At 47.2% G+C, this 115,343-nt stretch carries 90 protein-coding genes and 6 tRNA genes (2 of these 96 cut by a window edge); 74 read left to right on the top strand and 22 right to left on the bottom strand.

Annotated features, from left to right (window positions below; translation table 11 throughout):
* The 15 genes from WMO65_RS06170 to WMO65_RS06100 form a co-directional block, all read left to right on the top strand.
* Positions 1-483, top strand: the 3' portion of a protein-coding gene (locus tag WMO65_RS06170) for an Ntn hydrolase family protein (protein ID WP_033142988.1). 213 nt of this gene lie to the left of the window's left edge; the window shows 483 of its 696 coding nt (coding positions 214-696); its start codon lies beyond the left edge, outside the window; the stop codon is at positions 481-483.
* 114 nt (positions 484-597) lie between these two features.
* On the top strand, positions 598-1,320 hold the full coding sequence (locus tag WMO65_RS06165) for a hypothetical protein (protein WP_033142989.1): 723 nt from the start codon (positions 598-600) through the stop codon (positions 1,318-1,320).
* 113 nt (positions 1,321-1,433) lie between these two features.
* Positions 1,434-1,507 (top strand) — tRNA-Val (locus tag WMO65_RS06160).
* A 10-nt stretch (positions 1,508-1,517) separates the two neighbouring features.
* Positions 1,518-1,590: transfer RNA gene (locus WMO65_RS06155), tRNA-Ala, on the top strand.
* A 165-nt stretch (positions 1,591-1,755) separates the two neighbouring features.
* A complete protein-coding gene (locus tag WMO65_RS06150) occupies positions 1,756-1,971 on the top strand; it encodes a hypothetical protein (RefSeq protein ID WP_033142990.1) in 216 nt (71 codons plus the stop codon).
* A 252-nt stretch (positions 1,972-2,223) separates the two neighbouring features.
* Positions 2,224-2,442: a DUF3791 domain-containing protein gene (locus WMO65_RS06145; protein WP_033143007.1), complete on the top strand. Its 219-nt coding sequence runs from the start codon at positions 2,224-2,226 to the stop codon at positions 2,440-2,442.
* Positions 2,439-2,915 (top strand): DUF3990 domain-containing protein, encoded by a 477-nt coding sequence (locus tag WMO65_RS06140; RefSeq protein WP_033142991.1) that lies wholly within the window; start codon positions 2,439-2,441, stop codon positions 2,913-2,915. The genes WMO65_RS06145 and WMO65_RS06140 overlap by 4 nt, the downstream gene beginning before the upstream one ends.
* Entirely contained in the window at positions 2,915-3,124 is a 210-nt protein-coding gene (locus WMO65_RS06135) for a DUF3791 domain-containing protein (protein ID WP_033142992.1), read from the top strand. The genes WMO65_RS06140 and WMO65_RS06135 overlap by 1 nt, the downstream gene beginning before the upstream one ends.
* Before the next feature lie 119 nt (positions 3,125-3,243).
* Entirely contained in the window at positions 3,244-3,915 is a 672-nt protein-coding gene (locus WMO65_RS06130) for a response regulator transcription factor (RefSeq protein ID WP_148392235.1), read from the top strand.
* Positions 3,903-5,099: a HAMP domain-containing sensor histidine kinase gene (locus tag WMO65_RS06125; RefSeq protein WP_148392237.1), complete on the top strand. Its 1,197-nt coding sequence runs from the start codon at positions 3,903-3,905 to the stop codon at positions 5,097-5,099. The genes WMO65_RS06130 and WMO65_RS06125 overlap by 13 nt, the downstream gene beginning before the upstream one ends.
* 133 nt (positions 5,100-5,232) lie before the next feature.
* Positions 5,233-6,366: an aldo/keto reductase gene (locus WMO65_RS06120; protein WP_349063850.1), complete on the top strand. Its 1,134-nt coding sequence runs from the start codon at positions 5,233-5,235 to the stop codon at positions 6,364-6,366.
* A gap of 18 nt (positions 6,367-6,384) precedes the next feature.
* A complete protein-coding gene (locus tag WMO65_RS06115; protein ID WP_148392241.1) occupies positions 6,385-7,539 on the top strand; it encodes a metallophosphoesterase in 1,155 nt (384 codons plus the stop codon).
* An 89-nt stretch (positions 7,540-7,628) separates the two neighbouring features.
* Entirely contained in the window at positions 7,629-8,705 is a 1,077-nt protein-coding gene (locus WMO65_RS06110; RefSeq protein ID WP_148392242.1) for an ABC transporter permease, read from the top strand.
* The gene (locus tag WMO65_RS06105; protein WP_148392244.1) at positions 8,702-9,370 is read left to right on the top strand and encodes a hypothetical protein; all 669 of its coding nucleotides are present in this window, start codon (positions 8,702-8,704) and stop codon (positions 9,368-9,370) included. The genes WMO65_RS06110 and WMO65_RS06105 overlap by 4 nt, the downstream gene beginning before the upstream one ends.
* Positions 9,371-9,374: 4 nt before the next feature.
* Positions 9,375-10,247, top strand: coding sequence for an ABC transporter ATP-binding protein (locus tag WMO65_RS06100; protein WP_148392246.1), 873 nt, complete (start codon positions 9,375-9,377; stop codon positions 10,245-10,247).
* A 75-nt stretch (positions 10,248-10,322) separates the two neighbouring features.
* Here the strand turns inward: WMO65_RS06100 and WMO65_RS06095 are convergent, their stop codons facing one another.
* Complete coding sequence (locus WMO65_RS06095) at positions 10,323-11,750, bottom strand: S1C family serine protease (RefSeq protein WP_148392248.1); 1,428 nt, start codon at positions 11,748-11,750, stop codon at positions 10,323-10,325.
* Between the two features lie 274 nt (positions 11,751-12,024).
* On the opposite strand from WMO65_RS06095, the gene WMO65_RS06090 reads away from it, so the two are divergent.
* Entirely contained in the window at positions 12,025-12,678 is a 654-nt protein-coding gene (locus WMO65_RS06090) for an HDIG domain-containing metalloprotein (protein WP_033143000.1), read from the top strand.
* A 33-nt stretch (positions 12,679-12,711) separates the two neighbouring features.
* Here the strand turns inward: WMO65_RS06090 and WMO65_RS26525 are convergent, their stop codons facing one another.
* Both WMO65_RS26525 and WMO65_RS06085 read right to left on the bottom strand, forming a co-directional pair.
* Positions 12,712-12,867 carry a DUF6019 family protein gene (locus WMO65_RS26525; RefSeq protein ID WP_243128800.1) on the bottom strand — a complete coding sequence of 52 codons (156 nt, stop codon included), beginning with the start codon at positions 12,865-12,867 and terminating at the stop codon, positions 12,712-12,714.
* Positions 12,868-13,141: 274 nt separating this feature from the next.
* Positions 13,142-13,615 carry a GNAT family N-acetyltransferase gene (locus tag WMO65_RS06085; RefSeq protein ID WP_148392250.1) on the bottom strand — a complete coding sequence of 158 codons (474 nt, stop codon included), beginning with the start codon at positions 13,613-13,615 and terminating at the stop codon, positions 13,142-13,144.
* 393 nt (positions 13,616-14,008) lie between these two features.
* On the opposite strand from WMO65_RS06085, the gene WMO65_RS06080 reads away from it, so the two are divergent.
* Entirely contained in the window at positions 14,009-14,599 is a 591-nt protein-coding gene (locus WMO65_RS06080) for a GNAT family N-acetyltransferase (protein ID WP_148392252.1), read from the top strand.
* A 2-nt stretch (positions 14,600-14,601) separates the two neighbouring features.
* Here the strand turns inward: WMO65_RS06080 and WMO65_RS06075 are convergent, their stop codons facing one another.
* Complete coding sequence (locus WMO65_RS06075; protein WP_033143003.1) at positions 14,602-15,042, bottom strand: GNAT family N-acetyltransferase; 441 nt, start codon at positions 15,040-15,042, stop codon at positions 14,602-14,604.
* 123 nt (positions 15,043-15,165) lie between these two features.
* On the bottom strand, positions 15,166-15,321 hold the full coding sequence (locus WMO65_RS06070; RefSeq protein ID WP_156120888.1) for a hypothetical protein: 156 nt from the start codon (positions 15,319-15,321) through the stop codon (positions 15,166-15,168).
* Between the two features lie 278 nt (positions 15,322-15,599).
* Between WMO65_RS06070 and WMO65_RS06065 the strand changes: the two genes are divergently transcribed.
* Together WMO65_RS06065 and WMO65_RS06060 are read left to right on the top strand one after the other, a co-directional pair.
* A complete protein-coding gene (locus tag WMO65_RS06065) occupies positions 15,600-16,649 on the top strand; it encodes a sigma-70 family RNA polymerase sigma factor (protein WP_148392254.1) in 1,050 nt (349 codons plus the stop codon).
* Positions 16,650-17,074: 425 nt separating this feature from the next.
* On the top strand, positions 17,075-18,049 hold the full coding sequence (locus tag WMO65_RS06060) for a hypothetical protein (RefSeq protein WP_148392256.1): 975 nt from the start codon (positions 17,075-17,077) through the stop codon (positions 18,047-18,049).
* A gap of 107 nt (positions 18,050-18,156) precedes the next feature.
* Here the strand turns inward: WMO65_RS06060 and WMO65_RS06055 are convergent, their stop codons facing one another.
* The gene (locus WMO65_RS06055; RefSeq protein ID WP_033141886.1) at positions 18,157-18,795 is read right to left on the bottom strand and encodes a type 1 glutamine amidotransferase family protein; all 639 of its coding nucleotides are present in this window, start codon (positions 18,793-18,795) and stop codon (positions 18,157-18,159) included.
* A 223-nt stretch (positions 18,796-19,018) separates the two neighbouring features.
* Between WMO65_RS06055 and WMO65_RS06050 the strand changes: the two genes are divergently transcribed.
* From WMO65_RS06050 to WMO65_RS05875, 36 genes are all read left to right on the top strand, one after another.
* Positions 19,019-19,951: a helix-turn-helix transcriptional regulator gene (locus WMO65_RS06050; RefSeq protein WP_054352724.1), complete on the top strand. Its 933-nt coding sequence runs from the start codon at positions 19,019-19,021 to the stop codon at positions 19,949-19,951.
* Between the two features lie 268 nt (positions 19,952-20,219).
* Entirely contained in the window at positions 20,220-21,509 is a 1,290-nt protein-coding gene (locus tag WMO65_RS06045; protein WP_148392257.1) for a response regulator transcription factor, read from the top strand.
* On the top strand, positions 21,496-23,280 hold the full coding sequence (locus WMO65_RS06040) for a sensor histidine kinase (RefSeq protein ID WP_148392259.1): 1,785 nt from the start codon (positions 21,496-21,498) through the stop codon (positions 23,278-23,280). Before WMO65_RS06045 ends, WMO65_RS06040 begins: the two co-directional genes overlap by 14 nt.
* 229 nt (positions 23,281-23,509) lie before the next feature.
* Entirely contained in the window at positions 23,510-24,886 is a 1,377-nt protein-coding gene (locus WMO65_RS06035) for an ABC transporter substrate-binding protein (protein WP_148392261.1), read from the top strand.
* A gap of 16 nt (positions 24,887-24,902) precedes the next feature.
* Positions 24,903-25,772 carry a carbohydrate ABC transporter permease gene (locus WMO65_RS06030; protein WP_054352730.1) on the top strand — a complete coding sequence of 290 codons (870 nt, stop codon included), beginning with the start codon at positions 24,903-24,905 and terminating at the stop codon, positions 25,770-25,772.
* Positions 25,773-25,785: 13 nt separating this feature from the next.
* A complete protein-coding gene (locus WMO65_RS06025; protein ID WP_148392263.1) occupies positions 25,786-26,619 on the top strand; it encodes a carbohydrate ABC transporter permease in 834 nt (277 codons plus the stop codon).
* Between the two features lie 71 nt (positions 26,620-26,690).
* Complete coding sequence (locus WMO65_RS06020; protein ID WP_148392265.1) at positions 26,691-28,466, top strand: alpha-amylase family glycosyl hydrolase; 1,776 nt, start codon at positions 26,691-26,693, stop codon at positions 28,464-28,466.
* A gap of 5 nt (positions 28,467-28,471) precedes the next feature.
* Positions 28,472-29,506, top strand: a complete 1,035-nt coding sequence (locus WMO65_RS06015; protein WP_148392267.1) for a uroporphyrinogen decarboxylase family protein — start codon at positions 28,472-28,474, stop codon at positions 29,504-29,506.
* Positions 29,507-29,797: 291 nt separating this feature from the next.
* The gene (locus WMO65_RS06010) at positions 29,798-29,998 is read left to right on the top strand and encodes a helix-turn-helix transcriptional regulator (protein WP_033141895.1); all 201 of its coding nucleotides are present in this window, start codon (positions 29,798-29,800) and stop codon (positions 29,996-29,998) included.
* Between the two features lie 4 nt (positions 29,999-30,002).
* The gene (locus WMO65_RS06005) at positions 30,003-30,326 is read left to right on the top strand and encodes a hypothetical protein (protein WP_148392269.1); all 324 of its coding nucleotides are present in this window, start codon (positions 30,003-30,005) and stop codon (positions 30,324-30,326) included.
* A 747-nt stretch (positions 30,327-31,073) separates the two neighbouring features.
* Positions 31,074-32,285, top strand: a complete 1,212-nt coding sequence (locus WMO65_RS06000) for an aspartate kinase (RefSeq protein WP_033141897.1) — start codon at positions 31,074-31,076, stop codon at positions 32,283-32,285.
* A 522-nt stretch (positions 32,286-32,807) separates the two neighbouring features.
* Positions 32,808-37,448, top strand: coding sequence for a hybrid sensor histidine kinase/response regulator (locus WMO65_RS05995; protein WP_148392271.1), 4,641 nt, complete (start codon positions 32,808-32,810; stop codon positions 37,446-37,448).
* Between the two features lie 192 nt (positions 37,449-37,640).
* The gene (ade, locus tag WMO65_RS05990; protein WP_148392273.1) at positions 37,641-39,335 is read left to right on the top strand and encodes an adenine deaminase; all 1,695 of its coding nucleotides are present in this window, start codon (positions 37,641-37,643) and stop codon (positions 39,333-39,335) included.
* A 160-nt stretch (positions 39,336-39,495) separates the two neighbouring features.
* The gene (locus tag WMO65_RS05985; RefSeq protein WP_148392275.1) at positions 39,496-41,019 is read left to right on the top strand and encodes a CoA-acylating methylmalonate-semialdehyde dehydrogenase; all 1,524 of its coding nucleotides are present in this window, start codon (positions 39,496-39,498) and stop codon (positions 41,017-41,019) included.
* Between the two features lie 96 nt (positions 41,020-41,115).
* Positions 41,116-42,054, top strand: coding sequence for an AraC family transcriptional regulator (locus WMO65_RS05980; RefSeq protein WP_148392277.1), 939 nt, complete (start codon positions 41,116-41,118; stop codon positions 42,052-42,054).
* 216 nt (positions 42,055-42,270) lie between these two features.
* Positions 42,271-43,137 (top strand): EamA family transporter, encoded by an 867-nt coding sequence (locus tag WMO65_RS05975; protein ID WP_148392279.1) that lies wholly within the window; start codon positions 42,271-42,273, stop codon positions 43,135-43,137.
* A gap of 169 nt (positions 43,138-43,306) precedes the next feature.
* The gene (locus WMO65_RS05970; protein ID WP_148392281.1) at positions 43,307-44,698 is read left to right on the top strand and encodes a GntR family transcriptional regulator; all 1,392 of its coding nucleotides are present in this window, start codon (positions 43,307-43,309) and stop codon (positions 44,696-44,698) included.
* A gap of 87 nt (positions 44,699-44,785) precedes the next feature.
* A complete protein-coding gene (locus WMO65_RS05965; RefSeq protein WP_148392283.1) occupies positions 44,786-47,503 on the top strand; it encodes an EAL domain-containing protein in 2,718 nt (905 codons plus the stop codon).
* 176 nt (positions 47,504-47,679) lie between these two features.
* Positions 47,680-49,503 (top strand): sensor histidine kinase, encoded by a 1,824-nt coding sequence (locus tag WMO65_RS05960; protein WP_148392285.1) that lies wholly within the window; start codon positions 47,680-47,682, stop codon positions 49,501-49,503.
* Positions 49,500-51,023: a response regulator transcription factor gene (locus tag WMO65_RS05955; RefSeq protein WP_349063840.1), complete on the top strand. Its 1,524-nt coding sequence runs from the start codon at positions 49,500-49,502 to the stop codon at positions 51,021-51,023. Before WMO65_RS05960 ends, WMO65_RS05955 begins: the two co-directional genes overlap by 4 nt.
* 12 nt (positions 51,024-51,035) lie before the next feature.
* Complete coding sequence (locus WMO65_RS05950) at positions 51,036-52,250, top strand: ABC transporter substrate-binding protein (RefSeq protein WP_033141907.1); 1,215 nt, start codon at positions 51,036-51,038, stop codon at positions 52,248-52,250.
* Positions 52,251-52,435: 185 nt separating this feature from the next.
* Entirely contained in the window at positions 52,436-52,663 is a 228-nt protein-coding gene (locus WMO65_RS05945) for an HPr family phosphocarrier protein (RefSeq protein ID WP_052099526.1), read from the top strand.
* A 156-nt stretch (positions 52,664-52,819) separates the two neighbouring features.
* Positions 52,820-55,189: a hypothetical protein gene (locus tag WMO65_RS05940; RefSeq protein WP_148392288.1), complete on the top strand. Its 2,370-nt coding sequence runs from the start codon at positions 52,820-52,822 to the stop codon at positions 55,187-55,189.
* A 4-nt stretch (positions 55,190-55,193) separates the two neighbouring features.
* The gene (locus tag WMO65_RS05935) at positions 55,194-56,060 is read left to right on the top strand and encodes a helix-turn-helix transcriptional regulator (RefSeq protein ID WP_033141908.1); all 867 of its coding nucleotides are present in this window, start codon (positions 55,194-55,196) and stop codon (positions 56,058-56,060) included.
* Between the two features lies 1 nt (position 56,061).
* Positions 56,062-57,477, top strand: a complete 1,416-nt coding sequence (locus WMO65_RS05930) for an MFS transporter (protein WP_148392290.1) — start codon at positions 56,062-56,064, stop codon at positions 57,475-57,477.
* A 176-nt stretch (positions 57,478-57,653) separates the two neighbouring features.
* Positions 57,654-58,925, top strand: coding sequence for a sugar ABC transporter substrate-binding protein (locus WMO65_RS05925; protein ID WP_103732569.1), 1,272 nt, complete (start codon positions 57,654-57,656; stop codon positions 58,923-58,925).
* A 73-nt stretch (positions 58,926-58,998) separates the two neighbouring features.
* Positions 58,999-59,904, top strand: a complete 906-nt coding sequence (locus tag WMO65_RS05920) for a carbohydrate ABC transporter permease (RefSeq protein ID WP_033141910.1) — start codon at positions 58,999-59,001, stop codon at positions 59,902-59,904.
* Between the two features lies 1 nt (position 59,905).
* The gene (locus tag WMO65_RS05915) at positions 59,906-60,736 is read left to right on the top strand and encodes a carbohydrate ABC transporter permease (RefSeq protein WP_033141911.1); all 831 of its coding nucleotides are present in this window, start codon (positions 59,906-59,908) and stop codon (positions 60,734-60,736) included.
* A 31-nt stretch (positions 60,737-60,767) separates the two neighbouring features.
* Entirely contained in the window at positions 60,768-62,705 is a 1,938-nt protein-coding gene (locus WMO65_RS05910; protein ID WP_349063836.1) for a glycoside hydrolase family 127 protein, read from the top strand.
* A gap of 35 nt (positions 62,706-62,740) precedes the next feature.
* Positions 62,741-67,888 carry a DUF5695 domain-containing protein gene (locus tag WMO65_RS05905; protein ID WP_148392292.1) on the top strand — a complete coding sequence of 1,716 codons (5,148 nt, stop codon included), beginning with the start codon at positions 62,741-62,743 and terminating at the stop codon, positions 67,886-67,888.
* A gap of 52 nt (positions 67,889-67,940) precedes the next feature.
* A complete protein-coding gene (locus tag WMO65_RS05900; protein ID WP_148392293.1) occupies positions 67,941-68,639 on the top strand; it encodes a hypothetical protein in 699 nt (232 codons plus the stop codon).
* Positions 68,640-68,645: 6 nt separating this feature from the next.
* On the top strand, positions 68,646-69,692 hold the full coding sequence (locus WMO65_RS05895) for a LacI family DNA-binding transcriptional regulator (RefSeq protein WP_148392295.1): 1,047 nt from the start codon (positions 68,646-68,648) through the stop codon (positions 69,690-69,692).
* A gap of 59 nt (positions 69,693-69,751) precedes the next feature.
* Complete coding sequence (locus WMO65_RS05890; protein ID WP_187370570.1) at positions 69,752-71,170, top strand: Na+/H+ antiporter NhaC family protein; 1,419 nt, start codon at positions 69,752-69,754, stop codon at positions 71,168-71,170.
* Positions 71,171-71,269: 99 nt separating this feature from the next.
* The gene (locus WMO65_RS05885) at positions 71,270-72,103 is read left to right on the top strand and encodes a helix-turn-helix transcriptional regulator (protein ID WP_148392298.1); all 834 of its coding nucleotides are present in this window, start codon (positions 71,270-71,272) and stop codon (positions 72,101-72,103) included.
* 41 nt (positions 72,104-72,144) lie between these two features.
* A complete protein-coding gene (locus WMO65_RS05880; RefSeq protein WP_148392299.1) occupies positions 72,145-72,597 on the top strand; it encodes a VOC family protein in 453 nt (150 codons plus the stop codon).
* Positions 72,598-72,828: 231 nt separating this feature from the next.
* Positions 72,829-74,532, top strand: a complete 1,704-nt coding sequence (locus WMO65_RS05875; protein WP_148392300.1) for a methyl-accepting chemotaxis protein — start codon at positions 72,829-72,831, stop codon at positions 74,530-74,532.
* A gap of 364 nt (positions 74,533-74,896) precedes the next feature.
* Here WMO65_RS05875 and WMO65_RS05870 read toward each other — a convergent pair whose 3' ends face one another.
* From WMO65_RS05870 to WMO65_RS05860, 3 genes are all read right to left on the bottom strand, one after another.
* A complete protein-coding gene (locus WMO65_RS05870; protein ID WP_349063835.1) occupies positions 74,897-75,316 on the bottom strand; it encodes a GNAT family N-acetyltransferase in 420 nt (139 codons plus the stop codon).
* A gap of 197 nt (positions 75,317-75,513) precedes the next feature.
* On the bottom strand, positions 75,514-75,852 hold the full coding sequence (locus tag WMO65_RS05865; protein ID WP_033141921.1) for a hypothetical protein: 339 nt from the start codon (positions 75,850-75,852) through the stop codon (positions 75,514-75,516).
* Positions 75,849-76,046, bottom strand: a complete 198-nt coding sequence (locus WMO65_RS05860; protein WP_033141922.1) for a DUF4177 domain-containing protein — start codon at positions 76,044-76,046, stop codon at positions 75,849-75,851. The genes WMO65_RS05865 and WMO65_RS05860 overlap by 4 nt, the downstream gene beginning before the upstream one ends.
* Positions 76,047-76,213: 167 nt before the next feature.
* On the opposite strand from WMO65_RS05860, the gene WMO65_RS05855 reads away from it, so the two are divergent.
* Together WMO65_RS05855 and WMO65_RS05850 are read left to right on the top strand one after the other, a co-directional pair.
* Positions 76,214-77,188: an ABC transporter ATP-binding protein gene (locus tag WMO65_RS05855; RefSeq protein WP_330641506.1), complete on the top strand. Its 975-nt coding sequence runs from the start codon at positions 76,214-76,216 to the stop codon at positions 77,186-77,188.
* Positions 77,185-77,832, top strand: coding sequence for an ABC-2 transporter permease (locus WMO65_RS05850; protein WP_033141923.1), 648 nt, complete (start codon positions 77,185-77,187; stop codon positions 77,830-77,832). Before WMO65_RS05855 ends, WMO65_RS05850 begins: the two co-directional genes overlap by 4 nt.
* Positions 77,833-78,052: 220 nt before the next feature.
* Here WMO65_RS05850 and WMO65_RS05845 read toward each other — a convergent pair whose 3' ends face one another.
* The 3 genes from WMO65_RS05845 to WMO65_RS05835 all read right to left on the bottom strand — a co-directional run bounded on the left by WMO65_RS05845 (position 78,053) and on the right by WMO65_RS05835 (position 82,969).
* The gene (locus WMO65_RS05845) at positions 78,053-78,187 is read right to left on the bottom strand and encodes a hypothetical protein (protein WP_255611272.1); all 135 of its coding nucleotides are present in this window, start codon (positions 78,185-78,187) and stop codon (positions 78,053-78,055) included.
* Positions 78,188-80,948: 2,761 nt separating this feature from the next.
* On the bottom strand, positions 80,949-82,253 hold the full coding sequence (locus WMO65_RS05840) for an ATP-binding protein (RefSeq protein ID WP_148392302.1): 1,305 nt from the start codon (positions 82,251-82,253) through the stop codon (positions 80,949-80,951).
* Positions 82,250-82,969 (bottom strand): LytR/AlgR family response regulator transcription factor, encoded by a 720-nt coding sequence (locus WMO65_RS05835; protein WP_148392303.1) that lies wholly within the window; start codon positions 82,967-82,969, stop codon positions 82,250-82,252. The genes WMO65_RS05840 and WMO65_RS05835 overlap by 4 nt, the downstream gene beginning before the upstream one ends.
* 300 nt (positions 82,970-83,269) lie before the next feature.
* Here WMO65_RS05835 and WMO65_RS05830 point away from each other — a divergent pair.
* Positions 83,270-83,351 (top strand) — tRNA-Leu (locus WMO65_RS05830).
* Positions 83,352-83,446: 95 nt separating this feature from the next.
* Here the strand turns inward: WMO65_RS05830 and WMO65_RS05825 are convergent.
* Both WMO65_RS05825 and WMO65_RS05820 read right to left on the bottom strand, forming a co-directional pair.
* Positions 83,447-84,442, bottom strand: coding sequence for a uroporphyrinogen decarboxylase family protein (locus WMO65_RS05825; protein ID WP_148392304.1), 996 nt, complete (start codon positions 84,440-84,442; stop codon positions 83,447-83,449).
* Positions 84,443-84,479: 37 nt separating this feature from the next.
* The gene (locus WMO65_RS05820; RefSeq protein ID WP_148392305.1) at positions 84,480-85,706 is read right to left on the bottom strand and encodes an MFS transporter; all 1,227 of its coding nucleotides are present in this window, start codon (positions 85,704-85,706) and stop codon (positions 84,480-84,482) included.
* 281 nt (positions 85,707-85,987) lie between these two features.
* On the opposite strand from WMO65_RS05820, the gene WMO65_RS05815 reads away from it, so the two are divergent.
* From WMO65_RS05815 to WMO65_RS05755, 13 genes are all read left to right on the top strand, one after another.
* Entirely contained in the window at positions 85,988-87,556 is a 1,569-nt protein-coding gene (locus WMO65_RS05815; protein WP_148392306.1) for a helix-turn-helix domain-containing protein, read from the top strand.
* Positions 87,553-89,139: a PucR family transcriptional regulator gene (locus WMO65_RS05810; RefSeq protein WP_148392307.1), complete on the top strand. Its 1,587-nt coding sequence runs from the start codon at positions 87,553-87,555 to the stop codon at positions 89,137-89,139. The genes WMO65_RS05815 and WMO65_RS05810 overlap by 4 nt, the downstream gene beginning before the upstream one ends.
* A gap of 26 nt (positions 89,140-89,165) precedes the next feature.
* Positions 89,166-90,440 carry a ferritin family protein gene (locus WMO65_RS05805; protein ID WP_148392308.1) on the top strand — a complete coding sequence of 425 codons (1,275 nt, stop codon included), beginning with the start codon at positions 89,166-89,168 and terminating at the stop codon, positions 90,438-90,440.
* Positions 90,409-91,311 (top strand): patatin-like phospholipase family protein, encoded by a 903-nt coding sequence (locus WMO65_RS05800; RefSeq protein WP_256157738.1) that lies wholly within the window; start codon positions 90,409-90,411, stop codon positions 91,309-91,311. Before WMO65_RS05805 ends, WMO65_RS05800 begins: the two co-directional genes overlap by 32 nt.
* 230 nt (positions 91,312-91,541) lie before the next feature.
* On the top strand, positions 91,542-93,932 hold the full coding sequence (locus WMO65_RS05795) for a glycoside hydrolase family 94 protein (RefSeq protein ID WP_148392309.1): 2,391 nt from the start codon (positions 91,542-91,544) through the stop codon (positions 93,930-93,932).
* 33 nt (positions 93,933-93,965) lie between these two features.
* Positions 93,966-95,399 (top strand): phosphoglucomutase/phosphomannomutase family protein, encoded by a 1,434-nt coding sequence (locus WMO65_RS05790; RefSeq protein WP_103731299.1) that lies wholly within the window; start codon positions 93,966-93,968, stop codon positions 95,397-95,399.
* A gap of 88 nt (positions 95,400-95,487) precedes the next feature.
* Complete coding sequence (locus WMO65_RS05785) at positions 95,488-97,296, top strand: sensor histidine kinase (RefSeq protein WP_225305353.1); 1,809 nt, start codon at positions 95,488-95,490, stop codon at positions 97,294-97,296.
* A 109-nt stretch (positions 97,297-97,405) separates the two neighbouring features.
* Positions 97,406-98,761 (top strand): ABC transporter substrate-binding protein, encoded by a 1,356-nt coding sequence (locus WMO65_RS05780; protein ID WP_033141940.1) that lies wholly within the window; start codon positions 97,406-97,408, stop codon positions 98,759-98,761.
* Positions 98,762-98,920: 159 nt separating this feature from the next.
* Positions 98,921-99,814, top strand: a complete 894-nt coding sequence (locus WMO65_RS05775) for a carbohydrate ABC transporter permease (protein WP_033141941.1) — start codon at positions 98,921-98,923, stop codon at positions 99,812-99,814.
* A gap of 16 nt (positions 99,815-99,830) precedes the next feature.
* The gene (locus WMO65_RS05770) at positions 99,831-100,688 is read left to right on the top strand and encodes a carbohydrate ABC transporter permease (RefSeq protein ID WP_033141942.1); all 858 of its coding nucleotides are present in this window, start codon (positions 99,831-99,833) and stop codon (positions 100,686-100,688) included.
* Between the two features lie 178 nt (positions 100,689-100,866).
* Complete coding sequence (locus WMO65_RS05765) at positions 100,867-101,601, top strand: response regulator transcription factor (protein ID WP_033141943.1); 735 nt, start codon at positions 100,867-100,869, stop codon at positions 101,599-101,601.
* A gap of 24 nt (positions 101,602-101,625) precedes the next feature.
* The gene (locus tag WMO65_RS05760; RefSeq protein WP_033141944.1) at positions 101,626-103,170 is read left to right on the top strand and encodes a Ppx/GppA phosphatase family protein; all 1,545 of its coding nucleotides are present in this window, start codon (positions 101,626-101,628) and stop codon (positions 103,168-103,170) included.
* A gap of 11 nt (positions 103,171-103,181) precedes the next feature.
* Positions 103,182-105,317 (top strand): RNA degradosome polyphosphate kinase, encoded by a 2,136-nt coding sequence (locus WMO65_RS05755; protein WP_148392310.1) that lies wholly within the window; start codon positions 103,182-103,184, stop codon positions 105,315-105,317.
* A gap of 169 nt (positions 105,318-105,486) precedes the next feature.
* Here WMO65_RS05755 and WMO65_RS05750 read toward each other — a convergent pair.
* From WMO65_RS05750 to WMO65_RS05735, 4 genes are all read right to left on the bottom strand, one after another.
* Positions 105,487-105,558 (bottom strand) — tRNA-Glu (locus WMO65_RS05750).
* Between the two features lie 35 nt (positions 105,559-105,593).
* Positions 105,594-105,665 (bottom strand) — tRNA-Glu (locus WMO65_RS05745).
* Positions 105,666-105,700: 35 nt separating this feature from the next.
* A tRNA-Glu gene (locus tag WMO65_RS05740) sits at positions 105,701-105,772 on the bottom strand.
* A gap of 239 nt (positions 105,773-106,011) precedes the next feature.
* Positions 106,012-106,896, bottom strand: a complete 885-nt coding sequence (locus tag WMO65_RS05735) for a hypothetical protein (RefSeq protein WP_033141946.1) — start codon at positions 106,894-106,896, stop codon at positions 106,012-106,014.
* Between the two features lie 355 nt (positions 106,897-107,251).
* Between WMO65_RS05735 and WMO65_RS05730 the strand changes: the two genes are divergently transcribed.
* Both WMO65_RS05730 and WMO65_RS05725 read left to right on the top strand, forming a co-directional pair.
* Positions 107,252-108,091, top strand: coding sequence for a PHP domain-containing protein (locus WMO65_RS05730; protein WP_033141947.1), 840 nt, complete (start codon positions 107,252-107,254; stop codon positions 108,089-108,091).
* A 359-nt stretch (positions 108,092-108,450) separates the two neighbouring features.
* Complete coding sequence (locus tag WMO65_RS05725) at positions 108,451-109,818, top strand: MATE family efflux transporter (protein WP_033143308.1); 1,368 nt, start codon at positions 108,451-108,453, stop codon at positions 109,816-109,818.
* Between the two features lie 68 nt (positions 109,819-109,886).
* Here WMO65_RS05725 and WMO65_RS05720 read toward each other — a convergent pair whose 3' ends face one another.
* From WMO65_RS05720 to WMO65_RS05705, 4 genes are all read right to left on the bottom strand, one after another.
* Positions 109,887-111,464 (bottom strand): PucR family transcriptional regulator, encoded by a 1,578-nt coding sequence (locus tag WMO65_RS05720; RefSeq protein WP_033143307.1) that lies wholly within the window; start codon positions 111,462-111,464, stop codon positions 109,887-109,889.
* Between the two features lie 140 nt (positions 111,465-111,604).
* Positions 111,605-112,603: a uroporphyrinogen decarboxylase family protein gene (locus tag WMO65_RS05715; RefSeq protein WP_148392311.1), complete on the bottom strand. Its 999-nt coding sequence runs from the start codon at positions 112,601-112,603 to the stop codon at positions 111,605-111,607.
* Complete coding sequence (locus WMO65_RS05710) at positions 112,597-113,658, bottom strand: uroporphyrinogen decarboxylase family protein (protein ID WP_148392312.1); 1,062 nt, start codon at positions 113,656-113,658, stop codon at positions 112,597-112,599. Before WMO65_RS05710 ends, WMO65_RS05715 begins: the two co-directional genes overlap by 7 nt.
* 16 nt (positions 113,659-113,674) lie before the next feature.
* The gene (locus WMO65_RS05705; protein ID WP_033143304.1) at positions 113,675-115,066 is read right to left on the bottom strand and encodes an MFS transporter; all 1,392 of its coding nucleotides are present in this window, start codon (positions 115,064-115,066) and stop codon (positions 113,675-113,677) included.
* Between the two features lie 276 nt (positions 115,067-115,342).
* Here WMO65_RS05705 and WMO65_RS05700 point away from each other — a divergent pair, with 276 nt between their 5' ends.
* A protein-coding gene (locus WMO65_RS05700) for an arylamine N-acetyltransferase family protein (RefSeq protein ID WP_187370571.1) crosses the window boundary here: on the top strand, position 115,343 shows a 1-nt sliver of it. Its footprint extends 785 nt past the window's final position; only 1 of the gene's 786 nt is visible here; the start codon is cut by the window's right edge — 1 of its three bases falls inside, at position 115,343; its stop codon lies off the right edge, out of view.

Below are 115,343 nucleotides of genomic sequence, written 5' to 3'. Positions count from 1 at the left end.
GCATACAGAAAGGATGAAAACTGCTATACAATATCTGCGTTGACAGAAAATTTCATCAAAGGAGAGGTTTCTTTTGAGGAAGCCCTGAACATAGTACAAGAGCGGGAAATTATTTATGCTCCGGATGCTTCTATGCAGGCTATGCTCTCCGATAAAAACGGACGTGTACTGATCATTGAACCAGGTATCGGTTATAAATACGAACAGAAGGAATTTTCGCTGATTACAAATTATTCCGTACTGAGTCCGGAAACTACAAAGCCATATATTGTTTCGGGCGATACAAGATATGAAGCTGCTAAAGAATTACTGGAAGCATATGATAAAAAATTTTCGGTTTCTGACGCATGCAAAGTATTAAAATCGGTATGTCAAAAGGGGCTTTGGGCAACAAGGGTTTCATTTGTATATTCTGCGTTTCAAAATAAAGTTTATTATGTATTGAATAATGATTTTGATAACATATCGGAGTTTCAATTGTAGTACAGATTTTGCCGTTTACATACAGAGCCATGTATTCCTTGTTTATCATCAGGCTGTGTGATATGATTATATTTGTTACAGCTATCTGAATATATGAAATATAAGGTAATTATAATGAAAAAACGAACAATAAAAAAAATCTATTTACTCTGTTTATGCATTTTTTGTGTGACTGCATTTTCTGCTTGTGCAGGAGAAAAGGATGCATTAATATCTGCGGGCGGGGAAGGCCAGAAAAAGATATATGATGATATTGCAGTCGGAAACATTCGCTGTGTTAATATAAGCGGCAATGCCAGATCCATTGTTATAAAACAGAGTGACAGTAACCGCTTTGAATTTATTAACGCGGATTTAGATACCGATAATAAGTATGAAATCAGTTGTGAAGAAAAGGATAACAGCCTTAATGTTTGTGTGATGATGGATAACGCGGATTCGAGTAACAACATCCTGGGTTCTATTGTTATTTGTATACCCTCAAAAGAATTAGAAAAAATTGAAACTACCGGTGAATTTAATCAGATTCATCTCAATACCTTGAATTCAGACGTATGGATTCAGGCAAACAGGGATTCCGCAGTAGTGCTTGATTTAATGGCTGATCAACTGGATCACAATATTATGCTGGATGGTTTGGAGTCAAATACATTTCGGAATGTTTCTGTTTATTTCGACAAATTACCTGATAATATCAAGATGGAGTTTAACACGATTCCAAACAGCGCGGTTAATGTTCCGGAGGATCTGTTCAAAGAGAAGGAACTGGAACGCGGTTCGGGAGAACCTATGATAAGTATTAATAACGCAGATGCAATAGATTTTTATATCGAGTAAAGTCATATTTATCTCGGCTGTCTCACTGCTGTCATTTATATACAACCAATTTACAACCAATCTTCCGGAAATTCTCTTGCATTTCCCGGATAAAGTGCTATAATATTCCATATGGAAGCATAGCTCAGCTGGGATGAGCGTTCGCCTCACACGCGAAAGGTCAGGAGTTCGAGCCTCCTTGCTTCCATTCTTTTTTTGGGGATATAGCTCAGCTGGGAGAGCGATACGTTCGCAACGTATAGGTCACGGGTTCGAATCCCGCTATCTCCATGTATTTCATTTATCACATCCCATAAAAGAGCAGGAAACGGCTGCTTTTCATAAAAACTTTAGTATTTTCATACAAATATCACCAACCCTTAACATTTTTTCCAAATAATGGTCATAATTACCATGTATACTCTTATTATAAAAAGAGTAAAGGAGGCTTCATACATGATAGGAACTTTAATGAATCATGGCTGCACCTGTGTTCTCAAAGAGAAAGGCGGCAGCAAAAAGATACCCGTTCATCCGGAACAATATGTGTATGTGCAGGTCTCCAATGCGTGGATACCTGCCATACTGAAATATTCCGGTGAACGGCAGAACTGGTATTTTGAATACCTGCCCAAGCTGCCGGTAAACGGCTGCAGGGTTATGACAAAATAAAACAAAATACATGAGGATAACCGGGAGGCTGACAAGGCGTCCCTCAATAAAGAAGTATTGTTCCGGCAGGCGGCATAGTCGATTTCGGCTATGCCGTTTTGCCGTTTGTTTTGCTGACAGCTTGACTTTGTACGGTAAATGCAGGAGGATTTCCGGAGGATTGATTTGTATGTTGCAGTTTTTTATAGTATAATTTTAGTTATAGAACTGAACAGCAGCATATTTGTAAAATCGGAAGCGGGGTTATTGGCAATGAATGATAAGGAATTGGAATTTTCTGTATTCTGCATCGAGAGTGTAGCTGAAAGGCTTGGATGCAAAGGAGAAAGAGTATATGAGCTTCTGACAGAAAAAAGCAGTATTTTAAAAGAATATATTATTCCTAATTATGAAGTTCTGCATACGCTGGGTAAAGAATATATAGTGGATGATATTATCGCTTATATGCAGCAGGAAGGGGTGGTGGGATGATTTTATATCATGGTTCTTTTACAGAGGTGAGAAAACCGGATATCTCCTATTCAAGAGACACACTTGATTTCGGAAAAGGATTTTATGTTACACCCATATATGAACAGGCGAAAAAATGGTCTCTGCGTTTTAAACGGAAAAAAGGGAAAAGTGTGATCTCTTGGTATGAATTGGATGAAAAGAAACTGCGTCATGAGGCCAGGATAAAAGAATTTTCCAGCTATTCAGAGGAATGGCTGGATTATATTATTACTTGCAGAGGAGGCATGAACACAGGGCAGTATGATATTATTATCGGAGGAGTTGCAAATGATAAGGTATTTGATACAATTGAGCTGTTTTTTGACGGGTTAATAGATAAAAATATGGCAATCCAGCGGTTAAAGTATGAGAAACCTAATTTGCAATATTGCATCTGTTCACAGGAAATATTGGATAAATACTTGATTTATCAGAAAAGTGAGGTGTTATGATGCAGGCAAACCGTATATTACTCCAGCGTAAATATTCCAGAATCATTGAAATGTTTGCCCGGTCTGCCAACATCCCATTGGAACAGGCACTGGATTTTTTTTATCATTCGGAATTGTATCAGGAGATGAGTGAAGGGATATCTGATATGCACTGCCGCAGTGATCATTATCTTGTGGAAGAGATGGAAACTGAATGGAAGGAACAATAAGCAGATACAAAAAAGCTGGTGACACCTTGAAAAAGTGCGCCGTTTTTTTCGTTCTGTTTTAAAATAAAAGAGGCCCTGTCTTAAAAACAGGTGCCCATAGAGCCTGAAAGGAAAGATATATGTATAAACTGTTGTTTGTGGATGATGATAAAGCTCTCCTGAAAATGCTGGAGAATTATTTCCGCCTAAGGGGATACCGTATTTTGCTGGCAGAGGACGGTCTGGAGGCATTGAAGAGGATTGAAGATACCCCGGACCTGATTTTGCTGGACATCAATATGCCCCGCATGGATGGAATGGAGCTGTGTGTGAAAATAAGGGAATTTGTCTCATGTCCCATTCTGTTTCTGACAGCCAGAGTGGAGGAGCAGGACCGGGTGAACGGCCTGCTTTCGGGGGGTGATGATTATATTGTCAAGCCATTCAGCCTGAAAGAGCTGGAAGCCAGGATCGCGGCGCATATAAAGAGAGAAGAGAGAAACAGGAAAAGGCCGCAGCTTCGATACCGGGAGGGCCTGCTTTTAGACTACAGCGCCAGAAAAGTCCTCTATGATGACCATGAGCTGGAGTTTACAAAGCTGGAGTACGACATTGTGGAATTCCTTTCCAAGAATCCGGGCCAGGTGTTTGACAAGGAGAGAATTTACGAAAAAGTCTGCGGCTATGATGCAGAGGGAGACAGCAGGGTGATCACAGAGCTGATCCGGAGAATACGCAGAAAAATAGGAGAGTACACCGGCACAGAATATATTGAGACCGTGTGGGGAAGTGGATACCGATGGAAAAAATAAGAAATCTTTCGCTCAGAAAAACTATCGTGCTCTATATGTCTTTTGCAATTGTCATCTCCTTTTTCCTGTCTGCGGGAATCGTCAGGATGGCGGAACAGACGCAGAAGCAGATTTGGGCCGGCTATATGGACGGGGACAAAGTATCGGATTATGAGGAGAAGACAGGATACATCGCTGAGATCACAAGGCCTGCGCAGAATGATATGCTGCACAGGGACCATGTCATAACGGAAATCTGCGATGCCGTGGAGACCTGGACCATGCTTGTCATTCCCATGATCGGCAGTGTGATCGCGGTATTCTGCTTCTATCGTGACAAGATAAAAGAACCGCTTCAGATACTGACAGAAGGCTCCAGGAAAATACAGGAGAATAATCTGGATTTTCCTGTGGATTACAGGAAGAAGGATGAGATGGGCAGCCTGTGCCGGGAATTTGACCGTATGCGCGCCCAGCTTAGGGAAAACAACCAAAAACTCTGGTCCGCAGTGGAACAGGAGCGGACGCTGAAGGCAGTCATTGCCCATGATATCCGTTCCCCTCTTGCGGTGCTGCGGGGATATCAGGAAACACTTATAGAGTTTCTGCCTACAGAGCAGTTAAGTCGGCAGGATATGGAGGAAATGCTGACGGAAGGAATGCAGCAGATCGACAGAATGAATGCCTTTGTGGAACAGATGAGACAGCTCTCCGGTATTGAGGAGAGGGAGATGCATGCAGAGAAAATAGAGACTGCTGTTCTGCTTCGGTATATGGAACAGGCAGCAAAGGCCCTGGCAGACCGGGAACCGTGCCATACGGTCATAAAAGCGGAGGGGATGCCGGACCACTTTTGGGGGGATTCTTCTATCATCTGCGAGGTGTTCGACAATCTGCTGGGGAATGCCGTGCGGTATGCCCGCCATATAGTTGTGATCACCATGGAAGTGAAGGACAATATGCTGTTTATCTCCATGGGGGATGACGGGGAAGGGTTCCACGCCGAGGCGGAAGCAATCACGAAACCCTTCTATCACGATAATCTGGCAGATGACCTGAAACACTTTGGCCTTGGCATGTATCTGAGCAAATTATACTGCGAGAAGCATGGAGGAAAACTGCTTCTGGGCAGCGCCGATCTGGGCGGGGCCTATGTAAAAGCAGGATTTTGCATAGAAGAATCCCGGACGGATACAGCCCTATAACTGCAGCCGTTCAGTCAGGCTGAGTGCTTATTCATAACCGGCAGCTATGGAAAAACATACGTTATAAGTATTTGCGTCATGTGCAGCAATGATATAAAATAGATACAATAAGCAGAAGAAGGGAGCGTACAAAATGATTTATAAAAATTTTCAGGATATGGGATTATCTGCGCTTGGAATGGGAGCCATGCGTCTTCCGGTCATTGACGGAGAGGATTCCAGGATTGATGAACCGGCAGCCGCTGAGATGGTGGCATACGCCATGGAACACGGCATCAATTATTATGACACCGCCTGGGGGTATCATGAGGGAAATTCAGAAACCGTTATGGGCAGGATTTTAAATCAATACCCACGCAGTACCTATTATCTGGCTACAAAATTCCCGGGGTATGACCTTTCCAATATGGATAAAGCGGAAGAGATATTTGAAAAGCAGTTGGAAAAATGCCGGGTGGACTATTTTGATTTTTACCTGTTCCACAATGTGTGCGAGATGAACATTGACGCGTATCTGGATGAGAAATACGGTATTTTCGACTATCTGATGAAGCAGAAGGAAAAGGGAAGAATCCGTCACCTGGGATTTTCCGCTCATGGAAGCTATGACGTCATGAAGCGTTTTTTAGATGCGTACGGAGAGCATATGGAGTTCTGCCAGATTCAGTTAAATTATCTTGACTGGTCTTTCCAGAATGCAAAAGAAAAAGTGGAGCTGTTAAATGCCCATCATATTCCGGTATGGGTAATGGAGCCTCTGCGCGGAGGACGCCTTGCCTCCCTGTCCGCCGAAGACAGTGACAGGTTAAAGGCGCTGCGCCCGGATGAGGATGTTCCGGCATGGGCTTTCCGGTTCCTGCAGGGAATCCCGGAAGTGAAGATGATCCTGTCCGGCATGTCTGATTTTGCGCAGATGCAGGATAATATACATACCTTTGAGACGGATAAGCCTCTGGATGAACAGGAGAAAAAAGTTCTGTTTGAGATCGCTGACAGCATGGTAAAGCACATTGCCCTGCCCTGTACGGCATGCCGTTACTGCACCAGCCATTGTCCTCAGGAGCTGGACATTCCCATGCTTCTGGAGCTGTATAATGAGCACTGCTTTACAGGCGGCGGCTTTCTGGCGCCTATGGCTCTGCAGGCGGTACCAAAAGAGAAGCAGCCCGGTGCGTGTATCGGATGTAAAAGCTGTGAGGCAGTCTGTCCGCAGCAGATCAAGATTTCAGAGGCCATGGCTGATTTTGCAGAGAAGCTGAACGGCTGATCATCGGAGGCTGAATCCATGAGTTATCTGCTGTTTCCTCTGGTGGTTTATATCCCCGTGGGGACATATCTCTATTTCTTTTTCAGGCGTTTCCTTGGGCTTTTTGGACTGGGAAAGCAGAAAAAGGCGGTGCGAATTTTGTCTCTGCTCATAACACTTGCCTGTGTGGCCCAGGGGTGGATGCTGTATGGGCTGGGAGCTGTGATCATCCTACATTTTTTTGTGCTCAGTATTTTGATGGATGGCATTTACTTTATCTGCAGAGGAAAGTTCCGAAAGGAAAAAGCCCGTAAGATATGGGGGTTCCTCCACGCAAGCGGTGCGATTCCTCTTTTGGTGATCTGTTTGATCGCAGGATACGGTTATTTTAATATAAATGATATCAGAAGGACCGAATACCGGATTGAGACAGAAAAACAACTGAGCCGGGATTTGAAAATTCTCCAGATTTCTGATCTTCACATGGGTACCACCATGGATATAGGAAAATTAAAAGACTGCTGCGATAAGATGCAGAGGGAAAAGCCGGATCTGATCGCCCTGACCGGGGATATATTTGATGAAAATACATCCAGGCAGGAGATGGAAGCCGCGGCAAAAGTCCTGGGTGCTGTAAAAGCTGAATATGGCACGTATTATGTGTTCGGAAACCATGACTATAATGCGTATACCGGCACCCCGGCCTATTCACCGGAGGAGCTTTGCAGTACACTGGAAAGCAGCGGCATCGTTGTACTAAAGGACCGGGTTTATAACGTAAACGATGAGCTGACTGTCATCGGAAGAACAGACGCCTCTGTCGGGAGCATGGTCTCTCCAAAGGGAAGAACCGGGATAGAGGAGCTGTGCAGGGAGGCAGACGGCAATACTTTTGTACTTCTTCTGGACCATCAGCCCACAGAACTTCCGGAAAATGCAGAGGCGGGTGTGGACCTTCAGCTTTCCGGTCATACCCACGCGGGGCAGATCTGGCCTACCGGGCAGGTGGGAGAGCTGACCGGGTTTACAGAGCTGAATTATGGATGGAAAGAGATCGGCGGACTTCAGGTGATCGTGAGTTCCGGTATAGGCGGCTGGGGATATCCCATACGCACAGGAGGACATTCAGAATATGTGGTGGTGACCGTGTCAGCAGAAAAAAATGCTCACACGGCCCGTGTGTTTGCTCCGTAAAAGAGCTGTCATGTTTGGCAGTTCTTTTTTTGTTGTCTTTTTGTTGTGATTTCTGTTTTACAATAAGATCAAGACAGGAGGAAAACAATATGAAGGTAATAATTAAAAGAGAGCTTAAAAATTATTTCAAAAATCCCATCTATTATGTGGGTATTCTGCTGATATTCTTTGAGGTTTTTCAGATCATGCAGCCTTATCTGAAGCTGCATTACTGGGAAAGTGATGCACAGGTGGAGGCGGCAAAATTAGAGCATATCCATGACGCGGATGTGATGGATGGATATTTTCCTTCCACAGAAAAAGAACAGATTGAGATCGCCATGCCGGATATCTGCAGAGATCTCAATGAGGATTCGGGAATCAGCAAAGAGGAAACGGATCAGATGACAAAAATGTTTCTGGAAGAGGGGTACAGCCAGGACGAAATCCTGAATTACCTGATTGAACATTATGATTATCCCAATGCCAATTATTATTTCCAGGAGGCAGAGCTCAGACAGGGGACTGCAGAGGAAGTCAACGCGTATATGGATGAAAAATTCAGCCAGATGCGGTATTCAGAATATTTTGCCAGGAAATACACTGATTTTGCGGGGCTTTTCTTCGTGTTTTTTTCATCCATACTGATGGCATTTTTATTCCTTCAGGATACCAGGAAGAATACTTATGAATTGCTTCACACAAAGCCTGTTTCCGCATGGCAGTATGTGACCGGGAAAATAGCGGGCGGTTTTACAGCACTTTTGCTGCCGCTTGCGGTTATGACCGCGGTATTTACTTTTCTGTGTATGCACAGAGGAAGGGAACAGGGGTTTCCCGTGGCTGTATGGGATGTATTCGCGGCGGCTGCGGTGTATGTCCTGCCAAATCTTCTTATGGTTATCTGTGTGTATGCTCTGACAGCCTTCCTTTTTAAGAATCCGCTGCCGGCAACACCGCTTCTGATCCTGTATATGGTTTATTCCAATATGGGAAGTATCGGGCCGGATGGAAATTACGGCTATTACGGAAGGCCTCTGGCTATTATAGTCCGCTTTCCGGGACTGTTTTTGGATACCACGCCGCCTCCACTGGCTCTAATGAATCAGACTGCGCTTCTCATTGCAGCAGCGGTGATCATATGGGTCTGCGTGAGAATATGGAAGAAGAGGAGGGTATTTGGATGAAGGAAATAAAAATAAGCCTGCCGCCGTATAAAATGATCTGTGCCCTGTTTTTTATCCTCATTTTGGCGATTGTGAGGGGGATTTCAAGTGTAAAAGAAATCGGGCCGACCATTGATTCTTATATTACACTGCTGACGCTTGTCCTGTGTGCGGATACCTGCTATCAGGAGATTCCGGGAGGCGGATGGGAAATACTTGCCATAAAGCCGGGAAAACAGCAGAGGCTGACCATTCTCAAACGCTTTGCTGTTCAGTATGTTTTTTTGATCTGTACGGCAGCAGCAGGATACGGATTATTTTATCTTATACAGCAGCCATATATGCGGGAGAATGAACTTTATCATTTTGCAACAGCAATGGCGGCAACAGCGGCGAGTATCGTCTTGTTCGGAGCACTTCCGGTGCTTATTTCCAAAATAACCGGGAGCCTTTGGGGGGGTATTGGCGCAGCAGCAGCACTCTGGTTTTTTCTTATATCGAGCGGAGCTTTAAAACTGCCCCTTTTTCTTCAGATCTTTGCATTTGGAGGGATGGAAATGGGGGATGGGGACTTACGGTGGATTTACGGGAAGGTTACCGCACTGGTCCTGGGAGCTGTCTGCATTGGAGCAGTCGGAAATTTCGGCAGACATTTGGGTAAGAAGAGAATGAAAGGAAAAAGGTGAAGATATGTCAGTTAGATTAGAAAATGTAACCGTTGCGTTTCAAAAGAATGTGAAGGCACTGGATGATGTTTCGTTTACAATTCCCTCCGGCGTATACGGGCTTCTGGGTGAAAACGGAGCGGGAAAAACAACACTCATGCGGGTGCTGGCAACGCTGTTAAAACCCTCATCCGGGGATGTATTAATGAATCATTTGGTGTATCGGGAGAACAATTATCCTTCCATACAGAAGAAAATCGGGTATCTGCCCCAGGAGCTTTCCCTGTATCCGAATCTGACGGTACGGGAATGCCTGGAATATCTGGGAGGACTGTCCGGTATACCAAAAGATGAGTGTAAAAAAAGGCTTGATTATTATCTGGAAAAGACAAGTCTGGAGGAGCACCAGAAGAAGAAAATGAAACAGTTGTCCGGCGGAATGAAGCGGAGAGTCGGCCTGATCCAGGCGCTTTTAAATGAACCGGAGTTTCTCATTGTGGATGAGCCTACGACCGGTCTTGACCCGGAGGAGAGAATCCGTATCAGAAATCTTCTGGTGGAGTTTGCCGTGGGGAGAACCGTCTTGTTTTCCACTCATGTGGTGGAGGATCTGGCGGCCACCTGCAGCCAGCTGACTGTGCTCAAAAAAGGAAAAATGCTTTACAGCGGTTCCGTGAAAGAGCTGTTAAAAAGGGCAGAGGGACATACCTGGATCTGCAGAATGGAGGAGGAGGCGCAGGTGCGCTCTCTGGAACAGAAATACCGTGTTTCATCCAAACAGATTCAGGAGGACGGGATGACGGTCCGGGTGATCAGTTCGGAAAAGCCGGATGTTCCCTGCAGCCCGGCAAAGGTGACGCTGGAGGATGCGTATATCTATGTGTCAAATTTTCAGTAACTGATAAAAGAGGCTCCGGCCGCGGTTCTGTAAATACCGCGGCCGGAGCATTTTGTATGATATGAGACATTTGTATCAGCGGAAGTTATTCCCTGCAGGAGAGGGAGCATTGCTTTCCTGGCTGTTCTGTGTATCTGTGCTGCTTCCGAGTGTGATGGAGACCGTCTTTTCTTCATAGCTGTTGTTCTGGCCGGGAACCTGCAGAGTTACCTCCACGGTCTCGCCTGCCTTATAATACTGGAGCAGATTCTGAAGCTGGCTGATCGCAGTGACGGATTCGCCGTCAAATTTAGTCAGGACGCTGCCCGGGGTGATGCCTGCTTTCTCTGCTGCGCTGCCTTGGGTGACGTCTGAGATATATACGCCTTTGGGAAGGCCGTAGATTTCTTCTGCCTCACTTGTGACATCGGCACCTTTGATTCCGAGACTGCCCTGTTCGCCTTCCGCAACTTTTTCGCGTGTTGTTTTGTTCATAAGGTTTTCAATGATATCTGATGCCCTTGACATTGGAATGGCATATCCCATGCCTTCCACCTCTGTGGAAGCCAGTTTGGCGGAGTTGATGCCAATGACCTCGCCGTTCATATTGAGAAGCGCGCCGCCGCTGTTTCCCGGGTTGATGGCAGCGTCTGTCTGGATGTAAGTGGCAGCGTTAGAATCATCGGTACCTGCTTCTGAGGAAGAGCCGGAGAGTGCACGGTTCACAGCGCTTGCAATGCCTGTTGTGACGGACTGTCCGTAGCCAAGGGCATTGCCGATGGCTACAACCTGCTCGCCCACCTTCAGGGAGTCGGAATCGCCGATATTGGCAACCGCGATGGCGGACATGGTTTCGTCGGAAATGCTGTCCAGCGGAACGGCAATAACGGCCAGATCGTTGTCCGCATCAGTGCCTTTCACTTTTGCTTCCAGTACATTGTTGTCAATAAAACATGCGGAGAGGGTGTCTGCATTTTCCACAACGTGATTGTTGGTTACAATCAGAAGTTCCGTGTCATTTTTCCCAATGATGATACCGGAACCCTGGCTTTCCGTCTCCTGTGTCTGGGGATAACCGCCGTATCCGAACTGGCTGAAATAATTCTGCACCTCCTGTACGGATTTATTGGTTATAGATACAATGGAGGGCATGGCTGCCGCTGCAATATCGGAAACATCCAGGCTTCCCGTATTGCTGCCGGAACTGCCGGAAACTGCTGTGGTCTTCAGAAGACCGGCCTTTGTATCACTTGTGCTGCCAGCAGATGTATTTGCGGCTGCGGCAGGTGAATTGGCAGCGTAAATATGATTGACTGCCTGGAAAGAACCGGCTGCCACAGAACCGAACAGAACAGCACTCAGAGTCAGGGAGCCAATGCGTTTTGCCAGAGTTTTCTTTTTGTTCCGGTTTCGTTTGGAAGGCTTTTTATCCGGATTCGGAGAAGATGCCGGGCCTTCGGAAAAGATTGGGTAATGGGACAGTTCGCTGTTGTTATCTGAATTAAAATCGTAGTAGTTTGACATAAGAATTCCTCCTCAACTTTTTATTTATTTTTTATTTTTTGTGTTTGTTATTGTATTTGGTATCTCTTTGTTTATGTCTATAGCATATCGGATAATTGTGGCGAAATTGTCGTGATTCTGTGATAAAATTGAGGAGGAAGTGTGTAAATTTGGTGAACTGTTCTTTGGGGATGGAAGTTCGAGGGATTTACGGAAGGTTTGATATAACCGTATTCTTCGGATAATAGAATAAAGATTTATTACAGTGGAATACTGACTGAGAGGTGGAAAATACATGAGTGATATAACAAAAAGTATGCAGAATCTCTATGCTGATATAGAAAGCCATTTGATGAGTGATAGACAGCCATCGTATTATTTGAATGAAATCTACGAGAATCCGGATTTTCAGCAGTATCCGTTTGATATGCTGCATAAGCTGAAAGAGACTGTCCAGTCTCCCATACACCATCCCGAAGGAAATGTATGGAATCATACCCTGCTCGTTGTAGATGAAGCGGCAAAAGTAAAAAACAGGAGCAAAAATCCGCTGGTCTTCATGTGGGCAGCCATTCTTCATGACATAGGAAAAGCGGTAACGACCAGACGAAGAAAAGGGAAAATCACAGCATATGACCATGATAAAGCCGGCGCGGTTATGGCACGTAAGTTTCTGTCACAGTTTGTGCAGGATCAGGAGTTTGTGGAGGAAGTTTCACAACTGATCCGGTATCATATGCAGATTCTGTATGTTGTGAAAGGTCTTCGCTTTGCAGATATTGAGGGAATGAAGTATCATACCGATGCAGATGAGATTGCGCTTCTGGGGCTGTGCGACAGACTGGGAAGAACAGGCAGTAAAAGAAAAGAGGAAGAAGAGAATATCAGGCTGTTTTTACAGGCCTGCGATATTTATCCAGTCTCCCAAAAACCGCACCGGAAGGATTAATGTTCTGGTGCGGTTTTTTGTATACCATAAGTCTTATTCTGTTTTTCCATTCTTTTTTGGGATTTCATCATGTGCTTCAAGAATACCATTTTTAACAGCTCGTTTTATCACAAGATATAAGACAAAACAAAATATAAGAATCAAACTAAGGCTAAATAGTGAGTTAAACAATGAAGAAGTTACTTCCATTTGGCGTTATCTCCTTTCCGAGTTTTAAGGGTGATAGAATGGTCATTCTGTGTATGGGCTAAAACAGTTAATGTGGTCTATATTATATCATCCGCTGTTCCGGTAAACGCTGTTCATGCACTAACGTTTATTATATTTACATGAACGTTGCGTGAAAGATGGATGAGTTCCGGGATGACAGAGAGTCTAAGTGCACTGGCATGTGCGCTGCCTAAAGCAGAAAAAAGGGCTGCACACCGGCAATCATATGCAGTCCTTTTTATAATGCGGTATCTCAGAAGCGGTATTCCATTATGAATTCTTCTTCTTTGTCAATGACGGGTTTAAAGCCGCATTTTTGATACATACGCAGCGCGTAATTTTCTTTTTGCACGGACAGGGAAGCTCTTTTATACCCCTTTTTTCTTAATAACTCCAGCATCTGTCTCATAAGTTCTGTCCCGATGCCGTATCCACGGTATTCTTTATAGAGAGAAATCGCAAATTCAGGTGTCTCATCATCAAGGTCCCCATATCCGTGAATATTTCTGACCCAGACTGCGCCAACCACCTTATTGTCAACCACTGCGCACAGGCAGGCATCATCTTTCCCGGTCCCGAAATCTTTGATGTAGACTTGCAGTTCAGGCTGATGGATGATTGTTTTCGGAAACGGATTGTCCCCTTCCCGCTGGAAAATAGATTCATACAAAAAATCTGCCAGAAGCGGATACTCCTGCGGATACATTTCCCTAATTGTATATTTCATAATTACCTCCGATTTTTATAAGTTAACTTAGAAACCGGTCTTCTTTCCACACATACGGATCCCTCCTTCTCATATATTCCCATTGTATCAGGCTGCTCTGTCCTTGTCCAGAAGCAGATGATGAAAGGAGGGATGTCGGTAACCGTTCAGCCTTCCACTGTACAAAAGGAATACCATACTGTATATCCCTGTTGTTTTGTGTTAAGATATAGGTAAATATTAGTCTGGTGAATGGAAAATGGGGAAAAATGAAGCGACGCTGTTATCATGAATGATCTGGATATTCCCATGATAAAGGGGGAGAGCTGGATTGTTTCCTTGACCTGGAAGAAGATGCAGGCTTATGGGTTTGGGGTAAGATATGCTGCAGGATAAAGAGTGAGGGGGAAAATTATGGAACGAGATCATGAAATTCGTTACGCAGAAATAGAGAAAACAGATGCTTACATCTATGATAAAGTTGAAATGAAGGTAAGGGTTGAAGAAATCTATGAGGTGGTAATAAAAGATCTGGACGGTATCAGTTTTATAAAAAGAGCCGTAGCCCCATATATAAAAGATTTTTCCGGCCATGCGAATTATAAAAGGTGGAATCAGCAGTTTGATCTGTCAAACTGGCATTTTTTCATGGCTTTTGACGGAGAAAAGCCGGTGGGCGGAGCTGTTCTGTGCTGCAACAGCGCGGAGCTTCATATGCTGGAGGGCAGAGAGGATTTGGGGATTCTCTGGGATATCCGTGTGGATTCCGCATATAAACGCAGAGGTGTCGGAGGAAAACTGTTTGATATGGTAATGACAAAAGCAAAGGGGATGGGGCTCTGCCAGCTTAAAATCGAATGCCAGAATAATAATGTCCCGGCAGCTGCGTTTTATTTTAAACAGGGGGCCCATTTGGGCGCTGTCAACCGGTATGCGTATTATGGAGATGCGGATGAGGAGGTACAGTTTCTGTTGTATTTGGATATAGAGGCCGCAGGGGTGTGATATCAGGTATCAATCCGGGTCATTTCTATCAGTGTTTTGTTCCGGTATAATAAGTCATCTCTCACAGTGAATCCTTGTTTTTCCCAGAAATGGTTTCCCTCTTCATTCCTGGAAAAAGTGACAAGTGCCGCTTTGATAATACCAAGGTTTTTTAGTGCGTCAAGCGCCGCACGGACCAGCTGGCTTCCGATTCCCTTCCGGCGTGCCGATGGGCTGACTGCTGTGTGATAGATATATCCCCTTCTTCCGTCATTTCCCGCCAAGATGATACCTGCAATCCGGCCGTTTTCTTCTGCCACAAAGCAGGTGTCTGGATTTCTTTTCAAAAACCTTTCAATGCCTTCTTCTGCATCATCAATATTGTTTAAACCCATGCCTTGACAGGACATCCAGAGGGAGTAAACAGAGTCATAATCGCTGATTTCCATTTTTCTGATTTTCATAAATACCTCCATAGAATAAAATATTTGTTCCTTTTGAAAAGGCAGCTCCTGGTAAATGATATACTACTATTCATATTTTTCTAAATGAAATGTTCTTAATTTATCGCTCATCTGGAACCTCTTTTATAATCTGCCTTTTATAAATCCCACTGCAAAGACAATGAGGGCCAGTATGATCCAAACTGCTGCTATAGTGGAGTTCACATGTATAAATTTATTAGCAACGATTAAAAGCAGCAGCATTACTATAGAAATAGCATGTAATGTACTTCGTTTCATAATAACATACTCCTTTCCTATATGTCCTGACAACCGGTATATGCTTATTTTACCACGTTGGGATTAAGTCCGTCAATTTTATAAAAAGGCAGGAAATACTAATAATATCAGACCGTCGAAGGGGTACAAAAATTATACTTCTGTAACGGAAGATATTTTTCTGCTATAATGCCTTTGCGGTGAATTATTTCAGTTATGAAATATAAAAGAAATCGAAAATAAAAAATGTAACGTTTCTGCGGTACGGAAGTTAATAGAATAGGAGGGGGGTGAAAGATATGGACTTTGAGCAGATATATAAATCCTATTTCAAAGATGTTTTTTTATATTTACGCAGTTTATCCGCCAGTGAGGATATGGCAGAAGAAATCACACAGGAGACATTTGTCAAAGCCCTGAAAGCAATAGATACCTTTGATGGCTCTAAGAATATACGGGCATGGCTTTTTACCATTGCGAAGAATACATATTACACATATTGCAAACGCAAAAAAATGTATGCATATGAGGAACTGCCTGATAATGCAGGAAATCCGGGGGCATCCTTTGAAGAAAATTTTGTGGATGAAGAAAGGGCTTTTCTGATTCATCGGTTTCTTCACAATATGAAAGAGCCTTATAAGGAAGTATTTAACCTTAGGGTTTTTGGGGAACTGCCGTTTGAGAAAATAGGGTTACTTTTCGGGAAAAGTCCTGGCTGGGCCCGGGTCACAGATGTGCTTCCTCTGTATCTGGATGATGTAGTGAGTGAGGATACAAAGAATATGGTAGAGGAGCATTTAAAATCCTGTGAATCCTGCAGAAGAGAGGCTGTACTCCTTAATGAAGATATGATCCTGCCGTTAGGGTCCGGGGCACAGGATGCAGAAATAAAGACATTAAAATATTTAAAGAAACAGTTTCGGAATAAAAAAGCAGTGGTTTCTGCGGTATCTGTTTTTCTTGCATTTATCATAATGCTGGGCACATATGCTTTACTGGTAACGCCAAAACTCTTCATTCCTTATGACAGTACATGTATAAAAGTCGAAAAAATTGATGAAAAACTTTATGCACGATATATCGGCAGTAATTTAGATGGAAGTGTTGCCAGAAACTCTTTTCCATTAGAAAAGGACGGAGAGAAAAAAGATGTGACATTTTTTTATATCTATAAATCACCCTGGTCTGAATTAAGAGCTTTGTTACAGAAGGATACAGAGGATCATTTGATTTTTCTTGGGAATGTAGATGAGATAGATGAGGTGTATTACGGTAAGTTTAGGATTGAACGTCCTGAAGAACTTTCGGCAGACTTAGAAGAATCAGAACTAATCTGGAAAAAATAACGGGAAAAGGTATCTGTTTTATATTTACGGGCGGTTTTATCGGGCTTACATTCCTGTTATGTGTATGTGGGCATCGCACGGATGGTGCTGCGGGAAATGCGGCAGAAGGATGGGATTCAAGAAAGTATTTGCGAATCAGTGTCCTTATTGCCGCAGTTCCGGGGCGGATGGATTTAACAATCTGTTTTGTTGAGCTGGGGGATATTTCGATTGCAACAGAGCGTTATTTCTGTTATACTCAATTAAAAGATATTCTGAAAATTTATTTTCTATATTAATCCAATCGGTAATCTCTGCCGGAATTCACTATGTAAAAGTAACTGAATAAAAAACAGAGGAAGCGGCAAGTTGTGGAGCAGGTATAATTCTGTTATAATGTTTACAGGTTCCTGAGGCTTATGGCTGCTTCGGAAAGACGAGGAAATATGAACAGAAACAGAAGGAGAAAGATAAGCAGAGCCATCAGAAGGAAACAAGTAAACAGAAATTACAAGGATAGCCTGTTCCGCATGATCTTCGGGAACAGAAAGGCTGCACTGAAGCTTTATAATGCCATCAATCATTCCAATTATCAAAATCCGGAGGATTTGGAGATCACTACGATCGAAGGAGCCATTTATATGGGTGTAAAGAATGACCTGTCCTTTTTGATCGACAGTGTGATGAATCTGTATGAAGCCCAATCCACCAGAAATCCCAATATGCCTCTGCGGGGATTGATCTATTTTGCAAGAGTGTATCAGGGATATGTGGAAAAGAGAGAGCTTGATCTGTATTCCGGCAGCCGTATCAAAATCCCGCTTCCGCGGTATATTGTATTTTATAACGGATCGGAGGAAGAACCGGACCGCCGGGAGTACCGTCTGAGTGACGCATTTGAAAAGAAACAGGACAGTTATTGCCTGGAATGTGTGGCCACGGTTCTGAATATCAATGCAGGACATAACAGACAGTTGATGGAAGACTGCAGCTTGTTGTGGCAGTATGCTTCTTTTGTATCAAAGGTGCGGCGGTATCTGGAAATGTACCCCGAAGATTTAGAGGGTGCAGTGGACAGAGCGGTGGAGGAATGTATTGCGGAAGGTATTCTTGCAGATTTCCTGAAGAAAGAGCGAGGAGAGGTGAAAGACGTGATACTGACAGAGTATAATGCGGAACGCCATATTAAAAATGAGAAAAAGCGCAGTTATGAAGAAGGGGTAGAAAAAGGAATAAAAGAAGGAATCGAGAAGGGGATAGAAAAAGGCTTGGAACAGGGGATAAGGGCGTTTATAGCTGAAAAAGAGGAGGAGCGGACAGAGAGAACAATTATAATAGAAAAATTACAAAGACACTTTATGCTGGATAGAGAAAAGGCAGAGTATTATTATAAGCAATTCTCAAAAGAACAGAAAAAGTAAGTCTTTAAAAAAGAGATATGACAATTTATGCCATGTCTCTTTTCGTATATGTCTGTTTTGCCTGGCATATGTAATCCTGCCGTAATCTGTCTATGACAAAATATATATCAGCTCTCAGTGCCTGACGGCAAAGTCTGCATAAGAGCAAAAAAATATTCAGGCTTACCGGTATTAAAATATTCATACCAGGCTTCCAGTGTGTCTGCTTGAAAAACACCTAAATACGCAATGATTTGTCTGGCCCACAATAAAGCTCCGGTGGAACTTGCGGTAATGAGGTTGTTATCCCATACGGAGGGCTTGTCGATATAAAAACTTTGCCCATTATAACCGGGAGAGATCATTTCAAGAAATCCCGGTCCATTGCTGGTATGCGGGCGCTGATTCAATACCCCAATGCCGGCAAGTGCAGCGGTAGCCCCACAGATTGCACATACCGCAGCGCCAAAAGATAGAAATTCGCTTGCTTTTTTCATGATAGCGCCGCGGCTGGGGGCGTTCCATGTATTTGCACCGGGTAACAGCAGTACGCTTGTCTTGCTCACCACAATATCCTCGACCAGGCAGTCCGGTACAATTGTCAGGCCGCCCATTGTGTGGACAGGCTCTTTTGAATCACTGACCGTCTTGAGCGATACAGACGGTGCATCCTCTTTGAAAAATCGGCCGGATTTCAGCTCCGCGGTGACATACCCAATCTCCCAGTCGGCTAAGGTATCAAGAACATAAACATAGATTGTAAACATAAATTTCCTCCGTTTTCATTTTAGTATTGATGTTACTGTTCAGTCAGGTCTGCGCATTGACTGTGCTGACATTTGCCCCATCGCAAAGCGATTTTTAATGAGCGTATACACGTAACAATTCAACTGGATGAATCATTACTTATTGATTTGTTTTCAGGCTTATTGTACCATGTGATTGTTGACAACAATATGGCAGCAATCCAAATCGAAAGGCGGCTATCAGATGAAAGTAGACAGACTGGTCAGCATTATTATGATACTCCTTGATAAAAAACGTATCGGTGCACAGGAGCTGGCAGATATGTTTGAAGTCTCACTCCGCACAATCTACCGCGATATAGATGCAATCAACATGGCGGGGATTCCTGTTCGCGGGGCACCGGGAGTGGGCGGTGGTTTTGAAATCATGGAGGGATACAAGATCGATAAAAAAGTTTTTTCTGCTGCGGACCTTTCCGCTCTCCTGATGGGGCTTGCAAGCCTTTCAAACATGGTACGGGGAGATGAGCTGGTACACGCACTTGCGAAAGTCAAGAGCTTTATACCCGCTGACAGAGCAAAAGAAATTGAATTGAAAGTAAATCAAATATGTATAGATTTAAGTCCCTGGATGGGAAAAAGCGACATACAGCCATATTTAGAAATGATCAAAGCAGCAATGCAGGAGAGTAAACTGCTTTCATTTGAATATATAGCCCACCACGGGAATAAAACCATACGGAGCGTTGAGCCTTATCAGCTTGTACTGAAAAGCAGTCATTGGTATTTACAGGGGTATTGCCATGCAAGAAATGATTTTCGCTTATTCAGATTATCCCGTATGTCGAACCTGCAGATGCAGGAGGAAATTTTCACACCACGGGATTATGAAAAACCCTTTATAGGCTTTGCGGAAATCCTGGAAACCATGCAGACAGAAATTAAGATCCGCATCCACAAATCTGTCATGGACAGGGTACTTGATTTTTGCACGTATGAACATTTTTCGCCGGACGGTGATGCGTATTACATTGTCAGCTTTCCTTTCATAGAGAATGAGTATTATTATAATATTCTCATGAGTTTCGGAGATAAATGCGAGTGTTTAGAGCCGTTACATATCCGTGAGGAGATGAAACGCAGAGTGCATGATATAGCAGCCCTATACGAAAACTAAAGTGTGGTATAGGTCCGGGCAAACATTGCTGTACCAATTCCGGTGCAACAGCAATTCCGACACAGCGCCAATTCCGGCGTAGCAGTTACTTCTGTCTCTGCCAAAACCGCACCTGCCGAACAATTCTTATATCAAAGCCACAGCACAACTCTGTCATAAATTCTAAAAATTCCCAACAGCGATTAAAGACTACCAAAACCCCATTTTCCGCGGTATAATAAATTCATTATACAATGCACATTCCTCTTAGCAGGAAGAAAAACTTACCATGAAATACGAAAAGATGCGGGGCGGAAAAATGGAGAAGATCAAGATTTTTTTGGTGGATGATGAGGCAATCATTTTAAAAGGGCTGGAGACTACCTATTTCTGGGATAAAATGGGGGCAGTGGTGGCAGGCACATCACGAAATCCCAGGAAGGCCGTGGATGAAATTTTGGAAAAACGGCCGGACATTGTCATAACAGACATCCGTATGAAACAGATGTCAGGCCTGGACCTGATCCAGGAGGTGGACAGGCGGGCGGAGAAGAAATGTTTATGGATCGTCATCAGCGCATACCGGGATTTTGAATATGCGCAGAGGGCATGTGAACTGGGGGCGTTTACATATCTTCTGAAACCCATTGAGGACAGTAAACTGGAGGAAGCTGTTTTGAGTGCTGCGAACGCCATACGGCAGAGAAGAAAGAGCAGGAAGATCCTACAGGACTATGAACATTTCATAGAGAATAACAGAAAAGTCTTTGAAAATTATATGGTGGGAAAGTTCAGCGGGGATCAGATAGATGAGGAGGAACTGCAGGAGGCATTGGCGCGTTTTGGGGGAAAGGATTGGGATGCCCTATTTTATCGGGCTGTCTGTATTGATTTTGTCAGAACACAGGACGGGAAATATATGCAGGCGGCAACACAGGAGGAGATTGCCGGTTTTTTGGAAAGTGACCTGGGGGATGCCTATCAGTATTTTTATTTTCAGAATGAAAGCGGGTACAGGATCATCATATTTGCAGCTTCCGGGGAAGAATACCTGGTACTTCCAGTCCTGGAGAGAGAACTGGAGATGCTGAGACAAAAATTCTCGGTGGATTTTCGGTATGGCATATCCGGACTGAGCAGAGCTATAAAAGGATTAAAAGAAGTATATGTACAGGCAGTTGAAAACCTGGAGCAGACGAATGAGAAGAAGAGGAATCTAAGAGAACTGGATCAGATTCGCAGCCATGCCAGGACTTATATCAGCCAGGCCGTCTGCTACGTGCAGGAACATCTGAATGATGAGTTTTTGAGTGTAGGCATGGCGGCAAGGGAGGTGCATCTAAATCCCGTATATTTCGGCCGGCTTTTCGGGCAGGGAATGCAGAGGTCTTTTAAACAGTATCTGCTGGAAGAGAGGATGAAGCTGGCGAAAAGTCTGTTAAAAACTACAGACGATACAATAACGGAAATTTGTGAGAAGGTGGGGATACCCAACCCATCATATTTTACACAGCAGTTCAAGAAGCATGTAGGGTGTCTGCCGACAGAGTACAGGAAAGAAAAGTATGAAGAACAGTAAACAATTTTACGGTATACGCAAAAAGCTGGTGGTCTTTACCATTCTGGCTGCAATCCTTCCCCTGGGTATTATGGGGGGTGTCCTGGCAGGCTCCATAAACAGAAACGTGACAGAATTGAATCTGGAGAACTATTCCCACAGCAACAGCAAGATGATTGGCAATTACCAGATGATGGAGCAGGGATTTGATGAGCTGACCAGAAGCTATATTACAAATTCCTATATCCAGAAATCCCTGGAGAGGAAAGAACTGCTGCCCCAGGATAAGGCATACGTCAACAGAAGCCTCTGGTATCCCAATAATCAGTATACGGAATATGGGATATTTATTGACAATAAAGGGAATGAATACTTCTCCAATAAAGTGATAGAAAATGTAAATCCGGAGGATATCCTGTCAGAGGAATTAAGTGAAGCGCTTAAGGATAACTATTCCCTGACAAAGATAATGTACAGTACGATTAACCGGAACGGACAGGAAGATTCAGGCATTTTTCTGGTCCGGAATATACGGCACATGGAGCAGAATGTAAGCCCCGGAGTTCTGATCGTCAAGCTGAACCAGGATTTTTACGACAATATTTTCTTTGATGTGAATCAGCATACACCTGCAGTCTATGCCATGGTCACCATGGACGGTGAGATTTGCTGCCGGACGGGAGGGGAAGGGCAGGAAGAAGAGATCAGCCGGGAAATTTTGAGGAAAGCCGGGGAAGAACTGCCGGATGAAGCCGGTGAGGTGGTTCATTTTGCGGCAGACAGCAGGATTTGTTTTGCCAATACAGATAAGGATGGAGAATTTATCTTTCTTTCCGTTGTACCGGAATCTGTGGTGCAGGCTCCGGCGAGAAATTTTTTGAAAAGTCTTGGCCTGACCATGCTGATTTCTGTTATTGTCTGTGTCATTATGTCTGCCTTTGTATCACATCCCTTCCGAAAAGCGATTTCGGGCATCAGCCGGATCATGAGCCATTTTGACGGGGAGAGCCTGAATCAGGAAATACAGATCAGCACCAATACAGAGCTGGACCATGTGGCGGTTTCCTATAACAAAATGCTCAAGCACATAGGCAGTTTGATGGAAGAAGTGAAAAAGGAACAGGAGGAAATCCGCATCAACGAATATAATTCACTGGTCTATCAGATCAATCCTCATTTTCTGTATAACACACTGGATAATGTACATATGCTTGCCAGGATGGATGGCGACGAGACGATGGTGAAACTGATCCAGTCGCTGTCCCGGATGCTGAGGATCAGTATCAGCAAGGGTGAAAATGATGTTTCCCTTAAAGATGAGCTGGAGCATGTGAAATGTTATCTGAATATAGAACAGATAAGAAATGAGAATCTGTTTCAGTATGAGATAGAAGTGGAGGAGTCCATTCTGCAGGTGAAGATTCCCAAGATCATCCTGCAGCCGGTGGTAGAAAACTGTATCAAATACGGATTCGCTGACATGGACAAAGGCGGAAGAATCAAAGTGGATGTAAAGGCCGCGGATGGTTTTATGGTTCTGCAGGTCAGCAACAACGGCAGCGTCATGGAGCCGGATATCCTGGAGAAGCTTAACCATATGCAGTACCAGGGCATGGAGGATATAAAACAGGCATTTCCTCAGAAGAAAGGGGGATACGGCATATCCAATGTGGTGTGCAGGCTTTGTCTGCGGTATGGAAGTTGTTTTCAGATCCATTATGAAAGTTTTGAAGAGACAGGGACAGTCTGTACCATCAGGATTCCTATGGCAGCAGATGCCGATGCGGGATAATATGCGGGGTACCGCAGATAAATCAGGTAAAAAAGGCGTAGGACAAAATGCCGATTGTCCCGCGCCTTTTTTGGTATAAACGGACGAACTGTCGGAGGGGGTTGCTGTAGATGTCCGCTGCTGTCTTTCATATGTATAAAAAACAACAATACAGCTATAATTTTTTGTATATGTTGAAACACAGAGCCTGTTATAATACAGTCATCAAAAGAAAAGGGGGTTCCTGTTAATGAAAAGGAAAAATATTATGAGGATTTTAAGTCTGGCAACTGCATTTATGCTGGCCGGATGCGGAGGAGGAAACGGGAAAGACACTGCCGAAAAGACCGGGGATAGTAAAGGGGCAGCCTCTGAAAGCCAGGCAGCAGGCGAGAGTGAAGGGGAGGTGAAAATCCCCATAATTATCACAACGGGTGCAAATGACGCCATGGATATTCAGATGAAAGAGGTGGTAGAAGATTTTAACCGGGAATACAAAGGAAAATATCAGATGGAGGTGGAATATTTGGCTGGTGCTTCAGATGATTACCGCTCAAAACTGAAAATGCTGAATGCCTCGAACTCACTTCCGGCGCTGATTCAGGTCGGTCCGGAACCTGCGTTTTATGATTTGCTTGTGGAAAATGACAGGCTGGTGGATGTGGCACCTTATCTGGAAGCAGACCCGGAATGGAAGGGCCAGCTGATGCCTCAGGGGATTGAAGCGTTTACCAGAGAAGACGGTAAAATGTATCTGATTCCCAGTGCCGGCCTTCAGCTTTCAGGATTTTACTATAATAAGGAGTTATTTGAGCAGGCGGGTATTGAGACATTCCCTGAGACCTGGGATGATTTCTGGAAGGCATGCGATAAGTTAAAAGAGGCGGGCATACCGGCACTGTCCCTCCACACAACGGAGACAGCCTGGTGTCCGATGCTTCTTGCCACTGCTTATCTGGGAGGAACAGAGGAAGGACAGAAGTTTATGGCACAGCAGTTCCCGGATAATTTTGATACCCCGGAATTTAAAGAGGCAGTGGAAGTTCTGAAAAAGCAGTTTGATTACACCACATCCGACGCAGTAGGCGGAACCTATGCCCTGGCTGCCAATAATTTCTTCAGCGGTAATACAGCTATGATAGCCAATGGTCCCTGGATGATGTCAAGCCTTACGGACCCGGATTATGCCTCCGAGGGATTCGCAGATAAAGTAGGCTATGCAAAGTACCCCGGGGATGTGATGATCGGTTCTATGGAGCAGTCAAGCTGGTGTATTACCACAGATCACGGACAGGATGTCATTGACGGTGCTGTTGAATTTATGAAATTTTATACAAAACCTGTATACAGTACCAAGAGAGCGGTTGAGGCAGGGGAACTGTCTTCTGTAGTGGATTTCCCACAGGACGAATATGACAAGATGATTCCCCCTATGAAAAATTGTGTGGATGCCTCCTCAGATGTGAGTATTGTGCTGCCGAGTTACCAGACAAAGTGGGATCCTGTTTCTCAGAACGATGTATTCGGAAGGGAAATTCCCAATCTGGTGTCAGGAAGTATCACGGTGGATGAGTTTATCCAGATGATGAATGAAGGAGCCGCACAGTATAAACAAGATATAGAATAGGCAGAGGGTGATTGGGATGAAACAGAAAAACAAAGTCTGGATTGTTATTTTTTTGGCTCCTACACTGGTGATGTTTGCTTTGGTTTATCTTGGGCCAATGGTTCTGGCTCTGGTGTCCAGCTTTACCAAATGGGACGGGATGCAGAGTATGCGTTTCATCGGTCTGGAGAACTATATCAAGATTTTCAGGGATTCTGTATTTCATGCGGCCCTTTGGCATACCCTGTTCTGGGCATTGCTGGCTGTGGCGGTGCATGTTCCTTTCGGTGTGTTAGTGGCGCTGGTGCTGAAGAGAAAGAGGAGAGGCTGGAGATTTACCAGATCCGTATTCATGCTTCCCAACATAATCTCCAGGTCCGCACTGGCGCTGATGTTTGTATTTATCTATAAGCCGGATATGGGAATCCTGAATATGCTGTTAAAAAGTGTAGGACTGGAACATCTGACCAGAAACTGGCTGGTGGATTCCCAAACAGCATTTTTAAGTGTTACCAATATCTGGCTCTGGTATGCGGCAGTTATCACCCTGATCGTCCTGGCGGAACTCAGCTCTATTTCTTCGGAAATAGAGGACGCCGCCAGGATTGACGGGGCAACGGCAAGGCAGGTAGACTGTTTTATATACCTACCGCTGCTCAGAAGAGCAATCGGAACAGGAGCTATTGTGGCGGTCACATCGGTGTTCAAGGAATTTGAGTCCATCTATATGACTACAAACGGAGGTCCCGGAGATTCCAGTATGACCATATCTGTCATGATGGTGAACAAGATTATTCAGAGTAATCAGTACGGCTATGCCAATACACTTGGAATACTCCTTCTGGTCCTGGGTATCCTTGTTATGTTGTTCTGCAACAAACTGTTTCGTATGGACAGTGTAGATTGAGAGGTGGAGAGGTATGAAAGTAAAAAAACAGACAGGACAGCGGGTATTTGATTACTTTATTATGGGAATCGTAATCACCATTTCCCTGTTTCCTTTTTTATGGGTGCTGCTGTCTTCCTTTAAGACAAACAGTCAGATCCTTTCCTCCAGCTTTTCTCTGCCGACTTCATTTTATACAGACGGATACAGGATCGCATTGGAGAAGGTGGACATTATCTCACGGTTTTTCACCTCCCTGTTTGTGGCCGGGATCAGTACGGTGCTGGCAGTGGTGCTTTACTCCATGGCAGGATATGTGCTGGCGAGAACCGATTTTAAAGGGAAGAAGATAATCTTTATGCTGCTGATCTCTTCCATGCTGATTCCCTCCAATGCCATGGTGCAGCCGGTTTATTTTGTTATCAATAAGCTTGGGCTGTACGATACGAAGGCAGGACTTATCCTTATTTATACCGGATTCGGCATGGCGCTCAGCCTGTTCCTGATGAAGAACTTTTTCATGTCAGTTCCCAAGGAACTGGAGGAGGCGGCTTATATGGATGGGGCGGGATTCTTAAAAACATTTACCAAGATTATGCTGCCCCTTAGTAAATCTGCCATGGCAAGCTCCGCGATCCTTACCTTTATTTTTTCATGGAATGAATTTATGTATGCCATGCTGCTTACTTCCAGTGAAAAGAACAGGACACTTCCGCTGACGATCAAGTATTTTACATCTACGTTCAGCTTCAATTATTCCTCAATGTTTGCGGCGCTCGTGATGTGTATCCTGCCCACAGTGATTGTCTATGTGATTCTGCAGGAGCAGATTGCAGAGAGTATGGTGGCAGGTTCCGTCAAGGGATGAGAGCATGTCGAAGCGTACAGCCGGGGACGGAGTGAACGGTAACTGTTATTGTGAAAGAGAGGGAAATTCTTATGGATTATGAGATCATAGACGCGCCGGAGTATCTGGAACGGCTTATTATCTATGAAATTGCAACAAAAAGCTTTACTTCACCGAATGGTCCGGAGTCGGGCACCTTTGCTTCCATGGAAGAGAAGCTGCCGTATCTGGAGGAGCTGGGGATTAATGCTGTCTGGCTTACCGGCCATCAGCTCTGCGACAAAAGTCATTTTTATAATATCTGGACAGAATATGCGTGTATCCGTCCGGACTGCATCGACCCGAGTCTGGGGACAGAGGCGGAGTTCAGGCATTTCGTAGAGAGTGCCCATAGCCGCGGAATCAAAATTTTTCTGGATGTAATAACCCATGGCGTCATGGAGGACAGCCCGCTTGTAAAAGAACACCCTGACTGGTTTCTGGGAGGTTCCTGGGGGATGCGTGATTTTGACTGGTACGGCGGACACGCAGATTTGGATGCATGGTGGGTGGATACATGGCTGTGGTACATAAAGGAATTCGGGATTGACGGATACCGGCTGGATGTTGCCCATTATCGGAATGATCTCTGGGCTTTGATCCGCAGAAAAGCGGCTGATATGGGAAAGAAAATAGTGATCATTGCAGAGACAGGGCCTGCGATTCCCGGTGTGACAGACATCCTGCAACACGGGGAAGCCGTAAGCCACAATCATGGCCTGAACCATTCTTTCAGAATGCTGCACGACGCAGCAGGCTACTGCAGGGACAGGCAGATAAGGGCCAATGAGCGTTGGGAAGTGAAGATTTTTTATGAAGACGGAACCATACAGGACAGCAGGGACAGCTCCTGGTTCGGAAAGAGCAAAGTGCCGGAAGTGATCTTTGAGGGGGATGTCACAGAGAAAATTGTGTGCGCAGACGGCTGTGCATCCTATCGTATCCAGAAGGGCAGGCTGCGTGTGGAGAACATCCACGATGAAAAGCGTATTCAAAACATTCAGGTGATAAATAAGGCCGGTCAGGTCTGGAACAGCAGTCGGGAAGGTGTTCTGGAAGTGGACTACACAGTGGAGTATACAAAAGCCAAAAATAAACTGACGGTATATTTTCCATACAGGATTCAGGACGGACAATTTTTATCTGTTCAGCTTAGCTGTCACGATGACGGATGGGTCGGTTTTCCGGAGGAGGAGAGCCCGTATGCGGCAAAGGGAAGCCGCTATCTGGCCGGATACACAACACTTCTGGCCCCGGCGATTCCGGTGTTCATGTCCGGGGAGGAGTTTAATGCAGACTACCGTCCCCTGCCGCAGCTCGCTCCCGGCTTATATGGTGAGGGAGAACCGGGAAAAGGCCGCTGGCTGTACGGAAGCTGGATAGACTGGGAACAGTTGAAGAATCCGGAAAAAGCAGCAATGCTGGAAGACATGAAGCGTATCATACAGATCCGCAGAGCACATCCCCATCTCATACGGCCCGGGAAAATGGGGGAGAAAACAGACCGTTTCTGCCCTGTGGATTACGACGCGGAGGAGATACTGCCCATTCCTTATTGTTACAGGGAGGAAAATGAAGTGCTTTTGATCGCCGCCAACCCTGACCAGGAGAATGATGTATGGGTCAAGCTGGATCTGTCACAGATACTGCAGCCGGAAAGCCGCTGCCGGGTATCGATTCTGTTCGGAGAAGCGCAGGGGGATGAGGCAGAATTTGTGGAAAACGGGATAAATCTGTCTGAACATAAATGGCTCATCAGGAGAGACAAAACCAGTAGGGGCGGACTTCTGGTGCTGAAAATAGAAGAGATACGGAAAGGACAGGAATAATCCATATGAAAGAATATATGAATTCATATGAAAGGTGTCTGGCTGCCATTCAGTTTCAGGACGTGGACAGAATGCCCACAGACCTGCATAATTTTCTGATGTGCGCAGAAGAGTCAGACATGGATTTTGGAGAGTTTGTGCTGGATGACAGTATAATGGCCCGAATGCAGATAAGTATGTGGGAAGAGTTCGGACACGATATGCTTCTGGTTGAAAATGGGACAGCAGCGCTTGCGCAGGCCCTTGGCTGCGGCGTGATTTACAGGAAAAAAGGGGCACCGGTGGCGCATACCACAGCAATAAAGCGTTTGGAAGATGTGAGGAATCTTGAGATGCCGGATAATTTCTGGGAAAGTCCGCTTCTGAAAGCTCAGCTTCTGACTGTGGAGCGGATGGTGCAGCATTTCGGCAGGGAGGTGTTTCTGATCGGGCGCGGGGACCAGGGCCCCTTCAGCCTGGCTTCCCAGCTCTACGGCATGGACCGGCTGCTGGAGGATCTGATGGATGAGGACGCGGAGGAGGACATCCGCAGACTGCTGAATTTTTGTACCCGGGCGTGTATTGCCTACCATGAGAGACTGCTCCTGCTGGGGGTTCCCATGACTTCCATGGGTGACAGCACCGCAGGGCCGGATGTGATCTCACCCGCCATGTATGAAACTTTTGCCATGCCTTATGAAAAACAGGTGATAGAAGCGGTCCACAGAAAAGGCGGCCTGATTTCCCTTCACATCTGCGGCAACGCCACAAAGATCATAGATAAGATGTGCAGTCTGGGGGCGGATGTGCTGGAGATAGACCAGAAAACAGACCTGGAGGCAGCAGTCAGAGCGGCAGAAGGAAAGTGTGCACTGCTTGGTCAGATAAATCCCGTACTGCTTTCAGGCGGTACGCAGCAGGAAGTGAAAGCAGCGGCGGAGCGGATTCTTGGAATCACCGGAGGAAAGAACGCCACCGGGTTTATACTGGGGCCGGGATGCGCGCTGGGAGGGGATACGCCGAAAGAGAATATACATGCAATGCTCAACAGTGTAAAATAAAGACAGTTTTTTACGGACATCTGACAAAAGAAAAAGCAGGTTTCCGGCATCCGGACTTCTAAATGTGCCGGGGATGAAGTGGGTGTATATATGTGCAGAATCTGCGGATAGAGGCATAGTCCTGACGGATAACGACGATTGGGAGAACCGAATACGGATGAGAAAGTTTATGGAGCCGGGCGGCTATATCGCCCGGCTCCCTATTTTCGTATTTAGTTCTTGACAAAATGTAATGAATACGTTACATTATAAATGTAATCAACAGGTTACATTTTGTAAGGAGGTAATACCTTGATAAAGAATCGGATCAAGGTTTTGAGAGCAGAGCGCGACTGGACCCAGGCTGATTTGGCTGACAGAGTGGGAATCTCGCGGCAGGCGGTCATATCCATAGAGAAGTATAAATATACGCCGTCCCTGGAACTGGCTTTCAAAATCGCAGAGGTTTTTCAGGTTTCCATCAATGAAGTTTTTGAGTATAAGGGGGAGTGATACAATGAATGACCAGATAATTATCCTGCTTTTTCTTTTGATCGGCACAGCGGCGACACTGTTTCTCTATATCTGGAAGGCGAAGAAACATATGGAGTACAGAGGCGATGAGCGCTGGGAGGCAGTACAGAACAAAGCGAACCGCACTGCCAATTGTTCCCACTATATTCTGCTCTTATTATTGGCGGTCGTGGATATGGTGACGCTCCATTCCCATGTGCAGATGACCTTTACGCTGAACCGGGTCATGACTATCGCTGTACTGTATGTGGCTTTCCGTAATATTCTGGAATTGTCTGCACTTTTATATTATGACAGGCGGCTTTGATGATAAGGACAGAAGCAGGACCAATGGTGCCAGGCAATTTTGCTGTTCAATATTTCAGTTTGATGGACGACAAGACAGACGCATATGACCACTGTGGATTTCCTTTGTTTTTCAGATAGTTACAAAGGGCCCTCGTCGATTTTTACTGTTTTACAGATTAGTTTGAGGAGAACCTTGGCATTCGTAGGTAATCCGGAAGATTCGGGCCAAGATTTTTGCTTGATTTACAGATGATTAGAGGGAGTTTACTGGATTTTGTGGGTAAATCAGCAGAATCAGGCCAAGATTTTTGCATGATTTACAGACAATAAGAGAGGGCTGACTGGATTTTGTAGGTAAATCAGCAGAATCAGGCCAAGGTTTTTGAATGATTTACAGACAAGTAAAGAGGGCTGACTGGATTTTGTAGGTAAATCAGCAGAATCAGGCCAAGATTTCTGCTTGATTTACAGATAATTAGAAAGAGTTCTTTCGGTTTTGCAGGTAAACAAGAAGAGACAGCTCATATTTTCTGCTCATTTTACGGATGAGCAGAAAGTGAACCCTTGCTTTACGGCGTATCTGAGACTTCGGAGCTTTCCGAATCATGAATGAACCGTATTGTGCTGCACCAATTTTGGGGATATTTACATATATATTGTCGCAAATACGCATGTTTAGTGATATAATAATATATGGTTTTCGTCCGGCGGATGGGGAAGTGTCCGTCCGGCGTTATTTAAAGTACGGAAGGAATAGGAGAACAGCATGCTTGTAGTAATGAAATTCGGCGGCAGCTCAGTGGCGGATCTGGATAAGATCAGAAATGTGGCAGAGCGCTGTATAAAGAAATGGAAAGAGGGAAACCAGGTGGTAGTGGTCCTCTCTGCAATGGGAAAGACCACGGACCGCCTGCTTGCCCAGGCAGGAGAGATCAGCAGTATGCCCTCCAGACGGGAGATGGATATGCTTCTTGCCACAGGGGAGCAGGTGTCTGTATCTCTCATGGCTATGACAATGATTCAGATGGGAGTGACAGCCATTTCCCTGAACGCGTGGCAGGTACCCATGCATACCACCTCTGCGTATCAGAACGCGAAGCTGAAAAGAATCGACTCCGAGAGGATCACAAAAGAGCTGGATTCCAACAAGATCGTTGTGGTGACCGGGTTCCAGGGCATCAACAAATACGATGATGTGACCACCCTGGGAAGAGGCGGATCGGATACCACAGCCGTAGCTCTGGCGGCAGCTCTGAACGCGGATCTGTGTGAGATCTATACAGACGTGGACGGCGTATATACGGCTGACCCGCGCATTGTGCCAAAGGCCAGAAAGATGCCGGAGGTGACGTATGAGGAAATGCTGGAATTTGCGTCCCTGGGAGCCAAAGTGCTGCACAGCCGCTGTGTGGAGATGGCAAGGCGGTACGATGTAAACCTGGTGGTGAGATCCAGTATGAGCGAAGAGGAAGGAACAGTTGTAAAGGAGACCACAAAGATGGAGAAAATGCTGATAAGCGGCGTAGCCGTGGACAAAAATATAGCGAAGATCGCAGTTTCGGGTATGAAGGATAATCCGGAGAGTACATTTAAGCTTCTGAACCTGATGGCAAAAAACGGGGTGAACATTGATGTCATGATCCAGTCCCTGGAAAAGGACGGCACCAAGACTCTGACCTTTACCGTGGCAAGGCCGGATATGATGATGACTCTGGACCTTCTTAAGAAATACAGCGACGTGATCGGAAATGCCAATGTGAGCTGTGAGGAGGATGTGGCAAAGGTCTCCGTGGTAGGCGCAGGCGTCAGTTCCAACCCCGGGGTGGCCGCAAAAATGTTCGAGGCACTTTCAAACGCGGGGATCAATACAGATATGGTGACCACCTCTGAGATCCGTATAACAGCGGTGATAAAGGAATCCGAGGCGGAGACGGCAATGAGAGCCGTGCATGACAGGTTCGCATCAGAGTGGGATTGATTTTTAAAGGCCGGCCGGGCGGAATTTTTTTCTGCTCGGTCGTTTTTTCTTTTACCGGGTATTCTGCAGGAATGGGAGGGAACTTTCTCAAAACGATTGCACATTTATACTCCCTGTGTTAAAATTAAAAGAAATAAGTTGAAAAAAATATAATATTCTGACCAATTCAAAAATATTGTTAAAAAGTAAGAAGTTTGAACATCAAAGGATCAAACCATTTCTGTAAAGCAGTGCGGCTGTTACGGGGCGCACAACGCGTGAACAACAGGTGTGGAAAATAGCTGCTGTTAATCCGAAAGGCTGTACAGCGGGCTGCTCTCGGGGCAGTACATTATGAAGCGCAGGGTCGGCCCTGGCAGAGGATCAGTCAAAAAACACCCGATGTTTTTTGCTGGTCCGCATTTATTTTCCTGCTTTTGTCGACATATCTTGTTTTAAATCTCTAATGTTGTTTTTCCCTTACACCTTAATCAAAATTACGGAAAGTGTTTCTATGGAGAATTGTGTAAGGGAGGGTAAGTCATGATACGGGAAGTTTCTCTTTTGGCGGATCAGGTGAAAGCACTGATGGACAATGCACCGATAGCGGTCTGTGTCAGTTCAGCGGATACATACGAGATACTGTACGCCAACCGGCTGGCATGGGAGACGTTTATGCCGGGTGCGGATCCGGAGGAAAAGTATTGTTATCAGGTGGCCGGTTTTGACAGGCCGTGCGCGTTTTGCCGCAGGGAGGAGATCAGCGGACCTGAACTGCTGTTCCGCGAATACCGCCATCCTGCCAATGGCAGAATCTATCAGCTCAGCGGCAAGATCATAGACTGGAACGGGAATGCCGCGCATATTGAATATATACAGGACATCACGGACAGAAAACGGGAAGAAGAGCAGTCAGCTATCCTGAAAAAAGAGCTTCAGGACACATTCAGCAGTATCCCCTGCGGGCTTTGTGTATACCGCTATGACGGAACCGGGATTCGGCCTGTCTTCCACAACCCTGCTTTCTATGAGATCATGGGGTATTCGGAAGAACACATCAGAAATGTGGAGGAAAAGACGGAATACATGGGAGTGCACCCCGACGACTGCAGTGCCCTCCGGGAAAAGATCCAGAAAACGATCAAGGACAGCGGTACCATGGAGCACACTTACCGGGTCTGGAACGACAGGAAGGCGGAATACGGCTGGATCCATCTGCAGGCATCTGTAAAATCCCAGAGGGACAGGACAAAGCTGCTCTATGCAGTCTACAGGGATGTGAGCGGACAGGTGCAGATGGAAAAGGAGCTGATAGCGGAAAAGGATAAGGTACAGGATATTGTCAATGCCATTTCCGGCGGCGTAGCCATTTACAGAATATCTGATATCTTCGAGACAATCTATTTTTCAGACGGTGTTCCGGAGCTTTCCGGGTATACAGTAGAGGAATACCGCGAGCTTGTTAAGCGGGACGCTGTGGAGATGACATACTGGGAAGATACAGAGATGGTCATCGAGAAGGTACAGGAGGTCATTCGCACCCATAAAGTGCTGGTATTTGAGTTCCGCAAGCAGCACAGAGACGGACATATTGTCTGGGTGCGTGCTCATGTAAAATGGATCGGGGAAGATAAGGGCTGTCCGCTCCTCCACTGTGTGTTCCACAACATATCTGATCTGAAGGAGACACAGCTTGAGATGGACCATCTGGTGAACTCCATTCCGGGAGGAATCGCCAGCTATCGTATCGAGGGGGAACGTATCACTCCGATTTTTATATCAGACGGTGTTATGACACTCTCAGGTCATACCAGAGGGGAGCTGGAACAGTATGACGCGTTCCGGCTGATCCATGAGCCGGACAGGGATCGTGTGCTGTCAGCCATGCGGGTTTCCCTGGAAACCGGCAAGGTGCTGGATGTGTCTTACCGGATCAGGCACAGAGACGGGGGACTTGTCTGGGTCCATTTAAGAGGCAGGAGAATGGACGCCTGCTCAGAATCTATGCGGTTCTACGCCGTGTTCACCGGCATGTCTGCGGAGGCGAGACTGTTCCAGAGCATTGCCAATGATACGGCAGACGGAATCTATGTGATTGGAAAGGACAATTATGACTTGCTCTATGCCAATGAGTCCAAGCTTCTGTTTCAGAAAGGAAAAAAATGTCTGGGACAGAAATGCTACAAAGCCATGTACGGAAAAGACAGGCCCTGTGAGTTCTGTACCCAGAAAGAGCATCGGCCGGACGGGGAAGAACACCGCATGATGGACCCGGAGAATGACCGCTGTTACAGTATCCGTTTCCGGGAGACAGACTGGAACGGCATCCCGGCGTATATCAAGTACGTGAGAGATGTCACAGAGGAAATGAGGACCCAGAGTGAGAAAGAGAGGCTGGAGCAGTATTTCCAGAATGTGCTGAAATACCTGCCCGGAGGCGTAGCAGTGGTAAGGTATGAGCCGGACGGCAGAATGATACCGGAATTTCTGTCGGAAGGCTTTGCTGAGATGACAAAGATGACCAAGGAGGAGGCCTGGGCGATCTACAAAAAGGATGCCATGGCCGGTGTGCACCCTGATGACAGGGCATTTGTGAATCGGCGGATGGAGGAGTATATGGCTGCAGGGGATGGTCCCTGTGAGATCGTGTACCGTTTAAAAACAGGCGGCGGGAATTATGTATGGGTGAAGAATACCCTGTCCCTGGTCAAGAGCGCCAACGGAGAAAAACGCATCTATGCCGGATTTCATGATATGACAAAAGAGCGGGAGGAGAAGGCACAGATACGGAAGCAGTATAATGACCTGATCCTGCAGCATTACCGTACACCGGGGCCAAACGCTCTGATCGTGGGACACTGCAATATAACACAGAACAGGATATTGGAGATTCTCGATTATACGGATTCAGACCTTTTAAAAACATTTGGAAGTGTGCGGGAGGAGTTCTTTGCCGGAATTGCGGAACTGGTGACAGACCCGGATGAAAAGCAGCTCTTTCTGGATACCTATCTCAATGCACCCACACTTGCCGCGTTCAAAAAGGGAGATACAGAGCAGATCCGGGAGTGCTATGTGAAACTGCCGAAAGAAAAGAACGGGCGGTATGTGCAGTTCAAGGTGAACCTGGTGGAAACACCGGATACAGGCGGCGTAACAGGAATCCTGACCGTGACGGATATTACGGAGCAGGCCATATCCGAACGGATACTGAGGCAGTTGTCTGTTACCAGCTATGACTTGGTCGTTGATGTGGATGTGCTGAAGGACAGCTATACTGTCCTGACCGGCAGCGGGACCGCGGGAGAGGATGTAAACCACCGGGGATGTTATTCCCAGTGGATCATGGAGAAGTATTGTATGGGCATAGTGCCCAGGGATAAAGAACATGTCACCAAAATGCTTGCCGGCGCATATATGATGGAGCATCTGAAAAGGGAGAACAGCTATTCCTTCCATTATTCCATCACAGACGAGAAGGGGGATGTGCTCACAAAAAACATGACGGTATCGGCTGTTGATCTGAGACTTGGGCGTGTGTGTCTGGCAAGAACAGACATCACGGATTCTGTGCGGGAGCAGCAGAGTATGCTGAATGTGGTGGCTTATACCTTTGAGCTTATGGCTTTTATTGACGTAAACGACGGCCGTGTGACCATGTACACCCGGCAGACCGTGCTGGAGAACCTGTCACCCTATATTTTGGAGGGATACAGGGAGCTGGTGAAGAATATTACGGACTTTTATATCACCAGTCATATTGAGGAGGAGAATGAACAGTACTTTGATCTGGGCAATATGATGAAGCGGCTGGAAGAAAAACCTTCGGGGTATGATTTTGTACTTCCGTACCAGTCAGAGAACGGGCTGCGGTACAAGCAGGTGAATGTGCTGTGGGGAGACAGGGGACACCGGAGGGTCTGCATGGTCCGCGCGGATGTGACAGATATGCTGGCTGCGGAGCGTGAGGCAAAGGATGCCCTGCAGGAAGCACTGGCCCTTGCGGAGAAGGCGAACCGGGCAAAAAGCGAATTTCTTTCCTCCATGAGCCATGATATCAGGACACCTATGAACGCTGTGATCGGCATGACCTCCCTGGCCTTGGCCAATCTGGATGAAAAAGAACGGGTGAAGGACTGCCTGCAGAAGATTTCCTCCTCCTCCAAATACCTGCTCAGTCTCATCAATGATATACTGGATATGAGCAAAATAGAGCGCTCCAAGATCATGCTCAACCGGATGCAGATCTCTATGCCGGAAATGCTGAAGGAATTGTCGGCTATGATGGAACCTCAGGCGGAGGTAAACGGCCTTGCCTTTTCCATGGAAGCCAGGGAAATCCGCCACCAGAATTTCTATGGGGATAAGCTGCGCATAAACCAGATTCTGATCAATATTCTGAGCAATGCCATTAAGTTTACGCCTAAGGGAGGCAGAGTGGAATTCCTGGCGGAGGAGACGGACCGGGGCTGTAAGGATGGTCAGGTATGCTACCGGTTTACCATCAGCGATACCGGCATCGGCATGACGGAGGAGTTTGTGGAGCATATCTTTGAGCCATTTTCCAGAAATACCAATACAGTGGGGATTGAGGGCACCGGGCTGGGTCTTAGTATCACGAAAGGTCTTGTGGATCTCATGGACGGTAAGATATGGGTAAAGAGCAGACAAAATGAGGGCAGTGTATTCTGTGTGGAGATCATCTGTGAGACCATGCAGGGCGAGGCGGCAGTAAAACAGGATGGGGACGGGGAGCCTGAGAGACAGGATGACGCTCAGATATTAACAGGCCGCTGTTTCCTGGTGGCGGAGGACAACGCCATTAATTCAGAAATTCTGTGTGAGCTGCTGAAAATGTACGGAGCAAGATCCGTGGTGATGACAGACGGCATACAGGCAGTCGAAGAATTTCAGCGGGCAGAGCCGGGGACCTATGACGCTGTCCTGATGGATATCCGTATGCCGCGGATGAATGGATACGACGCGGCCCGTGCCATCCGCAGAATGGCGAAAGAGGACGCGGGAACCATTCCGATCATAGCTATGACAGCCAATGCCTTTGCGGAGGATGTGCAGGAGGCTTTGGAAGCGGGAATGAATGCCCATGTGGCAAAGCCTATTGATGTGAAGATACTGCGGGATACGCTGACAGGACTGCTGGCAGGGCAGACTGCCGGGGAATGAATAAAGATTACGGGGTTTGATTTATGCAGAAGATTTCGGAACAAGCAAAGGAAAATATCAACGGTTGCTTCCGGCATCCACGAGATCTCACAGCAGATCATATCCAACGCGGATAATTCTGACCATGCCGACAAAAAGGCATCCAATTTGGTTTTTCCCGTTTCTGATGAGTGGAATATAGGAGATGATAGTGTGAAATTAGAAAGGTATCAAAAGTGTTCTGATATTGCCCGCGGACTGAAAAAAGCAGATTTTGTCCTGAAGAATGCAAAGATTGTCAATGTTTTTACAGAGGAGATCCTTGAGGGGGATATCGCTGTGGCGGACGGTATGATCGCCGGGATCGGCACATACGAAGGAATCCGTGAGACGGATCTGGAGGGAAAATATGTATGCCCAGGGTTCATTGACAGCCACCTGCATCTGGAATCTACGCTGGTGACGCCGAAGGAACTGATCTCCCAGGCCGCCCTGTGCGGAACGACTTCCTTTATTGTGGACCCTCATGAGTCTGCCAATGTGGCAGGTCTGGCCGGAATCGACTATATATTAAGGGAGACAGAGGAGGTATCCGCCAATGTCTTTGTCATGATGCCGTCCTGCGTACCGGCTACGGGGATTGATGACAATGCGTGTACGATCACAGCGGAAATGATGAAGCCCTATCTCAAGAACAAACGGATCCTGGGACTGGGGGAGGTCATGGACTACATCTCCGTGGTGGAGGGAAGCCCCCATATGCACGAAAAACTGTGTCTGTTTGACGGGAAAGTGCGGGACGGACATGCGCCGTTTCTTGAAGAGCCGGACCTGCAGGCATACGTTATGGCGGGCATTTCCACAGATCACGAGTGCTCCGCATACGCCTATGCGGTGAGAGAGCAAAGAAACGGAATGACGGTTCACATCCGTGAGGGCAGTGCTGCCAGAAATCTGCAGGACATTGTTCAGGGGATTGTGGAGAACCATATGAGCACAGAAGGCTTCTGTTTCTGTACGGATGATAAGCATATAGAGGATATCAGGAGGGAAGGACATATCAATTACAATGTGAGAAAGGCCATTGCCCTCGGCATCTCTCCTATCCGCGCCATCCGGATGGCCACGATCCAGCCAGCCAGGTGCTACGGACTGCAGCGTCTGGGAGCAGTGGCCCCGGGCTTTCAGGCAGACCTTCTGGTGCTGGAGGACCTTAAGGGGGTCAATGTCCTGGAAGTCTATTTTAAAGGACAAAAGGTGGAAGCAGAAAATGCCTGTCCGGTCCACTCCTGCCCAAAAGAGCTGAAAAACACTGTGCATGTAAAAGGCTTTACAAAAGAAAAACTGAAATACACCGGTTCCTTCCCCTGCCATGTCATCCGGATGGAGGAAGGGCAGATCACCACAAGAGACGTCACAGTAACAGATATCTGCCAGGATGATCTGGAGGGAAACGGCATCCTGCAGAAAATCGCTGTGGTTGAAAGACACAGAGGAACGGGAATGACAGGTGTGGGCTTTGTAAAGGGCTTCGGGCTCAGATGCGGAGCCGCAGCATCCAGTGTCTCCCATGATTCCCATAACATCATCGTGATCGGGGATAACGATGAAGATATGGAGCTGGCTGTCAGGGAACTGATCCGGACGCAGGGCGGGTATACCCTTATAGAGAAGCATCAGGTCTATGAGACACTGGAGCTTCCCATCATGGGGCTGATGACGGACATGGGATTTGAAAAGGCCAATGAAAAGCTGGAGAGGATGATCCGGAAAGCCCATGAAATGGGTGTGCCGGGGGGAATGGATCCCTTTATTGCCCTGTCCTTTATGGCGCTTCCGGTCATTCCGGAGATCCGGATCACGCCCAGAGGGATATATTCCGTGACAGACAGTACCTTTTACCGCTGACGTAAATTGCGGGCAGATACAGCAGGGCCTGTGAGTTCTGCACAAAAAAAATGCCTGATCACAAGAGAAATGAGTTGAACTGACGAAGGCAATCTTTTATAATAGAACTATCCTGAAAGAGAACTATGCTGACAGATAAACCAGAACAAGGAGGTAAGAAATGGGCGAAGTGAAAAGAATGAAATACCTGGCAGGGGGACAGTGGCTGGATACGAAATCAGGCAAATACACGCCAGTGTATAATCCAAGTACCGGTGAGGTGCAGGCAGAAATACCAAGCTGTACCACAGAGGAAGTGGCATATGCCATAGAATGCGCGAAAAAGGCATTTCCGGCCTGGCGTGATACCCCGGTGATGAAAAGAGTACAGGTACTCTACAAATTCCGGGATCTGCTGGATCAGCATTGGGATGAGCTGACAGAGTGCTGTGCGAGAGAGCACGGAAAGAACTGGAAGGAGTCTGCCGGTGATATTGCCAAGGTGAAGGAACCTGTGGAACTGGCCTGCGGAACGTCGACGCTCATGATGGGAGAATCCATGATGGATACCTCCAAGGGATATGACACCGTCAGCTACCGGGAGCCTCTGGGCGTATTTGCGGGAATCGCTCCCTTTAATTTCCCGGGTATGATTCCCATGGGCTGGATGACGCCGATCTGTATCGCTACCGGCAATACCATTGTCATCAAAGCGGCTTCCAAAACACCGCTGACCGCGCTGCGCTGCGCAGAGCTTTGGCAGGAGGCAGGACTTCCGGATGGTGTGCTTAATATTGTCACCTGTACCAGACAGGAATCCGAGCAGTTTTTGACCCATCCTGATGTGAAGGGAATCTGCTTTGTAGGAACCACAGGTGTGGGAAAACATATCTACGGCATTGCGGCTGCCAATGGCAAACGCGTCCAGGCCCAGACAGAGGCAAAGAACCATGCCCTGGTGCTGGAAGACGCGGCTCTTGAGCGCACCGCAAGAGGAATCATCAATTCCGCTTTTGGCTGTGCCGGAGAGCGCTGTATGGCCCTTCCCGTGGTGGTTGCCCAGGAAAGCATAGCGGACAAGCTGGTAGAGCTGCTTATAAAATTCGCAGGTGAACTGAAAGTAGGCCCTGCCTATGATAAGACAACGGATCTGGGTCCGGTGGTGGACGCTGCCCATAAAGCAAAGGTAGAGAAATGGATCGAAAAAGGTGTGGAAGAGGGTGCAGAACTGGTCCTGGACGGACGCGGCATCAAAGTGCCCGGCTATGAGAACGGATTCTACTTAGGCCCCACCATATTTGATCATGTGACAGAGGATATGGCGATCGGCCGGCAGGAAATCTTCGGACCGGTTCTGGCTGTGAAGCGCTGCAAAGATTTTGAAGAGGGCCTGGAAATGATGAACCGCAATCCGTTTGCCAACGGAAGTGTTATTTATACCCAGAGCGGTTATTACAGCAGGGAGTTTGCGCGCCGCACAGACGGCGGAATGGTGGGAATCAATGTGGGAATCCCGGTTCCGGCGGGCATCTTCTCCTTCAGCGGCCACAAGGACAGCTTTTTCGGCGATCTGCACTGTCTGGGAAAGGACGGTGTTCGCTTCTTTACCGAGATAAAAGCAGTCACCACCCACTGGTTCGACGAGGAAGAGAAAAAGGCAAAAGAGGTGGATACCTGGGAGGGATCCGTAGGCGGCAGCATGTAAGGCTGAATCACAGCACCCAAATGGTAAATAAATCAGTGACACGGTTCGCAGGAAGATTCCTGCGGACCGTTTTGCGAACGAGGAGGTGATGCAGAAGTGAAGGATATAACGAACATAGAATTTCGTTCAGGGAGCAAGGAAGAGAGACTTCCGGGGTTTGCTCCTGATTTTCCTTACATTGCCTCCCGGGCGGAGCTGGACAAATACATAGGACGTTTTGTGCCTTGGCATTGGCACAAGACCGTGGAATTATTTTACGTGGAAAGCGGTGTGCTGGAATACAATACACCCAAAGGGAAGACCGTGTTTCCTGCCGGTTCCGGAGGAATGGTGAACTCCAATGTGCTGCACATGACGAGAGCCGGGTCAGAAGGAGAGCGGAATGTACAGCTCATCCATATTTTCGACACTTCTTTCATCGCCGGGGAACCGGGGAGCAGGATAGAGAAGAAATTTGTCCTTCCTGTTGTGGCGGCCTCCCAGTTGGAGATCATGGCATTCTATCCAGGAGACCCGGCGCAGGAAGAGGTTCTCGCGCTGCTTCGCCGCTCGTTTTCCCTCTCGGAACAGGAGTGGGCTTATGAGATCAAACTGCGCGAAGTGCTCTCAGACATATGGGTCAGGCTCCTGTCAATATCTGCCCCGCTTCTGCAGGAAGAAAGAGAGGCCGGAAGCTCGGATGACAAGATTAAAATGATGATGATCTATATCCATGAGCACTACCCGGAAAAGATTACGGTGGCAGAGCTGGCGGCGGCTGCCTTTTCCAGTGAACGGGAGTGCTACCGTGTCTTCCGGGACTGTCTTCATATGTCGCCTGTGGAGTATCTGCAGAACTTTCGTCTGCAGATGGCCTGTAAGATGCTGGCAAAAGGCAGGGATACCATCACAGCAGTCAGCCATGCCTGCGGCCTGGGAAGCAGCAGCTATTTCGGAAAAGTCTTCCGCGGTTATACCGGATGTACCCCCACGGAGTATCGCCGCAGATGGCAGGATATTGCTAAATTAAGGCAGGAATCGGATAGTTTTTCATGAAAAACTGTACTAAAATGATACTTGTGAAGAACAAAAACTTCATCATAACGGGGCCTGGCTGGCTGACAGCCGGGTCCCTTCCTCTATATAAAAATATATTATATCTATGCCTTTACAGAGCGCTGTACACCTGTTATGGTAATAATTAGGAATAAAATCAACGGAATCGACTGAAATGGTTGAAATATTTGATACGGACAGAGAGGTGCAGAGATCATGTGGATAGTATATGCAGTAGGGTCTTCATTTTTTGCGGGAATCACATCGATTCTGGCAAAATGCGGTATCCGGGAGACGGATTCCAATGTGGCGACAGCTATAAGAACCGTTGTGGTACTGATATTCTCCTGGCTTATGGTATTTTTGACAGACGCATGGGCGGGAATCGGACAGATCACCGGGAAGACCATGCTGTTTCTTATACTGTCCGGGCTTGCTACAGGGGCATCCTGGCTCAGCTATTTCCGCGCCCTGCAGACAGGGGATATCAATAAAGTGGTCCCCATTGATAAGTCCAGCACAGTCCTTACCATACTGCTGGCATTCATTTTTCTTCATGAGGGGGTGACGCCTGCAAAAATAGCTGCTGTTTTTTTGATCGGCGCAGGGACCATGCTGATGATCTCAAAAAAAGAGGCAGCGGACGGCAGCGGACGGGGTGGCGGAAGCTGGATCGTATTTGCTTCTCTGTCGGCTGTGTTTGCAAGTCTGACAGCCATTCTGGGAAAAATAGGGATTACAGGCGTGGACTCCAACCTGGGAACGGCGATCAGGACAACAGTTGTCCTTTTCATGGCCTGGATCATGGTCTTTGTCACAGGAAGACAGCATGAGATTAGGAAGATACGGAGGAATGAACTTTTCTTTATTGTGTTGTCAGGGCTTGCTACAGGGGCGTCCTGGCTGTGCTATTACCGGGCTTTGCAGGATGGGGCGGCAAGTGTGGTGGTTCCCATTGACAAGCTGAGTATCCTTGTGACAATCGCTTTTTCCCGGATCGTGTTCCATGAAAAACTTTCAAAAAAGGCAGGGGCAGGTGTGGTGCTGATCACTGCGGGGACGGTTATGCTGGCGGTCCTGTAAGACTTTTGGACTTAAGACAATCCTTGTTTACGGGTGATTGTCTTTTTTTTCTGTAATTATGAATTTTAACGAAGAAATGTATGCAATTTATTGCGTGGCAATGTAAATAGTGTTACAATCAGGGTATTACCTAACATGAACAGGGTTAATGTTTACAGGGAGGACAGGAATGAAAAAAAACAGCGGACTTAACGAACTGATCTATGAATATTATGAATCCCGTATCCTCTTTGGCGTATACAGATATGGGGAACAGTTGTTGTCAGTGCCGAAAATCTGTGCCTCTTTTCGGCTGGGGCGTAATACGATTCAGATGGCACTGGATAAACTGGAAAAAAACGGTTATATAGAAACCGAAGAGCGGAAAGTGGCAAGGGTGGTATATCAGGGAACCGAAGAAACCTTCAGGGAGAATGCCGCAAAATATTTTGTGCCCCGCAAAGAGGGAATCCTGGATTTTGAATATGCAGGTGAACTTTTGTTTTTCCCGATGTGGAAGATCGGGGTGCATAATCTGGAAACGGATATCCGGGGAAATTTAAATGAGAACCATGATACAGTTACGGACCAAACGGTTCCCATACCTGTAAAGCTGTATTTTGAGGTTCTGCGCACTTTTCACAATGATCTGCTTTTAAATCTTTACTGGCAGTGCCTGCGCTATCTCAATTTTCTATATCCGAAAAGAAATACGGATATACCGGTTTTAGCCGCAGGCGAAACTTTGCCGGAGACAAATATGCAGGGGCTGAAGTCAGAGTTTGATGACTATTTTGACAGTATACAAAATGAAGTGCTGGATTTCATCGCACATGCCGGTGAAGCATATCATTTGGAAAACGTCAGGCAGATCCCATTTTCGTGGACGATTTACCGTCGGCGGCCCCAGGTGCGGTATACGCTGGCGTCTGTGATCATCCGTGAAATTTTATGGGAGCGTTATCCAGTCGGCAGCTATCTGCCCTCCCTGCCCAAAATGGCGGAGCAGTACCAGGTATCTTTAAGCACAGTCCGGCGAACACTGGATGTACTCCATTCTCTGGGTGTGACCAGAACCTATATGGGAATCGGGACAAAGGTCTGCCTGGAACCTGTGGGTATGGAGGTTATGAAGATATCGGAGATCCGTGAAAATATGCGGCTTCACGGAGAAGGCATGCAGATTTTGGCTATGACAGTCCGCAGCGTGACACTCTTTACCATGGAATCAGTCACGAAAAGAAAGAGGGAGGAATTCCTGCAGTCAATCACAAAACTGCGCGGAAAAACCAGCAGTATACTTTTCATTGATGTGCTTCTGAGCTTTATCTCCGCGGAATGTCCCTCTGCGATCATCCGGGAATGCTATGATAAACTCAGGGAGCTGAACACATGGGGCTATATTTTATCCGCGGTACTGATGGGAACCGGACAGCTTGACGCGGATTATACCGGGTTTATCGACCGCCAGGAAAAAGATCTGCGGACGGATGACTTTGATGCGTTTGCGGAACAGTGGCAGATATTTATAGAGAACAGAATGAAATTCTTTTATTCTAAATTTTCTTTCCGGGAGGAATGAAAGTGGTTTTTATATCCTGCTTTGCATGCAGAATTGTCTGGCACAGGACCGGAATCGAAACAGATACGGGATATAAGGGGGAGTTCTATGCAAAAGAAAATATTTCCTATCATTTTAACAATAGCGCTGCTGATATCCAGTTTGGTTTCTTTCTTTTACATTTACAATCTCCAGGGAAATGCGAAAGTGATCAACTATGCAGGTGTTGTGCGGGGGGCTACCCAGCGCCTGGTTAAGCAGGAACTGAACGGTCAGCAAAATGATTCCCTGGTGGAAAAAATTGATGGTATCTTAAAAGAACTGCAGACAGGGGAGGGGGATGTGGGACTCACACGCCTGAACAGTGATGCATTTCAGGAGCTGATCGTTGAAATGCAGAGAGAGTGGAAAGACCTGAAAGAAGAGATTTACCTTGTCCGGGCCGGAGAGGGGGCTGAAATTCTCTTTGATGACAGCGAGACATTCTTTGCACTGGCGGACAGGACTGTGGCGGCGGCTGAACAGTATTCCGAAAAAAGAGTCCGATCCGCTGCAGTGAGCCTGCTGATCCTGAACTTTGCATTTATCATTCTTGTCATTTTGATCTATATATATAACGCAAGGCAGGCAGAGCGCCAGAGGGAGCTTGAGAAAGCAGAGGATGAAAACCGGAAAAAGAAAGAACAGCTCTCCAGGCAGGAGGAGAATCTGCAGGCACCCATGAATGACATTTCTGAGCTCATGTACATTACAGACATTGAAAATTATGATCTGTTGTTTTTAAACCAGGCCGGCATGGAAATCTTTCATGTGGATTCCCTGGAAGGGAAGAAATGTTACCGTGTCCTCCAGGGAAAGGACGCACCCTGTGAATTCTGCACCACACCGATCCTGAGGGAAGGTGAAAATTATACATGGGAGCATGACAACCCCATAACCGGGCGCCACTATATTCTGAAGGACCGTCTGCTGGAATGGAACGGGCGGCCTGCCAGAATGGAGATCGCCTTTGATACCACCAAGGCGGAACAGGAAAAGCTGTTTTTGAAATTTACCCTGGAGGCGGAGAAACTGGTGACAGACTGCGTGAGCATGCTGTATCAGCAGAAGGATATCATTAAAACTTCAGCACAGGTTCTGGAGAAGTTCGGAAGTTTTCTGCATGCGGACCGTGTCTATATTATAGATATCAAAGAGGATAGGATGTATGCCCGTTTGGAATGGTGTGCGGATGGAATCATTTCCCATAGGGAGCGGCTGCAGGGGATTCCGGTTTCCCTGATTGAACGCTGGATCCCTTATTTTAACAGGAAGGAATGTGTCATTATCCAAAACGTGAATCAGCTTGGGGATACGAATACGGCAGAATACAGGCTTTTGCGGGAACATGCGATCACCAGTTTGGTGGCAGCGCCCCTTGAAAAGGGCGGGACACTGCTTGGCTGTCTGGTCGTTGACAATCCGCCGGCAGGGCAGATTGTCAGTATTGCATCACAGCTGCAGACCCTGTGCTATTTTCTGCTGCTTGCGCGCAGTAATGCGCAGAGCCAGAAGGAGCTTTCGCGGCTGAGTTATTTTGATACGCTCACTTCTTTTTACAACAGAAACCGTTACATTGAGGATACCAATGCCATGACACACACGGACAGCCCGGCAGGGATCGTGTACCTGGATGTGAACGGATTAAAGGACATCAATGACCAGTACGGGCATGAGTTTGGGGATACGGTACTGGTCGAGTGTGCCAGACGGATGAAGCAGGTATTTGAAGGCGCTGATTTTTACCGCATCGGCGGTGATGAGTTTGTGATCATCTGCCCGGGGATAGAGAAGGATGTCTTCCACAGCAAGCTTCGTGAACTGAGGGCACAGTTCCAGAAAGAACCGCATTACCGGGCGGCCATTGGTTCCCGGTGGACAGAAACGGTCAGCAGCTTAAAAGAGATCATTGCGGAAGCGGATGCCAGAATGTATGAGGATAAGAAGGAATTTTACCGGCAGAATCCTGTTTCACAGCGTTACCGGCATCACAGCGATGAAGTCCTTCATCTTGCAGATCCCGGTATTCTGATGGAGGAGATACAGCAAAACCGGTTCGAGGTATATCTCCAGCCAAAGGTTTCCTCATCAGATCGTATGGCCGTGGGCGCGGAGGCTTTGATCCGATACCGCTCCAAATCCGATACCCTGATGCTTCCCGGGAATTTTCTGCCGCTGCTGGAGGAAAATGAGTCTATCAGCCTGATCGATTTCTATGTGTTTGAATTTGTCTGTGTAAAACTGAAAGACTGGATCAATCAGGGAAAACAGGCATTTCCGGTGTCTGTAAACTTTTCCATCTCATCCCTGATACAGTCTTCCTTTGTGGAGCATCTGACAGGCATCTGTACAAAATATGACATCTCACCGGAGTATCTGGAGATAGAAGTTACCGAGAAGATACATGATGTGGAGGGGCTTGATATTAAGTCTCTGATTACAAATCTGCACAATGCGGGATTTGCGGTTGCCATTGATGATTTCGGCACAGAGTATGCCAACCTTGCCCTTTTGTCTGAGATTGACTTTGACGTGCTCAAGCTGGATAAGAGTATGATTGACAATATAGCCGTCAATCCGAAAACCAAAACCATTGTGGGCCTCATTTCCGGTGTCTGCCATGACCTTGGTGTCCATATGGTTGCGGAGGGCATTGAGACAGAGGAACAGTTTATGACACTGCGCTCCTGCGGCGTGGATTCGGTCCAGGGATTCCTGTTCAGTAAACCTGTGCCTATGAAGGAATATGAGGAACGTTTTTTGAAAACAACAGATAGTGAAAAATAAAAATAGGTCTGTAAAGCGAACTGCTTTGCAGGCTTTTTTTTGCAGCGGCCGGTTCCGGCAATGCTGAGGGAAGTACGATTCTCAAAAATATCTCTTCTTGTCTAATGGGCGCATATTAAGTATAATATGTTAGAATCTCAATCTCAGCAAAAAGGAAGAGGTAACTAAAAGTAATCATGAAACGTAGAAATGGATTTCTAAAATGGTTCAAAAACCAAAAATTAGGCCGGAAGATTTTATATACCTTCATACTTGCATCCGTCATACCACTTCTGGTGGCACAGATTTTAATGCTCTATGTCATTGTAAACAACATAAAAGAAAAGGTAGATACCCTTATGGTGAACCAGCTTGCCCAGATATCAGAGAGGACGAATTTAACCCTGGATATTTACACGAATCTTGTCTACCAGATCTATGCGGATAACCAGATCATTGATGGAATCAAGGTTTATGAGGCAGAAGATTCAGAGGTTAAGGCGCGTATCTACCGGGAAATCTGTGATAAACTGCAGCAGTACGGAACTTCCGTCAATGGGATTGAGTGTATCAGTATTATCCTGCCGGACGGACAGGATATTACATATGATTTCGGTATGGCATCCGCTGTGGATAATCTCTGGGAAAGTTATGAGGATATGACATCCATAGAGCCATACCGTCAGGCACAGGATGCCACAAATATGATCATATCACCTACCCAGCGTTTTGTTCGGGGAAACCAGGAGGAACGGATCTTCCACATAGCAAAGCAGATGTATGACTTTAAAGATATCCAGAAGGGTCCCATTGCCTCAGTGGTGACCAGTGTCAATGAATCTGTCTTAAATGCAGTGTGCAGCACGGGGCGGACAGAAAAAGAATCGGAGATTTATGCGGTTAATTTTATCACAGACCGCAAGGGTAATGTGCTCACTTATCCCAACTCCTTTTACTCCGGCATAGCCATCAGCACCAATAAGACCATCAAGGATTTTGTGAAGAACACAGGGGAGCTGAAAGGAAAAAATATTGCTGTGAACCGTTACGAGGACAAGCAGCTGGGATGGATCTTTTATAATGCATATGACAGGGATTATATGCTGCGTGATGTGACAAGGATCCAGTTTCTGACCATTTTTATCGGTGCGCTGTTGTTTGCCGCCTCTATTTTGCTCATACGTTATACGGTTAGCCTTATAGAGCGGTCCACAAGGAGTATTGTAGGGGGAATCCAGCAGGTGCAGAGCGGTAATCTGGATGTTCAGGTGCATGTGGATACTGAGGATGAGATGGGACAGATCGCGGACAATTTCAATACCATGACAGGAAAAGTCAAGAATCTGATCACAGAAGTAACTGAGATCACACAGAAGCAGAAAGACGCGGAGATACGGGCGCTGGAGGCTCAGATCAATCCACATTTTCTGTACAATACGCTGGATTCCATCAACTGGATGGCGATTGAAAAGCAAGAATATGAGATTAGCAAAATGCTGCGCAACCTGGGGATCATTCTCCGGTACAGCATAAATAAAAGCAACCAGATGGTGACCATCTCGGAGATGGCAGACTGGCTGGAAAAATATGTAAGCCTTCAGAAAATGCGGTTCAACAATGCTTTTATCTGTGAGATATATGTAAGTGAAGAGGCAAAAAATATCAGGATTCACAAGCTTCTCATCCAGCCTTTTGTGGAAAATGCGATCCTGCACGGGTTCAAGGGCATTGAGGGCGGAGGAATCCTGCGGGTTGATATTATCGTGTCAGAGGACAAGAAAGAGCTGGATATCATCATAGAAGATAATGGAAAGGGAATGCCGCCCGGTATGGCAGATACCTTTAATGATCCTGAGAAGGCAGTCCGGGATGACGGCAGGAGCATCGGCCTGAACAATGCATTTGCCCGAATGCGTATGTATTACGGTGAAGATGTTTCATGGGATGTAAAGAGTATACAGGATATAGGAACTATTATTACACTGAAAATACCGGTACGGGATAAGGAGTGGAGACAATGAGGATCATAATCGTGGAGGATGAGATAAAAATTCGGGAAGGTATGGGAAAACTGATAGAATCACTGACAGACCATATTGTTCTGGGGGAGGCTTCCGATGGGGAGGAAGGACTTGACCTGGTTCTCCGTTTTAAACCGGATCTTGTGATCACAGATATCCGTATGCCGAAAATGGACGGCCTGGAGATGATCCGACGTCTTTATGAACAGAAAATACCGGTACATGCAGTTATCCTGAGCGGATATTCCGAGTTTGAGTACGCTAAAAAAGCTATACAGTATGGGGTGGATGATTATCTGCTGAAACCTCTGGCAGTGGATGACGTGCAGGATATGCTGGAAAAAATTGAAGAGAAAATAAAAAAGGAACAGCTTACCAAGGGCAGTCCTGAGGTGCATCTGAGAAATCTGATCTTCGGGGAAGAGCAGGAGGAGGAAAAACAGTATGACATATTGGAGAAGGTATGTGGTCTGGCAGAACAGGCCCAATACATTCTCTTTGCCGGGTACATAGGTTCCGCACCGGCTTCCTACAGAGAACAGGCAGAGAAAGCCCTGGAAGAGCTGAGAGAGAAGTACCGGGAGATAAAATGGTACGCTTTTTATATGGAAAACCTGCAGGAGTTCTATATTCTGGCCTGCGCAGAATGGGGATCTGAAAGGATTTCGGACCTGGAAAAATCTTTTTATAACAGACTGATCTTCCACTGGCAGGATAAGGAGGAGCGGCCAATCTGGACCAGACAGGCGTTCCAAAGTCTGAGAGATCTGAAGAAAACAGCACAGAACCTGAATGATCTTATTTCTTTCTCCCTCATTTGGAACCAAAAGGGATGGCTTACCAGGGAGGATGTGAAAGCATACCACCCCGCTCCCTTTCTGCCCCCCGCTGAGATTTATACACGCATTCGCAATGCTGTCTGTCAGGGAAATCCGGAAAAAGAAAAGGAAGGGGCAGAGGAATTTCTGCGCTATATGAAGGATGGGCATTTTGATGCGGATGATATCCGCAGGGCTTTTGTAAAGAATTACTATATGATCGGAGATACCCTGGAGGATATAGACAGAGCACTTTTTGAGCAACTGAAAAGTGCGAATCTGCTCCGGAATATAGAGGCAGCGGTCACCTGGCATGAATTGGAGAATGCGTACAGGGATGTTATCCAGCTCATCACCAGCACCAGGGTAAAGCGGGAGGATATCAGCAATTACGTGATCAAAAAAGCTATCAATTATATAAGGGAGCACTATCAGGAGGGCCTTACGCAGGAGGAAGTTTCCCGGGTCCTGGAGATTACACCCGAATATCTGAGTACCCTTTTTAACAGGGAGATGGGAATCACATTCTCCAGTTTTCTGAAGCAGTTCCGCATGAGCCATGCCAAGCGTCTGTTAAAAGGAACGGATATGAAAATTTACGAGATTGCAAAAGCCACCGGGTACAATGATCCTAAATATTTCCAGAGGGTATTTAAAGAAGAGACAGGCGTATCCCCCGGTGAATACAGGCAGATGAATTAGGAGGTAAGATGCATGAAAGGTATACGAAGTATGGTTCTTGTCTTTTGTGCCCTCTGCCTGGCAGGATGTTCCGCGGAGGGCATCAGGGTGGAAGACGGTGAGAAAAAAGAGCGGGAAGAACTGGTACTCTGGAGTTATTACGAGACTGAGAAACAGAGGACATCCATGGATGAACTGGCAGATGGATTTAATGCCTCTCAGGAGCAGTATCACCTCACATGGGAATATCACGGGCCAGTGACGGAATTCAGCAAAAGACTGGCAATCGGAATCACCCAGAACCAGCTTCCTGATATGGTGATCATCGACAATCCTGATATGCCCTCCTATGTCAGTATGGATAAGCTGGAGGATATTACAGAGGCAGTAAAGGAGATAGAGGATTTAGATCAGTATTTTCCAAATGCCATGGAATCTGTGGAGTATGAGGGACGCTATTACGGACTTCCTTTTTGCTGCAACAATGTGGCTTTGATCTATAACAAAGACATTCTGGAACAGAAGAAGATTGCTGTTCCCGAGAATTGGGAACAGCTTGAGACGGCTGCCGGAAGTCTTACAGAGGAGGGCAGGTACGGGTTTGCCATGTCTGCTGTCAGCGGGGAGCAGAGTGCTTTCCAGTTTGCTTCTTTTATGCTGTCAGCCGGTGATGAGCTGGACCAGGCAGGCGGGGAAGGGACAAAAAGGGCATTTCAGTTCATACAGAATATGGTGGAACAGGGCATGATGTCCAGGGAATGTGTAAACTGGTCACAGAATGACGTGGCAAGGACCTTTATTGCAGGAGAATGCGCCATGATGGAAAACGGGCCATGGGTATTTCCTGCTCTGGATGATGCTGGCATCAACTACGGCGTTGCAGCATTTCCCGGGGACCAACGATATATGGGTGTCCGTGGAGGAGAGAACATAGCAGTGCTGAAAGGGAAAAACAAAGAGGGAAGCGTTGCGTTTTTAAAATATTACAGCCAGATTGACACAATGCTGAATGCAAATCTGAGAGCGAACTCTCTGCCTCCCAGAAAAGATGTGGCAAAATTGTTTTTAAAAGCTAAGCCGGAATACGGGATTATACTGGAGCAGATGGAAAACTGCATCTCAAGGACCAGTTTTGAAAACTGGTCAGTTCTGTCAGAGCAGTTATCAGAAGGACAGTATGAGATCATTACGGGAGTGAGCACACCGGAGGATGTGTGCAGCAGAATACAGGAAGCGCTGAAACAATAAAGAAATAGATGCAGAACATGGACAGGGTGGAAATTCAGTTGAAGAATTTCCACCCTGTTTAATCTTTTATACTGTAAGACAGAAAGGTTTTTAGTTATATTTTAGATAACAAATAAAGTTGCAGATACAAAAGAATGAAAAAACAAGAACAGAAAACATGCAGATAGTTAAAGGAGAAAATACAAATGATTTTAGAGGTTATGTTAAACTCAGAAAAAGATGCAGTTGACTTTGTTTCAAAAATAACTGCATTTCCGGAACATGTAGACTTAAGCTATGGTCATTATTCAGTTGACGCAAAATCTATACTTGGCGTTCTGGGAATAGGCGTTGGAAAGAAGGTAAGGTTATCTGTTTATTCAGATGATACAAAGACATTGGAAGAAAGTATTAGGGGATATATCGCATCGTGACAGAAGATCAATTATGAGACCTCTCGGGGGAAAGGATTCCTCAGAGAGGTTTTATGCGTAGTGATCCGTGTGAAATTTCTTAAGTTTTGGCTGGATATCCATATTGTTTATGGAAAAAGAAGGTGATAAATTTACATTAAGAAAAGGAGGCGTTCCATGAAACATGATATAAAAATAGAAAATAAAAGTTTGGAAATGATGATATCAGAAAAGGGATACATTTCAAAATTATCCATGAAAGATGACCCGTATAAAATGAACTGGGTCATTGAAGAAGCATATTTATCGCAGGCCGGATATCAGGATGCAGATAAGTTATTTGGATATTTTGATATTACGGCAGATGGTAAACAGCGTAACAGCCGTGAGTTCTCTCCTGTGATTGAAAAGGAAGGTGCAGAGATCACAGTTACATATGATTTTGGAAACATGAAGATCATAATGATTTACGACATGGGAAAGAATGACGGGGAGCTTCACTGGACCATCCATTTAGTAAACCAGGAGAAAAAAGATATCTGGATCTCAGATTTTGGGGTGTGGATCTCATTTGCCTATGTGATGTTCAGGGACAAAGAGGTACTCAGAAATATACATAATTCCGCAGCGGTATTCTTCTCCATATCTGACAATTATACGAAATTAAATGCAGTGCGCCGGGACAACCGGGGAGGAAATCTGGGATTCTATCAGGTTGAAGGCGAAGCCTTATCCATCGGTACTTACTGTGATTATGAAAATTTGTTTTTTGAAAACGTTTCCCCTTCTCTGGACGGAATGTTGTTCCATAAACTATATTTCGCAGGCGGATATCCGGAAGGTTTCCAAAACAAGGATTGGATATATAAAAAAGATGGCTTTATGCTGAAAGCAGAAGAAGACAGGACGTGGAAATATGTCGTAAATATCAACAGAAATCAGGAAGAGTTTCTGGAAAAGGGCTTGAAACTGAATCATCCTAAAGTGGATTATACGCCGCTTAATATAATCGGTGAGACTGCAAGATTGACCGTTGAAGTTTCGGAATCTCTGAAAATCCTCTCAGCTGAGGCACTTTTTAAAGAAAATGACACAGTAAAGAGTTTGTCCATTGAAGTAAAGTATGAAGGAGAAATGTATCATCTCTCATACAAACCAACAGCATTGGGAGAGCATAAAGCAGTCATTAAGTTTTCAGATGGCACAAAAGATTTTGTGGTAATGAATGTCATGGATAAGCTGGATAGGGTCATTGACGAACGCGTGGCATATATTTGTGATGAACTTTATGAGGGAAAAGAGGGGAATCCGCCCTTTGCTTTTAAGCCGGTATCCAACCAAGGGGAATCTCTTGGAAAACTGAATCTCGTACTGAAGAAAAATCTTTTAGGTTCCCTGGATGTGGATCAGGTCAGGAAGGTAGAAAAAAGCGCAGTGGAATATGTGCGGCCAAAATGGTTTAAGGACGGAGATTTTAAAAAACCCCGTAAATTATACGGAGACTTCTATCGGTGCATGGATTTTGAATACATAGGACATTTGTTCTATCTGCTGTCAGAATTTGATGATCAGATCCTGGAGCTGTATACAGCAGACACGTATCTGGAGTGGGCAGCGGATGTCTTTGAGTTAAGGGTGAATCCGGATTTGCATGAAGATGAACGGGGAAAAGAGGAATCACAGATGCTGGGTGTCTATTTCCTGTATTTTGAGGATCTGCTCATAAAACTCAAAGAAAAAGAGCTGACAGAAAAACTGCAGACAATACAATCCCTGTGGGATAAGATGATGGACAGGGTCCACCGGGGGGCAGATTCTTATGCAGCGGCAATTACAGAGCATTTTTATGATAACGCGGGATTCGGACCTGCTGCCGGCGCTCTGAGCGTAAGCAAAAAGCGGGAGAGTGCGGAAAAATACGGTGAGCTTCTGCTGGCAAATATAGGATACTCCAATGATTTTCGGGCACAGAATCCGGATCGCTGGTGGGAAGCCCTGTCTTATATGACCCACTCCCTGTGGGGTGGCCTGACGGCAGCCGCAGCATATAAAGTCTTCTCCTATTTACAAAATACAGAATTCCTGGAAGGAAGCTACCGGGCCACTGCAGGTGTACTATACTGTTATGATACGCATGCAACGGCTGTAACTCCCTTAAAAAAGGGGATGGCTGTTTCCACCTATGCTGTTGCCGGGCCGCACATCAATCGTCCGGACTTATCCAGAGACCGTTTTGGACAGGCTGCTTTCTATAGGGACGGCGGTATTTTTGCCAGGTTATTCGACAGTGATGACCAGACACCTGACTGGGATATGGGCGAAGAGATGACAGCATATCTTGACAGCTTTGGACAGAAGACATTCATCATAAATAACAAAGGAACCTTACGTGTGATAAATGGCAGTTATGAAGAGACAGAGACAGGATATAAAATTACCAGCTTCGCACCATATAGCAGGGATTTTTATTATATATCAGAAGATGGTATGACTTTGTTAGAGCGCCAGGAAGACGGGAGAAGTGTTGTATTACAGATAAGAAGGTAACTATATGTCAGATGATATTATCTCTATTTCGGTTCCGCCATTTCCCGATTTTATAGAGGGAAACTATCGGATGATGAAAAAAGGCCAGAATCATATAAACAGAAGGAATCTTGGATACTTTGACCTGATTGCGGTGAAGAAGGGGAAGTTATTTCTCTCTGAAGATGACTCTCAATATGTGGTAAAGGAAAATGAACTGTTTATCTTATTACCTGACAGACATCATTTTTCATGGAGACCGTGTCAGGAGGATACGGAATTCTATTGGCTGCATTTTTATACAACGGCGCAGTGGAGGCAGAGCAGAAGAGCGAGCCGGTTTATTTCCAATCTGCCTATACCGGAATTACACTACCATCAATGTTCTTACACGCTTCATCTGCCGAAGCATGCGTTGATCAAAGAGCCGGCCATGCTGTTTGGACTGTTTCATAACCTGCTGGACAGTACAACTTCCGGTAAAGAATATATATGGAAGACGGAAGAGCTGTTTTTGAGATTTTTGAAATTCATTGAAAGTCTGGGTATGTATAAGGATAGAAGTACGGTGCTGGCAGAACAGATCTATATGTATTTAGAGAATAATTTAGGACAGCCTGTATCAAATCAACTTTTATCAGAGGTCTTCCATCTGCATAGTAATTACCTGGCAAAAGTGATGAAGGCGGCTTATGGGAAAACACCAATGGAGGTTTTGATGGAAATGCGGATGGAATATGCGAAACAATATCTGCTTCGTTCCGAATATGGGATAGGGACAATCGCCAAGATGGTTGGTTTCAATTCAGAGATATATTTTTCCAACTGTTTCAAGAAACGTATGGGTATTTCTCCGCAGAATTACAGAAAAAAGTATGAGGAGCACATTTAAAATGAGTAATACAAAAACAAACAGCAACGGCCTGTCTTTAAAAAACAGAATCGCGTACGCGGGTACAGATGCGGCAGGAAACCTATTGTACTGTACTCTGACCAGCTTTATTAATTTTTACCACACAGATGTATTCGGACTTTCTATCGGAACAGCGGCTATAATCGCTCTGTTTGTCCGGATACTCAATACCGCTACTGTTCCGCTGTGGGGGCTGGCAATTGATAAAACAAGATCAGTATACGGCAAGAGCCGTCCATGGTTTGCAAGGCTGGCAATACCTTTTGGGGTGTTTATGTGTCTTACTTTCTTTACACCGCATTTGTCGGGAAACTCCAGAGTTGCTTACGCGGCATTCACTTATCTGACCGCAAGCATCCTCTATACCGGTATTTCTACACCTATAACGGCCATTCTGCCCAATTTAAGTAATGAGTCCTATGAGAGGACAAAGCTGAATTCTTTTAGAATGATTGGAGGAAACATAGGATATTTTGTAACGGCGACATTTACCCTGACACTGGTATCCGTGCTGGGCAGAGGCAACAGACAGCAGGGATTCTCACTGACCGTGCTGCTATACACAGCTATTTCAGTATGTATGTTTTTCTATGCATTCAGGAATACGAGAGAGGTAAATGCAAAGACTGCTAAAAGTCTTCCGATCAGAGACAGCTTCAAGGCGCTCAGGTCAAACTGGCCGTGGGTTATCGTGGTGTTGGGAAGTGCTTTTTATTGGCTGGGCAATTCAACCAGAACCTCTTCCCTGATCTATTATTCCCGTTATTATCTGGAAAATGAGAATTATGTTTCTATTCTGAACGCATTGGTGTTGACACAGATGATCGGAGTTGCGGCCATTCCATTTCTGGCACGAAGATTATCAAAAACCTGTATTATGATTCTTGGATTCTTTATCGCTGCTGTAGGTCAGATATCCTTAGGTATTGCAGGAAGAAATTTTACAGTGATCGTGATTGCCTGGGTGATCACAAGTATCGGAACCGGGATCGCGGTGTCCATGCCCTTTGCCATGCTGTCTGACACCGTGGATTACGGTGAATATAAAAACGGAGTGAGAGCCAGCGGCTTTTTGACCGCAGTGGGAAGTGCAGTGGGACTTCAGGTAGGTACCGGATTGGGAGATTTTGTACCGCTGAAGCTGATGCAGCATTTTGGGTATGTTGCAAATCAGAAGCAGTCGGCGATTGCACTGGCAGCGATGAAGACCGGTTTCTCTTACCTGCCGGCTGCATTTTTCATCATAGGTGCGGTCATTATGATATTTTATTACAGATTCGAGAAAAACGAGAGCGTTGTTTTGGAAGAATTGGCTAACAGGAGAGAAAAAATCACAGATACGGATAACAGGCACCGTAATACAGTTCATAAAAATAGACTTGTGCAAGAAGTATGATCTGGTATGAACAGATGTTCCGAAGGTATTGATGCGGATAGAAATTAAACAGGGTGGAAATTCAGTTGAAGAATTTCCACCCTGTTTAATTTTTTAGACTATAAGACAGGTCGGTATTCTCTTATACTTTAGATATCAAATAAATCACCAGAAACGAACGAAAGGGAGGAAACAAAATGAGGAAAAAAGTAGTGAGCGCTATGCTCTGTATGGCTATGGCAGCTACAATGTTGGCAGGATGCGGAGGAAACGCAGGAACAGCTTCCGCGGGAACGGACAGCAGCAAGAAGACTGCCGGAGGAAAGGAAGAGGTGGTCATCTGGGATTACTTTGAGACGGATGCTCAGAAAAACATGATGCAGGACATCATTGACGGCTTCAATGAATCACAGGAGGAATACGAGGCATCCCATGTGTATGTACCCTTTGCAGACTATGAAAAACAGCTGACACTGGGCATGGCATCCGGGGAACTCCCGGACCTGGTCATCCTGGACGGCTGCAGCATGGCATCCTTCATTCAGATGGACCTGTTCGGGGATGTATCAGATGCGGATATCAAATGGGATGAATACCTGGAAGGCCCTATGGAATCCACTATGGCGGACGGAAAACATTACGGCATTCCCTTTGCCACCAACTGTACGGCATTGTTCTACAACAAGGATATCTTCGATGCGGCAGGTATGGAGTATCCCAATGAAAACACCACATGGGAAGATTTCCATGAGATGGCAAAAGCGCTGACGAAAGACGGTGTGGTTGGCTTCGGCAATGCTGCTACAGGAACAGATGAGGGAACCTTCCAGTGTCTGCAGTGGTTATACACAGCAGGCGGGGACTACCAGAATGTGAAAGGCGGTACGGATGCCTACAACCTTATGCAGGAGATGGTAGCTGACGGTTCCTGGTCAAAGGACTGCGTGAACTGGACACAGTCAGATGTAAATAACAACTTCGTGGCAGGTAACCTGGCTATGCAGCAGAACGGACCATGGCAGATCCCGGGAATCGAGAAGGACGCTCCTGATCTGAACTACGGTGTGACGGTACTCCCCAAAAAAGACGCGGATTCTGACCAGGCAACCTCCATTCTGGGCGGTGAGAATATGGGAGCTGTAAAACAGGATGACATGGGCGGAGCCACTGCATTCATGGAATACTATGACAAGACAGAGGTGATGGTGGACGCTATGAAACAGTACGGTTCCTTCCCGCCGAAAACAGAGGCGGCTCAGGACTCGTACTGGACAGATGACCCGATCCAGAAAGAATTTATCACACAGCTTCAGACATCCATCCCAAGAGGCCCAAGTGCTTCCTGGCCGGAATATTCCGATGCACTGCAGACAGGATTCCAGGAGGTTATGACCTCAGCAAAGACTCCTGAAAAAGCAGCAGAAGATACACAGGCAGCCGTGGATAAGGTGAAGGCATCAGAAAAATAAACAGCCGGAAAGGGACAGGACCCTCCTGTCCCTTTTTAACCCCATAACTGCTCATAGGAAAGGATGAAAGAAAATGAAAAAAGGGAAAACTCTCGGACCAAAGGTTGGTTTTTTGTTTGCACTTCCAGCCGCCATCTACATGCTGATATTTGTGGGATACCCCATGATACAGAACTTTATCCTCAGTTTCAAGAATGTGGATGTATATTCCTTTGCAGATGCATCCAAGCAGGCGTTTGTAGGATTTGAGAACTATAAGGAACTGTTTTCAGGCGGTGAGGCGATACTGACCACAGCTATTAAAAATACACTGATCTTTACGGTGGCATCAATTTTCTTCCAGTTTTTTATCGGATTCGGCTTGGCACTTCTATTCAGCAAAAAATTCAAGGGAAGCTCCTTCTTCCGAGGTGTGACCATGATCTCCTGGCTGCTTCCGGTCACGGTTGCGGGTCTGCTGTTCAAATTCATGTTTGCCAGCAAAGGCGGTATCATCAACCAGCTTTTCATGTCCCTGCATCTGATCAACGCACCGCTGGAATGGCTGCTGGACCCCAAACTGGCTATGATAGCCATTGTAGTGGCAAATATCTGGATTGGTATCCCCTTTAACATGATGCTTCTGATCACAGGACTCACCACCATTCCGGAGGAGATCTATGAAAGCTCACGTCTGGACGGGGCAAATAAATTCCAGACACTGTTCCAGATCACGATTCCCATGATAAAGCCGGCTATCATGTCTGTGCTGACGCTGGGATTTGTATATACATTCAAAGTGTTCGACCTGGTATGGGTCATGACAAAGGGCGGGCCGGTCAATGCCACAGAGCTGGTTTCAACTTATGCTTACAAGCTGTCCTTTGACCAGTTCCAGTTCAGTAAGGGCGCGGCGGCAGCCAATATTCTGTTCCTGATACTGTTCGTGGTAGGTATTTTCTATATTAAACTGATCAATGATGAAGACGAGGTGATGTGAGATGAAGAACGAGAAAGGAAACCTGAAATTTTTTATCATCGGAGCCATAGTATTTGTGATCTTCATTTTCCCGTTATACTGGATGGTGGTCACAGCGCTGAAAACACAGGTAGAGATTTTTCAGATTCCCACGCCTCTCTGGCCGAAGAATCTGACTCTGGACGCATTCGCGGATCAGCTCTCTGCATCCAGTGATACTTTGAGGGGCTTTAAAAACAGTATGATCATTGCAGCGGGCGCCACAGTGATCTCCACTATCTTGTCCATTCCCGCCGCATACGGGCTGGCCAGGTTTAAATTCAGCGGCAGAAAAGTCCTGATCTTATATTTCCTTATGACACAGATGCTTCCGTCAACCCTGATCCTGACATCCCTGTATATTATGTTCTCCAAGATGGGCCTGCTGAATTCTTATCTGGCTCCCATCCTGGCAGACGCTACCCTTGGAATCCCGTTCAGTATTATTATCCTGAGGACCTATTTCCTCTCCATACCGAAGGAACTGGATGAGGCGGCAAAAATCGACGGCTGCAACAGCATCACATCCTTTACGAAGATCATGCTCCCCATAGCAAAACCGGGCGTTATTGTAGCTGCCGTATTCTCTTTTGTATATGCATGGGGCGATCTGATCTATGGAATCACTTTTATGACAGACCCTATGAGAAGGCCCATTACCTCCAGCATTTACAACTATGTGCAGCAGTATCAGACATTGTGGAACGCCACCATGGCCTTTGGTATTATCGCGATCCTGCCGGTGGTTCTTATCTTCATTTTCATGCAGAAATATATTGTCAGCGGTCTGACCAACGGTGCAGTCAAGGCATAGGCCGGATATAAGGCAAATCAGGAGGAATAAAATGAGATTACAACCTATTGATCTTCAAAAAATAAAAATACAGGATCCTTTTTGGACAAAGCACGTGAAGCTGGTGGGAGAAGCAATCATCCCCTACCAGTGGGATGCCATGAATGACCGTATCCCGGATGCGGAGCCGTCCCACTGCCTGGAGAATTTCGCTGTTGCGGCAGGCAGAAAAAAAGGAGAATTTTACGGCGCGGTATTCCAGGATACCGATATAGCCAAATGGCTGGAGGCAGTGGGATTCTCTCTGGCAGCAGAGAAAAATCCTGAGCTGGAGAAGACCGCAGATGAGGTCATAGATCTCATTGCGGAGGCGCAGCAGGAGGATGGGTATCTGGATACCTATTTTATTATAAAAGAGCCGGATAAAAGGTGGAAGAACCTGCGGGAAGGCCATGAACTATATACTGCAGGGCATATGATGGAGGCAGCCACAGCCTATTACCAGGGAACTGGAAAGAAAAAATTCCTGGGCGTGGTGGAGAAACTGGCGGATCTGCTCTGTGATACATTCGGCAGTGAGGATGGGAAAATCCATGGGTATCCGGGACATCAGGAAGTGGAAATCGGCTTGATCAAACTATTCCAGGTGACAGGAAAACGGAAATATCTGGATCTGGCAAAGTATTTTATTGATGCGCGTGGAACAGGAGAGAACTATTTTCTTCAGGAGATCAGCAGAGGCGACAGCGGAAATATCTTTCCGGAGCTTTCCGATTACCGTCCTGAGTATTCCCAGTCTGACAGACCGGTACGGGAGCAGGAAGCAGCAGAGGGGCACGCTGTAAGGGCAGTCTATATGTACAGCGCTATGGCGGACCTGGCATATGAATATCAGGACGAGGAGCTGATGGCAGCCTGTAAAAGACTCTGGAATAACATAGTACAGAGACAGATGTATATCACGGGAGGTATTGGCGCATCCGGAATTCTGGAGCGTTTCACAGTGGATTATGATCTGCCCAATGACTGTAACTATGCGGAGTCCTGCGCCTCCATCGGACTGGCTATGTTCGGCATCAGGATGGCGAATATAACAAAAGACGCTTCCTACATAGATACTGTGGAGCGGGCTCTGTATAATACGGTTCTGGCGGGGATCGCTCTGGACGGAAAAAGTTTCTTCTATGTAAATCCTCTGGAGGTGTGGCCTGATAATTGTATGGAACGCACCTCAAAAGAACATGTAAAGCCCACCCGCCAGAAATGGTTCGGTGTTGCCTGCTGTCCACCTAATATAGCCAGAACCCTGGCTTCCATGGGGCAGTACATATATTCTGTTGGTGAGACCGCTCTGTATGTCTATCTCTTTATTTCAAATGAGGTATGCATAGAAATGGAGACAGGGGAAGTCAAGGTTTCCCTGGAGACGAAATTTCCTTTTGAGAATCTGGTGAGGATAAAAGTCAGCCATGTGCCGGACGGAGGAATGACACTGGCAGTAAGGATTCCGGAATACGCCGGAATGTACCAAATGACCGCAAAAGGACAGCTTCTGGAATATAAAGAAGAAAAAGGATATGCATATCTTGCACTTGCGCAAGATGCAGATATCAGTATTTCTTTTGAAGCGCCGGCAAAATTTGTCCGTGCCAATCCCAAGGTACGTGCTGACTGCGGCAAAACGGCAGTGGTAAAAGGCCCCCTTGTATATTGTCTGGAGGAAATTGACAACGGGAAAAATCTGGCAGAGCTGTATGTGGATACAGAGAAGGAAATACAGGAGGTACCGTCTGAGCTGTTCGGGGGTATCACGGAGCTGGTGCTGCAGGGTAAAAGGATGGAAGAGAGTGCCTGGGATGAAAAAGTGCTGTATGGAGAACATCCGGTGAAGTTATCAGATGTAACATTGAAAGCGATCCCCTACGCCTATTGGAACAACAGAGGTATGGGAGAGATGGCTGTGTGGGTGAAGGAACTGATCTCAGGGTGAAAGAATGAACGGGAAAGGAAAAGGTTAAAGACTATATGAAGAAAAGAGGATGGAAGTTATGTTCTTTGGTGCTGAGTACAGCAATGGCTGCCACCTGTCTGCCGGCAGGAACTGTCAAGGTAAGAGCCGCTGAAGAGGAGGGGGCCGCAGCCGGTGAGGAGAACGGAATCGTGAAGACAACAGAGGCTGTGATCCAGGATGATTTTACAGGGGATCTTGATCCTGCCTGGTTTGATATGGCAGGAAACGTGGAGTATACGGAGGGAACACTGACCCTGAATAACGACGGCGGACCTGTGTCTTCTATAAAAAGAAATGTGGGAAACGGCGATTTTACCGTTGAGACTAAATGGAGCAGCTATTCTGCCGATACCCAGGGAAACAATTCCGTAGTCATCTTCCGTGTCTCCGATGGAACAGAGAATAATCTGGTGGAGATCCAGCGTTTCAGCAACGGGGAGCTGAAGCTGCTTTTGATCAACGATAAGGTGCAGACCTCTTATACCACGAAAACGGATTTCGCAGACACAGAAGGCTGGTTCCAGATTGGATATAACAGTGATGACGGGACAGTGATCGCTGTGTACAGGACAGGGGATGAGGATGAGTACATTCCCCTGGAGGGAAATGGTGAGGCCATGTCCAATTTCGGAGGAAAGCATGTAGCTGAACTCAGAGCACAGAAATGGGGCGGTTCAGCTCCTGTATCTGTTGACTTCTTACAGTTCAACAGCACTTTTGTGAAGGAGGCCCAGTATAGCACAGCAGAAAACACAGATTTTACCGGGCCTGTTCTGACAGATGACTGGTATGGGAAGGACGGTGATGTGAGATATGAAGACGGACATCTGGTTCTTGTAAATGCAGGGGACGGAATCAGTACGGTAAAGAGGAATGCAGGCGACCAGGATTATTCCATAGAAGCCAAATGGAGCGGTTTTTCATCAGATGAGACAGGAGGGGCCATACTGCGGACATCTCTGGATTCATCTGAGGAGAATTTTGCCCAGATGATGCGCATGGGAGACGGGACACTCCGTTTTACTGTGGTAAATCAGGGGGAGACAACGGAGAAGATCATCCCCTATGAAGAGTCACAGGGCTGGTTCCGTATTGACTATGACAGCCAGGCACAGACCATAGATGCCTACTATAAAGTAAATGATGAGGACATGTATGTGCTGGCACCGGGCAGCGGTATGCCGGTGAGTGATTTTACGGGTATCCACACAGCAGAACTGATCGCGGATGACTGGGATGCCCAGGGAGAGACCAGTATCGTTTTTGACGAAGTGGATTTTGCGTATAATGAAGAGGTGAATCTGAAGCTGCAGTCAGATTACTTTACCGTAGATATTGACGAGAAGACCGGCGGTATTTTTAAGCTTTCAAATCCGGGGGATGAGTACGGGACCAATTATGTGATGAACCCCACCATAAAGCCGGAGTTTGACGTGGATGATTCCCGCTGGACAGGCGATGTGAAATTAACTGTAAAAAAAGGTGATTCTGATTATTATCCGGCGCTTACCTCTTGGTCTGATGATACCAGAAAGGTGTCCAGAAGAGATGACGCGGTCACAGTTTCCTATGAATCGCCATCTGCCGGGAAATACGGCATCAAGGATTTTGCGCTGCGTGAGACTTACCGGTTAAATGAGGAGGGGAACCAGCTCAACTGGTCCATCAATATACAGAATACAGCAGATGAAACGATTGAGATTGCGGATCTGGGCCTGCCTCTTCTTATGAATTCCTGGTGGAATACCAGCCAGGAGGGAATCTATGAACAGAATGTGGCCCGTCATTCTTATGTGGCAGAGGACGGTTCTTACATTTACTGGCAGCGGCCAAACGGGGATGGTTCCTTTTTAGTTATGGTGCCTGATGACGGGACTTCGCTGGAGTTTAAAGATAAGGCCAGATTTAAGGAAGGGCCGTTTGCGGAAAAGGATCCGAGCTGGGAAGGTCTGGTTGAGTATTATATCCATTCCAAAGAGATATCCAAAGACCGTCCGGGAGGCTATCTGCCGGCAACAGCCCTGAGCCTTGAGCCGGAAGCGGAACAGACGTATGGATTTACATTTTACTGGGCATCAGATTATTCGGACCTCCGGGACATCCTCTATGAAGCCGGGATCGTGGATGCGGTCTCCCTTCCGGGAATGGTGATCCCCCAGGATATGAAGGCAACGCTGGCAGTGAGATGCAAGGAACAGATCAACAGTGTGACTGCTGATTCAGACAGCGCAGAGATAACAAAAAAGGAAGACAGAAATGGCTATGAGATCTATGAGATCGCTTTCTCTGACCTGGGAGAGAACTATGTGACAGTAAATTATGGGGAAGATAAGAAAAGTGTGCTGCAGTATTATGCTACGGAACCCATAGAGACTTTGATCCAGAGCAACACGGATTTTCTTGTGGACAAGCAGCAGGCAAAGACGGAAAAAGGGTACAACGGAGCATACCTGCAGTGGGATATGTCCACCGGAAAACAGATATCCTGGGATGATTATCCGGGAGGAGGATGGAAAGAATGGATGGCAGGGGGTTCTGATGACCTTGGATTATCCCCGGCAGTCTATCTTTCTGAAAAGAATATCACTGCCCCCCAGCAGGACCAGATCGATTCCCTGGAGTATTATATGGAAAACTTTATCTGGGGATATATGCAGCAGCATGATACCTATAAGGTCTACCGCTGGTATGACGGCAAGGATGGCACGCCAAAGGACCAGGGCACCTGGAGATCCTATAATTATGTGCATGTGGCCAATACCTATTACAATATGTACCAGATCGCACAGCGCTACCCTGATATGACTCATTATCTCAGTGCAGATGATTATCTGCTGAGATGCTATAACACACTGAAGGCATATTTTACTTATGGAATGTTTGACGGACATAATTACGAAAACGGAGGAAGAGGCGCCTATATTTTCGGAAATATGGGAGAGATGAACCTGCCTAACATCCTGAAGGCCCTGGAACAGAACGGACATAGTGAGGAGCAGGCGTGGCTGGCCGGCAAAGTGGAGGAAAAAGCAGATATCTTATTTGCTGAGGCATATCCCTTTGCTTCGGAGATGAGCATTGACACCACAGGATTCGAGGCATGCTATACGCTTGCGAAGATGTACGGCAATGGGGCGCTGACAGACAAAGTCACACTTGCCTCTCTGGCATGCCGCGGCATGCAGCCGCTCTGGTATTATTACGGATCCGACAACAGGCATATGGGGGAATCCTGGTGGAATCTGGGATATGAGACCCAGCTTGGGGCATGGCAGCAGCAGGACTATCTGTATACCTATGCGGATACATCGGATCAGGAATTTGACGATATTATGAGGGGCACCTATGGCGCTTATCTGGCAGGGTGGGCCAACATCAACTCCGGTCAGATCAGTGACAGTGATGTAAACTATGGTGCAGCGTCCTGGCAGTATCAGAGTGAAAAAGGAACTAACGGATACAATTATATCCCGAGTCTTGACGGCTGGTGGGCATGGTCAGGCGAGGCATCCCTGGGATTCTGGGGCGGTTTGAAGACAGCATCTGCCAATATTGTGGATGATGACATTGTAGGACTGTACGGATATGGTTGTGACCTGGATTACGCGGACGGAATATATTCCATTGTTCCAAAAGACGGTGTGCGCACGCGTCTGACTCTGTATAACAAAGACAAGTTCGCTGTACAGCTTGATAAGACAAGATATACAAAAGCCGGTATTGCAGATGATCTGAGCAGTATTGCGCTCACACTTGAGAATGTAACAGAGAAGGAACATGCCCCTGAGATAACCATCAGCAGGCTGCCGGCCGGAGAGTATGAGGTTGTGGCAGATAAAAAAGTGATACAGAGTTTTTCCAGTGATGGCACAGAAGCCGTATTTACACTGGAGCTGTCAGCGGATAAAGAGCAGGATATCCTCATTCAGACAAAACAGTCCGCAGCCCCTGCCGATAAGACAAAACTGGAGACAGCAGTGAATCTTGCAAAAGAGACGGCTGCCCAGACAGAAAAGTATACAGAGAAGAGTCTGGCTGATCTTAACAACGCAATCCGGGAGGCAGAGGCTGTACTCGGTGCAGACAGCGCCGATCAGAAGGAAGTGGATCAGGCAGCCCAGAAACTGGCAGCAGCCATGGATGCCCTGGTAAATGTTGAGATTCTGAGAAATTGTGTAACCAGGATGGAGGATCTGTCAGAGGAGGATTACACCAAAGAGAGCTTTAAAACATTCTCCGAAGCAAGAAAAGCGGCAGCGGATGTCCTGGAAAAAGCCGATGCTTCCCAGGAGGAAGTGGATCAGTCCTACGAAGCGCTTGTAAAAGCGTGGGGAAAACTGGTGCATGGTGTGAATACGGCTGCTGCGAAGGTAGCTGCCAGAGAAGCACAGGCTATTTTGGACCAGGATGTATCTGTCTACCGCCCGGCAGGGATAAAGAAACTGAAAGAAGCACTCAGGCTTTTAAATGGGGTGCTGTCTGATGAGACATCCACCCAGGAGGATGTGAACCGGGCCACAGAGACCCTGATCACAGCCCTCACAGAACTGAAAGACATAGTGGATGCCTCAAGGCTTCAGAATATAACGGACCTTGCCAGGGAACTGATGCAGGAGGCAGACAAATATACAGAAGCTTCACAGACAGCACTTCAGACAGCTATTGACACAGCAGCGGCAGTGCTGGAAAATGAAGACCGTACCAGGGCTCAGGTCTCCCAGGCTTATGAGGCTGTGGCAGAGGCTATCGGAAACATGCAGGTGCGCGGAAACAAAGCAGCACTGGAATCGGCTGTCCAGATGGCAGAAGATATCCTGAAAAACGCAGGCAGCTATACAGATACTTCCCTTGCAGGCCTGCAGGAGGCACTGGACAGCGCAAGGCAGGTGCTTGATAATGGGGATGCACTGCAGCAGGAGATCAATGACGCTGCGGCTATGCTCACGGAAAGTCTGACAAAGGTGCGGCTGTTGGGTGATGTGAACCATGATGGCAAGATCAATACCAGTGATGCAGCCTCTGTACTGAGAGCAAGTGCGGAACTGACAGAGATAGCAGAGGAAGACTTAAAAGCAGCAGATGTCAATAAAGACCAGGCCGTTAATACGGCAGATGCCGCACTGATCGAAAAATATGCGGCAGAACTGATCACGTCATTTTAAAGAATGCAGGGAGGGGCTTCAGGTCCCTCCCTGAGAAAGGATACAGAAGCCTATGAAGAGAATAATGAAATGGAGTCTTTTGTCATTGATGCTATCCATGTTTCTGTGTGTGTCAGTCAGGGCCGCATCCAAAGGGATCGTAGACATTGAGGTGCCGGAAATAGAGACAGAGGATAAAGAGATAACAGCAGAATGTAAAATAAGCGGTGCAGGTGAAGTGACCAACGGAAAAATCCGTATTACTTATGACCGGGAAAAACTGAAATTAAAGGAATCCGGCCAGGGGGACAGTCTGGCAGATACCATGGTGGAGATCAATGACCCGATTACGGGAAATAAAAATGAGGGTGAGATCGTATTTGTCTTCGCTTCTGCCCGCCCGGTGTCTATAGACGGGACTCTTCTGCAGATGAAATTCGACAATGTGGGACTGAAGTCAGGAGAAAAAACAGAGATCAAAGTTGCAGTTGAGGAACTTGCCGCAGAATCAGAGGAGCTGACAGAGACGGCAGAGTGTAAAAACGGCACGGTCTTTATAGGTAAAGCGGCTGATAACACTGACGATACACCAAAAAAGACCGGCAAAACCACAACCGGGAAGAATTCCGCGGCCGGCAGCACGTCAAAATCGGGAAAAGTCAAGACAGGTGACACACTGAAGATGGAAGAAGCACTGGCAGCAGCAGGGATTTCTCTGGCGGTTGTCATATCAGGAGCCGTGTCATTGAGGAAAAAGAAAAGGAAACAGTGATGAGACATGACAACAATTCGTGAGATCGCAGCAGCCTGTAATGTATCCATAGCCACAGTCTCCAATATTTTAAATGGAAACGGAAAGCGGAAAGCCAGTGAGAGGACACAGAAGCTGGTTCTGGAAAAGGCCAGGGAATTAAACTACACTCCCAATCTGGTTGCCAAGAATCTAAGACTCCAACGGACCAAAACATTGGGGATCCTGATAGAGGATATGACTGTTTTTCATGTGCCGTATGTGGTCGACGGAATAACAGAATACTGTGAAAATACAGGGTACAGCCAGACGCATGTGGATTTGAGGCTGTGCAGTAAACTGGGAAACGATTATTTCCGCAAGAAGGAGTTTGCACAGTCCGTACAGAATGCGATTTCAGAACTTGCCGCTAAACAGGTGGACGGCCTGATCTATATCACTTCCCATGAGCGGGTTCTGAAATGCATTCCGGAGGATTTGGGGATTCCGGCGGTGATGGTTTACGGCTACACGCATTCCAGCAGATATCCCTCTTTTGTGATCAATGACAGAAAAGGGGCCTGTGATGCAGTGACGGCTGCCATCAAAAAAGGGCACAGGAAGATTGGTGTTATCACAGGAGAGAAGGACAGCATCCACACCAGGCTCCGCCTGGAAGGATACCGTGAAGCGCTGGAGGATGCGGCAATTTCTGTCCGTGAGGAATACATTGTTTACGGCAGCTGGTCCAGAGAGGCAGGGTGCCGCTGTGCGGAAATCCTTTGCGGACAGGGCGTGACAGCGATCTTCTGCATGAGTGATGTCATTGCAGGGGGTGTCTATGATTATTTCCACAGCCATGATATCTGTCCGGGAAAAGATATTTCCATAGTGGGATACGATGACAGAGAATTTGCCTCTTATCTTTATCCTGCTCTGACAAGCATCAGAATGCCTCTGCGGGAGCTGGGAATGAAAGCCTGTCAGATTCTCATAAATGAAATCCGGGAGCGAAAGGAAGAAAAAATGGTCAGGGTTTATGAAGCAAACCCTCTTTTGATTGAGAGAGATTCCGTGGAAACTGTGCCGGAATAAGTGAATAAAGCTGCATGGAACGTTGGATACTATACCTTAAAGTAAAAATGAGGTGCAGTATGAAAAACAACGGGAAAAATCCACGCAGGCCAACCAAAACAGAAGCCCTTTCCTGTCTTGCCGTGATGATTGCAGTGATGCTCACCGGCACAGTGAAGGGCTTTGATATATCTATCTCTCTTTTTATCACAGCTGCGTATGTGGGAGTGATCGGGCTTCGCTGCGGGTTTACGCTCCATGAGCTTCTGGAGGCAATGTATCAGAAGGCGGGAGAGCTTACAGATTTGTTTTTCCTGCTGTGCGGGATTGGTTTTTTGACCGCCTCATTTATATTTGCAGGCACTATACCTGCGCTTATCACGTATCTGCTTGCATTTGTGACGCCGGGTCTGTGTATATTGTTTGGATTTCTGTTTACGGCGGTGACTGCCTTTTTCATCGGAACCAGCTTCGGTACCTGCGGTACCATTGGGGTTGCCATGATGGGCCTTGCCATTGTCATGGATGTGAATCTTGCGGCAATGGCCGGTGCTGTGGTGTCCGGGTCCCATGTGGGGCTGTTTTTTTCTCCCATGGCAGATAATTTTAATCTGGTGGTATCAGTTACAAAAACAGATTCTTTAACTGTAATGAAACGGGCGGCTTATATTGGCATTCCCACTTTTGCTGCCTGTATTATTTTTTATAGTGTTCTGGGGGTTCTCTCCGGGTCAGCTAATTCTGCCTTTGATCACAGTATGCTTTCAGAGGGGCTGGCTTCCGTTTTTCATATCAGTCCTATTGCCCTGATCCCCATAATCGTGGTGGTTGCAGGCAGTTTCTTACACCTGCCCTCTGTGGTCTCTTTATTCGGAGGAGGTTTGATTGGAATCCTGATCGGCACACTGCTGAATGGATTCTCCATCTGGAAAGGGCTGGCTGCCGGGTATCATGGTTTTGACCTTACTGCAGTGACAGGAATCTCCGCAGATGCAGTTCTGCCGGAGATTGTCACTCTGTGCAACCGGGGCGGAATGCTCTCCATGTCTTCTCTTTTTGTGATCCTTTTTGCAGCGGTGGGGGTTGCCGGTATTATGATCAGGATAAAAGCTGTTGAAGTCATTGTGGAGACACTGTTTGGGAGAATACGCTCTGTCTTCGGCCTGGCTGTCAGCAGTTGGTGTATCGGCACCATAACGGGGGGAATCACCAACAGCTCCGCGCTTTCCATTCTCATGCCTGTGGAAATGCTGGAAGAGAAATACAGGGAATTCGGATACTCCTCCCTGGACTGCGCAGTGGTAGCGAACACTGCGGCAAGTCCCATGCTCAGTATCATCCCCTGGACAGATGTGGCTCTTTACATGTCCGGTGTGGTGGGCGTCCAGGCCGCGGTCTATGCGCCTTACAGTATGTGGAGCTGGGGGCTGGGGGTGATGAGTATCATCTGCAGTATTTTGAAAGCCGGTTATCACAAGGACAGGGCGCATGAGGTTTGACATTTCTGCAGGCAGACCTTAGAATAAAAGAAAAACCATTTGCACACCCTGCAAACGGGACGGCGGAGGCTGTGCGAAAAAGAAAGTGGAAAACAGACTATGATAACGAAAGATGAGATACTGTTATACCACGGGTCAGGCCGCATTCTGCTTTCCGGTGAGGATTTTATTTATCTTCTGCCGCATTCGGCGCTGCGTGCGTGGATCTCCAATTATACGATCACGTTTCCGGGTGAGAATGCAATGCCGGATCATTATACCGTGATACCTCACGGGAGTGCCACCCTTACCTTTTGTGCGGATGAAAAGGGCATCTGCAGTAATCTGTTCGGCCCGGCATCCCTGTCCTGTAGGGTGGGAGAGCAGGCAAACCGGTTTGGTATGCTGTTCATTATTGAATTTCAGCCGGCCGGTTTGTCTGCGCTTACAGGGGGAGGACAGAAGGAGCTTTTGGATAAGACCTTTTCCTTTGCACTGATGGATCAGGGGTTAAACAAATCCATGACGGAAATATTGGAAAGTTCTGTCAGCATACAGGAATTGGCTGACCGCGCTGACAGACTGTTTTTGTCAAAGCTGATTCATGTGTGTCCGCCCCAGATCCACGCGGCTGTGCGGTCCATTATTGAAAATGCGGGGAATATTACTTTAAAGGAACTGTCTGCTTCTGTATTTTACAGTGAACGGCATTTGAACCGGGTGTTTGACCGGTATCTGGGCATGGGCGTTAAAACATTTTCCCGCCTGGTCCGTATCAACAGAGCGGTTCGGCTGCTGCAGAACCCCGGAAATCATGTGATTGATGTCTGTACTTTATCGGGCTTTTACGATCTTCCCCATTTCATACATGATTTCAAATCCGTGTGCGGACTTACGCCCGGGGAGTACCGGACGAGGATGTCCGATTTTTACAATGAAATTGCGAAATTTTAAGATACAATGGAGAAAATCATACCAATAAGGAGACTGTAAATATGAAATATGGCGGTACTTTGATTTCTGTATCTGATATGGAACGGGCGAAGGATTTTTATGGAAGGGTAATGGAGCAGAAGGTGGAAATGGACCTGGGCACCCATGTGTCTTTTGAAGGCGGCATTTCCCTGCAGTCCGATTATGAGGCGCTTGTGGGCGTAAAACTGGAGGCACGGGAGAGGCCGAATAATTTCCAGCTTTATTTTGAGGTGGAGGATTTGGAACACTGGGAGAAGAAGCTGAAATCCACGGAGGGGATAGAATTTATCCATGGAAGCAAGGAATATCCCTGGGGACAGCGTGTCATGCGTTTTTATGATCCCGATAAGTATATTGTAGAAGTTTCGGAGAGTATGGAGAGTGTGGCAAAACGTTTTCTGGCACAGGGACTTTCCGTGGAGGAGACCGCGGAACGGATCATGTATCCCGTAGAATTTGTAAAACAGCTATAAGAATCAATCCTGTCATTGCAGGCCGCTCATGTGCTGGGCGGCCTGTAGTCGTATAATGGCTGTGAAGCGGCAGGCCCGATTCATTTCCTGCCGGTATTGCGGTTGAAATCTGTAAAATCTTTCAGTTTCCATATCTTTATTACCGGTTTTATGCTATAATTTCCAATAAGTCAACACTGCTCATGTGTGTTTTAAGACAAAAGGAAAAGAATGTAGCGGAGGCAGCGGAAAATGAAAAATTTAAAGTTATCACGAAAACTATTTATCTCCTACGCTTTGATACTCACAATGCTCATTTTGGGATGCGCCGTGAGTGTGGTGGATTTACTAAATATGGGAGAACAGACAGAGACTTTCTATGAAGGTCCGTTTATGGTCAATGGAAGTGCCAATATTATCAATTCCAATTTTGAGAGGATGCAGAAGGCTGTTTACAGGTCCATATCCAATTCTGATCCGGTGATCATAAAGGATGCTATTGCCGATGCGGGGGAATCCGCCGCGATTATCCAGGAACAGCTTCCTGTGATTCGGGAACATTTTCTGGGAGACCCGCAGATCATTGAACGATTGGAGGATGCACTTACCAGGCTGGCACCCATGAGAGAAAAGGTCCTCCAGCTTGCCGGAGAAAATAAGAATGCCGAAGCTGCTGCGTATATGGAGAACAACAATATATTTGTGATTCAGGAAGCACAGGAAGAACTGGACAGTCTTGTGGAAAACGGAAACAGGAAAGGCGAAGAACTGGTTGCGGGGCTGAAAGAGAAACAGGAGAAAGCAATCGTGACGCTGCTGATGCTGGGCAGTATCAGTGTGGTCATCAGCATTGTTTTTGGGGTCTATATCACCCGCGGGATCACCAGGCCGGTAGACGAGCTGGAGAAGGCAGCCCGCAGCATGGCAAAAGGAGAACTCTCGGATGTGAAGATCCGCTATAAGTCCAGGGATGAGATGGGGAACCTTGCAGAAAATATACGCACAATGACTGCAAATTTAGTCTGTGTCATTCAGGATGAAACAAAGCTTTTAAACCAGATGGCAGAGGGTAACTTTAATGTGCAGTGTGAGAACGAGGATTGTTATGTGGGGGAATTTCGGCAGCTTCTGGAGTCCATGAAGGATATCAATACCAGTCTGAGTGATACCCTGCTTCAGATCAGTCAGTCGGCAGACGAAGTTGCCTCCGGTTCGGAACAGGTATCCTCCGGTGCACAGGTTCTGGCACGGGGAGCCACAGAGCAGGCATCCTCCATAGAGGAACTGACAGGCACGATCGGTGAGATATCTGATCAGGTCAGCCAAAATGCGGAAAGTGCACAGGAGGCCAGTGCCAGAGCTGAAAAAGTCATGGGCCAGGCAAAGAAAAGCAGCCGTTGTATGCAGGAGATGCTGGGGGCAATGTCAGAGATCAGCAAGGGTTCCCATGAGATTGGCACGATCATGAAAACCATTGAGGATATTGCCTTTCAGACCAATATCCTTGCTCTGAATGCGGCCGTGGAAGCAGCGCGCGCAGGGGAACATGGAAAAGGCTTTTCCGTGGTGGCCAAAGAGGTGCGTAACCTGGCAAATAAATCGGCATCCGCGTCCAAAAGTACAGCCGCGTTGATAGAAAAGTCCCTCCGCACCGTTGAACATGGAAAAAGGACAGCCAATGAGACTGACGAGGTGCTCAGGGAAGTGGTAGAGGGGGTTGACAGTGTGGCGGAGGCTCTGAACTATATTACGGAAGCATCCGTAAAACAGTCCGATGCAATCCGCCATATCACAGACAGCCTTACCATGATATCCAGCGTAGTGCAGACAAATTCAGCCACAGCGGAAGAAAGCGCTGCGGCCAGTGAAGAACTGTCTTCCCAGGCCCAGCTATTAAGCCGTTTGGTAGAGAATTTTATATTGAAAGATTTTGGTGAAAGTTATACGAAATGCTGAATGTGTATTGATGTAGGAGAGGGGGCCGAAGGGATTTCGGAATGATGGCCGCAGGTTATGTGCCTGCGGCCATTATTTTGTCGGATTAAGTGGGCATATATTTCCTCAAGTCCCAGATTGGCCAGCCCTATATATTGATAGCCGCATTTTTATTTCCTCATATGTCGGTTTTTCATAGCACTACTTTTCAACAGATGGTTTTGTACTGTCGGGCACCATTTGGGCACCACAAGCCTTTCTTTCCAGCTGGTAAAAGGACACATATGCGGAATGTTAGAAACATGTTTTTTGAGGGTACAGGTACGTTACTTGCACATCTTATATCAAGAAGGCGCATTTAATCAGCCCGACAAACCGGAAGTTGTCAAATTGCTTTGATTAAAAACATCTCCATTGGCTGCTCATATTTTGGAATATCTACAACAAAGCCACCACAATCTTTATAGCCCAATTTTCTATAAAAATGTTGTGCTTCTTCATCAACCTGTGTAGAAGTCAATAGCATACCATATCCTTGAGATTTCATATCAGACTCCCAATATTCTATAAGTTTTTTTCCATAACCTTTTCCTTGATAATTCCAATCAACGAATAACATTGTGCAAAATGGTGTGTTATCCCAAAAAAGATTAAATCTTAATAGTCCTATTGGCTTGTTATCTTCCAATAAAATATATCCTTGCTTGTCACGCACTTTTTTTTCAAATTCTTTATTTGATAAATGCTTATCAAGTCCATACCAAAATTCTTTGTCCTTTAATTGTACATATCTAATTTCAGTCATTTTATCTCATCACCTAATTCTTATTTGTTAAGTACGCCTTATCCGCCTAATGCTTACAAACCCATAACAACCCTTTTTTAATATGACCGCATGGAAATGTCAAACAGCTCATATTTACTATTTTTTATATAACCGGGCAGCCGGAAGATTTTCCTCATAGGTGTCCAGACGGATCGCCTGAATGCTCTGTTTTTTTATCAGTCACCTTTTCTTCTTAAGAACTCAACAAACGCAAAAATGATAGAAATAACAGTAAGAACAGATACGATCAATTCTGCCATATTGTTGGCGTAATCGGTCTGCTCCGGGATCATTGCGCCCAGAACCAGGAAATACACACACCAGACAAGTCCAATGATAAGAAGCAAAAATGTAAAATATTTTAATACGGCGGAAAACCTGTTGATCATCCTCCGGGCATGAGCTTTTTCTTCTTCTGTATAATTTTTTCTGAATATCTGTTTCAATCCGGCACATACAAAGCCTGCGATAAGGCCGGTTGTCAATCCGATACAAATTTCAAAGAACAGTTTCATAATGATTCATCTTTCACAAAAATCAGGTCCATTTTTCTAATGCAGCCGTTTGCACTGATTTCTGTTGGTATCATGCCGACATAGGTATATCCCTGATTGGCGTAGCGGTCAATGATTTCCCGGTGTTCAGAAACAGATGCCATTACCATATCTTTCATTTTGTATTCTACATTTACATATTCGTATTTTTTCATTTGCCTGCTCCTTTTTCAATTGATGATGATATTATACCGTTATTTTCGGGCATTAGCAATGAAATAACGGTAATTCTTCTGCGGCGGTTTAGCGGAGTATTACGGTGCAAATATCATCTGAAGTGTTTGTTTCATCGACAGTGAAACGTTATGGGGAAGTGCCGGGGATGAGCAGAAATGAAAGGCGGATGATGGACATTGAGGTGCAGATTGCGGACATTTTGTGTACTATGCATATTTCTGCGGTAAAATTCTGTTATCAGAAAGAAACGGAGGAATGGATTATGACAGACGCTTTACATGTGGAAGGGCTGACCAAAAGATTTTCGGATTTTACTTTAGAGAATATCAGCTTTTCCGTTCCGACAGGTTCCATAATGGGGCTGATCGGGCCGAATGGTTCCGGAAAAACAACTACGATCAAGCTGATACTGAATCTGCTGAAGAAGCAGTCCGGTTCGATCACGGTATTGGGATTTGACCATATAAAGGAAGAGCAGATATTTAAAGAAAGAATCGGGGTAGTGTTTGACTCACATTTTTTTGTGGATGAATGGAAAATGCCGGACGTGGAGAAGGCTATGGGCATGTTTTATGAAAATTGGGACACAGAAGTTTATTACAGGTATCTGGAGACGTTTCGGATAAACAGAGAGAAACGTGTCAAGGAGCTTTCAAAGGGCATGCAGATGAAGCTGATGCTGGCCTGTTCTTTTTCACACAGAGCAGAACTGTTGATTCTTGATGAGCCTACCAGCGGATTGGACCCTGTATCCAGGGATGAGCTGCTGGATATTCTTTTAGAATATACGAAGGACAAGAGGCATAGTGTCCTTTTTTCTACACATATTACACCGGATTTGAATAAAATTGCCGACAGCATCACCTTTATCAATCGCGGAAAACTGCTTTATTCCGGGGAAAAGGAGAAGCTTACAGAGAGTTATTGTATCGTTTCCGGAAGCAGCAGACAATTGACACCGGAACGAAAGGCGGCAATGCCTAATATTAAGATATATCCGGATTCTTTTGAGGCGCTGGTCCGCAGGGAGGAGCTGTCCGGTCTTGCCGGTCTGCAGACCAGGCCGGCGGTTATGGATGATATTATTGTATTTGTCAGTAAAGGAGATGTTTTGTTATGAAAATATGGAAGGCTGCCAAGCTGGATTTTAATCTTTTGAAGTATTATTATAAGTCCATTTGTTTTACGCTTCTTATTCCCCTGGCTTTTATTCTGCTTTACCGTACGCTTGCAGTGGGAATTTCCTTTGCAATGTTTATGATGGCAATGTCGTCTATCTATACATTTTCAGTGGCAGATAAAAATGATATGCAGAGGCTTTACCGCATTCTGCCTGTTTCAGTGAAGGCACTGGTCTGCGGGAAATATCTGCATGCGTTTTTGATGGGAATTTTGGCTGTGTCAGTGTCTGGTATTTTGCAGCCCATGATTCTGGGGATGCTTGGGGTCAATGTTTCAGGTAAGGAAGTTATGACGGCAGTATTGGCTGGTATGGTACTTTATATTACATATGTCTGCTTTCAGATTCCGGCGTATTATAAATTTGGGCCGATCAAAGGGAGAGTTTTTATGTATGTGCCGGTGGTGGGGATCTTGCTGACCATGTTTGTGGTGGAAAAAGCGGATATCCGTACCGGTGTTCTGTTCCGGATGCTCAGTGAAAACAGATATCTGGGGCCGTGTCTGCTTGTGCTTTATCTTGCGGCTGTTGTATGTATTTCGATTGGTATATCTGTACGGATTTCAAAGAATAAAGAATGGTAGGCTGATAGGATAGGAACCTTTATTTTGATTGGGGCATTTATCCTATTTGCTGCAATTTCCAGTCGGAGGAGGTACAGGAAAAGAAGAGAGGACAGAGATAAATATATAGATAAACAGAATATATAGCTGCAGGGGCTGACATGTTGTTTTGCACGTGTCAGCCCCGTCTTTTTATAGGTACAGTGAAATGGTTGGGTCGTTTCGAGGAAAGTGGCTGTTGTTAGTCGTACAAATCCAGTGAGTTGATGGTGATATGGGCATTTACCGCACTTTCGGTCGTATTGGTAAACAATGTGACCGGATTGGAGCTGCTGATTCCCAGAAAAATGGTATCTCCGGCTGAATAAGTGCTCATGAACGTGCCGTTTACTTCCCGGTTGCCGGTCAGCAGAGGGCGTATGGAGGCAGCGGCAGCAGGAGCCGGTGTACCGTGTTTGGATTCATATATGCCTATTGAGGCATCAGGTCCTGCAGCGGATGTGGCGATAATACCGTAGCTGATGTGGTATAAACCGGTGCGCAGAAATGTGATGGTGATTCCGTCTTCCTCGAGGCGTATATCGTTTAAAATGTCGGAGGTTATGGAAACGGGGGCGGCGTTAGGCGCGGCCGCAGGAATCGTTTGGGACTGGGTGCTGTGAAAGGCAGCATAAGCCGGTCTGGGGGCAGGTTTTCCGGCAGGACCAGCGGGACCGGCAGGGCCGTTTAAACCGGTTGGTCCGGTAGGGCCGGTTAAGCCGGTTGGTCCAGTGGGTCCGGCAGGGCCGATTAAGCCAGTTGGTCCAGTGGGTCCGGCAGGGCCAGTTAAGCCGGTTGGTCCAGTGGGGCCGGCAGGACCGGTTAAGCCGGTTGGTCCAGTGGGGCCGATAGGACCGATTAAGCCGGTTGGTCCAGTGGGGCCGGTAGGACCGATTAAGCCGGTTGGTCCAGTGGGGCCGGCAGGGCCGGTTAAGCCGGTTGGTCCAGTGGGTCCGGCAGGACCGGTTAAGCCGGTTGGTCCAGTGGGTCCGGCAGGGCCGGTTAAGCCGGCCGGTCTGGTTGAGTCGGCTATACTGCAATAATTCTTATTGGCCTCCGTAGACGTTTCCTGTAAATTTTGATCGTATTCCATACAGTCATCGTGACTGCGTTTATTACGAAAATTAGAAAAAATCATAATATCTCCTTTAACTCGTTGAGGGTTTAAAGACCCTGATTTTAAATGAATACAGAAAATGCATGATGAGTGTGAAAATCCGATATAGTGATGCGAAACGGTATTATAAGTGAAATGATATAACGGACAACGGGGATTTGAAGTTGTTTTTTAAATTGAGAAAAAAATGAAAGTATGAATCTGCATTCAGGAATTCCGCCTTAATTTTACAATAGTCAGGGATATTTCTCCTTCAATGACAGATACAGGGCTGTTAAAAGTGAAATTTAATCTTGTCTGCGCAGGGGTGTAAAGAATGAAATAAGTTGAACCTGTAGCGCTTGAAGAGTCAGAACCAGTTTTGAAATAAATTCCTTGATCAAGGTGCGCAGCGCTGTTGTAAAAAGGTGTAATCTGCATATATCCTTCGGTCCGCAGGATTGCTGAAACACCGTAAGATATTAAGTAATAACCTGGTCCTAGGATAACAGTGGCCGGGCTTTCATAGGAAATTTGACCGGTGGAATCGGAAATCTGAGGGAGGAGGGGAATCAGCGTGCCGTCAATAAGCTGCAGTGCATAGTTGGAAAAGGAGGCAAACGTATCATCCGGGATTATACCGGTGGGTCCGGTAGGTCCGGTGGCACCTGTGCTTCCGGTGGGTCCGTCGGGCCCCGTAGGTCCGATGGCACCTGTGTTTCCAATGGGTCCGTCGGGCCCCGTAGGTCCGGTGGCGCCTGTGTTTCCGGTGGGTCCGTCGGGCCCCGTAGGTCCGGTGACGCCTGTGTTTCCGGTGGGTCCGTCGGGCCCCGTAGGTCCGGTGGCACCTGTACTTCCGGTGGGCCCGGTGGGGCCAATAGATCCAGCTAAACCGGTAGGTCCGATTGGACCAATAGAACCAGTAGGTCCAATGGAACCCGTTGGGCCAGTAGGACCAGTGGAACCTGTTAAGCCCGTAGGCCCGATGGGGCCGATTAAGCCAGTAGGCCCGGCAGGTCCAGTGGAACCTGTTAAGCCCGTAGGCCCGGTAGGACCAGTGGAACCTGTTAAGCCCGTAGGCCCGGTAGGACCAGTGGAACCCGTTAAGCCAGTAGGCCCGATGGGGCCAGATAAACCAGTAGGCCCGACAGGTCCAGTGGAACCGGTTAAGCCCGTAGGCCCGGTAGGACCAGTGGAACCTGTTAAGCCAGTAGGCCCGATGGGGCCAGATAAACCAGTAGGTCCAGTGGCTCCAGTAGAACCGGTTAAGCCAGTAGGACCGGTAGGTCCAATGGAGCCAGTTATACCAGCAGGTCCGGTGGGGCCCATAGGTCCAGTCATACCGGTGGGGCCGGTAGGCCCGATTGAGCCAGTTATACCGGTGGGGCCCATAGGTCCAGTCATACCGGTGGGACCGGTCGGTCCAATGGAGCCAGCCATGCCAGTAGGCCCGATAGAGCCAGTTATGCCAGTCATACCAGTGGGACCGGTAGCACCAGTAGAGCCAGTCATACCGGTGGGACCGGTCGGTCCAGTAGAGCCGGTTATGCCAGTGGGACCGGTCGGTCCAATCGAGCCGGTCATGCCGGCAGGACCATCAGGTCCCATTGGCCCCGTGGGTCCCGGAGGACCGGCAGGCCCGGTAGGACCGCGTTTGCAGCAGCAATTCGGACAGCAGCAGGTGTTTTTTCTGCAGCAGGGAGGTATGTATTCCATGGATTCTTTCTGTATATCATGTTCTGACTCAGATGAATTCCTTTGAACTGAGTCATCATGGCAGTTTGAATGCATACGATTATCGCCTCTTTTCCGGCACAAAAGTCAGTCTTTACTATTATATGTAAGTTATAGTGGGATTGTGAGAAATGAGTTATGAACTATGGATACCGGCGCCAGAAGCCGTACACGGGAAGACGCCTTATAAGTCGGATGGGGAAAGGAGCCCGCAAGGATTCCGTGAGGCTCCGGACAGCACGGGAGGGCGTCACAGCCCTCCGGAAATTCAGGATTCGGGAGAGTCCATTTCTATGCCTTCAAAGCACATAGTAATGGTGGTCTGAAAGATATGGTCAGCATAGGCAGTCTGGAGAATACCATCATATTTTTGTACGGCTGCTTCAATATTTTTCATACCCCAGCCGTGCAGCATCGGTTCATTTTCCTTTTTTACGGTGACGAGTTCTCCGTCAGATGTATACTTCGGTTCCGGGCTGCTGTTTTCCAGTTTGATGACAAGAATATTCTGAATGCGTCGAATCGTAAGGTTTATGCTGCATGTGTCAGGGGATGTTTTCCTGCTTTGTATAGCTGCGGCTTCCAGCGCATTGTCCAGAAGGTTTGAGAGAATCGTACACAGATCATTGGATTTAATATTGGTATTATAAGGATATTCTATGTTCATTTCCATACGGATACCGGCATTTTTTGCTTTTTCGTATCTGCTGTTGATGATATAATCAACTGTCTGGCTGCCGGTCCATACCATGGAAGAAATGTTCTGTACAGGACTTATAATGGAATCAATATATTGAGAGAGCTCCGGAGCATGATATCTGTCCGCCATTTGGTGTATGACCTCTAAATGCCGATGGAAGTCATGAAACAGTTTGGCATTTTGAGAGTAGGCCTTGTTGACTGCAGCGTAATTCTGTTCCAGCAGTTCTTTTTGCATTTCAATCGTGTCCAGCAGTTCTTTTTCACGCTGGTATTTTATGTGACTGTATGCAAGAACGATTCGGAGAAAAAGAGCAGAGAGCATAACTATAGTGACTATGGTCAATGTGTTTAAAGGCCGTCCGGCAAAAGCCATATGCAGCAAAATGGATATTCCGCAAAATGCCACTGCAGGAGTTCCGTATATGGATGTATAGTAATTACTGAAATTACTGATGCATTCCTGAAAGCGGTGTGATGCGAACAGAGCGAAATAAAATGGTACCCGGCAGAGAAGCAAAAATACAAGCCAATAAACCAAAGATACGGAAAAATATCTGCATAGTATCAGATAAGAAAGAACATCCGTTAACAGGAGTACGCTCAGATAAGAACAGCCACAGCATAAAAGCAGTTTCCAGTCCAAATGATACAGAAACTTAGAAATCACAAGGATCACAGCCAGAAGAGCGGCCGCAGTGACAGCCGCACTTTTGCTGCTGTTGTTAAAAAAGCAGAGCAGTCCTGCAAACCCGGCAGCAGCAGCCCAGGCCGCAAATTTTTCACTGCTTTCATCCTGCAGTCTGCCGATACTGAGAACGCCGCAGCATATCCCGGAAAATAAAAGCAAAAACTCAAGTACATAAATCATCATATATGTTTCCCCCAATAAGTATTGACTGCCATTTTTACACTCTGGAGATGGGAGCGGCTGATTGGCAGGACCGTGCCGTCTTTTAAGCAGACACTGCTGTTTTTTATTTGGGTGATCTGTATCAGGTTGATGATGCATCCCCGTTCAATGAATATAAATTCTTCTGCCCTCAATTCTTCGTAAACCGTCAGCAGGCTTTTCCTGACTTTGATGATCCCGTGACAGGTATGGAGCGCGGCGTTCTTACCGTCGCGAAGAATATAAAGGATATCACGGAAGCCCACCTTTTCCATCCGGTTTGCCGTTAGCACAGTATAATTTTTGTCATCTTCCAGCATGATGAGCTTTAACGCATCCGTAACCGCATAGGTCAGTCTCTTTTCCAAATCATTCTTGGGCACATACCGGAATATGGCTAATTCAAAACTGTCAATGGCATATTTTACATGGGATGTAATGAAAATGACTTTTACGTTGGGCAGCTCCGGTTTTATGGCCTGAACAATTTCCATACCGCTGATACCCGGCATTTCAATATCCAGAAGGAGAAGGTCAAAATAGCTGTGATCTTCCAAAATGTCACTTAACAGCATCCGGCCATTATTATAAGTCTGTATTTCAGCTACCGCTTTTTGCAGGCTGAGGCAGTTTTTTAATATCGTCTGGTTATTGATAATTGAATCTGTGTCATCGTCGCACACAGCAATACGGATCATGATTACCTCCAAATTGAATTATTATCGTAAAAACAGCAGGTTCGTTTCATGGGGCAGCACTATATGGGACAATAGCTGTAAAAGATTATTTAACTATAACATATTGGATATTAAGGATACAACATGAAATAAACGTATTATAGTTTATATTCTATTAACGGAAAATGTATGGATTGGCATACTGGTTTGAAATAGGAGGGGGAGTATTTCAGTACAGCAACATTTTATATTAAAAAAAGACAAAAACACTTGCGTGATTTGAAAATATATGGTAAGATTATTTTCGGTTCGTGAGAACGAGCCGCTGTGGCGGAATTGGCAGACGCACTTGACTCAAAATCAAGCGGGTAACACCGTGCCGGTTCGAGTCCGGCCAGCGGCAGTGGCAGAAAACTCTTTGGCAGAAGCCAGAGAGTTTTTTTAATGGCCGGCATTCCAGAGAAGTTGGAATGCCGGCCATTTTCAAATAACGGAATATTAAAAGACTTCTTTGCTGTAAGCATCAATCTCTTCGCTCAGTGTCTCATACACCCCCGGGAAGGTACTGATATCAAGTCCCTGGGAAGCACACGGAATGAAATAGAGTTTGCCGTTCTCGTCACAGGCGCGGCGCACTTCTTTTTTGATCACATCTCTGGTCCAGCCCGGATAATCCACTTTGGCGCTGTCGATGCCGCCCATGAAGGAAATCTGTCCGCCGTATTTTTTGATCAGTTCCGGTACGTTGTTTGTGGTCATGACACCCTGCCAGATATCCACACCCATCTCTATCATATAGGGCACCAGTGTGGCTGCATAGGAATCCGAGTGATGCACAATGAGCTCCACGCCGTTGTCACGGTATCTCTTGTAGATCTTCTTGTATGCGGGAAGGAAGAATTCCTCAAACATAGCCGGAGAGATGAAGGTGGAGGTCTGGGTACCCCAGTCGTCGTGGTGGAAAAGGGCATCAGGCTTTAAGTATCTGCAGACCTTATCCGCATATTCCAGCTCCCAGTCAGTGAGATAGTCGATCAGCTCATGCATGGCCTCCGGTTCCTCAATAAAGTTCATCATAGTCTCAGGAATATCCATCAGATGATGGCACTGTTCAAAAAGTCCCGGGAACATGACAGAAGTTACGAAATATTCATTTCTGTCCACGGATTCCGCCTCTTTGATGTAAGGTTCCCATTCAGAATCCGGGTAATCCAGACTTGGCGCATGAACGTATTTCCGCCATTCCGTAATATCCTTGAGTACCAGATGCTCCTCATCGTGGACCGGGAAGTCGCCGGGGGTTCCTTTTGGCCATGAGAATGTGATGCCCCAGCCATTGACTGCATTTAAGACACCTTCCTCCAGAATGGGGCCGTTGTGCAGGTCAAAGAACGGGCTGCCGTAAATAATGTGCATGAATTCATATTGGTTTACAAAGCGGTCGGGATGTCCGCCTCTGATGGTTTCCAGTAAATTCTGTCTTTTTGTCAGCATATCAAAAATCTCCTTTCATGAGTTCCGTTTTTACATATTACATATTTTCATTTTCCCGGACTTCCTGCATGGACAGGTCGCTGGGATTTTTCTTATCCATTACAGTGCAGATAATAGACAGTATAGCACCGATTCCGGAAGCGGCAATGGCTACGGGAAGCAGTTTTAAAATGCCTGTGGTGCCCAGAAGCTTCTGCAGCATGGTGCAGGCATAGGTGGAGAGGAACATTCCAAAACCTCCGATGGCTGTTGTCATGGAGATAGAGGAGGATACCCGCTCCTTGGGTACGACGACCGTGCATCTCAGGAAGAAGTAAGAGAAACCGTATCCATAGGAAGCACCGCACAGCGTACATGCAATTCCGGCCATGACCGGTCCGGATGCCAGGTAAAGCAGCAGATAGGAGAGACAGAGTCCCACATATCCGAAAATGATGGTTGCCCTTTTCAGCTTGGAGTACAGGGCTCCGAACAGGATACAGAGGATGCAGCTTCCCACGGTACCCAGTGTGGAGAGCAGTGCGGCAACGCTTTCATTTCCATACCCCTGTTCTGCCACCAGGACAGATACCTGATAATAGATGACCGCGTAGATCAGATTATAGGCAAAGCAGGAGACCATCAGCATAAACTGCCTCGACAGATATGGATTTCTTCCCTGTACTTTCGCCTGGTTTTCCTCTGAGGGACTGCCCTCCGCCGGCGTTGTGGGAAGGAAGAAAATCATCATGACGATCACCGGCACGGCTATCCAGTAGACCTTAAAAACTTCGTTCCAGGAACGTACTGCAAATACACCTGCGATCAGACTGATGACAGCACCGGTACCTGCCATAGTGGCATTGAAGATACCCATGATGGTTCCGCGCTTGTCTTCATCCACATAGACCTCAGCGATCAGAGCCATGGCAGCGGCATTTACAAAGCCCATGGAAATGCCCACCAGTATACGCATAACCAGTACGTAATACACATTTGCCACAGCTCCGCCTAAAATGGCAGATACGGCAAACAGGATCATAGCCCCAATTAAAATTTTCTTTTTGCTCAGATACTGCATGAGTTTTCCGCACAGCATGGCTGAGAAAAGCATGATAAAGGATGGTCCTGACAGGATAAAATTCACGGCGGCGTCATTTTGGAAGGTCTCATACAGCCCGTTTCCGGCCGGAATGATAACCATATCTGCCATAACTGCCACGTTTGTCAGAAAAAGAGAGATTAAAAACAGAAGAGCACGCCCTCTGGTCATTTCTTTGTCCATCTTACACCTCCATAAAATATTTGCGATCCGGATCTTATGTACCCATTATATCTTATTTAAATTCTCTTACCATCCTTTGAAATTCCTGTATTTTCGTGACCTGACCGTCTAAAACTTTTGAAAAAACGCAGAGGCATCCTGTTTTTCGTCCGTTTTTGTGAATTTGGAGATGAAAAAACGTCAAAACGGAGGAAAGGATAATCTGGTAAAACAAAGAGAAGGGATTTATAATGGAACTATAGAAGCCGAAACAGGAAACGGAAGGTATAGGGAGGTACAGAATGGAATTAAATATACATATTCTGATGAATGAACTGGAGCATGTGTCCGGGTACCGGGGAGAACAGGATTATCTGGATAGAAAGCTGTCCTTCTACACCTTGTATCAGCCGGGCTGTGTGCTGCGCAGGGACACACTGTATCTGATGGAATCTGCAGACCAGGCACTGGATATTCCGGAGCTGGAATCAGGAACCGCACTGCTGTTTTTAGCGGGGACAGAACCACTGGCGGGAGATTTCCCGTATGGCTGCTCCTGGATCTGTATGGACGGCAGTCTGACAGCGGACGCGCTGCTGTCCCGGCTGGAAGAAATCTTTGAGAAATACAACAGATGGGAGCAGGGGCTTTCCGCTGTCCTCTCCGGGGAGCGGAGCATTGAGGCACTCTGCCGCCTCAGCCTGCCCATTTTCAACAGCCCTGTCATGGTGCACAACAGGGAATATGAGCTTATGGGGTATGCGGAGGCGGGAAATGCCAGTTTTTCCTACAGCCTTTTACAGGAGGGGACCAATTATCTGGACCGGAATATTACGGATGAGCTGTTTTTTCGCTCGGATTACCTGACCACCCTGGAATTTGTAACACCCCAGTATTGGAGCAACGAGGGGGAAAAGTTCATAAGTATATACAGCAACATATTCGACGAGAACGGGGAATACTGGGGAAGGATTGTCATAGACGGGGTGAATATCACTCTGACAGACGGACATCTGGCACTGCTCTCTGTGTTTACCGAGACGGTGCGGGCGCTTGCTGTGCGTCATTCCGGTTCCAGATTCAATGCTCTGGAGGCATTTAAGAATTATGCCCTGGAGTATCTGCGAAGCCCGTCGGAATTTGATGTGGATAAGCTTCTCATGGCAATGCGGCTGGCAGGATGGAAGCGGAGCGGCCCTTTTTTCTGTGTCTGCATGGAACTGACGGAGACCGGGCAGGAGCTGCATTCAGCCGCCTATGAGAGCGTGCTTTTTGACCACCAGCTTCACGGTTACCTCTCCCTGGAATATGAGGACAGGCTGCTGCTTCTGTGCAATCTGGGCCTTGGGCTGGAGGGCAGGGATGAGGAATGCAGGCGCCTGGCCTATATTGTGAGGGACAATCTGTTCAAGTCAGGAATCAGCACAGAGTTCTCTGACTTCTTCCAGTTTCCTGACTACTACCGGCAGGCAGAGGCAGCCCTTTATTCAGGAAAGGAGTGCAGCAGCACCCAGTGGCTGTTCAAATTCGAGGACTATGCCCTGCACTATGTGCTGAACTGCGGTGCCGACACCCTGCCGGTGCGGACGCTGATACCGGCGTCCATCCTGGAACTCATCCGCTATGACAGGACCCACGATACCAGCTATTACAAGACCTTACTGAATTACATAGAATTTGACTCCCACACAGCAAAGGCCATTGATGATCTGTACATACACAGAAATACCTTTAAGTCCCGGATGAAAAAGATCAGGGAGCTTCTGGATATGGATCTGGATTCCCCTCAGGAGAGGCTTTATCTGATGCTCATCTTCCGAATCTTAAAACGGTATCCTGAGCTTGCAGGGGAGCAGGAGGTGGTATTATGAAGCTGAATGGATGGATACTGGCGGAAGACTTAAAGGGGGTGGAGGGAAGTTCCCTGAAATCAGACCCTGCGGAGCTTTGTCTGACCGGCGCCCTGATCTGGCAGGAGGGGATATTGCCGAGAGCCTATCACGTATATGTCATGTACGCCGGGGACCTGGAGCGTATACCGAAAAAACATCCTGCCCTTACTTTAGTGAGCATCGGAAAGCCCTCCAAAGAGTGCCTGGAAAGAGAGGGCATGGATATTCTCTGGGTCAGACCCTATCTGACACCTCAGATGATCTTGTCGCTGCTTATGAAACTGTTTGAAAAATACAGGATGTTTGAGGAAGAGCTGGACCGGCTGTGCAGGGACGGAAAACCGTTCTCTGCCCTTGCCCCTGTGCTTCTGTCTGTCTTCTCCAATCCCATTATCCTGGTGGGAGAACATATGGAGATCCTGGCACTGTCCCAGAATGAGGATGCCTGCAGGATTCCCTGTGAGTGCAGGGACGGGGATACCGATTTTCTGCGGCCGTCTTTTGCCCGTTCTTTTTGCCGGGCCTGTAAGGGGGAGGGCGGGGTTTCCGAAACAGAGGAGGGGATTCCCTTCCTGGCAGTGCCGGTCCGTAAGGAGGATAAGTTTTTGTTCGGGATCTTTCTTCTCTCTGTCACAATGCCGCTGACGGAACTGGACAGGATACTGCTCTGTCATACAGGGCAGTATTTAAGGAGCCTGCTCCGTGTGAATTTTATAAACAGTTATCAGGGTATGGAACGGATGCAGAAAACCCTGGCGATACAGGCGGAAAAGGGCAGCAGCTTTCTGCAGATGCCCAGATGCCTGGAGCTTGCCCTCTCCACCCTCGGCTGGGAAATAAAGGGCAGTTATGTGTGCATTGTGCTGAAATCAGCCTTTTTCAACAAAGTCAGCCAGAGAGAGATACCCGATGATGAGCTGTTTGAGCGAAGCAGTCTCATGGTAAAGACAGGGACTGAGATTTTCTTCCTCTGCAACCTGCTTCCGATATCCGGCGGTGTGGATGAGATCGCAAAACGGCTGGAAAAGATACTGAAAGATTCCCCGCTGATCGCAGGTGTCAGCACGCCTTTCCGCAGTTTTTTAGATTACCCGGATTACTGTACCCAGGCATTGGCTGCCATACGGATTGGAAACAAACTGGATTACACGAAAAAGGCATGTCTATTCAGGGATTTTGCGCTGGATTACATCATCTATGAGGGGTGGAAATCCCTGCCGGTCAATGTCCTTTTATTCGGAGGGCTGAAGGACCTGCTCCTCCATGACCATATCCACCACACCAGCTATTATCAGACCCTGGAGGCTCTCTTTGACAACTTTATGGTCATGAGCCGTACTGCTTCCCATCTGGGAATCCATATCAGTACGCTGAAATATAGGGTAAGACGTATCCACGAAATGCTGGGTCTTGACTTAAACGACAGCTACAATAAAATGTATCTCCAGAGCATTCTGTTCCTGCTGAAACAGGATACCGCGTCCCTTAAGGCATACCTGGAACAGGAGGCTAAGAAGCCCGCGCGGTCGATTCGGGTTGCCAGTTCAGAAAAAATGAAGTAAAATAATACCATTGAGGAGGTATTATCATGAAGAAACGTAATATTCAGAAAATTATAGAACCCATCGTCCGCCGCCCCGGCTGTACGTCATTTGCAGTGATCGGAGACCCGGGATGCGAAGGGCTGGGCACTGTTATGATGAAGACGTACGCAGGCGCGCTGGAGAAGGCAGCGAAGGAGGATATGATTCTCATTGCGGGCGATATGGTTCCCGTAGGGGATGAACGGCACTATAAAAATGTGTGTACCCTCACGGAATCCGTAGCCGAAAAAGATGTATTTGTGCTCCGGGGAAACCACGATACAGGAGACTATGAAGCTTTCTTCGGCCTGCACGATTACGCGGTCCTTGCAGAGACCTTCACCATTGTGGTGGTGGATAATGCCTTCCGGAAATTCTCCGATGCAGGGCTTGCGCTTCTGGGACAGGTACTTGCCATGGAGGAATGCAAAAATGTGGTGATCGCGTTCCACATACCTATTCCAAACCATTTTACGGGAAATTCAGTCTCCCAGGAGGAGTTTGAACGCCTGCGGGCAGTGTATTTACCCTATAAAGAGAAGATCAAATATTTTGTGTGCGGCCATGTCCACTCCTGCTTTGAGGACGAAGTGGATAACATCCCCTTTGTCTGTACAGGGGGAGGCGGTGCCATTATTGAGGACGTATCCGAGAATATCAAGGCAGCGGATGTGGAGCATCACATTGTCCGCTTTGCCCGGGAGAACGGCAGGCTCTGCCACAGGTTTGAAAATCTGGGGGATGCCCCTTACCAGAGGGAGCGGGAGGATAAAATCACCAGGAGTCAGCTTGAGGAGACGGTAAAGGGAGAACTGTATGCGTTTCTCAGATATCAGACATTTGCGGAACGCGCGGATAAGAGAGGATACGGCAGGATCGCCAATCTGTTCCGCGCCCTGGCAGAGTCGGAATACCGGCATGCCAAGAGCTTTTACGCCATTTTAGACAAGCCGAAGGCCTTTCATGAATCCGTGGACACCTATGTGCCGGGAGAGGAATTCGAGTACGAACGGCTGTACCCCATGGTTGCGGACTACGCCCAGGAGCATGATCTCCTGCTGACCAGGCAGGCTTACCGGGATGCCGCTTCCGCGGAGAAAGCCCATGCAAGGCTTCTTCGGGAGGCTGCAGACTGTGACGGATTTGAAAAAACCGTATTTTATGTGTGCCCGGTCTGCGGATGCCTGATGGAGAGCCGCCCGGAGCGCTGTCCGGTCTGCGGGGCGCCGGCCGGGGAATTTTTAGTATATGAAAGTAAAGAAGAGACGGAAGAGGGATGACAGAATTATGACACAGAGCATTGCAAGAACAGGTCTTGTTTTGGAGGGAGGCGGCATGCGCGGTGTGTTTACCGCAGGCGTGCTGGATTATTTTCTGGAACAGGACATACAGTTTGACACTTGTATTGGCGTTTCCGCAGGTTCCTGCCTGGCCTGCAGCTATCTTTCCAAGCAGCACAGAAGGGGATACCGGACGATCACCGGATATCTGGATGACCCCAGATACTGCGGAATAGGCAGTTTTATCAAAACAGGTGATTATTTTGGGGCCGAGATGCTGTATAAGACCATTCCGGAAGAGCTGGACCCCTATGATTATGAGACTTTTGACGCCAACCCTGCCGGATTTTACGCTGTGGTGACAAACTGTGAGACCGGGCAGGCAGAGTATAAGCAGATCAGGGACCTGCGCCGTGAGATCTGTTATATCCGCGCATCCAGCTCCCTTCCTCTTATGTCCAGAACCCTGTGGATCCGGAAGAAACCCTACCTGGACGGAGGCATCACAGATTCCATTCCCATCCGAAAATCCGAGAGCCTGGGAAATGAGAAAAATGTGGTGATTCTCACCCGCGGCAGGGAATACCGGAAAAAGAAGAACCAGATGATGCCTCTTCTGCGCATCCGCTACGGCAGACAGTTTCCAAAGCTTGTAGAGCGTATGGAAAACAGACATCTGGATTACAACGAGACCCTGGATTATCTGTACCGGGAAGAAAAAGAGGGCAGGGTTTTCCTGATCCAGCCTCCCAGGCCTGTGGAAATCGGGCGTATAGAAAAGGACGGGGAAAAACTGGAGGCACTTTACCGCCAGGGATACGAGACAGCCGCACAGAGAGCAGAGGCGCTGAAAAAATACCTGGAAGGTTAGAGCCTGTTTGACGCTCTTAAGGAAGCTGCCGGACAGGTTTATGTAACAAGAAAAAACAAATATTAACATCCTGAACTATGTTACTGAAACGGAAAGTTTTCTATAATAGAGCCAGGAAGACGAAAAGGGGTCTGCCGGTGCGGGCCCCTTTCGTTTGGGAAGGCGCAGAGCCATTACAGCGGGTATCTGCAGCAAAGTTCTTAATAGGAGATTCAGGAGGGTTTCGTAACATGAAATACGGACATTTTGACAATGAGAAAAGAGAGTATGTGATTGACAGGGTAGATCTGCCTACATCCTGGACCAATTACCTGGGAGTAAAAGACATGTGTGCGGTTTTGAACCATACCGCAGGCGGATATATTTTCTATAAATCACCGGAGTACCACCGCATAACCCGCTTTCGGGCCAACGCAGTTCCCATGGACCGCCCGGGCCATTATGTGTATATCCGGGATGATGAGGACGGAGATTACTGGAGCGTATCCTGGCAGCCGGTGGGAAAACCGCTGGATCAGGCAAAATACACCTGCCGCCACGGTATGTCCTATACGGTCTATGAATGCGATTACAGCGGCATCAAAGCGTCTCAGAAAATGTGCATCCCCAAAGAGGACCCGGTGGAGCTGTGGGATGTGAAGATCAAAAACGACAGCGGACGTACCAGAAGCCTCAGCGTGTATTCCTATCTGGAATTTTCCTTCCATCAGATCGAGATGGACAATAAGAACTTTCAGATGAGTATGTACGCGGCTGCCTCCTCCTGCGAGGACGGCATCATTGAACACGACCTTTTCTATGAAGAGTTTGGATTCCAGTGGTTTACAGCCAGTTTCCGGCCGGACGGATTTGAGTGTCTGCGGGATGAGTTCATCGGCTCTTACCGCACGGAGACCAATCCCATCGGGGTGGAAAAGGGTGTTCTTGGCGGCGGTTTTGAGAAGGGCAACAACCATTGCGGAGCCCTGCAGAAAAAGCTTACACTGGCTCCCGGTGAGGAAGTGCGCCTGGTGTTCATGCTGGGCGAGGGAAACAGAAAAGCCGCTTATCCCTACAGAGAAAAATACAGCAGTTTTGCCAATGTGGACGCAGCCTATGAGGAACTGAAAAACTACTGGGAGAGCAAGTTCGACAAACTGCAGATCCGGACTCCAAATGAAGGCATGAACACGCTTATCAATACCTGGACCCTCTATCAGGCGGAGATCAATGTGATGTTCTCCAGGTTTGCCTCCTTCATCGAAGTGGGCGGACGGACAGGACTGGGCTATCGGGACACTGCCCAGGATGCCATGACAGTACCGCATTCCAATCCGGCAAAATGCCGCCAGAGGATCATAGAGCTTTTAAGGGGCCAGGTGTCGGAGGGATACGGCCTGCATCTGTTCCAGCCGGAATGGTTTGACCCGGATACGGAAGTGAAGCCCTTTAAGTCCCCCACAGTCGTGCCCACACCCAGTAAGGACCAGATGATCCACGGTCTGGAGGACACCTGCTCAGACGATGCCCTGTGGCTGGTCAGCTCCATTGTGGAGTATGTAAAAGAGACAGGGGAATTTGAACTGCTGAAACAGGTGGTGCCTTATGCGGACAAAGGCGAGGGCACAGTCTATGACCATATGAAACGAATTCTGGACTTTTCCGCCAGACAGGTGGGAGCTGACGGCGTGTGCAAGGGTCTGCGCGCGGACTGGAACGACTGCCTGAACTTAGGCGGCGGTGAGAGTGCCATGGTATCCTTCCTGCACTACTGGGCGATACAGAGCTTTCTTGAAATGGCTTCTTATCTGGGCGAGAAAGAGGATGTGGAGAAATACAGGTCAATGGCTGAAAATGTGAAAAAAGTCTGTGACCAGGAGCTGTGGGACGGAGAGTGGTATATCCGCGGCATCACGAAAAACGGCCGAAAGATCGGAACACAGAAGGACAAAGAGGGAAGAGTACATCTGGAATCCAATGCCTGGGCAGTGCTCTCCGGCGCGGCGCCCAAAGAAAAGGGAACAAAGGCCATGGATGCTGTCTATGAGAACCTCTTCACTCCTTACGGCATCATGCTCAACGGCCCCTCCTATACGGTGCCGGATGATGATATCGGTTTTGTGACCAGGGTGTACCCGGGCCTGAAAGAAAACGGTTCTGTGTTCAGTCATCCCAACCCATGGGCATGGGCAGCGGAATGTATGCTGGGCAGAGGCAGCCGTGCCATGGAGTTCTACAACGCCCTGTGTCCGTACTATCAGAATGACATGATAGAGGTGCGCCAGGCAGAGCCTTATTCCTACTGCCAGTTCATCATGGGCAGGGACCACACAGCCTACGGCAGGGCACGCCATCCCTTCATGACAGGCAGCGGCGGCTGGGCTTACTTTGCAGCCACCAGATATATGCTGGGCATCCGTCCGCTGATGGACGGACTGGAGATCGATCCCTGTATTCCGGGTGACTGGGACGGATTTTCCGCGCACAGGGTATTTCGCGGTGCGTCCTTTGATATCACAGTGGAAAACCCGGACCATGTGGAAAAAGGCGTGAAGGAAATCTGGCTCAACAAGGAAAAAGTGGATAAGATACCGGTCTGCGAAGCAGGCAGTGAAAATACAGTAAAAATTGTTATGGGATAACTTGTGGGTTCGTACAGGAAGGAGAGAACAGCAATGATCAAATTTGGAACAGGCGGTTGGAGAGCAATTATAGGTGACGGCTTCACGAAGGAGAATATCCAGAAGCTGACAAAGGCCCTTGCCATGAAAATGAAGGCAGAGGGCGTGGAGAAGGAGGACATCTGCATCGGATATGACAGGCGTTTCCTGGCAAAAGAGGCAGTTATGTGGTCCTGTGAGGTGCTGGCAGCGGAGGGAATCCGCGCCTGGTTCATCAACAGGTCCTCACCCACACCACTTATCATGTATTATGTGATGGCACACAACCTGCCATACGGCATGATGGTGACAGCCAGCCATAATCCGGCGATCTATAACGGCATCAAGGTCTTCACAAGAGGCGGAAGGGATGCCAATGAAGTGCAGACCGCAGAGATTGAGGAGTATATCGCAAAAGTGGAGGAGGAGATCGCCGCAGGAACTCCCATCGCCGCCATTCCCTATGAGCAGGCAGTGGCTGAGGGGAAAGTGGTGGAATTTAACCCTCTCAATGAATATCTGGACAATATCATTGCCGCTGTGGATGTGGAGGCCATCAAGAACAAAGGACTCCGTGTGGCTCTTGACCCCATGTATGGTGTGAGCCAGACTTCTCTGAAGACCTTGCTCTCCATCACCCGCTGCGAGCTGGAGATCATCCATGAGCGCCATGACACGCTGTTCGGCGGCAAGCTGCCGGCACCCAATGCCCAGACCCTGCGCTCCCTGCAGAACTATGTGCTGGACAGAGGCTGTGACATCGGTGTGGCCACCGACGGGGATGCGGACCGTATCGGCGTCATTGATGATACGGGAAAATTCCTGCACCCCAATGATATCTTAGTGCTGCTGTATTATTATCTGGTAAAATATAAAGGCTGGAGCGGCCCGGTCGTCCGCAACGTGGCAACCACCCACATGCTGGACCGTGTGGCAGAGAGCTTCGGGCAGAAATGCTATGAGGTTCCCGTTGGCTTTAAGTATATCTCTTCCAAGATGGAGGAGACAGACGCCATTATCGGCGGGGAGTCTTCAGGCGGCCTGACCGTAAAAGGACACATCAACGGCAAGGACGGCGTATATGCTGCCATGCTGCTGGTGGAAATGATCGCAGTGACAGGAAAGAAGATATCCCAGATCGCCAGGGACATTGAGGAGGAGTACGGAAGTATCTATATGGAGGAGAGGGACTACAAGTTCACGCCTGAAAGAAAAGAGGAGATCCAGAGGACCCTCATGGTGGATAAGGCCCTTCCCGATATTGACGAACCGGTGGAAAAGGTTTCCTACATGGACGGCTGTAAGATCTACTTTAAAAACGGAGGCTGGATCATTGCCAGATTCTCCGGCACAGAGCCTCTTCTGCGCATTTTCTGTGAGATGCCTGAGGCTTACCAGGCTGTCCGCATGTGCGAGATTTTCGAGGAATTCCTGGAACTGAAAAATTGATCGGATAAAGGATGAGGGTATGCTGCAGGATGTTAAAATTTTGCAGCATACCCTCTAATTTTTTCTGCGCAAAAGGATAGTACATGGTATGATAGAGAAAGAGCGGTGCCGGGACGGGAACCGCAGAATGCAGGAGAGGGGAAACGAGATGAAAGAAAAGAAGAAATTTTCCATCCAGTGGAGAGTGATCGCCATTGCTCTTGGCTGCTGGATGATACCATTTGTGCTCATGGTGGGGATGATGGTCCATTATATCCTGTCCAACCAGTTAGGTGACCGGGTGGATAATATGACGGACCAGGTGAACTTTAATATGCAGACAAGCGTGGAGCGGCTGAACCAGGCCATAGAGGACTCCAGAGACGCCTCCTATGAGGGGGAACTGCGCTCCGTATACGAGGCTTTTATGAACAATCATTATAAAGATTACTGGCTCAGCGGCAGGGTGCGCGGATATCTGAACACCAAGTATACCAAGGATAAAAGCTTTTCCAGCACCGTATTCTGGTATCTGGATGATCCGGAAAAGCTGAACGGCGAGGTGTACAATGCAAGCGCCGGCGGGTCCTATCATCAGATTGACACCTATTGGAAGGAAGACCATGAGACAGTGAAAAAATATGCCGAGACCCTTGATACAAACATCGGTTTTCTGGAGTGTGACGGCAGGGTCTACATGATCCGTAACCTGGTAAACCGTTCTTTTGAGCCTGTGGGTGTACTTGTCATGCGTATGAATATTGCCTACTGCTTTGAGGGCATGCGGCATTTCCTGGAAGACTTTGATATGAGTATCTATTTAAATGAATTGAATCTGGAGTTCAGCCAGGGGAAAGAACAGACGAAGACAGAAGGACTTCACCCTGAGGAATATCCTAAGGGAAGCACCTGGGACGGGGGCTATCTGTATATCAGGAATCTGGTGAAGGAGAACAGCTACAGTCTGGATACCCTTGTGCGGATACCTAAGATGGTGGTCATGGATTCCATGTACGCGTACCTTCGTATTCTGGGCGTGATGATTGTGCTGCTGGTGCCTTTGGTGGTGTTCCTGATCCTCATGGTACGGCGGCATATCCTGCAACCCACAGAACAGCTTATGGAGGGGGCGAGGGAGATCCAGGAGGGCAATCTGGGCTATCAGATCACCTTCGAGGCGGGAAGCAGGGAGTTCGTCTACCTGACAGAGTCCTTTAACCAGATGTCAAGCCGGCTGAAATACCAGTTTGACCATATTTACCAGGAGGAGATGGCGCTCAAGGATGCCAGGATCATGGCCCTGCAGTCCCACATCAACCCCCACTTTATGAACAACACACTGGAGATCATCAACTGGGAGGCCCGTCTCTCCGGTAATATGAAGATATCCAAGATGATAGAATCCCTATCTGTGCTCATGAACGCTGCCATGGACAGGAAACGCCGCCATGTGGTGCCTCTGAAGGAGGAGCTGCAATATGTGGAGGCCTATCTTCATATAATGAAAGAGAGGCTGGGAAGCAAGCTCACTGTGGAGGTGGAGATCGCGGAGGACACCCTGAATGAGAAGGTGCCCAGGCTGATCCTGCAGCCCGTGATCGAGAACGCCATAGAACACGGCGTTATCCGAAGCGGCAGCGGCACAGTGGTACTGAGAAGCTACAAAAAGGGGGACTACCTCTATCTGGAGACCGAGAACAACGGTGTGATGAACGAGCAGGAGAGGGCAAAGGTGGACAGGCTGCTTGCGCCTGACTACGACACCAGCAAGGAATCCTCCGGCAATCTGGGCATAGCAAATGTGAACCAGAGACTGGGTATTTTGTACGGGGAACCCTGCGGACTGGCCATTTTCCAGGAAAAAGATGACCGGATTTGTGCCCGCTTGACCATTTTTGTTGGTCTAAGAGCACAATAAAAAGCAAAAAATCACAGCCTCAGTTATTCGCTTTTTACAATATTTGCGGTATTATAATGTCATCAAGAAAAACAAAGCAAAACAAAGCAAACAGGGAGGTAAGTTAGTTATGAAGAAGAAAGTTGTAGCAGTTTTACTCGTTGGAGCAATGGCAGGAACCATGCTGGCAGGCTGCGGCGGCGACAGTAAAGCAGCGGACGCTGGTGACGATACCAAGAAAGAAGATACCGCGGATACATCGGATGACAGTGACGAAGGCAGTGCGGAAGGCAAAGTTACATTGAATGTGACCACAACTTTTGCAGGAACCGAGAGTAATGTGGATAAATATCAGGAAACCATTGAGAACTGGCAGAAAGAGACAGGAAACAAGATCAATGATTCCTCCGCATCTGCAGATGAAGCCATGAAAGCCCGTGTGATCACAGACTTTGAGACAGGTGCAGAACCGGATGTTATGTTCTACTTCAACGGCAATGATTCCAACCCCTTCGTAGAGGCTGACAAGGTAGTTTCCATTGATGAGATTCGTGAAAAATACCCGGACTATGCGTCAAATATGAATGATGACCTGATCCCGGCATCCCCGGTAGACGGTGTAAAATATGCGGTTCCTTTCTACGGATACTGGGAAGGCATGTACGTGAACAAGAAAGTCTGTGAGGACGCAGGTGTTGAGATTCCGGGACCGGATACCACATGGGAACAGTTCATGGAGACCTGCCAGAAGATCAAGGACGCAGGTTATACACCGATTGCCGCTTCTCTGATCAAAGAGCCGCACTACTGGTTTGAGTATTCTATCTTCAACCATGACACACCGGCAACACACGTGGCAGTACCGGAAAAAGTAGATGACAAAGTGGGCAAAGCCTGGGCAGAAGGCATCGCTGACATCAAAGATGTCTATGAAAAAGGCTTCTTCACAGAAAATACCAACACCTGCGAAGCTGACGAGGCATTCCAGGGATTCTTACAGGACAAAGCAGCATTTTATGTAGACGGATCCTGGAAGATGGGCGGTATCAGAGACAACGCTGAAAACATTGATAACTTCACCGTTACCTTTGTACCGGGACAGAACGAGAGAAAGACAACAGATATCATCAGCGGTCTGTCATCAGGATGGTACATCTCCAAAAAAGCCTGGGATGATCCGGAAAAACAGAAGGCAGCTGTAGATTTAGTGGAATATTTCATCAACACAGAAACCGTTTCCGATTTTGCAGGAACAGCCACAACATCCTTAAAAGACGGCGCCCAGATTGATGAGAGCAAACTGAACTCTCTGGAAAAAGACGCCCTCACCATGCTGAAATCCGTAACCGCTACATCAGGCGCATGCCAGGATCTGTGCACCGAAGATCAGAGAGCTCCTATCTTCACAAATATGCCGCAGATCGTAGAAGGTCAGATGGAAATCAATGACGCGATCCAGCAGGTTATTGATGCAATGGAAGAATGATCATATCTGTATCCGCAGATGAAGTATTTGTAACGTAAAAACTGTATTTTTTCAAGGACCGGAGAGGAAAAAATCCTCCGGTCCTTCTTAAAGAAAAGCAAGTGAAGTAACTTTCAAATGGACGCAGGTGTTCGCTTGAAAGTCTGGGAGGCGAAATCTATGAATAACACATCAAATATTTATAAGAATAAGAAGCCGGCCATTTTTTTCCTGCTGCCTGCATTCCTGTTCCTGATTCTGTATCTGTACTACCCATTTATCCAGAACATCTTCAACAGTTTCATGAAAATCAAAGGACTGGCAACTCCGGCCAAAGGGTTCAATGACCCGGTTTACAAAAACTACACACGTCTGTTCACAGACCCGAACATGAGAATTGCCCTGAAAAACACGCTTATCATGATTATCGTAACCATCGTAGGGCAGGTGGGAATCGCAATTATCATAGCACTTCTGGTAGATAATATTAAAAGAGGAGCGAAGTTCTTCCGAATCGTTTACTTCTTCCCGATCGTTATCTCCGCAACCGCATTAGGACTTCTGTTCAACCTGATCTTCCTGTATGACAAAGGTATGATCAACCAGCTTCTGGAGTTCCTGGGCATGACGAACCTGACAGACTGGAAGGACGAGGCCCACGCCATAATGACCATGATGATACCGGTCACCTGGCAGTATGTGGGATTCTATTTCATCATACTGCTGACCGGACTTAACAATATATCGGATGAACTGTATGAATCAGCATCCATTGACGGAGCCACAAGGTTCCAGAGAGTACGTTTCATCTCCATCCCGCTTCTCCACAATGTCATCTGCACCTGCTGTGTGCTGGCTGTGACAGGAGCACTGAAGGTCTTCGACCTGCCATGGATGATGTTCCCCAACGGCATGCCCTACGGCAAGACATGGCTCACCGGCACGTATATGTACTACTACGCGTTCGTGGCAAGTGACGCGGACTACAGTTCCACCATTGCAATCGTAATTGTTGTTCTCGGCATCATACTATCCAAGGTTGTAAATGTCATTTTCAAAGAGAAAGATTATTAGAAGGGAGATATAAAAAATGAAAAAGCGTAAATTTTCACCAGGAATGTGCGTCGTATATCTCATCCTGATATTCTGGGCACTTACAACAATTTATCCGATTTTGTGGGTTATCTTAAACTCATTCAAGGACAAAAAGAAAATAATAGCAAATTCCTTTGCACTTCCCATCGGGGATTTGTTCAGTATGGATAACTACAAGACAGCATTTGACAGGCTGAACATCTTCACCGCATATAAAAACAGTATCATCGTTTCCTGCTGTGTGGCCCTTGTGGTTATCCTCCTGGCAGGAATGGCCTCCTACGCACTGGTCCGCTATAACCTGAAAACCAAGAAACTGCTGAACACACTGGTTGTGGCAGCTATGATGTTCCCGGTATTCGCAACCATCATCCCGGTATTCCGTATGGAGTTTTCCTGGGGAATCGTAAATACCGATAAGGTTTCCCTCTCGCTCATATCGCTGATACTGCCGCAGATAGCCGGAAACCTGGCCTTTGCCATGGTGGTGCTCACAGGGTATATCAGGAGTCTTCCCATTGAGCTGGAAGAGTCGGCGTACCTGGAAGGCTGCAATCCCATGCAGATCTTCTTCAAGATCGTGGTACCGCTTACGAAACCATCGTTTGCAACTGTCGGTATCTTCAGTTTCCTGTGGAGCTACAATGACCTGTTCTCCCAGACCTTCTTCCTTCGTTTCAAAGACCAGTGGGCGATCACACGACTGCTCATGGAGATCTCTTCCAGAGAAGGAACAGACTATGGCCTTATGGCAGCAGTAGTGACACTGATCATCGTACCGCTTCTGGTTGTGTATGTATGTCTGCAGAAGTACATCATCAAGGGTATGACAGCGGGAGCTGTAAAAGGATGATGCCTGAATCATAAAAGCTATAAGGAAAGTATTTGGTGGAAAACCGGCCAAATACTTTCCTTTTTTTCGTTAATGTTTTATAATAATAAAAAGTGAATATATTTTACATAAATTTAAGGCAAATTTGAAAGAAGAACAGAAAATTTGTGATAAACTAAAACAGGAGCCGGGGGTACATATGTATAAAGTAGTGATCGTAGATGACGAACCAATTATTGCAGAGGGCCTTTCCAAAGTGGTACCGTGGGAAAAATACGGCTGTAAGATCGCAGCCACAGCAGGCAACGGACAGGAAGGCCTGGAAGTCATAAGGAAAGAGCAGCCCAATATTGTAATATCCGACATTTCCATGCCGGGCATGGACGGGCTGAAAATGATTGCGGCTCTCAGGGTGGAATTTCCGGAGATGCAGATTTCCATTCTGACAGGGTACCGGGATTTTGACTATGCGCAGCAGGCAATCCGTCTGGGTGTGACGCGGTTTCTGTTAAAGCCCTCCAACATGGATGAGATAGAGGAAGCTGTGCAGGTCATGGCGGAAAACCTGAAAAAGCGCAATATCACCGGCGAGGAGGATGAATCTGAAAATACTGCCGGAAGTTTTATTGTGAAGAATGCCCTGGCCTATATACAGGAAAACTATAATAAAAAGATTTCTTTAAGTGAAGTGGCGGAGAATACTTTTGTGAGCCAGTGGCATCTGAGCAAGCTTTTGAACAAGCATCTGGAAAAGAGCTTTTCGGAGATCCTCAATTCCATCCGGATCGACAAGGCCAAGGAGCTTTTAAAGGACCCGTCCCTGCGTATCGGGGATGTGGCGGAGGAAGTGGGATTTCTGGATATGGCGCATTTCTCCAGGGTCTTTAAGAAGATAGAGGGGATTTCAGCCAACGAGTACAGAAATAAGATATAGTCCGTTTACGGAAGAGGTGAGAGAATGGCAATTACAAGATTTGCAGCAATCGACGTAGGGTCTTATCATGTATCCATGGATATCTATGAAATATCACCCAAGGCGGGAATCCGCCAGATCGATGAGGTCAGAAGCCGTCTGGAAATCGGACGGGATACCTACGGCACCGGAAAGATCGGGTACGATTCCACCCAGGAGCTGTGTGCTGTGCTCCACGATTTTGCAGGCATCATGAAGGAATACCAGGTGGATGCATACCGCGCCTGTGCCACCAGCACGCTGCAGGAGGCAAAGAATGTCTGGATCGTGCTGGACCAGGTATACCAGAAGACAGGCATCAATGTGGAGATCCTCAGCAATTCAGAGCAGAGGTTTTACGGTTATAAATCACTGGCAGCCAAGGACGCGGCTTTTACGAAGATCATCCAGAAGGGAACCGCCATCATTGAGATCGGCGGCGGTAATGTACAGATCTCCCTGTTTGACAAGGACGCGCTGGTGACTACCCAGAACTTCAAGATGGGCAGCCTGCGTATCCGGGAGCGCCTGATTCCTGTGGAAAAGGAGACCGTATACTATGAGCACCTGGTGGAGGAGCTGATACACAACGATATCCTGAGCTTTAAAAAGCTGCATTTGAAAGAGCGGAAGATTGACAATATCATTCTTCTGGGGGATGTGTTTATTGAAACACTCCTGAAGAAAAAGAGCAGCATGGAGGAAAACAGGACGGTCAGCCGGGAGGCCTTTATGCAGGTGTATGAGGGCATTGTCCACAAATCGCCGGAGCAGGCGGCTGTGGAGCTGGGAATCTCCCTGGAGTTTGCCACGATTTTGGTGCCAACCCTGATCATCTGCAGGGTATTTATTGATGAGATGGGGGCAGACACCTTATGGCTGCCGGGAACCCAGTTAAATGACGGTGTTTCCTATGACTACGCCCAGAAACAAAAGCTCATCAAGAGCACTCACAATTTTGAAAATGACATACTGGTATCCGCCAGAAATATAGCGAAGCGTTATATGAGCAACAAGAGCCACACACAGGCCGTGGCGGAGGTGGCTACCATCATCTTTGACAGCATGAAAAAAGTGCACGGCATGGGAAGCAGGGAGAAGTTGCTTCTGCAGATCGCGGTCATCCTTCACGACTGCGGAAAATATATCAGCATGAGCAATGCGGCAGAGTGTTCCTACGCGATCATCATGTCCACAGAGATCATCGGCCTGTCCCATATGGAGCGGGAAGTGATCGCCAGCGTGGTGCGGTTTAACTCAGAGCCTTTCAAATATTACGGGGAGGCGGACTCCAAAAGTGCCATTGACCGTGATACTTACATGCTCATCGGCAAGCTGACAGCCATATTGCGGGTGGCTAATGCCCTGGACCGCAGCCATAAGCAGAAGGTGGAGGAGATCAAAGCGGCAGTCAGGGAGAAGGAACTGGTACTGACCATTGACACGCAGGAGGATCTGACACTGGAGGAAGGGCTTCTGACGGAAAAGGCGGATTTCTTTGAAGAGGTGTTCAGCATCCGACCGAGGCTGCGCCGGAAAAAGAGAAGATAGGGGGCATGAGGATGGATTTAAAAGATTATATAAAACCGGAATATTACTGGAACAGGGAACTGAGCTGGATCAAATTTAACGAGAGAGTCCTCTCAGAGGCCAGGGACAAAAGTCTTCCCCTGTTTGAAAGACTGAAATTTTTGAGTATAACGGCATCCAATCTGGACGAATTTTTCATGATCCGTGTGGCATCCCTGAAGGATATGGTACATGCCAAATATACAAAGCCGGACATTGCCGGCATGACGCCCAAGGAGCAGTTAAAAGAGCTGTCTGTTGTGACTAAGGAGCTGGTGGAGACACAGTATAACACCTACAACCGCTCCCTTCTGCCTGCGCTTAACAAAGTGGGGCTTCACGTGGTGGAAAAGCATGAGGATCTGACAAAGGAACAGAAGGAATATGTGGACCGCTATTTTGAGGAAAGCGTATACCCGGTTCTGACACCCATGGCAATGGATTCCGCCAGGCCTTTTCCGCTTATCAGGAATAAGACGTTGAATATCGGTGCCCTGATCTCAAAAAAGGACAAAAAGGGCAGGGAGGAGCTGGAATTTGCCACGGTCCAGGTGCCATCTGTGCTGCCGAGGATCGTTATGCTGCCTGAGGACAAAAAGGGCAACACCGTGGTGATCCTGCTGGAGCAGGTGATCGAGCGGAATATCGGCAAGCTGTTTTTGAGCAATGAGGTGGCCTGCACCTGTCCGTACCGGATCATGCGGAATGCGGATCTGACCATAGATGAGGACGAGGCGGCAGACCTCTTAAAGGAGATCCAGAAGCAGCTGAAAAAGCGCCAGTGGGGCGAGGTGATCCGTCTGGAAGTGGAAGACAAGATGGACGAAAGGCTTCTGAACATTCTGAAAATGGAATTTGAGATCAAGGAGGAGGATATCTTCCAGATAAACGGCCCCTTAGATCTGACCTTCCTGATGAAAATGTATGGAATGGACGGCTTTGAGGAGTACAGAAACAAGCCATACACACCGGCTTTGGTGCCGGCTATGATGACAGATGAGGATATTTTCACCCAGATCAGAAGGGGAGACATTCTGCTGCACCATCCGTTCATGACATTTCAGCCTGTGGTGGATTTTGTGCGTCAGGCAGCCAAGGACCCGGATGTGCTGGCAATCAAGCAGACCCTGTACCGTGTGAGCGGCAATTCACCCATTATCGCGGCTCTGGCCCAGGCAGCGGAGAACGGCAAGCAGGTCACGGTGCTGGTGGAGCTGAAGGCCCGTTTTGACGAGGAGAACAATATTGTCTGGGCAAAGATGCTTGAGAAGGCGGGATGTCATGTGATCTACGGCCTTCTGGGACTTAAGACCCACAGCAAGATCACTTTGGTGGTGCGCAGGGAGGAGAACGGCATCCGCAGATATGTGCACCTGGGTACAGGCAATTACAACGATTCCACAGCCAAACTGTACACAGACTGCGGTATTCTCACATGTTCTGCCAGGATTGGGGAGGACGCCACAGCAGTGTTCAATATGTTATCAGGCTATTCGGAACCGAGGACGTGGAATAAATTGGTAGTGGCGCCTATCTGGATGCGTGACCGTTTCCTGCATCAGATTGAGATGGAGCGGGAATACGCGCTGAAAGGACGGAAGGCCCGGATCGTGGCGAAAATGAATTCTCTCTGCGACAGGGATATTATTGCGGCTCTGTATGCTGCAAGCGCCGCCGGGGTGAAGATCGATCTGATCGTGCGGGGTATCTGCTGTCTGAAGGTGGGGATTCCGGGAATCAGTGATAATATCACGGTGCGCTCCATTGTGGGAAATTTCCTGGAGCACAGCAGGATTTTCTATTTTTACAGTGACGGGCGTGAGGAGGTCTTCATGGGAAGCGCTGACTGGATGCCGAGAAACCTGGATAAAAGGGTGGAGATTGTATTCCCTGTGGAGGATGAACGGCTGAAAGAGGAAGTGAAGCATATTCTGGAGATACAGCTTGCGGACAATGTCAAAGCCCATGTGCTGCATCCGGACGGCAGGTATGAGAAGATTGACAAGAGGGGCAAGGTGCTTCTTAATTCCCAGGATTACTTCTGTGAGGAGGCATGGGAGAATGCCAGACTGCCGGAGAGTTCAGTGGATAAGCGCGTGTTCATTCCTGCGGAGGCACCGGAGGATTAAAGAAGAATATAAGGACCGGTATCCGGGGAGGACATGCCTTCGGATGCCGGTCTGTTTTTGGGCGGGGGAAAAGTCTGGCAGAAAGGTGTCCCGGAAGGGAAAGATTTCTGCCGGGCTCTCTTTTGGCATAACAAAAAAGATTCCAGCATAAACACTGAAATCTTTTTAGCAGTTCGTAGGGGAATCGAACCCCTGTTTCCGCCGTGAGAGGGCGGCGTCTTAACCGCTTGACCAACGAACCATGTTGCGCTTTTCAATTGTAGCATACTGTATGAGCAGTTCGTAGGGGAATCGAACCCCTGTTTCCGCCGTGAGAGGGCGGCGTCTTAACCGCTTGACCAACGAACCGTATTGCGCTTTTCTGTTGTAGCATACTGTATGAGCAGTTCGTAGGGGAATCGAACCCCTGTTTCCGCCGTGAGAGGGCGGCGTCTTAACCGCTTGACCAACGAACCATTCTGCGTTTTGCTTTGTCGTTTCGCATGACGCTTGATTATGATACTACATATTATTCCAAAATGCAAGAGTTTTTTTGAAAAAAGTTATTTTTTTGAATCATTTTTTCGGATATCATGTCTTTATATAAGCACACCGGCATAGAAATGCAGGTATTCCCCTATGAAAAATTGCTTCACAATCGGGCGGATACCTGCTTTCTTTATTTTCAGCCACAGGCAGAGCGGTAATCCTGCTGTTACTCAGCCTTCCTGATTTTCTGTTCAAATGCTTCAACTGTATCTGCCCTGGCGGCGTATTTTACCCATTGTTTCAAAATTTCAGGATTCTTCTGCTTCATGATTTCAGACTGCAGTAGCTCAGGTACACTGCCCAGTTCAAAAAGCAGATCTAAAATAGTTTCTGTTATTCCTTCTACTTTTTTGGCTTCCAATTCATCTTTCATTAATTCTTCCAATGCTTCACACATGGCCTTTACCTCCTTGAATTTTTCCTGGTTAGCGCGGACAATTAGATTCATTACTGATTTATACAGGCTATTTTCTTTATGTTTTGCATACTGTTCGATTAAACGATTTACCATTTCTGGGTCTTCCAGATTATCGGTCAGATTTTTCAGCCATAAATTGTGATTTTCTGACAATTCCTTTGTCAGGATCAACTGTATGGGGATTTTATCTCCGATAATATAATAAATACCATCCTCAACTCTGGTGATCTGATACCCTATTTCATCCGTTAAATACCGTATCAAACTGCGGGGATAACGGTGGCATACGAAGGTTATGGTGATATCATGAATCTTAATACTGTCGGCCCTTGCCGTATCCGCCTTGTAAAAACAGGCATAGCCATAAACCTTATAGAAATCATCTATACTTAAATAATCGGTTGGACTCTTGTATTCTACGATATTATGCTTCCGAAAAATCCTTCCGATATTTTTTCGTATAGGAACTTCTGCCTCCTTTTTAACAATCAGTACGTCAATCTCCTTTGGCTTTGTCCCAAGCTGATGTTCATTTTCAAAAACCAGAAGTCCTGCTTCTTCTTCCAGCTCAATCTGAATATCAGCATAAAAGGCAGGATGCCATTGCAGTGCATGTGTTCTTGGTTTGTCCATGTAAATCCTCCTCCTTATTTAATTCATGTGTGCAGGAGGTTTTAAAGTTTCCGAAAAACCCCTGCTATAGTGTGAGAAAAGCATGAATTTTCCGAAAAGACAGGTCAAAGAATACAAACCTGCTGTAATGAAATGCTTACAGATATTTTGAATCCTAATCGGATACAAAACCAGATAAATGACTTAGAAAATTTGCTTTTCATTATTCTAACACATCGTTTAGCGGACCGCAACAGGATTTTGCCTTGTTTGTTCCTTATCTGCCGTCAGCAGGAAACGTTGTATCTTTCCTGCCTCTCTGTTATACTGATATTGTAAAAATTAAGATGTTTATTTCTGATACAGGAGAATCCATATGAGAGATTTGATAGATCTGCACACACACTCAAACGCTTCTGACGGCACTTATACGCCGAAAGAGCTGATTGCGTATGCTCAGGAAAAGGAGCTGCGGGCTATTGCACTGACTGACCACGATACCATGGACGGGATAGAGGAGGCCATGGAGGCGGCAGAGGGAACTTTGCTGGAAGTAATTCCCGGGATTGAGCTGTCCACGACCTGGTGGGGGAAGGATGTGCACATTGTGGGGCTGGGGATTGACTGGAAGGACACACATTTCAGAAAAGAGCTGACTTACTTCCAGCAGTCAAGAGATGCCAGAAATATTAAAATGATAGAGCGGCTGAACGAACACGGTATGGATATTACATACGAGGCGATGAAGGAAGCATTTCCGGATAGTGTGTGGACCAGGGCACATTTTGCGAGATTTTTGTTTGAGCACGGATATGTGGGTTCTGTCAGTGAGGCTTTTGACAGATACCTGGGGGACCGAGCCTGCTGTTATGTGCCCAGGGAGAAGGTGACGCCGGCCCAGGCCATACGGCTCATACATGAAGGGGGCGGCAAGGCAGTCTTTGCCCATCCTGTGCTGTGCCGTTTTATAGACGACAGACTGATCCGAGCTGTGAAGGAGCTGAAAAAGGCCGGACTTGACGGGCTGGAAGCCATGTATTCCACGTACAAGCCTTTTGAGGAGAGAAACATGATAAGGCTTGCAAAAGAACTGTCTCTTTGCATTTCGGGAGGCAGTGATTTTCATGGTACGAACAAACCGCATATTGATCTGGGAAGCGGAATGGGGAATTTAAAAATCCCTTATTCCGTGTGGGAGAAAATAAAAGAAAGCTGACAGGTAACTGTTCAGTCAGGTCTGCGCATTTGCTGCGCTGACCGTGCAAAAGAGTAGTGGCGGCAGGTATTCGCCCCATCGCGAAGCGATTTTTAATGGGCGAATACCCGTAACGATTCAGCTGGCTGAATAGTTACGCTGACAGAACCGTACAGTCCCGTGACACTTCTACACTCTGTTGCAGAAAAGCTTTCAGAAAAAGACAGAATAATGGATTGACAATATTTTTTAATTCCTTTAAACTAGAGACGGTAGGAAAGATAGATGAGTCTGCTTCGGCAGACTCTTATTTCATGATATAGGAAACTTTGTCTCCTATATTCTGCCGGGGGAAATACATAAAGGAAAGGAAGTCTTATATGACAGAAACAAATGTACAAGAGAATAAAATGGGAGTCGTGCCGGTGCCGAAGCTTCTGTTTCAGATGTCTCTGCCCATGATATTGTCCATGCTGGTGCAGGCTTTATACAACGTGGTGGACAGTGTTTTCGTGGCACAGATCAATGAGAACGCGCTGACTGCCGTCTCTCTGGTCTTTCCGGTGCAGAGCCTTATGATCGCTATCGCAGTGGGTACCGGTGTGGGTGTCAATGCCGTGTTATCCAGAAGTCTGGGAGAAAAAGATTTCAGAACAGCGGATGAATCGGCGAAAAACGGTATCTTTCTGGCATTCATAAGCTGCGTGGTCTTCGCAGTGCTGGGAGTTGCTCTGGCAAAGCCATTTTTCCACATGCAGACCTCGGATGTGCAGATCCGGGAATACGGAATCCAGTATATGACCATTATTTCAGGCTTCTGCCTTGCTGTCTATATGCAGGTTATGTTTGAGCGTCTTCTGCAGTCCACAGGACGTACTTTTTACACTATGATATCCCAGGGACTGGGCGCTGTCATCAATATTATCTTTGACCCAATCTTAATCTTCGGCCTTCTCGGTTTTCCGAAGATGGGGGTTGCGGGAGCCGCGGCAGCTACAGTTTTAGGACAGTTCTGCGGTATGTTCCTGGCAATGTTCTTCAATGTGAAGTTCAACAAGGACATTCATATCAGTATGCGGCATTTCAGACCGTCAGGAAGAATTATCAAAGTGATCTATTCTGTAGGCGTGCCCTCCATTATCATGCAGGCGATCGGCTCTGTCATGACCTTTGGAATGAACAAGATCCTGATTCAGTTCACCACAACGGCAACTGCCGTATTCGGAGTATATTTCAAGCTGAACAGCTTTATCTTCATGCCTGTGTTCGGTCTGAACAACGGTATGGTTCCCATTGTTGCCTATAATTACGGGGCTGGGGACAAGAAGCGTATCACCCAGACAATCCATCTGAGCATTGCGTCAGCGGTGATCATCATGCTTTTGGGGCTGGCGCTGTTCATGATCTTCCCGGCACAGCTGCTGGGTATGTTCAATGCCTCCAAGGATATGCTGGCGATTGGTGTGCCGGCTCTTCGGATCATCTGCTTAAGCTTCCTGTTCGCGGGATTCTGTATCATTGTGGGCTCCGTGTTCCAGGCTCTGGGAAATGGTGTCTACAGTCTGATCATATCCGTGACCAGACAGCTTCTGATCATTCTGCCGGCAGCCGCGATTCTGGCAAAGGTAGGAGGATTATCCGCTGTGTGGTGGTCCATACCCATTGCGGAGATTGCATCTGTATTGCTGAGTGCGTATTTCTATAAGAAGATTTACAGGGAGAAGATTGCTCCGCTTAGAGGAAGATAATAAAAAGGAACAGAGAACGGTTAAGGCTGCCGTTTTCTGTTCCTTTTTTGAGTGAATATTTGGGAAAATCAGGTTTCCAGCTTCTGTTCCAGGATATAGAAGGACAGCCGGAGGGTAAGCCGTTCCCTGCTGTCCTCGAAATCTATGCCGGCGATTTTCCGGATGCGCTCCAGACGGTAGAAGAGGGTGCTGCGGTGAATGTACAGCTCCTTTGCGGTCTGCAGAACATTGCGTTCCAGCTCCAGATAGACCTTGGCGGTATGGTACAGGTCTGTTTTGTTGTTATCGTCGTATTTTTTCAGGAGAAGCAGTTTTTCAGAGCAGAGAAGCTGGGGCGGGATTTCCGCCCTGCCTTTTTTCAGGAGATATTCCAGCAGGTAGTCGTCAAAACGGTAGCACCAGGTCATGCTGTCGCTTTTCCGGCCGAGATCCAGGGCTGCGCTGGCCTGGATGTATCCCTGAGGAACCAGCATGAAATCGCTGATCTCTGAGCTGGCACCCATTTTCAGGAGGCCTTCCCGCATGAGGATCGCAAGGCTGCTGATGACCTCAGAGGAGGTATTATGGGCGTAAGACAGGTTGACCACCACAGCTATGCTGTTTTGGTAGAGGAACGCGTGTCCCGTGGGAATCTGCGTCTCAATATGCCCCAGAGTGGCGGCAGCGGACAGCATATTGATATCCCTCTGCTCTGTCTCCAGGCGCAGGCAGAGATAGCGGTCATTCTGCTTCCAGTGCAGGAAATAGAGGTAATTGAGGATGCGCTGCGGGTCCGTGATGGTGCCGTCCAGGTATTCATTGAAAAAGCGGTCCATATCATTGCCCATGCTCAGATAAAAGAGACTTTTGTGCTTGATCGCCAGCTCTATGGACTGCCCCAGGTATTCAAGGGCAAGATAGTTGCCTTCCTGAATCTCACTCTGTATTTCATCCACGCAGATGCGGCCCTCATAGCGGCTTCCGTTCCAGAGATTCACATAGAGTATCCGGTAGCCCCGCTGTTCCGCGGAGAAAAGGTCGGGTGATTTTTTGCTGAGGGTATCCAGATATTCGGTGTCTGCCTTGAAGTCATGGATCAGGCTGAGAGGGACCATGCTGCGCCCCGTCCGTGAATCCCGCTCCCAGACGGTCATGCCCTGTACATATCTGGGACAGGAGAGAATATAAAAATCAGTGTCGTGGATGAACATGGGATTGCCGAAGAGCCCCAGGCTCGCCAGCAGCATTTCATCCAGGGGATGTTCACTGGCAAGAGCATACTGCAGGCGTCTGTCCCACTGTCTGTATTTGGCGAAGATTTCCTGTACCAGCTCAAAGGCATCCAGAAAGTCGGTGCCGCTTTTCAGCTCTATGACAGGACAGCTTGGATGGATACAGGAGATATCAATACGTCCCACAGCGATAAAATCAACATCCCGGTAATCGAGGAACGTCTGATCCACATCCGCACTTTGAAGCAGGTAAACATACCGGGAATACAGTTTTTTTCCCTTTTTGTAGAGGCGTATACCTTCCAGGCAGGGACGGTCATTCTGGGAATAGAAGGTGACATTCTGGTCATGCTCCGAGAAGGCGTCCGCCAGTATCTGCATGTTCAGCCGGAACAGGCGGTTTTTCTCCTCTGGATTGAAAGATAATTCTGTCAAAGCCGGATTCTCCTTTTACTTTTTGTATGGCAACAGTATAACATTTCCTGAAAAAGGGTGCAAAGTTTCCAATGATATATGGAAAAATAAGCGGAAGCGGGAAATGCTGTTTTCCCGTTTCCGCATTCTTGACTGCTTCGTCAGATATGATAGGTTTCCCTGTTGTAAGCTTCGATCTCGTCGGCGATGATCTCGTCTGTCTTGGGATAAATGGTACCGGCAAGGCCGTAGGTCATGCAGGGGATGAAGTGTCCGCCCGGTCCGTAAGTGCTGCAGGCCCTCCGGACATCTGCGCGTATTTCTTCCTCCGGGGCGTCCTCACGGTCTATGGTGGCGTCAATGCCTCCCATGAGAGTCATGCGGCCGTCAAGCTGCTTCTGCAGTTTTAAAATGTCATTTTCCGGCAGCACGCCCTGCCATACATCCACACCAATCTCTGCCATGTCCTCAACAATAGGTTCCAGGAAGGAATCTGCATGGTGCATGACCAGAACACCGTGGTCGTGCATATATCCGTAAATGCGTCGATAGTGCTCTTTGAAGAACTGCCTCCAGATGTCAGGCTGCATGAACAGGCTGGTCTTGGAACCCCAGTCATCGTGTGACAGGATGATATCCGGGTGCAGATTGTCAACCAGCAGTTTGGCATACCGGAAACGGTATTCCGCAATGGCGTCCACCAGCTCCTGCATGGATTCCGGCTCCAGAAGAAGATTCATCAGGGCATCCTCAAAGCCCATGAGAAAATGGCTCTGCTCAAAGATTCCGGTACCCATAAAGCCGAGAATCAGTTTTTCACTGCGGTCCACCTGGGATGCGGCGCTGAGGGCGTCTTCCCATCCGTCGCTGCAGTTGGCGATCAGGTCAGGGACTTTTACGGATTCCTGCCACCGGGTCACATCCGGACACACTTTATTGGCTTCCGTGACATGGGGCATGGGGCCGGGAGCGTCTTCGGGGAAGAGAATCTCCGTTCCCCAGCGGTCCACGGAAGTTTTTCCACGTACACGGTTTCCTCTGGTGAATTTCTGCAGGGGATCATTCATGATCGGGACAAAGGGCTGATATTGATTGACCAGGCGGTCCGGTTTTCCGTCCTTTTTCAGGGTTTCCAGGAAATTTTCTTTTGGTGTCAGCATTTTGATTCCTCCAATTCTGCATATTTGATTCTGCTGTAGCGGTACAGTTCATCGGCAAGATTCACTGCACGGTCAGGCTTCTCATCCTTCAGACGGCAGGCAAAACGGCCGGTCATAGCCAGTTCATCTACTTTTTTGTGGATATCCGCGACAGCGTCCTCATCGCTCATATCCGCGGGTATGATATACAGTGTACACTGTGCCAGGTCTTTTCCGTATTCCTCCATGATGGCTGCCTTATCATTGGCGCTGTCCTGGCCCTCCCAGGCATCAAATCCAGCCTCAATAATGAGGGGCATCAGTGTTTTGATGCAGCCGCAGGAGTGCAGACAGATGTACATGCCCATATCGTGGGCGGCTTTGGTGATCTTCTTATACTGGGGAACAAACAGCTCTTCATAGGTAGACGGTGAGAAGAAGGTGCTGATCTGGGTTCCCATATCGTCGTGGAAGAGGATCATATCTGTGTGGTAGACATCATGGGCGATCTTGATCAGTTCAATGTGCCATTCAGCCAGCTTGTCATAGAAGGCAGTCAGCTCCTCCGGCTCTTCGATGAGGGCACAGAAGGCATCCTCAAAACTGATCAGGTCAGCAGTTCTTTCAAAAAATCCGTTTACGATGACAAAGTAGGAAAAGCGGTCACAGGCAATCCGTCCTTTATAATTCTCTTCGTAGTCTTTCTTCCAGTCTATGGCGGTCAAGTCAGGAAATTCCAGTTCTTCCCGCCATTTTGTAATGTCAGACAGCCTCCGGGTACCTGGTTTTACCATGGCTGCCTTTGTGTTCGGCTCGTATTCCCACTCAATGCCGAACCAGTCCGTGCCGCCGAAATTGCGGGCTTTTGCATCTGGCATAACAAGGGGTTGTATGGCATTGTTGTCAAGGGTCTGGTTTGGCACCCACAGAGGCATCCTGCCTTCCAGCATGCGGAGCATGTTTTCCTTGGGAGTGATGGGACGGTTGTATTTGGGAACTATGCTGTCCGGCGCGCCGTAAATGCCGGGCATGTTGTATTCACCCATGATCTCCAGTTCTTTTTCGTCAAATTTCATATTCTGATACCTCCTGTTATTTTCTGTTTCTTGCGGCAATCTCAGCGGAATACTGCTCCACTTTCTCTTTTGTCAGGCGGAAGCCGAAGAGAAGTAGGACAGCGGCCACAATGAGGGCCAGTGCAGGGATGACCATAAATGCCATGCAGATGCCTTTTTTCAGCTCTACAGATGCCATAGCAGCGTCGATGCTCGGGTCAAAGGCAGCGAAGGCAAGGCAGGCGGAGATGATGATACCCCTTGTCATAACACCGACTTTTAAGGGGACATTCTGAAGTCCGCTGATCCACCCGGTAGCATTTTTTCCTGTTTTCCACTCAGAGTAGATAATGGTATCGGCATAGAGAGCCGGAGTACACGCGTAGGCAACTCCATATCCGAACTGTGCCGCTGACATAAGAACAATGACCAGGGTCACGTTGGAATAGATGAAATTGGCGGCGATCAGTATGACAGCCATGGCGAAAAAGGTGACGATGGTGGTGGATCTGGTCGAGATTTTCTTTGCCATATTTTTGGCAAAATAAGAACCGATCACGCACAAAATGTTGGAGATCAGGATATATCTTGCCAGAAGGTCCGCATTCTGTGCCACATAGGTGAAGTAATAGATGGCTACGCCGGAGCACACGAAATTGAACATCCATTTTGCCAGATCAGCCAGCAAAAGGGAGAGGAGGGGCGGATTCTGCAGAAGGGCCTTGATCAGGTCCATACCGCCTGTCTTGGTGGTATCTTTTTTAGCTGCTGCGCTGTTTGCCGCTGCTTCTGCCTCCTCGTATCCGTCAAACATTTTAAAATGTGCGAAATAAAGCACTGCCATAATACATCCCAGTACAAAAGCGGTTGCGCCGTACTGGCTTTTTTCTCCGATCATGCCTGCAAAGAGAGCAGCCAGGGGAGGCCCCACATAGGAGAAGATCACCTTGGAAAAGTTAGCCCACGCAGCTCTTGTGGAGGCCAGATGCGCCCTGTCATCCGGTGTTTTTCCGGCTACCGCGATCATGGATACATTGGCCACATAGGGGAAGTTCCATACAACATGGCTGACAACAGCAGCCGCGATAATGATCGCTATGGAAAGAGGCCCGTCTCCGATTTTCAGAAACTGGAATGCATAGAGAAACGGTACCAGCCATGGCAGAAGAATCAGCCAGGAACGGTAGCGGCCCCATTTTTTCGGTTTGATACTGTTTAAGATGGCTCCATATATCCAGGACAGGCAGGCGTCTATGACGCTTGCGGTGGTGGTGATAAAGGAGACGGTTGCCAGTCCGAACTGTGCCAGATTTGTGAGGAAAAAGTTAAAGTAATAACTCTCCACATTGGTCATCAGGGTAAAGCCGCAGTCGCCGATGCCGTAGAACAGCTTCAGCGCCTTACTCAGTCCTTTCTTTTCGTTACTCATCTGAATTTCTCCCTTCCTTTTGGACAAAATGCGCACTTGCCCGTTCATACTTTTTGCTCACATACCGGTATGCAGTAATAAATTCATAACATCAGTATATAACAGGATTTCCGGTGCGTAAATCCGCACAGGGTTTCATTTGCCGAAAAAAGATTCCTACTTTTTGTAGCATAGGGTATGATCAATATGACGAAAGTTTTTTTCCGCTTTACAAACAAAAATGCACCTGTATATAATGAAGATATCATATGGTGTGCTGCAAAAGGAGGAAGGATTA

The sequence above is a fragment of the Blautia caccae genome (assembly GCF_040095955.1).
Classification (GTDB): domain Bacteria; phylum Bacillota; class Clostridia; order Lachnospirales; family Lachnospiraceae; genus Blautia; species Blautia celeris.
The sequence above is the reverse complement of the archived record's forward strand: the minus strand, read 5'-3'. Positions and strand labels throughout refer to the sequence as shown.

Excerpts from the sequence above, each read along its gene's own strand:
- WMO65_RS05975 (WP_148392279.1), top strand. The coding sequence starts at position 42,271 with ATGTGGATAGTATATGCAGTAGGGTCTTCATTTTTTGCGGGAATCACA.
- WMO65_RS05920 (WP_033141910.1), top strand. The coding sequence starts at position 58,999 with ATGAAAAAAGGGAAAACTCTCGGACCAAAGGTTGGTTTTTTGTTTGCA.
- WMO65_RS05795 (WP_148392309.1), top strand. The coding sequence starts at position 91,542 with ATGAAATACGGACATTTTGACAATGAGAAAAGAGAGTATGTGATTGAC.
- WMO65_RS05940 (WP_148392288.1), top strand. The coding sequence starts at position 52,820 with ATGAAACATGATATAAAAATAGAAAATAAAAGTTTGGAAATGATGATA.
- WMO65_RS05935 (WP_033141908.1), top strand. The coding sequence starts at position 55,194 with ATGTCAGATGATATTATCTCTATTTCGGTTCCGCCATTTCCCGATTTT.
- WMO65_RS05730 (WP_033141947.1), top strand. The coding sequence starts at position 107,252 with ATGAGAGATTTGATAGATCTGCACACACACTCAAACGCTTCTGACGGC.
- WMO65_RS06095 (WP_148392248.1), bottom strand. The coding sequence starts at position 11,750 with ATGTCAAACTACTACGATTTTAATTCAGATAACAACAGCGAACTGTCC.
- WMO65_RS06060 (WP_148392256.1), top strand. The coding sequence starts at position 17,075 with ATGAACAGAAACAGAAGGAGAAAGATAAGCAGAGCCATCAGAAGGAAA.
- WMO65_RS06025 (WP_148392263.1), top strand. The coding sequence starts at position 25,786 with ATGAAAGTAAAAAAACAGACAGGACAGCGGGTATTTGATTACTTTATT.
- WMO65_RS05970 (WP_148392281.1), top strand. The coding sequence starts at position 43,307 with ATGAAAAAAAACAGCGGACTTAACGAACTGATCTATGAATATTATGAA.
- WMO65_RS06110 (WP_148392242.1), top strand. The coding sequence starts at position 7,629 with ATGAAGGTAATAATTAAAAGAGAGCTTAAAAATTATTTCAAAAATCCC.
- WMO65_RS05815 (WP_148392306.1), top strand. The coding sequence starts at position 85,988 with ATGGAATTAAATATACATATTCTGATGAATGAACTGGAGCATGTGTCC.
- WMO65_RS05885 (WP_148392298.1), top strand. The coding sequence starts at position 71,270 with ATGATAACGAAAGATGAGATACTGTTATACCACGGGTCAGGCCGCATT.
- WMO65_RS05790 (WP_103731299.1), top strand. The coding sequence starts at position 93,966 with ATGATCAAATTTGGAACAGGCGGTTGGAGAGCAATTATAGGTGACGGC.
- WMO65_RS05905 (WP_148392292.1), top strand. The coding sequence starts at position 62,741 with ATGAAGAAAAGAGGATGGAAGTTATGTTCTTTGGTGCTGAGTACAGCA.
- WMO65_RS05950 (WP_033141907.1), top strand. The coding sequence starts at position 51,036 with ATGAAAGGTATACGAAGTATGGTTCTTGTCTTTTGTGCCCTCTGCCTG.
- WMO65_RS06105 (WP_148392244.1), top strand. The coding sequence starts at position 8,702 with ATGAAGGAAATAAAAATAAGCCTGCCGCCGTATAAAATGATCTGTGCC.
- WMO65_RS05755 (WP_148392310.1), top strand. The coding sequence starts at position 103,182 with ATGGATTTAAAAGATTATATAAAACCGGAATATTACTGGAACAGGGAA.
- WMO65_RS05930 (WP_148392290.1), top strand. The coding sequence starts at position 56,062 with ATGAGTAATACAAAAACAAACAGCAACGGCCTGTCTTTAAAAAACAGA.
- WMO65_RS06045 (WP_148392257.1), top strand. The coding sequence starts at position 20,220 with ATGAAATACGAAAAGATGCGGGGCGGAAAAATGGAGAAGATCAAGATT.
- WMO65_RS05850 (WP_033141923.1), top strand. The coding sequence starts at position 77,185 with ATGAAAATATGGAAGGCTGCCAAGCTGGATTTTAATCTTTTGAAGTAT.
- WMO65_RS06140 (WP_033142991.1), top strand. The coding sequence starts at position 2,439 with ATGATTTTATATCATGGTTCTTTTACAGAGGTGAGAAAACCGGATATC.
- WMO65_RS05820 (WP_148392305.1), bottom strand. The coding sequence starts at position 85,706 with ATGGACAAAGAAATGACCAGAGGGCGTGCTCTTCTGTTTTTAATCTCT.
- WMO65_RS05890 (WP_187370570.1), top strand. The coding sequence starts at position 69,752 with ATGAAAAACAACGGGAAAAATCCACGCAGGCCAACCAAAACAGAAGCC.
- WMO65_RS06000 (WP_033141897.1), top strand. The coding sequence starts at position 31,074 with ATGCTTGTAGTAATGAAATTCGGCGGCAGCTCAGTGGCGGATCTGGAT.
- WMO65_RS05900 (WP_148392293.1), top strand. The coding sequence starts at position 67,941 with ATGAAGAGAATAATGAAATGGAGTCTTTTGTCATTGATGCTATCCATG.
- WMO65_RS06135 (WP_033142992.1), top strand. The coding sequence starts at position 2,915 with ATGCAGGCAAACCGTATATTACTCCAGCGTAAATATTCCAGAATCATT.
- WMO65_RS05910 (WP_349063836.1), top strand. The coding sequence starts at position 60,768 with ATGAGATTACAACCTATTGATCTTCAAAAAATAAAAATACAGGATCCT.
- WMO65_RS06055 (WP_033141886.1), bottom strand. The coding sequence starts at position 18,795 with ATGTTTACAATCTATGTTTATGTTCTTGATACCTTAGCCGACTGGGAG.
- WMO65_RS06115 (WP_148392241.1), top strand. The coding sequence starts at position 6,385 with ATGAGTTATCTGCTGTTTCCTCTGGTGGTTTATATCCCCGTGGGGACA.
- WMO65_RS05735 (WP_033141946.1), bottom strand. The coding sequence starts at position 106,896 with ATGGACAAACCAAGAACACATGCACTGCAATGGCATCCTGCCTTTTAT.
- WMO65_RS05925 (WP_103732569.1), top strand. The coding sequence starts at position 57,654 with ATGAGGAAAAAAGTAGTGAGCGCTATGCTCTGTATGGCTATGGCAGCT.
- WMO65_RS05870 (WP_349063835.1), bottom strand. The coding sequence starts at position 75,316 with ATGACTGAAATTAGATATGTACAATTAAAGGACAAAGAATTTTGGTAT.
- WMO65_RS06005 (WP_148392269.1), top strand. The coding sequence starts at position 30,003 with ATGAATGACCAGATAATTATCCTGCTTTTTCTTTTGATCGGCACAGCG.
- WMO65_RS05715 (WP_148392311.1), bottom strand. The coding sequence starts at position 112,603 with ATGCTGACACCAAAAGAAAATTTCCTGGAAACCCTGAAAAAGGACGGA.
- WMO65_RS06150 (WP_033142990.1), top strand. The coding sequence starts at position 1,756 with ATGATAGGAACTTTAATGAATCATGGCTGCACCTGTGTTCTCAAAGAG.
- WMO65_RS06035 (WP_148392261.1), top strand. The coding sequence starts at position 23,510 with ATGAAAAGGAAAAATATTATGAGGATTTTAAGTCTGGCAACTGCATTT.
- WMO65_RS05710 (WP_148392312.1), bottom strand. The coding sequence starts at position 113,658 with ATGAAATTTGACGAAAAAGAACTGGAGATCATGGGTGAATACAACATG.
- WMO65_RS05945 (WP_052099526.1), top strand. The coding sequence starts at position 52,436 with ATGATTTTAGAGGTTATGTTAAACTCAGAAAAAGATGCAGTTGACTTT.
- WMO65_RS05765 (WP_033141943.1), top strand. The coding sequence starts at position 100,867 with ATGTATAAAGTAGTGATCGTAGATGACGAACCAATTATTGCAGAGGGC.
- WMO65_RS06075 (WP_033143003.1), bottom strand. The coding sequence starts at position 15,042 with ATGAAAATCAGAAAAATGGAAATCAGCGATTATGACTCTGTTTACTCC.
- WMO65_RS06065 (WP_148392254.1), top strand. The coding sequence starts at position 15,600 with ATGGACTTTGAGCAGATATATAAATCCTATTTCAAAGATGTTTTTTTA.
- WMO65_RS06165 (WP_033142989.1), top strand. The coding sequence starts at position 598 with ATGAAAAAACGAACAATAAAAAAAATCTATTTACTCTGTTTATGCATT.
- WMO65_RS06040 (WP_148392259.1), top strand. The coding sequence starts at position 21,496 with ATGAAGAACAGTAAACAATTTTACGGTATACGCAAAAAGCTGGTGGTC.
- WMO65_RS06125 (WP_148392237.1), top strand. The coding sequence starts at position 3,903 with ATGGAAAAAATAAGAAATCTTTCGCTCAGAAAAACTATCGTGCTCTAT.
- WMO65_RS05845 (WP_255611272.1), bottom strand. The coding sequence starts at position 78,187 with ATGAGCACTTATTCAGCCGGAGATACCATTTTTCTGGGAATCAGCAGC.
- WMO65_RS05860 (WP_033141922.1), bottom strand. The coding sequence starts at position 76,046 with ATGAAAAAATACGAATATGTAAATGTAGAATACAAAATGAAAGATATG.
- WMO65_RS05825 (WP_148392304.1), bottom strand. The coding sequence starts at position 84,442 with ATGCTGACAAAAAGACAGAATTTACTGGAAACCATCAGAGGCGGACAT.
- WMO65_RS06015 (WP_148392267.1), top strand. The coding sequence starts at position 28,472 with ATGAAAGAATATATGAATTCATATGAAAGGTGTCTGGCTGCCATTCAG.
- WMO65_RS05705 (WP_033143304.1), bottom strand. The coding sequence starts at position 115,066 with ATGAGTAACGAAAAGAAAGGACTGAGTAAGGCGCTGAAGCTGTTCTAC.
- WMO65_RS06100 (WP_148392246.1), top strand. The coding sequence starts at position 9,375 with ATGTCAGTTAGATTAGAAAATGTAACCGTTGCGTTTCAAAAGAATGTG.
- WMO65_RS06090 (WP_033143000.1), top strand. The coding sequence starts at position 12,025 with ATGAGTGATATAACAAAAAGTATGCAGAATCTCTATGCTGATATAGAA.
- WMO65_RS05775 (WP_033141941.1), top strand. The coding sequence starts at position 98,921 with ATGAATAACACATCAAATATTTATAAGAATAAGAAGCCGGCCATTTTT.
- WMO65_RS05725 (WP_033143308.1), top strand. The coding sequence starts at position 108,451 with ATGACAGAAACAAATGTACAAGAGAATAAAATGGGAGTCGTGCCGGTG.
- WMO65_RS06030 (WP_054352730.1), top strand. The coding sequence starts at position 24,903 with ATGAAACAGAAAAACAAAGTCTGGATTGTTATTTTTTTGGCTCCTACA.
- WMO65_RS05965 (WP_148392283.1), top strand. The coding sequence starts at position 44,786 with ATGCAAAAGAAAATATTTCCTATCATTTTAACAATAGCGCTGCTGATA.
- WMO65_RS05780 (WP_033141940.1), top strand. The coding sequence starts at position 97,406 with ATGAAGAAGAAAGTTGTAGCAGTTTTACTCGTTGGAGCAATGGCAGGA.
- WMO65_RS06070 (WP_156120888.1), bottom strand. The coding sequence starts at position 15,321 with ATGAAACGAAGTACATTACATGCTATTTCTATAGTAATGCTGCTGCTT.
- WMO65_RS05880 (WP_148392299.1), top strand. The coding sequence starts at position 72,145 with ATGAAATATGGCGGTACTTTGATTTCTGTATCTGATATGGAACGGGCG.
- WMO65_RS05805 (WP_148392308.1), top strand. The coding sequence starts at position 89,166 with ATGAAGAAACGTAATATTCAGAAAATTATAGAACCCATCGTCCGCCGC.
- WMO65_RS05865 (WP_033141921.1), bottom strand. The coding sequence starts at position 75,852 with ATGAAACTGTTCTTTGAAATTTGTATCGGATTGACAACCGGCCTTATC.
- WMO65_RS05800 (WP_256157738.1), top strand. The coding sequence starts at position 90,409 with ATGAAAGTAAAGAAGAGACGGAAGAGGGATGACAGAATTATGACACAG.
- WMO65_RS06145 (WP_033143007.1), top strand. The coding sequence starts at position 2,224 with ATGAATGATAAGGAATTGGAATTTTCTGTATTCTGCATCGAGAGTGTA.
- WMO65_RS05915 (WP_033141911.1), top strand. The coding sequence starts at position 59,906 with ATGAAGAACGAGAAAGGAAACCTGAAATTTTTTATCATCGGAGCCATA.
- WMO65_RS26525 (WP_243128800.1), bottom strand. The coding sequence starts at position 12,867 with ATGGAAGTAACTTCTTCATTGTTTAACTCACTATTTAGCCTTAGTTTG.
- WMO65_RS05960 (WP_148392285.1), top strand. The coding sequence starts at position 47,680 with ATGAAACGTAGAAATGGATTTCTAAAATGGTTCAAAAACCAAAAATTA.
- WMO65_RS06050 (WP_054352724.1), top strand. The coding sequence starts at position 19,019 with ATGAAAGTAGACAGACTGGTCAGCATTATTATGATACTCCTTGATAAA.
- WMO65_RS06130 (WP_148392235.1), top strand. The coding sequence starts at position 3,244 with ATGTATAAACTGTTGTTTGTGGATGATGATAAAGCTCTCCTGAAAATG.
- WMO65_RS06080 (WP_148392252.1), top strand. The coding sequence starts at position 14,009 with ATGGAACGAGATCATGAAATTCGTTACGCAGAAATAGAGAAAACAGAT.
- WMO65_RS06020 (WP_148392265.1), top strand. The coding sequence starts at position 26,691 with ATGGATTATGAGATCATAGACGCGCCGGAGTATCTGGAACGGCTTATT.
- WMO65_RS05985 (WP_148392275.1), top strand. The coding sequence starts at position 39,496 with ATGGGCGAAGTGAAAAGAATGAAATACCTGGCAGGGGGACAGTGGCTG.
- WMO65_RS05855 (WP_330641506.1), top strand. The coding sequence starts at position 76,214 with ATGAGCAGAAATGAAAGGCGGATGATGGACATTGAGGTGCAGATTGCG.
- WMO65_RS05785 (WP_225305353.1), top strand. The coding sequence starts at position 95,488 with ATGATAGAGAAAGAGCGGTGCCGGGACGGGAACCGCAGAATGCAGGAG.
- WMO65_RS06120 (WP_349063850.1), top strand. The coding sequence starts at position 5,233 with ATGATTTATAAAAATTTTCAGGATATGGGATTATCTGCGCTTGGAATG.
- WMO65_RS05995 (WP_148392271.1), top strand. The coding sequence starts at position 32,808 with ATGATACGGGAAGTTTCTCTTTTGGCGGATCAGGTGAAAGCACTGATG.
- WMO65_RS05835 (WP_148392303.1), bottom strand. The coding sequence starts at position 82,969 with ATGATCCGTATTGCTGTGTGCGACGATGACACAGATTCAATTATCAAT.
- WMO65_RS05770 (WP_033141942.1), top strand. The coding sequence starts at position 99,831 with ATGAAAAAGCGTAAATTTTCACCAGGAATGTGCGTCGTATATCTCATC.
- WMO65_RS06085 (WP_148392250.1), bottom strand. The coding sequence starts at position 13,615 with ATGAAATATACAATTAGGGAAATGTATCCGCAGGAGTATCCGCTTCTG.
- WMO65_RS05875 (WP_148392300.1), top strand. The coding sequence starts at position 72,829 with ATGAAAAATTTAAAGTTATCACGAAAACTATTTATCTCCTACGCTTTG.
- WMO65_RS05760 (WP_033141944.1), top strand. The coding sequence starts at position 101,626 with ATGGCAATTACAAGATTTGCAGCAATCGACGTAGGGTCTTATCATGTA.
- WMO65_RS05840 (WP_148392302.1), bottom strand. The coding sequence starts at position 82,253 with ATGATGATTTATGTACTTGAGTTTTTGCTTTTATTTTCCGGGATATGC.
- WMO65_RS05810 (WP_148392307.1), top strand. The coding sequence starts at position 87,553 with ATGAAGCTGAATGGATGGATACTGGCGGAAGACTTAAAGGGGGTGGAG.
- WMO65_RS05955 (WP_349063840.1), top strand. The coding sequence starts at position 49,500 with ATGAGGATCATAATCGTGGAGGATGAGATAAAAATTCGGGAAGGTATG.
- WMO65_RS05895 (WP_148392295.1), top strand. The coding sequence starts at position 68,646 with ATGACAACAATTCGTGAGATCGCAGCAGCCTGTAATGTATCCATAGCC.